Consider the following 112,904-nt stretch of genomic DNA (forward strand, 5'->3'; position numbering starts at 1 on the left):
GGCGTCGGCCATCTCGCGCAGCGGTGCGAGATCGTCGAGGATCCAGAACGCGCGACCGTGCGTCCCCGCGACGAGCTCGTTCGCGCGCACCTTGACGTCGTACACGGGGACCGACGGCATGTTGCCGCGCAGACTCGCCCACGTGCTGCCGCGATCGGTCGAGAACCACACGCGGCGCTCGGTGGCGAGGAACAGCAGCTCGGCGGATGCGGGGTCCTCGCGGATGCTCCGCGCCCACTCGCCGGCGGGGATGCCGTCGGCGATCGCATCCCACGTCTCGCCGAAGTCGTCCGTGCGGAACACGAGCGGACGCGGATCTTGCAGTCGGTAGGCGTGCGCGGCGAGATAGGCGGTGCCCGCGCGGTGCGCCGACGGCTCGATCCGCACCACGGTCGCCCATTCGGGCAGGCCGGGGATCGTCAGGCGCGTCCACTCCCCTCCCCCGTCTCGCGAGAGATGGACGAGTCCGTCGTCCGATCCGACCCAGAGCTCGCCCGGAGTGAGCGGCGACTCGGCGAACGCGTGAATCGTGCAGTACACCTCGGCGCCGGTGGAGTCGCCCGAGATCGGGCCTCCCGTCGGCTGCTGCTTCGACGTGTCATCGCGCGTCAGATCCGGGCTGATCGCGCGCCACGTGATCCCGCCGTCGGGCGACCGGAACAGCCGCTCGCCGCCGACGTACAGCACGCCGGACTCGTGCGGCGAGAACTCGATCGGGAAGGTCCACCCGAAGCGGTGCCGCATCTCGCTCGCGCCGATGCCCATGAAGTACTCGGGCCACACGGCCACGTCGCGGGCCTGCTCCGTCACCTGGTCGAAGCGCAGGAGGGGTCCGGGATGCCCGAAGCCGGCACCCCCGAGCATCACGAACCTCGGGTCGGAGCGGTCGAGCGCGACATCGCCCGCCTCGGCTTCGCCGAGCTCGACGCAGTCCGGCCAGCGCAGGGCGCCCTTCCACGATCGGGAGGGCGCACGGATCCCGGAGTTGTCCTGCTGCGTCGCGTACAGGTCGAACGGGAACCGGTGATCGATGTCGAAGCGATAGAACTGCGCCGTGGGCTGGTTGTAGACGGACGACCACGTCATGCCGCCGTTGACGCTCACGCAGGCGCCGCCGTCGTTGCCGTTGATCATCCGCGCCGGATCCTCGGGATCGATCCACAGATCGTGGTTGTCGCCGTGAGGCGTCTGCACCTGCTGGAAGGTGCGGCCCCCGTCGCGCGAGCGCCATGCCCACGTGTTCATGCTCCACAGCGTGTCGGCCTCGGTCGGATGCGCGATGAGGTGGCTGTAGTACCACGGGCGTCCCTGCACGCTGCGCTCGCGCGAGACGTGCTCCCACGTCTCGCCCGCGTCGTCCGAGCGATAGACGCCGCCCTCGTCGCCGATCGCCTCCACGAGCGCCCACAGCCGGCCGGGCCGGGCGGGACTCGCCGCGATGCCGATGCGGCCGAGCAGCCCCTGCGCGAAGCCGGGGTTGTCGGAGACGCGCTCCCACGTGTCCCCGGCGTCGCGCGAGCGCCACAGGCCCGAGTCCTCGCCGCCCGAGATGATGTTCCACGGATGACGCACCATCTGCCAGATCGAGGCGTAGACGATGCGCGGGTTGGAAGGATCGATCACGAGGTCCGCCGCACCGGCCCGATCCGAGACGTGCAGCACGTGGTCCCAGGTCTCGCCGCCGTCGCGCGTGCGGAACACACCGCGCTCGGGATTGGGACCGAAGACGTCGCCCGTCGCGGCGACGAATGCGACGTCGGGGTCTCTCGGGTGCACACGCACCTTCGCGATGTGCTTCGTCGCAGCCAGACCCCGGTGCCGCCACGTGCGCCCTCCGTCGACGGTGCGGTAGACCCCATCGCCGGGGACGACGTTGTTGCGCGCGAACGACTCGCCCGTGCCCACCCACACGACCTCGGAGTCCGACTCCGCGACGGCGATGGCCCCGATCGACGCGGTCTCGAGGAATCCGTCCGACATGGGCCGCCAGTACTGACCGGCGTCGTCGGTCATCCACACGCCTCCCGAGCACGCTCCCATCCAGAACCGCGAACGGTTCTTCCGGTCGCCCGATACGGCGACGACGCGCCCGCCGCGGGCGGGGCCGACGCTGCGCCAGCGGATGACGTCGGGTCCGAGGTCTTCGGCGATCTGCGGGCTCGTACGGGTCACGGTGTTCTCCTTCGTCACGCGCGCGGGCGGGTCACGCGAGAGGGCGGATCCGACAGATCACGCGCTCGCTCTCGATCTGCTCCTGGATGTAGGGGCGACCGAAGTACCGCTGGGAGAGCTCGTCGATGTGCGCGCGCGCATCGGCGCCGTGCACGAACTCCACGACCTCGCCCCGGATCTCGGCATAGGTGTAGGGGTCCTCGCTGTCGATGATGACGACGACGACGCGCGGATCGCGCATCATGTGCCGGTACTTCACGCGATGCACCTCGGTGTTGATGAGGATGTGCTCGTCGTCGCAGTCCACCCACATCACCTGGGACGTCGGCGAACCGTCCTTGCGCAGCGTCGTGAGCGTGGCGAAGTTCACGCCCTTCGCGAGCGCCCTCGTGCGGTCGTCCAGCATCCTGTTCCCTTTCTCGAGGCTCACTTGACCCGCACCCGGGAGTCCAGCAGCGCGTAGACGATGTCGACGAGGATCGATGAGATCACGACGAAGAGCGATGCGAGCAGCATGGTGCCGATGATGACGGGCTGGTCGCCGCGGTTGACCGACTGGATCGCGAGGCGGCCGATGCCGTTGATCCCGAAGATCTGCTCGGTGACCACGAGGCCACCCATCAGGACGGCGATGTCCAGGCTCACCTGCGTCACGACGGGGGTGAGGGCGCTGCGCATGCCGTGCTTGTAGACGACCGAGCTCTCGGACAGCCCCTTCGCCCGCGCGGTGCGGATGTAGTCCTCGCCCAGGACACCGGCGAGCTGGCTGCGGGTGAGGCGGGCGTAGGTCGCGGCCGACACGAACCCGACGGTGATCCAGGGCAGGATCAGATGCCGGGCCCATTCGAAAGGGTTCTCCGAGAAGTCGACGTAGCCGGCGGCGGGGAAGATCGGGAAGCCGAGCACCGTGAGCTGGAAGAAGAACACGTACAGCAGCAGCAGGCCGACGACGAACGTCGGGACGCTCAGACCGCTCAGCACGAAGATGGTGCTGACGCGGTCGCGGATCGAGCCGGGACGACGGGCTGCGCCGATGCCGATGCTCACGCCGATGAGCAGCGCCATCGCGAGACCGCCGATCGCGATCGACGCGGTCTCGGGCAGACGCTGCACGATCGAGTCGAGTACAGGCTGCTGGTTGTAGAACGAGTACCCCAGGTCGCCCCTGAGGAGCCCGCCCATGTACAGGAAGTAGCGCTCGATGACGGGCAGATCCAGCCCGAGCCGCTCGCGCACGAGCTCCACCTGGGCGTTCGTGGCCTGCACGCCGGCGATCGTGCGGGCGGGGTCGTTCGGTGCCACGTAGAACAGCACGAACATGATCGCGCTGATCGCGAGGAGGGTCAGGATGCCGGAGACGACTCGACGGCTGAGGAAGCGGATCACGCCTTCGCCCCCTTCCGCGCGGCGCGACGCGCGGCTCTGCGCCGTGCGAGTCGACGGCGGCCCGCGAACAGCGTCTGACGCGGATCGAGGGCATCGCGGATCGAGTCGCCGAGGAGATTGAACGCGAGTGTGACGGCCAGGAGCGCCGCTGACGGGAAGACGACGAGCCAGGGGGCGATCGTGTAGAGCGACCCCTGCGATGCCACTGCGAGCATGTTGCCCCACGTCGCGGTCGGTGGCAGCACGCCGAGCCCGAGGAACGACAGAGTGGCCTCGAAGACGATCGCCTGAGGGATCAGCAGGGTCCCGTACACGACGATCGGGACCAGCAGGTTCGGGATGACGTCGACGCGCATGATGCGCCAGTTCGACGCTCCGAGCGAGCGTGCCGCCTCCACGAACTCGCGCTCGCGGAGGGAGAGCACCTGACCGCGGACGACGCGCGCGATCGGCGCCCACGAGAAGAGGACGATGACCACGACCGTGGTGGCCAGGGACGGGCCGACGAGGGCGACGAGGGAGATCGCGAAGAGCAGCTGCGGGAGGCTCAGCGTCGTGTCCATGAGCCACGTCAGGACGGTGTCGACCCATCCACGGAGGAAGCCGGCGACCAGGCCGACGACGGTGCCGATCCCGAGCGCGCCGATGGTCGCGAAGAAGGCCACGGTGAGGCTGATCTGGGCTCCGTAGACGAGCCGGACGAGGACGTCGCGTCCGAGGTTGTCGGTGCCGAGGAGGAACTGCGAGTTCGGAGCGACCGGCGTGCCGAACTCGGTCAGGCCGTCCTCGCGGAACTGCTCGTTCGGGCCGTGACCGACCCACATCGCGATGAGCGGGGCGGCGATCGCGGCGAGGATGACGAGCAGGATGACGATCGTGGAAGCGATCGCGACGCGGTCGCGGCGCATCCGGCTCCACACGAGCTGCAGGGGGCTTCGCGCCGCGACCGCGGCCTGCTGGGTGAGACCGGGGACGGCGGCGGCCTCGATGGTCTCGGCCTCCTGCTCGTGCTCGGCCTCGACGCGCGGGTCGGCCGGGTTCTCGCCGGTCATGGACGGGCCTCCCTCGAGTCGTCGGCGCGCGGCTCGAGCGCCGTGTCGACATGCGGTGCCGCAGCCAGGAGCGATCGGGTGTACTCCTGCTGAGGGGCGCGGTAGATCTGCTCGACGCTGCCCTGTTCGACGATGACGCCGCGGTGCATGACGGCGACCGTGTCGGCGATGTGCTCGACGACGGCCAGATCGTGCGCGATGAAGACGTAGGTGAGGCCGAGTTCGTCCTGCAGCGAGCCGAGCAGATTGAGGATCTGCGCTTGGATCGAGACATCCAGTGCCGACACCGGCTCGTCGCAGACGACGAGCTTCGGATTGAGGGCGAGGGCCCGCGCGATGCCGATGCGCTGACGCTGGCCGCCCGAGAACTCCGCGGGGAAGCGGTTGTAGTGCTCGGGGTTCAGACCCACGAGCTCCATGAGCTGCTGGACGCGGGCGCGCAGGCCCCTGCCCTCCTCGATGCCGTGGATGATGAGCGGGTCGGCGATGATCGATCCGACGCGGCGCTGCTGGTTGAGGGAGCCGTACGGATCCTGGAAGACCATCTGCACGTCACGTCGCAGCGCGTGCCGCTCAGCGCGTCCGAGGGTCGTTATGTCGCGCCCCTCGAATTCGACGCGCCCGCTCGTGAGGGGGATGAGCCCCGTGAGGGCGCGGGCGAGCGTGGACTTGCCGCTGCCGGATTCGCCGACGATCCCGAGCGTGCCACCGCGCGGGATGTCGAGGCTCACACCGTCGACCGCCACCACCGTGTCGCTCTTGAGTCCCAGCACGCCCTTGCGGGCGCCGGGGAAGTGGATGTGAACGTCCTCGACGCGCGCGAGCAGCTCCCGATCGGTCGTGGCGACGGCGGGCGGGTCGGGCAGCACGGGGAGCACGACGGGGGTCGCGTGGGAGACGGGGAGGACGCACGCCGAGCGGTGCCCGACCGCGACGTGACGCTCATCGGGGAAGCGCACGAGACACTCGTCGTGCACCAGCGCGCAGCGCGAGGCGAACGGGCAGCCGGGCTGCTCGACGAGCAGGCTGGGCGGGTTTCCGGGGATCGACTGCAGAACCGTGCGCTGCGAGCCGACGCGGGGCACCGAGGCCAGCAGGCCGCGGGTGTAGGGGTGGTGGGGGCGCGTGAGCACTTCGCGGTGCGAGCCCCTCTCGACGATGCGGCCGCCGTACATCGTGAGCACGCGATCGGCCACCTGCGCGACCACGCCCAGGTCGTGGGTGATCATGAGGATCGCGGTGCCGTGCTCCTTCTGCAGCCGGTTCATGAGTTCGAGCAGCTGGGCTTGGACGGTGACGTCGAGCGCCGTCGTGGGCTCGTCCGCGATGAGCAGCGCCGGTCGGAGCGCGAGTGCGAGCCCGATCATGACGCGCTGGCGCATGCCCCCCGAGAACTGGTGGGGGTAGTCGTCGACGCGCTTGTCGGGATTCGGGATGCCCACCTCTGCGAGCACATCGATCACCCGCGAGCGCAGAAGCTTGGGCGACGACTTCTCGTGCACGCGGATCGCCTCGGCGATCTGGGCTCCCACCCGGAACTGCGGGTGCAGCGACGACAGCGGATCCTGGAAGACCATCCCGATGTCGCGTCCGCGCACCGAGCGCAGGTCCTCGTCGTCCATGGTGAGCAGATCGCGGCCCTGGAAGAGCGCGCGGCCCTCGACGATGGCTCCGCTCGAGAGCCCGACCATCGCCTGCGTGCTCACGGATTTGCCGGAGCCCGACTCTCCGACCACGCCGAGGGTCTCGCCCTCGTCGAGGTCGAAGGAGATGCCACGCACCGCGTGCAGCCTTCCATCCCCCGTGTCGAAAGACACGTCGAGATCTTCAACGCTGAGCAGCACGTGGCATCTCCTTCTTCAGCATCCGAGGACGAATGATCGCGCGAGCGCGATCAGTCCTCGATCCAGACGTTCGTCACGTCGCCGTTCTTCGTCCACGAGAGGTACTCGAAGCCCCCGACGCGGTCGGAGTGGAACACGGGCGTGCGTGCGAACGTGATCGGCACCCAGGCGGCGTCCTCGGTGGCCACGGCGTCCGCCGCGATCCACTTCTCGTTCGCCTCCTCGGGCGTCGCGGCGGCGAGCGCCTCGTCGATCAGACCGTTGAACTCCTCGTTGTTCCAGCCGCCGAAGTTCGGCGAGCCGGCGGCATAGCCGCGGCCGTCGAGCATCGGAACCAGGTACGGACGACCACCGAAGTAGTCGGCGCTCCACGCGGCGATCGCGATGTCCCACTCGCCGGCCTCGGTGATGTCCTGGTTGAGCAGGAACTCGCTGTAGAACGCGTTCTGCGTCGTGACCTTCATCTCGACCTGGAAGCCCGCTGCCTCGAGGTCCTGCTGCATCGCCGCGGCGATCGAGGCGTACGGCTCGGTCTCGCGGTACAGCAGGCGCACCGGCACGCCGTCCGGGTAGCCGGCCTCGGTCAGGAGCTCCGTGGCGCGCGCGGCGTCGCCGTTCTCGGGGACGTCGAGCACGTTCGCCTGCTCGGTGCCGAGCACCTCGGGCGGCAGGATCTGCGTCGCGACCTCGGCCAGGCCGGGTCCGCCGAGGATCTGCTGCACCGCGGCGCGGTCGATCGCGAAGTTGAGGGCCTGACGCACGACGGTGTCGCCGAAGGCGCCGTCCGCGTTGGGGCTCAGCGTGTTGATGACCACGTACGGACGGATGGCGCCGTCGCCGCCGATCACGAGGCGCTCGTCGTTCTGCGCGAGCAGTGCGGGCACCGAGGCCGTCGGGGTGACCGTGTCGGCCCACTGCATGTCGACCGTCCCCGCCTCGAGCTGCTGCTGCACGGCCGCGGCATCCTGGCCCATGGCGATCTCGATCGCATCGACGTTGGCCTTGCGGACCGGGTCGAGGTCCGCCTTCCACACGGGGTTGCGCTCGAGCGTGAAGCTCTCGTCGGGCACGTACTCCGCGATGCGGTAGGGACCGCTCGAGATGATGTTCTGGCGGAGCTCGGGCGAGTCCGGCAGGTAGTCGAGGTACTCGACGGGCTGCGGAGCGAGGAACACGCCGAGCGCGAGGATGTCGATGAAGTCGGCAGCCGGCTGGGTGATCGTGAACTGCACGGTGTGATCGCCCGTCGCCTGCACGCCCTCGATGTCGTTGCCCTCGACGTAGGCGCGGATCGCCTCGACCGTGGGGTCGACCGTCGAGAATCCGTCGCAGTACTCCGCCAGCCCGACGATGGTGTCGGTGAAGTACGACAGGGCGTTCGACGGCGACACCGGGTTGCAGATGCGCTTCGCAGCCAGGACGACGTCTTCGGCGACGATCTCGCGCGCACCGTCGGGCGCATCGAACTCGACGCCCTCCTGCAGATCGATCGTGTAGACGGTGCCGTCCTCCGAGATGCCGCCGTTGTCCTGCGTGGGGATGTCGAGGGCGAGGTCGGGCACGATGGCGGAGCGATCGGTGTCGCCTTCGCCGGGGACCTGGGCGAAGAGCGTGCGTGTGAGCGCGCGGTGGATCTGGTAATCGGGAGCCGAGTACGACGCCGCGGGGTCGAGGTACAGGACGTCGGAGTTGCCCGCGAGCTTTAGCGTGCCTCCGGTGGCGGCGTCGCCGCCGTCGGAGTCACCGCCCTGCGGAGCGGAGCAGGCGGTCAGGACGAGCGCGGGCAGGGCGATGGCCACTGCCAGCAAGCCCAGCCGTGATCGGTGATGCATGGTGTTTCCTCTCGAGCGGCAGAACGGAACGCCCCCCGGCAGAGCCGCCGGAGAGCATGCTGAGACTGTCTCATGAGCGCATTTCGGTGAAAAGTCACTCATGTTACATAACTGACGAAACAACCTCACGACATCGTGTGGAGTTTCGCTTTGACAAGCCTAACCCTATCAAGACCTATCAAATGATTTCGAGACGATCACGATCGCGGCGGGTGGGAGGCGTCAGCGCGGCGTCAGGACTCCGTCGTAGCCGTCGATCACGTCGAGATCCGTGCGGTCGCCGAGGATCTCCCAGCGCTGCAGCGAGAAGGGCACGTTGCCGTTCTGCCAGATGCGGTCGTGGAGCGCCCGCAGCGAGAACGCCTCGCCCTGCGAGACGACGGCGTCGGTGACGAGACGGAGCAGCTGCTGCTTGCCGACGTGGTACGACATGGCCAGTCCGGGGGTGGCCAGGTACATCGCGCACTCCTCCCGCGCGGTCTCGACGTCCATCGGCACGAGCCGCACGAAGAAGTCGATCGCCTCCTCGAGCGTGAACGCGCCGGTCGCGAGGCTGACGTCGACCACGACCCGCAGGCTGCGGAGCCGATTGAAGTTGTGCACGACCTCCTGCGAGTGCGGAGCGTCGTCGAAGAGCCCCGCGAGCAGCATGAGCTCCTCGTTGTAGAAGGCGATGCCCTCGTTCGCGACGGAGTCGATGTACCGGCGGCGGATCGGGTCGGGATTGGCCCACGAGAGTGCGAGCTGCTTGTAGTGCGCACCCTCGTGGATGATGCCCAGACGCGGGTCGCGCGCGTTCGCGGCGTAGAAGTAGGGCAGCTCGGGCTGGGGATCGGGCATGTACGAGACGCCGTCGACATCGAGGCGATCCTCGTCGGTGAGGTCGTCCGACACGCCCAGGAACCGCAGCGGCTCGAGATAAGCGGGCATCGGCGCCACGTGGTAGCGCTGCAGGGTGTCGGGCTGCGAGAGGAGTCCCTCGGTCTCGGAGAACGCCCGCACCTCGGCCTCCTGCTCCGCCTGACGCGCGACCTGGGCCTCGATGCTCGTCGCCAGCGGAGCGGGCGGGACGTCGCGGAAGCGATTGCGGGTGACGACTTCGGCGACCACGGCGCGCCGGTAGTCCTGCAGCGCCGCGCGCACGAGGTCCTCGGGCTCGTCGGCGATGAGGGCGACGTGGCGCAGGAACCATACGAAGCGGTCGCGCCCCACGGGCTGCGACGGCGCGAAATCTCCTGCCTCGACCTTCAGCCACGTGGCGAATCCGGCGAGGGCCTCCCCCGCGGCCGGCGCAGCGGCCGTCAGCTCGTCGAGAGTGTCGGACGAGACCACGCCCTGGAGGGCGGCGACGGATGCGGCGAACCGCGCGTCGATGTCGACGAGTTCGAGCGACGCGGCGCGTGCCAGGTCGCCGACACCGGCGCGGGAGAGGTTGTCGCGGGCGACTCGGACCCTCTCGGGGATCGACCGCGCGACGACGACGAGTCCGCGCTCGACGTCCGCCGAGTACGGCGGCAGCGGCAGCAGCAGGTCGAACCACGGGCCGAGGATCTGCCCCACGAGGAACACGGCATCGCGCTCCCAGTTGCGCAGCACATCGAGGTCCCATTCCACCCGGTCGAGCACAGAGCCGAGCAGGCGCGCGTCGACGGCTGCGGCGACGTCGCCCTCCGTCACGGAGACGGCGGCGAGGCGCTCACGGAAGCGTGCGAGCTCGACCCGGCGTTCGTCGATCGATGCCGGAGTGAACTCGGGCAGCCACTCCGGAGAGCGGCGGATGCGGGGGATGTCGTCGGACGACCGGAACGCGGCCGACTTCGCCCAGCGTGCGATGTCGTCCGAAAGGGCGATGAGGTCGGTGGTCGTCATGCGGATCTCCTCACATCGGGAAGCACACGCCGGCCGAGCATCTCGATCGCGGCGACGGGGTCGGGCCCGAGGGGCGGGCCGAACGACAGGTGGGTGGCTCCGCGCCGCAGCAGCTCGCGGCAGCGCGCGACGACGGCATCCGGATCCCCCGAGATGCCCAGCGAGAGCATCTGCGGCGTGATCGCACGGACGGCGGCGTCCTCGTCCCCCTCGCGCAGCGCATCGAGTGCCGGCGAGAAGTCTTCCGTCGTCAGACCTGCCCGTGCGAGCAGATACGGCGAGAAGGCCGCGCCGTAGTACGCGAGCTTGAGGGCCAGGGCGCGATCCGCCGCGGCGCGGTCTTCGTCGAGAGCGAGCCATACGCAGGCAGGCATGTCGAGATCGCCCGGGTCGCGTCCGGCCGCTGCGGCGCCGTCCGCGACGAGCTGCGACGCGGTCGAGTAGTGCTCGGGAGGGAAGAGAAGGGCTAGTACGCCGTCCGCCTCGGCACCGGCGAACGCCAGCATGCGCGGGCTCATCGCCCCGATGTAGATCGGCACACGGGTGGGCGGCAGGCGCAGGTAGGCGTCCCGCGTCCAGCCGTCGCCGGCGCCCGGCGCGTCGGCGGGGCGCTCGCCCGCGAGCAGTGCCCGGATGGCGCGGAGTGCGGTGCGCGTGCCGGTGAGAGGCTTCTCCTGCTCGACGCCGATCCACGAGAGGAATTCGCCCGAGCCCGCTCCGAGGCCGAGCAGGAAGCGTCCTCCCGACATCTCCTGCAGGGTCGCTGCGATCATCGCCAGTTCGGCGGGGTGCACCGAGTACGGGTTCATGATCCCGATCCCGAGCTGCAGACGGGTGGTCTTCTGGAACAGCGCGCCGAGCAGGGCCGGTGCCGACCGCAGCATGAGGTCGTTGGACACCCAGAGCTGATCGATCCCCGCGCCTTCGGCGGCCACGGCGAGGGCGGTCAGCGCCGGCAGGTCGAGGTCGTTGTTGACGCGGAGACTGAATCGCACGCTCATCGCACGGGCTCCCCCACCGCGGAGGCGACATGCGACAGCGCGCCCGCATCCCGCCAGGCGAGGAAGCGCTCCAGCCCCTCGCGGATCGAGTCGGTCGAGGAGGCGAGTGAGACCCGCAGGTGGTGGGGGGTCGCGCGGCCGAAGGCCGACCCCGGCGCGAACGAGACCCCGGCCGAGACGAGGTCGAGAGCAGCCAGTCGGGAGTCGGTGCCGTCGGGGAGCGGGAGCATGAGGTAGAACGCACCCCGGGGCCGGACGATCTCGACGCCGGCTCCCTCGAGAACGCCGACCGCGACGTCGCGCCGATCGCGATAGGCATCGCGCATGTGCGCCACGGAATCCTGCGGGCCGGTGATGGCGGCGAGGGCGGCGGCCTGCGTCACGCTCGACACGCAAGAGGACTCGAGCTCGAGGATGCGGGTGACGGTGTCGGCGAGCCACGCGGGAACGAGCGTGTAGCCGACCCGCCATCCGGTCATCGCATAGGTCTTCGAGAAGCTGAACACCGATGCGACGTGATCGGGGGCGAGGGCCGCCGCATTCACGTGGGCGCCGTCGAAGACGATCTCGTCGTAGACCTCGTCGCTGACGACGAGCAGGTCGTGCTCGACGGCGAGCGCGACGATCCCCGCGACCAGTTCCGGTCGCATGACCGCACCGGTCGGATTGTTGGGCGAGTTGAGCACGATGACCCTCGTGCGGGGGGTGATGAGCGAGCGGATCTCCTCGAGATCGGGTTGGAAGTCATCGTCGGGGCGGAGCGTGTAGTGGATCGGAGCAGCGCCGATGAGCGTCGTCTGCATCTCGTAGTTCGGCCACGCGGGATCGGGTACGAGCACTTCGTCGCCGGGCGCGACGACGGCCGAGAGGATCGCATCGATCGCCTGGACGGCCCCATGGGTGATCAGCACCTGGTCGAGCGGTGCGGCGACTCCGTAGGCTCGCTCGATCCGTTCGCCGACCGCGGCCCTCAGCGCCGGCACCCCCGCCGTCTGCACGTACGAGACGCGGACGCGGGCGGCGTCGAACGCCGCCTCCGTGATGTGGCTCGGCGTCGCGAAGTCGGGCTCGCCGATCTCGAGGCGGACGATCGGATGCGTCGACGTCAGCGCGAGGTCGACGATCTCGCGGATCCCCGAGTGGGGCAGGTGCGAAGCAGCCAGCGAGGCGTGGGGCACAGCGATCCTTCCGGCATTCGGCGTCCGGCGCGCAACACGAGCCTCACTGGCGCTGAATGTAATCAGATTCTAAGCGAAAACTGTCTAACGAAAAGAAGAGAGCAAAGAAAGCTGACATTCGCCATGTGAAATACGCCTTCGGCAGATGCCGCGGCAGATCACTCGTCGTCGTCGGAATCGGGCTCGATGGTGAGCGAGCCCTCGAGCAGCTCGCGAACGCTTCGTTCGCGCACGACCTCGCCGAGGCTCAGGAACGTCTCGATGCGCTGCAGACCTCGGATCGGCCAGATGCGGTCGAGCAGGAGGGCCTGCAGGTGCGCGTGATCGCGGATGCGGAACCGCGCGATCATGTCGAAGCTGCCCGTCACGACCACGAGCTCGGTGAGTTCGGCGATGTCGCGGAGCTCGGTCAGGATCTCCGACAGGACGGCATCGGTCGCGAGCGTCATCGGGATGTAGACCAGGCCGGGATAGCCGAGAGCCGACCAGTCCACGATGGTCGTGTACCCGCGGATGACGCGTTGCCGCTCGAGACGCGCGATCCGCTCGCCCACCGCGGGCGGTGACATGCCGACCTCGCGCGCGAGCTGGCGTTGCGACGCACGGGGATCGTCGGCGAGGAGGAAGAGCAGCTTGCGGTCGATCTCGTCGAGCTCGACGACCGGGCGGGGCTTCTCGACCTCGCGTGTCATGTTCGACATCGGAGAGCGCAGGGGGCGGGCGGGCGGGCGCTCGCCGTCGGATTCAGAACTTGCCATGCCGTCTCCTGATCGTCGTGGGAAGGATGTGCGGGCCCTCGCGGGGTTCGATTGAGCATACGGTCGGGCCGCTTGCGGCGACCAGGTCGCGACCTACCCCGACAATGTCTCACCGAACCATTCGAGAAGGATCTCGCCGCGCTGGCGCCGGTGGACGGGGGTGCCCTCGCGGGTCAGCGAGTGCCCCTCCCCCGGGAAGCGGATGAACTCCGCCGGGCGCCCGAGCACGCGGAGGGCGAAGAACAGCTCCTCGGCCTGCTGGATCGCGCACCGGCGATCCTCCTCGGAGTGCACGATCGCGAGCGGTGCCGTGATGCCGTGGACGTACTTGAGGGGCGATGCGTCCCAGTACGGGGCCGCATCCTCGAGGTGCGAGACGCCGAGGTACTTCTCGAAGAACCAGGGAGCCTCGTCCTTCGTCGCGGCGTCGCTGAAGAGGTTGTAGCAGCCGCGCTCGGCCCACCCCGCGGCGAACAGATCGGTTCGGGCGAGCAGGAACGCGGTCATCATCCCGCCGTAGGAACCACCCATGACACCGACCCGTGGGGCATCGATCGGATGACCAGCCAGCAGGTGGTCCACGACGGCGACGATGTCGTCGAGATCACGATTGCCCCACCCCTGACCCGGCTCGTCGGCGCCCGGCGCCGCGTTGACCTTCATCCACGCCGTCCCGTATCCCGCCGAGCCGCGGGGATTCATCCAGGCCACGGCGTAGCCGTCGCTGAGCAGGGTGTGCACCTCGTGCGACCACTGATAGCCGTACTGCGTGCCGCCGCCCTGCAGCCACACGATGAGGGGATGCGGGCCCTCGCCATCGGGCAGCGCGATCCACGCATCGACCCGGGTGCCGTCGATGTCGACGGGGACGTGGTGGGCGTCCGGGAGGCGATGCCGATCCCGGTACGCGGCGTTCGGGTCGTGCAGCACCCTCTCACCGCCCGCATCGTCTGCGACGATCACGCGCGGCGGGGTCGACGGCGCGGACTCGACGGCGACCCATCGACCCTCCGACGAGTCGAACGCCGTGATCTGGCGCGGACCGGTCAGAAGGGTGCGGACCGACGCGGGACGGCCCGGCGCGCAGGTGATCTCGACGACGTCGATGCGACCCTCGCTCCCTGCGAGCGCGACGAAGGCGTCGGGAGAGACCCACGCGAGCGATCCCGGCGTGAGGTCGCGATCGAGGACGCCGCGCAGATCCGTCACCTCTCCCGACGTCAGATCGATCAGCGCGGGGAACGCGCTGCTCGGGTAGTGGGCGATGTCGACCGCGATCGCGGCGACCCGCGTGCCGTCGGGCGAGGGCACCGGCCGGATGATCTCGCGCGTCGTGTCGGTGAGCGTCTGGAGCGCACCGCTCGCCGGATCGAGGCGGTGCAGCGCATTCGCCTCGGTCAGATCCCAGTCGGGCTGGCGCTGCGACGTGAAGAGCAGGTGCGCGCCATCGACCGTCCAGGCCACGTCGTGGTCGTCGGCGGTGCCGTCGCTCACGCATCGCACGTCGCCGGAAGCGACGTCGACGATGAAGATCTGCCGCCGGTTGTTGACCGTCCAGCCGATGCCGTCCGCCGACGAGCGCAGGGTCGTGAGCCGCAGCGGTGCGCGGCGATCCACGGGCGTCGCGAACCACGCGCGATCGACGGGCACGCGCGCGACCACCGCCAGGCTCGCCCCCTCGGGCGACCACGCCAGCTCCTCGACCGCATCCGGCAGCTCCGCGATGTCGCGCACGCCGTCGATGGCGGCCTCGCCCGACAGCATGCGGATGACGCTGCCGCCGTCGCGCGCCGCGACCCAGGCGAGGGCGCCGCCCTCGGGCGCGAACCTCGCCAGTCGCACGCCGGGGCCGCTGTCGAGGACGACCGGCTCACCCGCATCGCCCTCGGCCGTCGCGTGCAGGCACAGGCTGCTGACGTACGCGTTCGCGGTCGAGTCCGGGCGCGACTGCGTCACCAGCACCCGCCGCCTCCCCGGCTCCCAGAGCACAGCCGTGGGCGTCCAGATCTCTTCGAGATCCTCTGGCCGCACGGGCGCGGTGCCGTCGAGCACGCTCGTCATCGTCATCCTTCGATACCTCTCTCCGCGTCGCGCGCATCGGCGCAGGGACGCTCGTGTCCAGAACTTCTCACGCGCCCGAGAGCGGCGCTCCGGGCGGGTCGGTCAGCCGCGGCAGCACCTCGCGCCCGAGCAGCGCGATGCCCTCGGCCTCGTCGACGCCGTGCGGTGTGCCGAATTCGATGCGGTCCACCCCCGCATCGATGAGGCGCTGCGCCTGCGCAGCGATGTCATCGGGGTCGCCGGCGAAGGCGAACAGGTCGAGCACGTCGTCCGGGATGATCTCGCCGGCATCCTCGCGCCCCTCGCGCAGGCGCTCTCGGATGGTCGGCAGGAGATCACCCGGCAGCTCCACCGTGGGGTCGAGCTCGGCGATCACGTCGAGGTACATCGCCACCTCCCGGCGCGCGAGGCTCCGCGCGATCCTGCGATCCCGATCGATGACGGTGACCGCTCCGACCACCACGCCGATGTCGTCCACGCTCCGCCCGGCGCGGTCGGCGCCGACGCGCAGACGCTCCCTCGTGACGGCGATCATCGCGGGATTCGCACAGCCGCCGAGCTTGATCTCGTCGGCGAACTCGCCCGCGAGCGCCGCTCCCCGGGGCCCCCAGGATCCGATGAGGAGGGGAAGCCGACGCGAGGGGGAGACCAGCCGCACACCCTGGTCGAGCCGGAACTGCTCGCCCTCGTAGCCCGCGCCCTCGCCGGCGAGGAGCGCATCGATGACGCCCACGGCATCGCGCAGGTGCGCGAGCGGTCGCGTCGGTCGAAGACCCACCGCGTCGAGCCACGAGCCTCGCGCGAGTCCGACGTACGCGCGGCCCCCGCTGTGCGCGTCGAGGAGCGCCGCCTGGTTGGCGATCTCGTACGGCGACAGCGTGAACGGATTCCAGCAGGCGCAGCCGAGGCGGATGCGATCGGTCGCCCACGCCATCTCGATGAGCGGGACGATCGACGACTGGTAGAGCAGATCCGAGAAGACGCTCACTCCCGAGAACCCCAGGTCCTCGGCGAGGACCGCCAGCTCGGCGTAGGCGCCGCGCGGCTTGTCGGTCTGCAGGCCCAGCGTGACGGGAACGCGGGTCGAGGGTCCGGTCACGTGAGATCCGCCGAGTTCATGCGCGACGTGCCCGTTCGCTCGATCCGCATCACGAGGCGCTCCTCGGGATCGGGGCAGGCCACCTCGCTGTCGCGTTCGAGCCAGTCGCCCGGCGGCAGCGCGCGCTGCTTGGCGGCCAGCAGAGGCAGTGCCGCGGCGAGCGCGTACATGCAGAAGTGCTTGTCGCCCGGGATCCGCAGCTCGTTGCTCCCGGTCACGGTGAACCGGTCGCCGGCACTCATGCCGCAGACGGACCGGCCCTCGATGCGATCCACCACCACGCACAGGTCGTAAAGCTCCATGTCGCCATCGGCGGCGGTCATCGCTGCACCCGCCCGTCGTCGCGGACGACGACGCCGCCCTGCATCACGAAGTCCAGGCTGCGCAGCGCGGACGGGGACGCGAGCGGGTCCTCCGGCAGAGCGATCAGATCGGCCCACTTGCCTTCGGCGACACTTCCGGCGTGCGCATCGATCCCGAGCCACCGGGCCGGCGCGAGGGTTCCCGCGCGAAGCGTCGCGGCGGCGTCGAGGCCGAAGGCGTGCATGTGCTCGAGCTCGCGCACTGCGGCCGACGTGCCCTCGAAAGGCCAGAACGGCGGCATGTCGCTGCCGAGCAGCACCTCCACACCCGCCTCCAGCGCCATGCGGTAGGACGCGATGTGACGCTCCCCCGCCCCGAGCGAGCGCTCCTGCATCCACGCGGGGACGCCGAGCTCGTCGAAGAACGGCCCCGACCGCGTGACGATCAGCGTCGGCACGAGCGCCGTGCCGGCCTCGGCCATCGCGCGGCACACCTCGGGCGTGAGCTCGTAGCCGTGCTCGACGCAGTCCAGACCGAGGCGCACGGCTTCCGCGATGACACCGGCCGGTCCGGCGTGCGCGGTGACCTTGCGACCCCACGCGTGCGCCGTCGAGATCGCCGCATCCATCTCGGCGGACGTGAGCTGAGGCGTCGAGATCGTCTCGTGCTCGCCCGCGATACCGCCGGAGATCATGAGCTTGATGAGGTCGGCGCCCGCGCGGATCTGCGTGCGCACCCCGCGCGCGAAGTCGTCCGCCCCGTCGCACTCCATCGTGTCGTCCGACCCGTGGCCGTGACCTCCCGTGCAGGCGAGCGCGCGCCCCGCCGTGTAGATGCGCGGTCCCTGCACCCAGCCGCCCTCGATCGCGCGGCGCAGGGCGAAGTCCGCGTGCGCCTTCTCGGCGACGCAGCGGACCGTCGTGATGCCGTTGAGCAGCGTACGGCGTGCACCGTCGGCCATGTAGAGCGCGATGCCCGCGGCATCCATCGCCTCGAGCTCTTCGCCGACGGGACCCGGCAGCGAGAGTGAGAAGTGGGTGTGCATGTTGATGAGTCCCGGAGACACGAAAGCGCCCCCCATCCCGAGTACGGGGAGGTCGCCGCGCGCGGGCTCGTCGTCCGAGGCGATCGACTCGATGATCCCGGCGCGCACGCGGATCGCGAGCCCCGAGCGCACGACGCCGTCCTCGACGTCGACGAGGCGCAGATCGCGCAGCTCGGCATCCCCTCGCGTCTCGAACGACGTCACGACTGCCATGTACCCGGTCTCCTCTTCTGCGTCTGCGGGCTCACGAGGCGACGAGCGCCTCTGCGGCCACGTAGTGTCCGGGCGCGCACTCCACGAGGCGCGCGTCCTCATCGCTCACGACCACCGGCTCGCGGCGTCCGGGCTCCGACGGCATGGGTGCATCGCGTCCGAGTCGCGGGATCGCCTGGATGAGGGTCCGGGTGTACGGATGCCGCGGATCGGTCCAGATCGCCTCGGTGGGCCCCACCTCGACGATGCGTCCGAAGTACATCACGGCGATGCGGTCGGCGATGACCCTCAGCCCCGACAGGTCGTGCGAGATCATGAGCAGCGCCGCGCCGCGCGAGACCGCCGTATCGGACAGCAGTCCCGCGACCTGCAGGCGCGTCGAGGCGTCCAGAGCGGACACCGGCTCATCGGCCACGATCACCGTCGGATCGGATGCGAGCGCACGGGCGATCGCGATGCGCTGCCGCTGGCCGCCGGAGAACTGGTGCGGGAAGCGGTTGGCGGCGACGGCCGGCAGGCCCACCGCCTGGAGGAGCTCCTGCACGCGCGCCGACCCGCCCCGGCCGGCCACGGCGTCCTGGATCTGACGGCCGATCCGACGGCGCGGGTTGAGCGACGAGTACGGGTCCTGGAACACCATCTGCACGGCGCGGTCGGCCACCGGGCGTGCGCGGCGGCCGAGCGGCGCGATCTCGCGTCCGTCGACGAGCACACGGCCGGAGTCGAGGGGATTGAGCCCCACGATCGCGCGACCCAGCGATGACTTGCCGCAGCCGGACTCTCCGACCAGACCCAGCACTTCGCCGGCGTCGACGTGCAGAGACACTCCCCCGACGGCGCGGACGGCCGGGCGTCCCGGCACCTTGTACTCGACGACCGCGTCTTCCACCTGGAGAGCCGTCACTTCGCCACCTCCGTGTCGGGCAGCGCATCGACCAGCGCGCGCGTGTACTCGTGCTGCGGGTCGGCCAGCACATCGCGCGACGGGCCCGACTCGACGACCTTGCCCGAGCGCATGATGTAGAGGCGGTCCGACACGACGTTCATGACGGCCAGATCGTGCGTGATGAAGAGCATCGCCATGCCGAGCTCGACGCGCAGGCTCTGCAGCAGGTTCAGGATGCCCGCCTGCACCGTGACGTCGAGGGCGGTCGTCACCTCGTCGGCGATGAGCAGCTCGGGCTCGCAGGCGAGTGCCGAGGCGATCGCGATGCGCTGGCGCATGCCGCCCGAGAAGCGGTGCGGGTACGACGTGATGGCGGTCTTCGGATCGGGGATGCGAACCCGATCCAGCAGCTCGATCGCGCGATCGCGTGCCTGCCTGCGGCTCATGGTGCCGTGCACCCGCTGGTGCTCGGTGAGCTGCCGCTCGATCGTGAGCATGGGATGCAGGGCCGTCATCGGATCCTGGAACACCATCGCGACCCGGTCGCCCCGCAGGGCCTTCAGCTCGCGCTTGCTCAGCGCGAGGACGTCGCGGCCGTCGAAGTCCACGACGCCGGACACGGTGGCGTGGTCGGGCACGAAGCCGAGGGACGTCAGCGCGGTCAGGGTCTTGCCGCTGCCGCTCTCTCCGGCGAGCCCCACCACCTCGCCCGGGGCGACGGTGATGTCGACGCCGTCGACGAGGGCTCTGCCGCCGAGCTGGATGCGCAGATCGCGGATGTCGAGAAGCGCGGCCATCACAGCTCCATCGCCTGCACGGCGCGTGACGTGCGGGGGTCGAGGGCGTCGCGCAGCGAGTCGCCGATGAAGTTGAACGCGAGCACGACGCTCAGGATCGCCAGACCCGGGAACAGGGCGACCCAGTAGTTGTAGAAGACGCGTGAGCCCTCCGAGACCATCGCGCCCCACTCGGGGGTCGGGGGCACGGCGCCGAGGCCGAGATAGCTCAGGCCGCTCAGCAGCAGGATCGCGTTGCCGAGCTCGAGGGTCGAGATGACCGCGATCGGACCGAGGATGTTGGGAGCGATGTCGCGGCCGAGCGTGCGGATCGACGACGCGCCGATGAGACGGGATGCCGCGATGAAGTTGCTGTCGCGCAGGCCGATCACGAGCGATCTCGTGACGCGCGCGTACGCGGGCCACGACACGACGACGATCGCGAGCACGGCGTTGACGAGCGAGGGTCCGAGCGCCGCCGACACGGCCATCGCCAGGATGATCGCCGGGAAGGCGAAGAAGAGATCGACGATGCGCATGATGACGGCATCCACGGCGCCGCCGAAATAGCCCGCGATGGCGCCCACGGTCGCACCGACCACGAGCGAGAGCGCCACGAGCATCACGGCGATCGGGATGCTGATGCGCGAGCCGTAGATCACCCGCGACAGCACGTCGCGGCCCACGCCGTCGGTGCCGAACCAGTGCTCGGGCGACGGAGGGAGGAAGCGCGGCGAGTCCTGGGCGAGGGGATCGTACGGCGCCAGCCACGGGGCGAAGATGATCACGATGACCCAGAACACGATGATCACGATGCCGACGACGGCGAGCGGGCGCCGCCACGCGGCCGGGAGCCGCCACCGCGGCATCCAGCGTCGACCATCGGTGGATGCGATCGGGTCGACCGTGTCGAGGGCCTTCTCTGTCGTGCTCATGCGCGTCGGATCCTCGGGTCGATGACCCCGTACAGGATGTCTGTCACGAGGTTCACGAAGATGTAGATGAGGGCGACGAAGATCGTCACTCCCACGATGGCGGCGAGGTCGAGAGTGGATGCCGCCCGATAGGCGTACGACCCGATTCCCGGCCACGCGAAGATCTGCTCGACCAGCACCGTGCCGGCCAGGAGCGAGGCGAATGCGGTGCCGACCACCGTGATCACCGGCACGAGGGCGCCGCGCAGGACATGCCCGAAGACGACCTGGTTGCTGCTGAGGCCTTTCGCCTCGGCAGCACGGATGTACTCCTGGCCCAGCACGTCGAGCACCGAGGCCCGCGTGAAGCGCATCAGCAGGCCGACCATCGGGGCGGACAGCACGATCGCGGGGAGGATCAGGTGATCCACCGCCTCCACGAAGAGCGGCAGGTTGCCGGCGAGGAGCGAGTCGATCGTGTAGAAGCCCGTCACGCGGGGTGGCGGGATGGCGCCGGCATCGAGGCGACCGGATGACGGGAACCACCCGAGCTGAGTCGAGAAGATCGCCGTGGCGATGAGGGCGAACCAGAAGATCGGGACCGAGACACCGCCGAGGCTGACGGCCCGCAGGACGTTGTCGAGGTGGCCGTTGGCCCGCAGCGCGGCGACGATGCCGAGGCCGCCGCCGACGACGACGGCGATGAGGGTGGCTGCGAGGGCCAGCTCCGCCGATGCGGGACCGAACAGCTGAAGGTCGGTCAGCACGGGTCGCGCCGTCTGCGTCGACTCGCCCAGATCGCCGCGGAACAGGCCCCCGAGGTAGAGGAAGAACTGCTCGTAGAGCGGCCGGTCGAGGCCCAGCCGCTCGCGCATCGCGGCGACCAGCTCGGGGTCGGCGGCGGCACGCTCACCGAGACGCGCCGTCGCGGCGTCGCCCGGGAGGATCGCGGTCAGGGCGAACGCGACCAGCACGGTGCCGATGACCAGCAGCACGGCCGCGCCCAAGCGCTTGGCGATGAAGAGCGCCACGCGTCACCTCGGATCTGTCGGAGAAGGATGGGGAGGATGCGCACCGCCCCGAGGGAGACGTTCCCCTCGGGGCGGTGCGTCGTGCGATCAGCGGCCGATGGCCGCGATGTCCAGCGAGAATACCGGGTCGTACTTCACTTCGCCGACGGCGGTGGAGGCGACGACCGAGGCCGCGGGCTGGAACAGCGGGAGGATGACGCCCGCCTCGTTGTGGAGCTCCTGGAACTGCTGGTACAGCGCCTCGCGGGCAGCGGCGTCGGTCTCGGTCGAGACCTCGGCCATGACCGCTTCGAGCTCGGGGTCGGAACCTGCCGCCCAGCCCGCGCGCAGACCGACGATCTCACCCGGGCCGAAGGCCAGGTAGTCGGCCGAGTCCGGGTAGTCCGGGTTCCACAGCCACAGGCCCATCTGCTCGGTGCCGGCGCGGTAGCTCTCGAGCGTGGTCGCGATCGGACCGGGCTTGAGGTTGACCGTGATGCCGACCTCGGCCAGCTGCGCCGCGATGCGCTCGGCGAACGGGCCCATCGAGAGACCGTTGCTCGAGAAGTCGCTCGCGTACTCGAGGTCCGCCGTCAGGTTGCTGCCGGCGCGGGCCGCCGCCGCCTTGGCACGGTCGAGGTCGCGCTCGACCGCCGCGTCGGGCCCGAGCGCACCGAGGTACGACGAGGGCACGATGCCGTAGGCGCGCTCGGCGCCGTCGCCGGCGAGCTCGAGGATGCCGTCGAAGTCGAGACCGTACTTGACCGCCTCGCGGAAGTCGGCCGTCGACGTCACCTGGGACACCTCGGGGTTGGCGTTGAGGAACAGGAAGAAGATCGTGGGCGACTGCGAGGTGCTCACGACCACGTCGCCGCTGAGGCCCGCGATCTGATCCGATCCGAGGTCGAGAGCGACGTCGGCGGTTCCGCTCTGGACGTCCATCAGCTGCGCCTCGGCGGTGGCGTTGCGCAGCACGACGCGGTCGTACTTCGGCGCGTCGCCCCAGTACTCGGGGTTTGCGACCAGGACGGTCTCGGTGGTGGTGTCGAAGGACTCGAGCATGTACGGGCCGCTGCCGGCCGACGTCTCGTTGAGGAAGGACTCCGCGGTGTCGCTGTCCGCGGCGCCTTCGGCGTCGGTGCCGCCGTTCTCCTTGACCAGCGCGCTGTTGACGATGCCGAGCGTGGGGCTCGTCACGATGGCGGGGATGGCGGTGTTGGGCTCTTCGGAGGTGATGACGACGGTCTTCTCGTCGGGGGCGTCGACCGACAGGCCCGACATGAGGAACGAGCCGTTGCCCTGCACGTTCTTGACGCGGTCGAGCGAGAACACGACGTCCGCCGAGGTGAGCGGCGTGCCGTCCGAGAACGTGATGCCGTCGCGGATCGTGAAGGTGTACTCGGTCGCATCGTCGTTGACGGTCCACTCCGAGGCGACGCTCGGGAGCGGCTCCTCGGCGTTGCCGTCGGCGAACGTCAGCAGGCTGTCGTAGACCGCGTGCAGCACGATGCCGCCGGTCGTCTCGAACATGCGCGCGGGGTCCGCCGTCACGAGGTCGAAGGACTTGTCGATGACGAGGGACTCACCGCCGGGCGCACCCGACTCCTCGCTCGCGGGCGCGGAACAGGCACTCATGATGAGGGCGGACACGGCGATGACGGCTGCCGCGCCGACCAGTTTCACAGATCGCTTCACTGTGGATCCTCTTTCTCGGTGATGGGGGTGTTCGGGTGTTCGGGAAGGACGTCTTCGTGATTGTGGACGACGAGCCAGCGGCCGTCGCGACGCTGCCAGACAGCGGTGTTGCGGACGCGCTCGGGAGCCGCGGCGGGGTCGACGAATCGCACGGCGAACGTGTGCCGCACGAGGGCGATGTCGCCCCAGACATCCACCACCGGGTCGGTCACATCGATGCCGGCGACGGATGCGACGCTGCCGGCCGGCCGCGCGTCGCGCAGCGCATCGAGGCCGGTCAGACCGTGGACGAGGGGCTCGTGCTCGGTGTCCCAGATCGTGACGTCGTCGGCGATGTAACTGTCGGCCCGAGCGCGGTCCGACGTCAGGTACGCGTCGTACATCTCGTAGACGGCACGACGGAGCCATTCGGCGTCGGATGACGTCTGGGCATGGTCGGGCATGGGTCTCCTCACCTCGTTGTACGGAACCCTATCGGGTGATTATCACATGAAAAGTATTGCTGTGTTACCAGTATGTTTTGGGAGGTTGTGATGGAACTGAAACTTACATTCGATCACGATCTCGCATCATTTCCTTGCGTGTGAGTCGACGGCGCGTCCGGATCCTCACAGACCCAGATCACGTGTCACGCCGTCGAGTTCGTCGATCACCGCGCCGATGCGCGCGAGGCGCTCCTCGCCCTCGGCACCGAGCTGCGCGAACGTCGTGAGCGGCGGTCGAACCGTGCCGACGGGATACCCCGCGCGCGCGGCGAGGCGCTTCGAGTAGCACTGGTGCCCGTAGGTCGGGTGGCCCTCGGCGATGATCGCGTCGAACTCCTTGATCAGACCGTCGATCCGCCGCGCATCGTCGATGCGCCCGGTCTCGAGCAGCCGCCAGATCCCCGCCGACGCGCGGGGGATGTAGTTCCCGTACGGATTGACGTAGCCCTCGGCGCCGAGCAGGAACGAGTCGACGACCCGCTCGCCCGCGTACACGGTGATGTCGTCGCCCGCGAGGTCGATCACATCGCGCACGCGAGCGATGTCCTGCGAGGACTCCTTGATGTACGAGATCGTCGCGAAGTCCTTCGCCAAGCGGGCGACGAGCTCGGCGCTGAGGTCGACGTTCGAGGTGACCGGGTTGTTGTAGAGCATGATCGGTAGATCCTGCGCCCCGACGATCGCCTCGAAGTACCGGTAGATCTCGTCGTCGGTCGGCGTGTAGTAGTACGGAGAGATGATCATGAGCCCGTCAGCGCCGAGGTCGCGCGCTTCCACGCTCTGCGCGACCGCCTTGGTCGTCGACGCGTCGGCCGTCCCGACCAGCACCGGGATCCGCCCGTCGATGTGGCTGACGGTCTCGCGGATGAGGAGCCGACGCTCTTCGGGCGTGACGGAGAGGAACTCGCCCGTGGTTCCGAGCATGATGATCCCGGGAACACCCTCCGCCAGCTGCCAGTCCAGGAAGGCCTTGAGCCGATCGACGTCGATCGCGCTCAGGTCGTCGGTGAACGGCGTGACCGCGACGGTGTAGGAACCGGAGAACTTCTCACTCATGGATGACCTCTCTGCGCACAGATGTACGTATTGTGAACACCAGGATACGGTGTGCACATGATGAATCGGAAGATCGGCGACGAGATCTTCGACGTGGCCGTCGTCGGCGGCGGCGCGAGCGGCGCCGCCACGGCATACCACCTGAGCGCGGAGGGCCGCACCGTGGCACTCCTGGAGCGCCACGACATGAACACCGAGGCGTCCGGCCGCAACGCCGGAAGCCTCCATGGGCAGATCCAGCACGAGCCCTTCCTCGAAGAAGGCGACGGCTGGGCACGGGCGTGGCTCCCGGCGCTGCGCTTCCTCGCCGACTCCCTCGAGATCTGGGACGACCTGAGCGAAGAGCTCGGCACCGATCTGCAGGTCGGCAAGAAGGGGGGCCTGCTCATCGCCGACGACGAGCGCCAGCTGCCGGCGATCGAGCGCAAGGTCGCCTTCGAGAACAGCGTGGGCATCGACAGTCGCATGCTGACGGCCGCAGACGTCAAGGAGCTCGCGCCGTGGATCACGGACGACGTCGTCGGCGGCGAGCTCTGCCCCATCGAGGGCAAGGCGAATCCTCTGCTCGTCGCTCCGGCGTTCGCGCGTCGGGCGGCGGCGCAGGGCGCGGTCCTGATGCCGCGCACCCCTGTCGAGGGATTCCGCGAAGAGAACGGCGTGCACATCCTGCGCACCCCCCGGGGTGATGTGCGTGCCCGGCAGGTCGTGCTCACCGGCGGCGACGGGATGCCGGGCCTCGGTCGTCACTTCGGCCTCGAGCTGCCGATCTCGAGCGCCGCCGTCCAGGTCAGCGTCACCGAGCGCGTGGACCCGATGGTCTCGCACCTCGTCTACTACGCCGGCGGCAAGCTGACGTTCAAGCAGGCGCAGTCGGGCACGCTGCTCATCGGCGGCGGGTGGCCGGCTCGCCGGAACTCCGCCGGCGAGTGGGTCGTGAACCCCGAATCGCTCCGTGCCAACCTCGCGATGGCGATACGGATCGCCCCGTCGATCGCCGACGTGGCACTGCTGCGCACCTGGGTGGGGATCGGCAACGGCACCCCCGACCACAGTCCGATCATCGGCGCCGTCCCGGGCCATCCGGGAGTGTGGCTCGGCTTCTACCCCTACATGGGGTTCACCGCCTCGCCGCTCATGGGACGCGTGCTGAGCGATCTCGTCCAGGGCAGGGACCCGGGTCGCGACCTGGCGCCGTTCGCCCCCGACAGGTTCTAGCCGGGACGACCGGGCTCAGGGAGCGGCGACGTCGCCGAGCGGCACGGGCTTCACCGGCGCCTGCGGTGCGAAACCCGACCGTTCCGAGACCGGCGCGCCCTGCAGGCGGGCCTCCATCTCGACGAGCACGGGTCCGCAGTAGCGCCCCTGGCACTTGCCCATCCCCGCGCGCGTGACCCGCTTGACGGCGCCGGGCGAGGAGACCCCCTCGGTCATGGACTGCACGAGATCGCCGTGCGTGACGCCCTCGCACCGGCACACGACGGTGCTCGGCTCGGCGAGCTGGTCGGTGAGCGCGGGCGCGGCGAAGAGGGCGTTGACGCCGTCCTGGAAGGAGAGGTGACGCCGCGCGGCGCGCACGATGCGCGGATCGATCGCCGCAGGGCGATCCCGGAGATCCGCGATGACGGCGGCGGCGGCGAGCGCCCCCTGCACCTGCGCGTACTTCGCGCCGCGCACACCCCCGGAGTCTCCGATGACCCACACAGTCGGCACCGAGGTGCGCCCGGTGTCGTCGGTCGCCGTCCGCAGCGCTCCGCGCGCGGGATCGTACTCATGCCGACATCCGAGACTGCGCGCGAGGTCGTTGCTCGGCAGGAATCCGTAGCCGAGGCACACCGCATCGACGTCGAACGTGCGGCGCCGACCCGTTGCGCACCCGTCCACGTCGAGCCGCGCGATCGTCGCCCGCTCGACTCCGCGCTGCGGATCTCCGTCGAGCGACTCGACGACGGAGGCGCTGAGGAGGGGCACGCGACGTCGTGCGAGGGCCGCCAGGTAGCCGACGCCGTCGCGCGTGAGCCCGGGCGCGTTCCACCCCATGCGCAGCCCGGCGGCGGCGCGTGTCGGAGACAGGAAGGCTGCCGCCTCGACGAGGGCCACGATCTCGACGCCCGCCTTGGCCAACTCCGCCGCGAGCTGGATGTTGAGCGGGCCGTTGCCGGCGACGAGCACCCGGGATCCGGGAGCGACCTGATACGAACGCAGGAGGCTCTGCCCCGCACCGGTCGTCATGACACCCGGGAGGGTCCAGCCGGGAAGCGGCACTCCGCGTTCGTAGGCACCCGTGGCGAGCACGACGCGGCGGGGGCGGATGATCCAGCGTTCCGTCTCGGAGCGCACCAGCAGTCGATCGGGCTCGAACGCGGCCCAGACGGATGCCCCGAGCAGCATTCCCGCCCCCGCGCGACGCGCGGCGTCGATGAGCCGTCGACCCGCCGTGTACTGGCCGTCGAGGCGGTCCTCCTCGATCGGCAGAGCCGGATCGGGCTGCTTGTAGTACTGTCCGCCGAGCTTCTTGCGCTCGTCGATCACGAGCACCTCGAGCCCGTCGCCCGCGAGGTCGCGGGCGGCCGCCAGTCCTGCGGGGCCCGCTCCCACCACCAGCACGTCGGGCGTCAGCGCGGACTCGGGGCGCGCAGCTGGCGCGCCGGTGGGCACACGGCGTCGGGACGCCTGGGTCTCGATGACCTGCCCCGCCCGCGCGGGGGTGACGCACGCGAGCTCTCCTTCGCGATGGTCGATGGTCACGGCGCACTCGTGACAGACGCCCATGCCGCACCACACGCCGCGCAGATCCCCGGCGTCGGTGCGACGATTGCCGAGCTCGCCCCCCGCGATCATCGCCGCCGCGACGGTGTCGGAGGCCGCGACCGGAACAGCGCGCCCCTCGTAGCTCAGGGATCCGGATTCGTCGGGGGAACCGATGCCGGGGGACGTCACCCTCATGCGCTCTCCTCATCGCTGGGTCGGAACGGTGGACGATGTGCCCTCCGCGAGCGAGCCGTTCGCGATACGAACGTACCGCCGCAGAACGAACACTACCGCGTATGCTGAGCTGGGTCGACGCGACATGTGCGACCGACACCCGAGGAGGCCCTCCATGGATTCTGCACCCACCGCATGCCCCGGGCGCGCGCATGAATGAGCTCGCCGATCGGACGGTCCTCGTCACCGGAGCATCCGCGGGCATCGGGCGCGCGATCGTCGAGCGTCTCGCGCCGACGGGCGCGCGTGTCATCGCGCATTACCGCTCCTCCGCGGACGGCGCACGCGCCGCGACCGCCGGCTTCCCGGCCGGGATGGCGCACCTCGTCCGCGCGGACCTGTCGTCGCCCGCCGGCGCCGCCGAACTGTGGCAGGCCGCGACCGCGTGGACCGATCGCATCGATGTCGTCGTGCTCAATGCCGCTGTCATGCCGAAGGCGGAGCTCGACGCGCCCGACGATGTCTGGGACGCCGCACTGGACGAGGCGCTGCAGGTGAACACCCGCAGTCAGCTCACCCTCCTGCGACGGGCTGTGGCGCACTTCCTGGACGCTGGTGGTGGATCGATCGTCGGGTTGAGCAGCTGGGCCGCGCAGCGCGGCGCGGGAAACGCCAATCTCGCCGTGTACGCGGCATCCAAGGCTGCGACCGCCGCCGCGATCAAGACGATCGCACGTGCCTACGCGACGAGGAGCGTGTACGCGTACCTCATCGCACCGGGCGTCGTGGACACGCAGATGTCGGCGTCGGCCGGCGCCGACCGCGGGGGGCGGGATGCGTTCCTCCAGACGCTCGCGATGCGGGAGATGGTTCCCCCCGACGAGATCGCCGAGCTCGTCGCTCTGCTCGCGAGCGGTCGGACGCGGCACCTCAGCGGGGCGACGATCGACGTGAACGGAGCGTCGTACATCCGCTGAACTGTGTCGATCGTTCGACATGCGCACACTCCTCAGTAAGGTGAGACGACCCTGCAACGCCGCGAACACTCCTGAGGGAGCACGACATGACCGCCGAAGAGCACCGGCAGCCCTCGGGCGAATTCGTCCAATCACTGTCGAGGGGACTCGCGGTCATCCGGGCCTTCTCCGACGAGCGCACGATGCTCACGCTCGCCGACGTCGCGCGCATCGCGGGACTCAGCCGTGCGTCGGCGCGCCGATCGCTCCTGACGCTCGAGACGCTCGGCTACGTGGGGATGCAGCAGAACCGCTTCTACCTGCGCCCGCGCGTCCTGGATCTCGGGTACGCGTTCCTCTCGTCATCCTCGAGCGTCGACGTGACGCAGGACCACCTGCGCAAGCTCTCGGCGCGACTGGGCGAGTCGTGTTCGGCGTGCGAGTACGACGACGGCGACATCGTCTACGTCGCCCGCGCCGCGGCGGAATCCGTGATGCCTCTGCGGGTCAGCATCGGCCGCCGCATCCCGGCGTTCTGCACATCGACCGGACGCGTCATGCTCTCGGCCATGAGCCCCGAAGACCTCGACCACTTCTTCCGCACGTATCCGCGCGAGAAGTTCACGCCGCAGACGGTGACCGACGAGCAGGAGCTGCGCGAGCGCATCGCGGAGGTGCGCGAACAGGGCTGGGCGCTGAACAACCAGGAGCTCGACCTGGGTGCCCGCTCGATCGCCGCGCCGGTCGTCGACAAGCGCACGGGCGCCTACATCAGCGCCGTCAACATCACGGTGTCGACCTCGCGCGTCTCGGTCGAGGAGCTCATCGCGAACTGCCTTCCGCCGCTCCTCGAGACCACGGCGCAGATCAGCTCCGACATCGCCCTCATGGGCGCTCAGCGCTGACCGGCGGGAGCGTGCCGGTCAGTCCTCGACGTCGCTTCGCGTGTTGAGGATGCGCGCGAGGAAGCGGCGCGTGCGGTCCTCGCGCGGTGCGTCCAGCACCTGATCGGCGGCACCCACCTCGACGATGCGACCGTCGTCCATGAACACGACCCGGTCGGCCACTTCGCGTGCGAACTCGATCTCGTGCGTGACCACGATCATCGTGAGGCCCTCGGAGGCGAGCCGACGCATGACCGACAGCACCTCGCCCACCGTCTCGGGGTCGAGCGCCGACGTCGGCTCGTCGAAAAGCATGACCTTGGGCCGCATGGCCAGCGCACGGGCGATCGCGGCCCGTTGCTGCTGACCGCCCGAGAGCTGGCGCGGGTACGTCGACTCCTTGCCCTCGAGCCGGACCCACTCGAGCAGCTGCTTCGCGTGGGTCTGCGCTTCCGCACGCGGGGTGCCCAGCACCTGGGTCGGCGCCTCGATGATGTTCTCGAGCACCGTCATGTGGCCGAAGAGATTGAAGCTCTGGAACACCATGCCGATCTCGGTGCGCTGGCGCGCCAGGTCGGCGGGAGGGATCTCGACGAGCTGTCCTCGGCTCTCGCGCACGCCGACAATCTCGCCCGCGAGGCGCACGACCCCGCCGTCGGGTCGCTCGAGGTGGTTGACGCACCGCAGCAGCGTCGACTTGCCGGAGCCGGATGGGCCGATGATGCAGACCACTTCGCCCGGGAACACCTCCAGGTCCACGTCGTGCAGCACCTCGAGAGGCCCGAAGCTCTTGCTGACGGACTCGATGCGGATGATCGGGTCGACGACGGTGCTCATGTGCGGGGCGTCTCCTTCGCGGTGAAGGTCGCCGGCGTCGTGCGCGCGATGAGCTTCTTGAGCTTCGTCAGGTATGTGTCGGGCACGTTCCGGGTCGCACCACGGGCGTAGTAGCGCTCGATGTAGTGCTGCCCGATGGAGAGCACCGTCGTGAGGAACAGATACCAGATGCACGCGACCACCAGCAGCGGGATGGTCTCGAAGGTGCGGGCATAGATGACCTGCACGGTGTACAGAAGCTCGCTGATCGCGACGATGCTCACGAGGCTCGTGCCCTTGAGCATCGAGATGACCTGATTGCCCGTCGGCGGGACGATCACGCGCATCGCCTGAGGGAGCACGATGCGGCGCATCGCTCGTCGGCGGGACATGCCGAGGGCGGCCGCCGCCTCCCCCTGACCCTGGTCGACGGACTGGATGCCGGCGCGGATGATCTCCGACATGTACGCGCCCTCGTTGAGCCCGAGTCCGAGCATCGCCGCGACCATCGAGGTGATGACGGTGTTCGTGTCGACCTCGACGAACTGGGGACCGAACGGGATCCCGATGGAGAGCGTCGGGATGAAGCTCGCGAGGTTGTACCAGAACAGCAGCTGCACGAGCAGCGGAGTGCCGCGGAACAGCCAGATGTAGCCGTCCGCGGCGACGTTCAGCAGAAGGCTGCTCGAGATCTTCATGAGCGCCAGGATCAGGCCGATGAGGCAGCCGAGGATCATCGCGACAGCGGTGAGCACGAGCGTCAGCACGACGCCGTCGAGCACCTTGGGGTTGAAGAGGTACTCCGCCACGACGTCCCAGCGCATGGCGTCGGCGGTGAGGAACTTCGAGATGATCTCGAGCACGAACACGACGACGACGATGCGGAGGACCCAGCCGCCGACGCGCCCTGCGATCCGACGACCGCCGCGGGTGCGCGCCTGCTTGCCGCCGGTGTCGCCGCCGATCCGGAGCGTCTCGGTGAGCGGCCCCCGCGCCGTGCGTGCGTCAGGCGCGTCGTTGCTCATGCACGCGCTCTTTCGTGACGGACTCGCCCGGGTGCGGGCGGACGGGGAACATCAGAGGCGGCCGCAGCGCCCGGTGCGACGCATCCCTGTGGGGGCGCGTCCGTACGGCGGAGGCCGGCACCGGCATGTCCTGGCCGGCGTCCAGCCGCTCGAGGGAGGACCAGCCGGGCTCCATGGCGAGCACCGCACCGGTGATGTGCGCCGACGCATCGGAGGCGAGGAAGGCCACCGCGGCAGACGGGTCCACTCCTCTCGGCGAGATCGCATTGACCCGCACGCCGGAGGACCGCATCTCGGTCGCGAGGCTCCCCACCATCTGGTGGAGGGGCTCGCGCGAGGTCGAGGTCGGTCCGTCCCCGCGACCGGCACAGGTAGGTCGCGGGGACGAGATGGCGATGATCGATCCGCGTCGCCGTGCCGCCATCGCGGGGGCGAAGCTGCGGATCGCATCGAAACAGGAGGAGACGCCGCCGTCGCGGTCGTGCGCCGTCGGCCCCGTGCCGACGGCGGCGCAGTGCACGAGGACGTCGGCGACGGCGACCGTCGACGCGAGACCACCCAGGTCGCGGCCCGACACCACCGCGAACGGACGGATGTCGAAGCGACCGTCACCGAGGTAGTGCGCCTCGAGGGCGTCGCCGTCGGGATCGGCGACGATCACGCGTGCACCGAGGTCCGCAAGGGTCGTCGCCACGGACACGCCGCGCGCGCCGGCGGCTCCGAAGACGAGCGCCGTGCGCCCGTCGAGAGCGGTCGATCTCATGTGCGCCCGAGCGGGCGATGCGGTGGCCATGCCGTCGAGATGCCCGTTGCCGGGATCAGTCGGAGACGTCGGGGTTGGCGACGGCTTCGTCGACGAGGCCGAAGTCGATGTCCCAGAAGCCCATGATCTTCTCGTACGAGCCGTCAGCGATCAGCTTGTTCATGGCGGCGGTGATCACCTCGGTCATCTCGGAGTCGCGGCTGACGGCGATCCCCTCGAGGTTCGGCTGGTAGTCGAGCGGCTGGATCTCGAAGCCCTCGGCGCTGCTGTCCTCGCGGAGCAGCCACGAGAGCTGACCCTTCGCCGTCATGAACGCGTCGATGCGGTCGGAGCTCACGGCGAGCTGAGCCGCCCCCTGCTGCGGGAAGGAGTCGATCGTGGGAGCCTCTTCGCCGGCGTCCTCGCACGTCGCGACGATCTCCTCCATCTGGATGAGGAATGCCGAGCCGGCCAGTGCACCCACCCGCAGGCCGCAGAGATCCTCGGGCGTGCTGATCGACAGACCGGCGCCCTCCTTCGTGATGACGCCCGTCGTGCTCTCGTGGACGGCGACGATGTCGACGACGTCGAGGCGCTCCTGGGTCACGATGATCGAGGCCCAGGACGTGTCGTAGCGGCCGTTCTCGATACCGGGGATGAAGGTGTCGAACGCTCCCGACACCTCGGCGTCGTACTCGAGTCCGAGCAGCGCTGCGACCGCGCGGCCGAGGTCCGGCCCCCATCCCGTGATGACGTCGTCCTCGCCGAGGAAGGTGTCGGCGGGCGCGTTGTCGAACTGGATCGCCGTGAGCGTGCCCCGGTCGGCGACCGCCTGCGGCACGATGGCGGCGAGCTCGTCGTCCTTCTGGATGGTGACGCCGGCGACCTCGACGGGACCTCCCGCCGCGTCGGTGGATCCGCTGTCGGCGGGGGTGCCCGAGCAGCCCGTGAGGGCGAGGCCGAACGCGGCGACGGCGGCGAGACCGAGGAGGGTCCGGCGGGGCGCGGTGACGGTGTTCATCGAGACAGCTCCTTCGAGGTGGGGCTGAGTGTCGCCGACCTCAGGACGAGGTGGCGTCGGCGATACTCGCGGAAGTGTTCGTTATACGCACGAGTGTTCACTATGCGTCCAGCGATGTCAACACTCAGGACGGCCGCGTGCCGGCTGTGCCCGAAACGAGACCTGGCTCCCGCCGCAGATGCGGAGGGAGCCAGGTCGGCTTCGCGAAGCGCTGATCAGTCGTTGACGCGCATCGCGTTGTCGAGTTCGTTGATCTTGACCGTCTCGCCGGTCTCGGTCAGCAGGAAGACGTCCTCGACCCGTACGCCGACGCGTCCGGGCCAGAAGACGCTGGGCTCGATCGTGAACATCATGCCGGGCTCGAGGGGCGTGACGTCCTCCTCGGAGATGTACGGCAGCTCGTGCACGTCCTTGCCGATGCAGTGCCCGGTGCGGTGGCGGAACCAGTCTCCGTATCCGGCCTCCTCGATGACCGCGCGCGTCGCGCGATGCACATCGCCACCCGTCGCCCCGGGGACGGCTGCCTTGCGGCCGGCCTCCTGCGCAGCCATGACGACGTCGTAGACGAGCTCGTACTCCTCGTCGGGCTGGCCGATGTGCACCGTCCGCCCGAAGTCCGAGCAGTACCCCTCGACGATCGCCCCGAAGTCGAAGTTGACCCCGGCGCGCTCGGGCAGGGCCTTGCGCGAGAGGCGCTCGCTGGCGTCCCGTTCGATCCCCTTGCCCATCGCCCAGACGGCGGTGTCGAAGGACGACGACGGCGAGCCGAGCTGACGGATGCGCAGGTCGATCTCCGAGGCGAGCTCGAGCTCCGTGATGCCCGCCACGACGCGGTCGCTCACGGCGGCCATCACCTGGTCGACCATGCGGGCGGCCTCGGTCATGAGCTCGATCTCGTGCGCGTCCTTGATGCGGCGGATGCCGTTGATGATCTCGTCCGCGACCAGCAGGTCGGCGTCCGGACGGTGCGCGCGCAGCTGCAGCGTCGTCTCGGCCCACGTGCGTCCGCTCACGGCGATGCGCGCCTGGGCGTCGGATTCGTGCACGCACGACTCGTCGCCGGGCGCGCCGCCCACGGCGACGCGCCGCGGGCGCTTCGCGAACGTGTCGAACGCGCGGCGGAACACCTCCGCCCCGTCATCCGACTCCGTGGCCGTGATGATGTCACCGGTGACCCCGCCGGGCAGGTGGAACTCCTGGTGGTGCCGGGTGAGGACGAAGAGCGGCTCCTTGCCCGGAGCGAAGAACGCACCCGAGATCCAGTGGTTCGTGTAGCCGATGTTGCCGAACGAGGGTACGCCGCGCTCGAGGCCCGTGAAGTACTCGAGATCGGTCTGCGACGCGGGCAGGAACAGCACGTCCACGCCGGCGGCGTCCAGTCTCTCGTCGAGCCGGGCTCTGCGCGAGACGTAGTCGATGGCCATAGGGGTCCTTTCGATGGGGGTGGATGCTCAGGCGAGAGGTTCGACCGAGAACAGGTCTTCGTGGGAGTGGATGATGTGCCAGGCGCCGTCGATGCGCCGCCAGCCCTGGCTCACTCGCATGAGCTCCCGGGCGGTGCCGTCGGCATCCACGCGTTCCACGCGCAGCACGTGCCGCGCGACGGCGAGGTCGCCGGACACGTCGATGATCGGCTCATCGACCTCGATGCGGGTCGTGACCTGCTCCGCCTCGCCCGTCGGGCGGGTCGCCCGGATCGCGTCGAGCTCGCCGAGCCCGCGCGCGATCCGCTCGGTGACGGCATCCCAGATCGTCGCGTCGGGATGGATGCGTCGGTCGATGCGAGCCCGGTCGCCGGCGAGGAAGGCGGTGTAGATCGCCTTCTGCTCGTCCCAGATCTCGCGCTGGTCGGCGTCGAACGACGACGTGTCGCTCGCGTCGACGACCTCGCTGGCTGGTGCGGTCATGGGGTGGTCCTCCTCATTCGTGGGATTCGGGAAGCGTGTCGACGACGGGTTCGAGCCACGACCCGATCAGCTGTCGGGCATAGGGCGACGCGGGCGCGTCGCACACCTGGTCGGTCGGGCCGCTCTCGACGACGTCCCCGTGATACATCACCACGACGGAGTCCGAGATGTGTCGCACGACCGCCATGTTGTGGCTGATGAAGAGCATCGCGATGCCCAGCCGGTCCTGCATCTCGAGGAACAGATCCAGCACCTGCGCCTGCACCGACACGTCCAGCGCCGACACCGCCTCGTCGCAGACGAGGAGGCGCGGCTCGAGGGTCAGCGCCCGCGCGATGTTCACACGCTGCAGCTGGCCCCCGCTGAGTTCGCGCGGCAGTCGATCGGCGAGGTCGGGGGAGAGTCCCACGGCGCGGAGGAGTTCGACCACCCGGGAACGGCGTTCCTCGGCGGTGCCGATGCGGTGGATCACGAGCGGCTCGGCGATCGACCATCCGATCCTCCGCCGCTGATCGAGCGCCAGGAGCGGCTGCTGGAACACCGCCTGCACCTGCCGACGGAACGCGCGCTCATTGCGTGCGAGGTGGTCGGAGAGCCGGACGCCGTCGAACGTCACCGTCCCGGCATCCGGTCTCACGAGTCCGAGCACGATGTTGGCGATCGTGGACTTGCCCGACCCCGACTCGCCCACGAGTCCGACGATCTCGCCGGGATGGATGTCGAGATCCACGCCGTTCGCCGCGACGGTCGCCGTGTCGCCGTCGCCGAACACCTTGTGGACGTCACGCAGACTGAGAAGCGGTGCGCTCATGCCGCATCCCCCCTGATCGCGGTCTCGGGATCCCAGTGCGTCTCACCCGTGAGGCGCGTCTTGCGGGCTCCGGTCATGCCGAGCGAGCTCGCCAGCAGCGAGCGGGTGTACGGGTGCTCGGGGGCGGACACGATCTGGCGCACGGGGCCCTGCTCGACCACATCGCCCCGGAAGAGCACGACCACCTCGTGGGCCATGCGGGCGACCACACCCAGATCATGACTGACCAGCAGCACTCCCAGGTCGCGCTCCCGTCGCAGTTCGTCGAGCAGGGCGAGCAGCTCCTTCTGCACCGACGCATCGAGAGCGCTGGTCGGCTCGTCCGCGACGAGGACGACGGGATCGTTCAGGAGCGCCCCCGCGATCATGAAGCGCTGCAGCTGACCGCCGCTGAGCTGGAATGCGTAGCTCGTCAGCTTGGCCGACGCGTTGTGGATGCCGACACGCTCGCACAGCGCGACGAGACGATCGCGCGCCTCGGCTCGCTCCTTGCGCGGCGTCGTGTCGAGGAGCTGGGCGGCGATGGTCCTCGTCGGATTCCAGGATGCCGTGGGGTCCTGGAACACCATCCCGATGCGATTGCGGCGGAGCTCGGTGAGCTCGTCGCGCTTCATCGCGAGCAGATCGCGACCGTCGAAGCGCAGCGACTCGGCCGTCACGGTCGCGGCGTCCACGAGCCGGGTCGCGGCGAGGACGGCCGAGGTCTTGCCGGAGCCCGTCTCGCCGACGAACGCGATGCACGACCCTCGGCGCAGGGCGAAGCCGACGTCGCGCACGGACGGGCCGGGCGTGCCGTGGTACTGCACCGCGAGTCCGCGTGCCTCCAGGATGATGTCGCTCATGCCGCGGCCTCCGTCTTCGGAGTGGTCGGCTGAGGCGTCTCCATCGCTCGCGCCGACCGTGCCTGCGTGCCCCGCCCGAACCCGTCGCCGAGCCAGACGCAGAGGGCGACCACCCCCAGGATGACGAGTCCGGGGAAGAACGGGTACCACCAGGCGTTGAGCACGTAGGTCTTCGCCGATGCGATCATCAGTCCCCACTCGGGGCTCGGAACCTGATCGCCGAGGCCGAGGAACGAGAGCCCGGTGAACGCCACCAGCACATAGCCGACGTCGAGTGTCATGCGGATCGCGAGCTGCTCGCTCGTCTGGGGGATGACGTGCCAGCGCAGGATCTGGCTTCCCGATGCCCCCAGCGTCCGTGCGGACTTCACGTACAGCTCGCTCTTCTGCGTGCGCACCACCGTGCGCACCATGCGCGCATACGACGGCCACCACACGATCACCAGCGCGAGGACGGCTGAGCCGAGGTTCCGGCCGACGGCTGCGGAGATCGCCATGGCGAGCACGAGGTAGGGGAAGGCGAGGAAGACGTCGGTGACCTTCGAGAGGAAGGTGTCGAACGCTCCCCCGATCCAGCCCCCCACCGCACCCATGATCGTCCCGATCGCGGCCGCGCAGACCACCACGATGATCGCGCAGCCGATCGAGATCCGCGCGCCGAGCACCATGCGCGAGAAGATGTCGCGACCGGCATCGTCGGTGCCGAACCAGTGCTCCCAGCTCGGCGGCTGGAATCGACCGGCGACGTCGATCGACGACGGATCGGCGATGACGAAGAGCTCCGGGCGGATCACGAGCACCGCGAAGACGACGAGCGCGAGGATCGCGACGACCCTGCGCACGGTAGGACGACGCCGGGCCTTGGGCGGTGCGGGGAGGACGACGCTCATGACAGCTCCTTCACGCGCGGATCGAGCCATCGGATGATCTGGTCGGTCAGCTCGTTGACCAGCACGAACGCCAGGGTGATGACGAGGGTGATGCCGAGGATGGGGTTGTAGTCGAAGGTGCGGAAGGCGTTGAACGCGTACATGCCCAGACCGGGCCACGAGAACACCACCTCGACGATGATCGTGCCGCCGAGGAGCCATCCGAACTGCAGGCCGAGCATCGTGATGACCGGCGCGAGGGCGTTGCGCAGGACATCGACGAACACGACGCGTCTCTCGCCTTTGCCCCGAGCGCGGGCGACCCGCATATACGGCTTCGCGAGCTCCGCGGCGACGGTCGACCGCGTGAGCCTCATCGCGATGCCCAGCTGACTGATGACGAGAGCGATCACGGGGAGCGTGAGGCAGGCCACGGCCTCGGCGAGTGCATAGGTGTTCCCCTGCAGGATCGAGTCGAGCACCGTGAAGCCGGTGATGCGGGACAGCCCGTAGTCGCTGTAGTCGAGCGAGCCCGAGACGGGCAGCCATCCGAGGCCGGAGGCGATCGACAGCTGCAGCAGGAGACCGATCCAGAAGACGGGCAGGGCGGCACCGAGGATCGAGACGACGTTGAGCGTGCGCGAGCGCGCACCGTCCGGGAGGACGGCCCACAGGATGCCGAGGCCGACCCCGACGACGGCGTAGACGAACATCGCCACGAGAACGAGCTCGAGAGTCGCCGGCAGGAAGCGCAGGATGTCATCCAGCACCGGCTGGCGCGACTGGATCGAATCGCCGAAGTCGAGGCGGAGGATTCCGCCGATGTAGTCGATGTACTGCTGCCACAGCGGCAGGTCGAGGCCGAGCTGCCGACGCACGGCTTCCACCTGCTCCGGCCCGGCGTTCATCCCCGCGGCGAGGCGGGCGGGATCTGCCGGGATGACACGGCCGAGCACGAAGGTCAGGCTGACCGCCGCCCACACGACCAGCAGCACCCACCCGGCGCGCGAGAGCGCGCGCAGGGCCCAGTGCCGCCGTCCGCGGGCTCGTGCCGGGCGAGGACGCCCGGCACGGGCCTCGTGCTCGACCGTGTCGAGCGTCACTCTGCCGACCGGGCGTAGAAGAACCGGACGACGTAGTTGTAGTCCATGATCTCGTACTGGACGTCCCACTTCTCGAGCACCGGCTGCGCGAGCTTGGGCTGGGAGGCGAAGATCGCGACATAGGCGTCGTTGATCATGCCCACCGTGTCGACGACCGCCTCGGCGCGCGCGCTCTCGTCGGCGATTCCGGGGAGCTCGGCCACCGCGGCATCGACGGCGGGGTCCTCGAAGTACGACCAGTTGTAGCCGCCGTTCGGCGCGATGTTCGCCGAGGTGTAGCCCTGCGTGAGCATCGAAGAGGGGTCATCGGAGATCGCCGACATGTTGAGGAACGAGATGTCGGCTGCCGTCTCGGGGTTCGACTGGATCTCGACCATCTGCGGCCACGGGACCATCTGGATCTCGAGGTTCACTCCGATGTCGGCGAAGTTCTGCTCCAGCAGGGTGCCGGTGAACTCCTCGTACGAAAGGCCGGACAGACCGAGGTAGGTGACGGTGAGCTCGCCCTCGCCGATCCCGGCCTCGGCGAGGAGCGACTTGGCACCCTCGACGTCGCGTGCGGGTGCGGGGAGGGAATCGATGCCGCCGCCGAAGCCGGTCGGCAGCGGCCCGACCGCCAGGTCGCCGAAGCCCTGGTAGTAGTCGAGCATCGCCTGGTAGTCGAATGCGAGCGAGAGCGCCTCGCGCACGCGCACGTCGGGCAGCGTCTCGACGTTCAGCGGAAGGATCTGCACGCTGAGGCCGGACTGTTCGACGAGCTTCACGCCGTCCATGCCCTTCGCGGTCGCCGAGTCGTCGGGGCCGACGGCGCCGAGCATGTCGATCTCGCCCTGCCCCATCAGCTGGAGCGCCGTCTGGACGTCGGGATCCACGCGCAGGGTGACCTTCGTGGGCGTTCCCGCTTCCCACTCCTGGTAGTAGTCCTCGTAGGCGGCGAGTTCGATCGAGCTCCCCTTGTTCCATTCGTCGAGCGTGTAGGGCCCGGCTCCGGCCTCGTTCTCCGCGAACCACGATGTGGCCCATTCGTCGTCGGCCGTGGCGTGCTCCGCGATGGCGTCCGCCGACACGATGGCGATCTTCTGCAGCTTGCCCGGAAGGTAGACATCCGGAAGCGTCAGCCCCACGCGCACCGTGAGGTCGTCGACCGCTTCGACCTCGGCGACGTTGGCGATGACCGAGGCGGGACCCTGGTTGATGCCCTGCACGCGCTCGATCGACGCGACGACGTCGTCGGAGGCGAGTGCCGTGCCGTCGTGGAACGTCACGCCGTCGCGCAGCGTGAAGGTGTACTCGGTCGCGTCATCCGACATCTCCCACGACTCCGCGAGCGACGGCTGGATGTCGACGCCACCCGGTGAGTACTGCGTGAGCGAGTCGTACACGTTCCGGACGAACTCGAAGCCATCGGACGAGAACGCGATCGCCGGATCGAGGGTCGTCGTCTCGGCGATGTTCGAGAACACGGCGGTGACATCGCCGTCGCCGGACGACGAGTTCGCCTGCTGTCCGCAGGCGGTCAACGCGAGCGTCATCGAGATGCCCACGGCGACCACCGCGGCGGTCTTCCTTCTGTTCATGAGTGATTCCTTTGCTGGCGTGATGGATCAGGATGCTGGTGGTGCGGTGATATAGCCGTCGATCACGTCCTGTTCGATCGCGTGCGGATCGCGCAGGAAGGGATCGCCGTACCCGCCGCCGCCACCTGTCTGGATGCGGACGCGGGAGCCTCGGGGAAGGGGAAGGGCGTTGACCTTGAGGATGTGCTCCTCACCATGGCCGCGGTCGACGACGACGTCGGTGGGCGCACCCTCGGCACCGCCGAACAGACCCCACGCCGGCTGCTTCGATCGCTCGAACCACAGCGAGACCGTCGTGTGCTCGGCGAGCGTCTCGTACGAGCGCCAGATGCCGAGTCCGCCCCGGTGCTCGCCTGCACCACCGGAGTCGGGTTGCAGCCCGTACCCCGTGATGCGCAGCGGGTAGCGCGACTCGACGACCTCGATCGGGTAGTTCTTCAGATCGCCGCCGCCGTAGTTGATCTGCCCGTTCGCTCCGTCGCGATCGTCGAGGGCTCCCCATCCCACGCCTGTCGCCTCGCCGCTGAAGAACTCCGCGCCGTTCGCGTCGGTGCCGGCGAAGAGGATGTTCATGGCATCCGCGGGCTGGCCGGCGTTGACGGCGTGGGGCATCGCGGGAGCGAGCGCCTTCACGAACAGGTCGATCATCATGCCGAGGTGCGGATAGTAGAACTGGCAGGCGGCCGGCTCCTGCGCGTCGAACACGGAGCGCGGCTCCGTCACGATCGTCATGTTGCGAAAGGTTCCCGCCGTCACCGGCATCTCGGGGTTGATGAGGAACTTGTACGCCAGGCGCGCCGCCGACACCGTCTGCGCGCGGCCGCAGTTCATCGACCCCGGGGTCTGCGGGCTGGAGCCGCGCAGATCCAGCTCGATCGCGTCGCCGCTGACCGTGACCCGCACCTTCACGGGCACCCTCTGGCCGGTGGGACCCCAGGAGTCGAGCGCGCCGTCGGCGGTGTAGACGCCGTCGGGGATGGCCGTCACGGCCTCGCGGTCGAGCCGCTCGCACTGCGTGAACACCTGACGGGCGGCGCCCTCGACGATCTCGGCACCGAAGCGGTCGTAGAGACGCTGCAGCATCCGCTCGCCGGTATGGCACGCCGCGACCTGAGCGTGCATGTCGCCCCAGATCGAGCGCGGCAGCCGACTGTTGCGCATGAGGAAGTCGATCGTCTGGGTGTCGCGGACGCCCGCCCGGTAGAGGTAGGTCGGACCCAGCCGGTACCCCTCCTGGTAGATCGAGGTGGAGTCCATCGCCTGCCCGGCATCCTTCGCGCCGATGTCGAGCCAGTGCGCCTTGGTCGCCCCGAACCCGACCAGACGGCCGCCGTGGAAGATCGGCGAGAAGATCGAGATGTCGTTGAGGTGGCTGCCGACCTGGTAGCTGTCGTTGATCGCGAAGACGTCGCCCTCGCGGTAGTTCTCGGGGCCGCCGATGTGCTCGGTCGTCACGGCGATCGCGGCATCCAGGGCGCCGAGGAAGATCGGCAGCCCGGGTGCCTGGCCGAGAAGCTCGCCGTCGGCGTTGAACAGGCCGACGGAGCAGTCCTTCATCTCGTAGATGATCGGCGTGTAAGCCGATCGGGCCAGGTTGTTGTTCATCTGCGCGGCGATCGAGTCGAACGCGTTGCGGACGACCTCCACGGTGACCGGGTCGATGCGCTCGGCCGTGCCGCTCTCGGGGGTCTGGGGCGGGGCGAGGGTCATCACGCGGTCCTTTCCATCACGAGGTGGCCGTGGGCCGACGGGGTGGCCGTCCACCCCGGCGGGACGAGCACCGTGCATCCGGGCTCGAGGAGGATCGCGGGCCCGGAGACGGCCGTGCCCGGGGCGACGGATGCGCGGTCCCATACGGGCGCCTCGCGGGTCTCATCGCGGAAGCGCACCTCCTGGCGCCCGAGCTCGCGAGGGCTCCCCTCCGCCTGCACGTCCCCGGCCTCGGGCCGGGCGGTCAGGCCGCGGGCGACCACTCGCAGTGCGACCACTTCGATGTCTTCGACCGGGTTGTTGTGCCCGAAGCGCTCGAGGTGCAGGGCGTCGAAGCGTCCGTGCAGCGCCGCGAGCACGTCGCCCGCCTCCTCGTCGGGGCCGTACGGGACGGTCAGGGTGTACTCCTGGCCGAGGTAGCGCACGTCCAGGCCCGGCTGCAGGTCGATGCGCTCGGGGGCCACGCCGTCGGCGAGCAGCAACGCCCGCCCGCGCGCGAGCACATCTCCGGACGCCTCGGCGAAGGTGTCGGGACGCAGGTGCTCCACCGCGTGGAAGAAGGTCTGCACGACGTCGTGGCGCAAGTCGGTGTGGACCATGCCCCAGGCGGAGAGCACGCCCGGGCTCCCGGGCACGATCACGCGCTCGAGCTCCAGCTCCTCCGCGATCGACACGGCGTGCAGCGGACCGGCGCCGCCGAAGGCCAGCAGGCCGAACTCGCGCGGGTCGATGCCGCGGGCGACGGTGATCTCGCGGATCGCGTTCGCCATGGCGGCATCCGCCACCGCGACGATGCCGAGCGCCGTCCGCTCGACGTCCATCCCGAGCGCATCGGCGACGGAGGCCGCGGCCGCGCGCGCGGCCTCCTTGTCGAGCGACAGACTGCCGCCCAGGAGGGCGACGTCCGGGAGTCGTCCGAGCACGAGGTTCGCGTCGGTCACGGTCGGCTCCGTGCCGCCGCGACCGTAGCACGCCGGTCCGGGTATGGAGCCCGCCGAGCGCGGCCCGACGCGCAGGGCGCCCGCGACGACGTGGGCGACGGAGCCGCCGCCTGCGCCGATCGTGTGCATGACGACCGAGGGGGCCAGCAGCGGGTGGCCTTCCAGCTCTGTCTGCGACGCGATGTCGGCCGCGCCGTCGACGACGAGGCTCACGTCGAAGGACGTGCCGCCCATGTCGACGCACAGCAGACGGTCGAGGTCGAGGTCGGCCGCCACGGCGACACCCGCCATCGTTCCGCCGACCGGCCCGGAGAACAGCGTCTGCACGGCGCGCTCGCGCGCCCGATCGACGGTCATCACGCCGCCGTTGGACTGCATGACCTTGAGGTCGCTGACGAGGCCGCCGTGCTGCAGTGAGTCCTCGAGCACACGCAGGTACTCCAAGACGATCGGGGCGATGTACGCCGAGACGGCGGTCGTGCTCGTGCGCTCGTACTCGCGCCACTCCGGGGCGATGTCGCTGGAGACGACCACGGCGATCGAGGGTGCGGCCTCGGCGAAGATCCGGGCGACCGCGCGCTCGTGCGCGGGGTTCTGATACGCGTGCAGAAGCACCACGGCGACGGCGTCGACGGTGCCGTGCAGGCGCTGCGCGATGGCACGCACGCCGGCCTCGTCGAGAGGCGTCACGACGGACCCGTCGGCGGCGAGACGCTCGGTGACCTCGTGGATGTCCCGGCGAGGCACGAGCGGGGTCGGCGCGACGTAGCGCAGGTCGTACATCGCGGGACGGTTGGCCCGGCCGATCTCGTACACGTCACGGAAGCCGGCGGTGGTGAGCAGAGCGACGCGGGAGCCGCGGCGCTCGAGGAAGGCATTGAGGCCCGCCGTCGTGCCGTGCACGAACGAGTCCACGTCGGCGAGGGCGATACCGAGGCCCTCGACGGCGGAGAGCACCCCGTCCGCGAGGACGCCGGGCGTCGTCAGCGACTTCGCGCTGCGCAGGCTGCCGTCGTCCCCGACCGCGACCGCGTCCGTGAACGTTCCGCCGATGTCGACGCCGACGGTGAATCCCATGCTCTTCCTCTCGTCCGCCGTTCGCGAAGGAGCGGCGGGCCATTGCGGTTCGGATGCAGGACGCCCGGCTGCGGAACGCCTCCCATGGCACTGCGCGAGGGGCTGGATTCCGACGCCGGTTCGTTCTACGCACGAGTGTTCACTATGCGCGCAGGTTGTGTCAATCGTTCAGAGAAAACGAAATCACTTGGAAACATGCGAAGAGAGCACGCGGAGAACACGGCGTGCGGAGCACGCGGAGCGGACCCGGCGCGGGGTCAGGCGAGGGGAACGACGAGCCGACGGGAGGGGCCGTGCACTCGTCCCTCGAGTCGGTCGAAGAGGGTCTGCGCCGCGGTCCGACCGAACTCGCGCGGGTCGCTGGAGTAGGCCAGGACCCTGACACGGAGCAGATCTGCCAGCTCCAGATCGCCGAACATCGACAGCGCCGGCAGATGCAGTCCCGCCGCTCCGGCGTCCAGGCGCCTGCCGTAGACCTGGAGCACGCCGACGGCGATGCGGTTCGTGGCCGCGATCAGCGCCGTCGGGGGGTTCGGCAGGCGGAGGAATCCGTCGGTCTGAGCGGCGCCGTCGACGACCTCGTCGGTCACGCTGCGCACGAGCATGGGATCCACGGCGACGCCGGCCTCCCCCATCACTCGACGGAACTCCTCGCAGAGTGCGCGGTGCGCGGAGACCTGGTCGATGTTGCCGAGGAACGCGATGCGCGTGTGCCCTCGTCCGAGCAGGTCGGTCGTGGCGCGCTGGGCCATCGCGGCGTCATCCATGAGTACGCGGTCGGTGTCCAGACCTTCGATCTCGCGCGCGGCGGTGACGAGCGGCACCGGGCCGAGCCGGCGCATCCACTGCCGGGGCGCCGGGTCGCTGGCGGGGATGACGATGAGCCCCTCGACGCGCCGGCCCAGGAAGTTCGACACGAGCTCGTGCTCGCGCGTCGCGCTCTCCTCCGTGCTGCCGAAGAGGATGAAGCGGCCCTTCTCGCGGGCCACCTCCTCCACACCGATCGCGAACTTCCCGTAGAACGGGTTGTTCAGGTTGGTGATCGCGACGCCGATCAGGTTGCTCTGCTGGCCGGGGCGGAGGCCGCGGGCGTTCTCGTTGGGGAGATAGTCGAGCTGCCGCGCCGCCTCGATGACCCGCACTTGCAACTCGGGGGCGACGTTGCTGCCGCCGGAGAGCGTACGAGAGACCGTGACCGGGCTCACGCCCGCGAGTCGAGCGACGTCCTTCTGGGTGGGGACCGCCGACGACGCGCCGTGCGTCGACGACTCGTCAGACATCCACCCATCCTCCCTCGACCCGCGAGTCACGATCCTATGCGGCCCGGGATGTCAGCTGAAGGAATCGACGACAGCACTGCGGTGGTAGTCGAAGATGATGTTCGTGCGCGTGGAGGCGACGCGCGGATGCCCCGAGATGTTCTCCACCACGAATCGCCGCAGTGCGGAGGAGTCCGCGACGGCGACGTGCACCATGAAGTCATCCACTCCCCCGAGGAAGAAGACCTGGACGACCTCGGGGAACTCGCGAGCGTGATCGGCGAAGTCGGTGATGCTCGCCTGCCGTGCCCCCGATCCCAGCGTCACCCCGACCAGCGCCTGGAGCCCGGACCCGAGCTTCGCCTGGTTGACGGTCGCCGTGAACCCCGAGATCACCCCTCGCTCGAGGAGTGACTGCACCCGCCCGTGCGCCGTCGACGGGGCGATACCCGCACGCGCAGCGAGCTCGGCGTTGGTGATCCGGCCGTCCGCCACCAACGCAGCGATGAGCCGACGATCGACCTCGTCGAGCTCGTGCCGCAGACTCTTCCGCTCCATGGTCGCTCCCGGTCGTCTCTTCCGACTTTTCAACGTACTTTACGCCAATCAGCCGAATCATCTTCTGATCGATGGAGTCGCGTTCGTGAATGCTTCACACTTGCCGTGAACAGGGAGGAAGTTGATATGCGCGTCGGAGTACCTGCAGAGATCAAGAACAACGAGGACCGCGTCGCCGTCACACCGGCGGTCGTGCACGCTCTGTCACGGCGCGGGCACGACGTCCTGATCGAGCGGGGCGCGGGTGAGGGATCACGCATCTCCGACGCCGACTTCGTGGCCGCCGGCGCCACGATCGTCGACGAGGCGGACGACGTCTGGGCTCGGGCCGACCTGCTTCTCAAGGTGAAGGAACCCATCGCGCAGGAGTACGCGCGACTGCGACGAGGACAGGTGCTGTTCACCTATCTGCATCTGGCCGCCTCGCCCGACTGCACACGAGCGCTCCTGCAGAGCGGAACCACGGCCATCGCCTATGAGACCGTGCAGCTCGCCGATCGGAGCCTCCCGCTGCTCGCGCCGATGAGCGAGGTGGCCGGACGTCTGTCGATCCAGGCCGGCGCCTACCACCTGATGCGTCCCGCCGGCGGCCGCGGCACCCTGCTCGGCGGAGTGCCGGGAACCCGCAAGGCGAAGGTGGTCGTGATCGGCGGCGGGGTCGCGGGTGAGAACGCCGCCCGCAACGCCGTGGGGCTGGGCGCCGACGTCACGGTCGTCGACGTGTCGCTGCCGCGCCTCCGCCAGCTCGAGGCGGGCTTCGGCGGCCTGCTGCAGACCCGCCATTCGTCCTACCTCGAGATCGCCGATCAGCTCCGTGACGCCGACCTCGTCATCGGGTCGGTCCTCATCCCGGGGGCAGCGGCCCCGAAGCTCGTCACCGACGAGATGGTCGCGGCGATGAAGCCCGGCTCCGTGCTCGTGGACATCGCCATCGACCAGGGTGGATGCTTCGAAGGCTCGCGAGCCACCACCCACGAGGACCCGACCTTCGCCGTACACGGGTCGACCTACTACTGCGTCGCGAACATGCCCGGCGCGGTGCCGGAGACGTCGACGACGGCCCTCACGAACGCCACGGCGCCGTACGTGCTCGCGCTGGCGGACAAGGGATGGCGCGGCGCTCTCGCCGAGGACGCCGCGCTCGCGAAGGGACTCAGCACGCACGACGGCGTGCTCACGAACAGCGCTGTCGCGGCGGCTCACGATCTCGAGTTCGTGGCGCCCGACGATCTGCTGGCGCGCGCCGCCTGACGTCGCCCGGCCGAACGACACGGAAGGCCGCGCGCCGGGACAGTGGCTGGTGAGCCCTGTCCCGGCGCGATCCCGGCTTCGGCGCGTGCCTAGGCGCCGACGCGGATGAGCTTCTTGTTGACGAACTCGTCCGCAGCCAGAAGTCCCATCTCGCGCGACGTACCCGAGCGCTTGACCCCGCCGAAGGGCAGGGCGGGCTCGTCGGCGAGGACGACGTTGACGTAGACCATGCCGGCCTCGATCTTGTCGGCGACGCGGGCGGCCTGCTCCTCGTCGGTCGTGAAGACGTACGACCCGAGACCGAAAGGCGTGTCGTTCGCGACGGCGACCGCCTCGTCTTCGTCCGCCACCTTGTAGACGACGCCGACCGGGCCGAAGAACTCCTCGCGGTAGGCATCCATGTCGCTGGTGACACCGGTGAGCACCGTCGCGGGGTAGAACGCCCCGTCGCGCGTGCCACCCGTGACGAGCGTCGCGCCCTGCGCGACCGCCTTGTCGACCTGGTCGGCCAGCCGCTCGGCCGCGGTGAGGGACGAGAGCGGTCCGAGGACCGTGTCGTCGGCGAAAGGGTCGCCGACGGTCGCGGCGGACATCCGCGCCGTGAACTTCTCGAGGAACGAGTCGTAGAGCCCGTCGACCACGATGAAGCGCTTCGCGGCGTTGCACGACTGGCCCGTGTTGTCGAGTCGCGCCTCGACGGCCGCGTCCACCGCGGCATCGAGGTCGTCGGTCGAGAGCAGGATGAACGGGTCGGATCCGCCGAGCTCGAGCGCGACCTTCTTCAGGTTGCGGCCCGCGATCTCGGCGACGGCAGCGCCCGCGCGCTCCGATCCCGTGACCGAGACGCCGTGCACGCGCGGGTCCGCGATGATGGCCGCGGCCTGGTCGTTCGTCGCATAGACGTTGACGTACGCGCCGGCGGGGAGCCCGGCATCCTGATACAGCGTGTCGATCGCCGCGGCGGACTCCGGGCACTGCGGCGCGTGCTTGAGGATGATCGTGTTGCCGATCACGAGGTTCGGCGCGGCGAAGCGGGCGACCTGGTAGTACGGGAAGTTCCAGGGCATGATGCCCAGCAGCACGCCGATGGGGGTGCGGCGGATAACGGCCGTTCCGTCCCCGTCGATCTCGAGCGGCTGGTCGCCCGTGATCTTCTCGGCCTGGTCGGCGTAGTACTCCGTGATGTCGGCCGCGAAGTCCACCTCGCCCAGCGCGGCGGCGAGGGGCTTGCCCATCTCGCGGACGATGATGGCCGCGAGCTCGTCGCGCCGCTCGCGGTGCAGTTCCGCGACGCGACGGATGCCGGCGGCCCGCTCGGCGACGGGCAGCGCGCGCCACTCCTTGTAGGCGGCGTCCGCCGACGCGACGGCGGCGTCGACCTCGGCGTCGGTCAGCGTCGGATAGGTGGCCAGGGTCTCGCCGGTGGCCGGGTTGACGACGGCGTATTCGCTCATGCGGTGTCTCCGTTCGGGGTGTTGTGTTCAGTCTGTCAGCGACGGGAGCGGCGGGCGCTGGCGGGCGCGTCGATCGACAGCGTCTCGCCGCGGAAGAACGCCGGCCGCTTGACGGCCTGCCAGATCATGATGGCGATCCCCACGACGATGATGAGCATGCCGAGGATGAAGACGATGCCCACGCCGCCGATGTTCGAGCCGCTGCCGTACGCCGGGTCCATCGAGTCGATCAGCGTCGTGAAGAACAGCACGGCCAGGATCACGCCGCCGACCAGCGGGAACAGGAACGTGAAGAAGACGTTCCGCGTGGAGTCGAACCACTGCTTGCGGAAGTACCAGACGCACGCGAAGGCCGTGATGCCGTAGTAGAAGCAGATCATCATGCCGAGCGTCAGGATCGTGTCCCACAGGGTGTCCTCGCTCACGATGCGCATGACGACGTAGAAGGCCGAGGCGACGACGGCCGAGACGATCGTGGCGTACCCGGGGGTGAAGAACCGCGGGCTCACCTTGGCGAACGACGGCGGGAGCGCACCGTAGTGACCCATCGCGAGGAGCGTGCGAGCCGGACCCACGAAGGTCGACTGCAGCGACGACGCCGATGAGGTCAGCACCGCGAGCGACACGAGGAACGCGAGCGGTCCGAGGATCGGACCCGACAGGAAGAAGAAGGCGTTGCTCTGGATGTCCTCGTTGCCCAGGCCCAGGTCTCCGGTGCCGACGCCCGCGAACATGATCATCGCGACGGCGAGGAGCAGATAGAGCGACACGATCGTGATGACGGTGAGCGTCGCTGCGCGACCCGGCGTCTTCTCGGGGTCCTTGGTCTCCTCGTTCATGGTGAGGGTGACATCCCACCCCCAGAAGATGAAGATCGACAGCGACAGCCCGGCGGCGACCGCGGCGAACGACGACACGGCGAACGGGTTGAACCAGTTCCAGTCGAAGGGCGTGAAGTCGAACCCGTTCCCGTTGACGGCCTGGACGATCGCCGAGATCGCGAAGAACAGCAAGACGCCGACCTGGAAGGTGACGAGGAAGTACTGGAGCTTCTGCGTCGTCTGCATGTCGCGGTACGACACGAGCGTCGCCCCGAGCATGAACAGCAGGCAGACCACGATGTTGATCCAGGTCTCGGTGGCGAGATCGGCGATCGCAGGGTTGTTCGTGATCTGCGCGATGAGCAGGAAAAGGAAGTCGACCGCCACGCCGGCGAGATTCGACAGCACGAGGATGGTCGCCACGACCAGGCCCCAGCCCGCCATCCAGCCGACCCAGGGGCCGAAGGCGCGCGCGGCCCAGGTGAAGGACGTGCCCGAGTCGGGCATCCGGTTGTTGAGCTCTCGGTAGCCGAACGCGACGAGCAGCATCGGGATGAACCCGATGAGGATGATGGCGGGGATCTGCGCCCCGACGACGGACGCCGTCGGTCCGATCGCCGCGGTGAACGTGTACGCGGGTGCGATGCACGAGATGCCGATGACGACGGCGCCGATGAGCCCGATCGTGCCGGCGCTCAGGCCCTTCTTCGACAGGCCGCCCGCCTCTTCGACGGGATCGGTCAGCGGCTTTTCGGGAGCGCTCACTTCTGACCTTCTTCCTTGCGCGTGCGGGGCACGACGATCATCGGGACCGGGAGCTCGTGCAGCATCTTCGCCGCCGTCGATCCGAGGAACAGGCGCCGCGGGCTGGCGAGCCGGCTCGAGCCGACGATCGCGAGCTCTCCGGGCTCCCAGCTGAGGTGGGCGACGGCATCCTCGATGCTCTCGCCGGCGGCCGAGACGACGTCGGCGTCGATGTGGTCGGGCAGGCCGTCCTTCGCCTGCGCCAGCACGCGCTCGGTGTGGGCCTCCCCCGCGATCCGGATGACACCGGTGTCGACGCTGGCCGGCAGGTCCACGCTCACGAGCGACAGCAGGCGCAGTTCGGCGTGCGTCGCCGTCGCGAGCGCGATGGCCTCTTCGAGGAGCACGTCGGCGCCGGGCCGTGTGCCGATGGCGGCGGTGATGCGTGTGATCCCCGTCTCGGGATCCACGTGCCGCGACCCCTCGGGGGCGAGCACGACGGGCACCTCCGACGAGTGCAGCAGCTCGGTCGCGACCGTGCCGAGGCGGTGCCGGCCGCGCAGTCCGCCGTTGGCCGCGCCGACGACGATGTACGACGCCCCGAGTTCCTGGGCCGCGGTCTGCAGCCCCTCGGCGAAGGACTCGCCGTAGCGCACGTGCGTCTCACGGGAGAGGGATGCCGGGAGGCTGTCGGATGCCTGGCCGAGCCACTCCGCGGCCTGACCGCGCAGATACTGCTCATAGCCCGATTCCGGCGGAGTGATGACGCTCCGGTCGGCGGCCGGCAGCACGACCACCAGGTCGATCGCCGCATCCGCGGCGGCCGCGAGGCGCGCGCCCAGCGCGACGGCGTCGGCCCCGGCATCCGTCGCCGTATAGCCCACCACGATGCGGCCGCTCACGCGCGGGCCTCCTCGATGATCTGCGACGCGACGAGGCGCCCCATGCGGATCGCGCCGTCCACGTGCTGGTACCCGGCACCTGCCATGTCGCTGCAGGCGAAGTGGATGCGGCCGACCGGCGTGCGCAGGTCGGCGCCGTAGCGGTGCAGACCGCCGAGGTCGAAGCTCGCGGCGTAGGCGCCGCGCGTCCACTGCTCGGCACCCCAGTCGCTCTCGAAGTAGACGATGGGCTCGAGCGCTTCGGGACCGTAGTAGTGCGACAGGGATTCGAGGATCCGCGCCTTGCGCTCCTCGGCCGAGACGCGGAACAGGTCGTCTGCGTTGCGGTCAGAGACGAATCCCACGAGCGTGCCGCGCTCGTCGCCGTGGTTGGTGTTGTCGTACGCCTCGTGAGACAGCTCGTACGGGCTGAACGCAGTGCCCGACAGGCCCTGTTCGCGCCAGAACGGACGGTCGTAGACGGCGTGCACCTTGATGACGAAGCCCATCGAGATGTGCTGGTGCAGCTGCTGCTTGAGGCGCGGCAGCGGCGGATCGAACTCGATCCAGGGGTAGAGGATCGGCGCGTGGGCGAGGATCACATAGCGGCCCCGCACGGTCAGGCCGTTGTCGGTGACGATCGTCACGCCGTCGTCGGTCTGGTGCACCTCGTTGACCGGCTGGTCGAGGATGACGTCGTCGCCCAGCCGCTCCGCCAGCAGGAGCGGCACCTGCTGCAGACCGCCGACGACGCGCTCGTCGAGGATGTAGTCCGCGTCGACGAGGTGCGTGAAGCTGCCGGCACTGGCTGCCATGAGCAGTGCCTGCAGCGCCGAGAACGCGTACGCGGGCTTGGTCAGCATCGCTCCCGCGATGAAGAGGGCGATGTTGTCGCGCGCCTCCTGGTCGTCGGTCTGCTCGGCGATCCACGCCTCGAAGGAGATGCGGTCGAGGGCCTCGGCGTCGGGGTGCTCCCACGGCTTGTCGGGGTCGATCTGCGCCACCAGCTCGTCCAGCAGCCCGATGAGCCGCTCGATCTCGGCCTCGGTCTCGGGGCCGGTGGGGAAGATGTCGCCCGTGAAGCGGGTCAGCTCGCCCTCGGCGTTGACGTAGACCGACTCGCCCTCGCGGTAGCGGCTGAAGGTCTCGAGTCCGAGCTCCTCCACCGTCTCCTTCAGGGCCTCCTGGTCGGGCGAGATCCACTGCCCGCCGATCTCGAGCATCGCGCCGTCGATGACATCGGTCCACAGGCGCCCGCCCACGCGATCGCGCGCTTCGAGCACGACGACCGAGAGTCCGGCCTTCTTGAGGTCGTTCGCGGCGGTGAGGCCTGCGGCCCCCGCACCGATCACGATGACGTCCCGGGTGATCTCGGTCATGTGGACTCCTTCGTCTGCGGTCCCGAGCGTCTCGGGATCCGATCGAGTTCGGTCGCTCGACGGGCTCGGCGACCGGAGGCGGTGCCGATCAGGCGTCGGCGAGTGCGGCCGCCACGACGTCGAGGCCCTCGTGGAGCAGCGCGTCGGGGATCGACAGGGGCGGCAGGAAGCGGATGACGTTGCCGTACGTGCCGCAGGTGAGCACGATGACGCCCTGGGCGATGCACGCCTTCGCGACGGCGGCGGTGAGCGCGGCATCCGGCTCCCCCGTCGTCGGGTCGACGAACTCGGCGGCGATCATGGCGCCGTGCCCGCGGATGTCGCCGACGCGGGGATCGGATGCCTGGATGCCGGCGAGTCGCCCCTTCAGGATGGCTTCGACCTCGCGTGCTCGGCCCAGGAGGTCTTCGGTCTCGAAGGCCTCGATCGCGGCGAGCGCGGCGGCGCACGCGACGGGGTTGCCGCCGTACGTGCCGCCCAGGCCGCCGGCGTGCGAGGCGTCCATGATCTCGGCCCGGCCGGTCACGGCGGCGAGGGGCATGCCCCCAGCGATGCCCTTCGCCGTCGTGATCAGGTCGGGAGTGATGCCGAACAGCTCGCTGGCGAACATCTGCCCCGTGCGCGCGAACCCGGTCTGGATCTCGTCGGCGATGAACACCACGTTGTTCGCGGTGCACCACTCGACGAGGGCCGGCAGGAATCCCTCCGCCGGCACGATGAAGCCGCCCTCCCCCTGGATCGGCTCGATGATGACGGCGGCGAGGTTGTCGACGCCGACCTGCTTCTCGATGATCGAGATGGCCTTCTTCGCGGCCTCGGCACCCGAGAGCCCGTCGCGGTACGGGTACGACAGCGGTGCACGGTAGATCTCGGAGGCGAACGGGCCGAAGCCGCTCTTGTAGGGCATCGCCTTGGCCGTCAGCGCCATCGTGAGGTTGGTGCGGCCGTGATAGCCGTGGTCGAACGCGACGACGGCCTGCTTCTTCGTGAACTTGCGAGCGATCTTGATCGCGTTCTCGACGGCCTCGGCGCCGGAGTTGAACAGCGCGCTCTTCTTGACGTGATCTCCGGGCGTCACGCGGTTGAGGGCCTCGGCGACGCCGACGTACGACTCGTAGGGCGAGATCATGAAGCACGTGTGCGTGAACTGCGCGACCTGCGCCTGCACGGCTGCGACGACCTTCGGGTGCGCGTTGCCCAGGGTCGTGACGGCGATGCCGGATCCGAGGTCGATGAGCGAGTTGCCGTCGGCGTCGAGGATGACCCCGCCGCCGGCGGCGACGGCCTCGATCGGCGCCGTGTGGCCGACGCCCGCGGCGACGGCAGCCGCCTTGCGTTCGAGGAGCTGCTGAGAGCGGGGGCCGGGGATGCTCGTGACGAGCCGGCGCTCCTGCGGAAGAGAGGGGCCGCCGAGGGGGGTGGTGACGGTGTCGATCGTGCTCATGCTCGGGAGCGTATTTCTCGCGATGAGGTGACCGCACCCGCCTGGAAGTACATTCTCGATACCCTGCTGTACAGCCCGTACACGAAAGAAGAGGAAGCGATGGATGCCGCGGCAGAGACCCCGACGCTGCGCGCGCTGCTCGCCCGCCGCGACCTGCACCTGAGTCTGGAGACGTCCGCCCGTGACGACGCCTCACTCGATCAGGCCGTGCGCTGGGTGCATTCGAGCGATCTCGCCGACCCGACGCCCTTCCTGTCGGAGGGTCTTGTGCTGCTCACGACGGGCACGCAGTTCCAGGGCGACGGCCCCCCGCTCTATCGCGAGTACGTCCAGCGCCTGTCGGCGCGCGGAGTCGTAGGGCTCGGGTTCGGCACCGAAGTCGTGCGAGACGGCATCCCTCCCGAACTCGCCGACGCCTGCCGGAAGGAGGGCATCCCGCTCTTCGAGGTGCCGTACCGCACGCCGTTCATCGCCGTCGCGCGTGCGGGCGCCGAGGCGATCGCCGCGCAGGCGTACGCGCGGCGCAGCTGGGCGCTGGCGGCGCAGCGGGCGATCGCCCTCGCGGCGCTGCGTCCCGACGGCCTCGGCGCGACGCTCGCCGAGCTCGCGCGTCAGCTCGGCACCTGGGTGGGGCTGTTCGACGCCGCGGGAGAGCTCGTGCGCGAGCATCCCGTCGCCCTCGATCGCGAGACGGCGAGCGCTCTCTACGGGGAAGTCGGCGGGGTGCTGCGCCGAGGAGCCCGCGCGGGGTCCGCGCTGCGGATCGGCGAGACGCCGTTCTCGCTCCAGACGCTCGGTCGCGGCGGACACCTGCGTGGGGTCATCGCGATCGCGACGGGCGACCTCGATCAGGAGGGCCGCGGCGTCGTGACGTCCGTCATCGCGATGGCGGGCCTGGCGCTCGAGCAGCAGCAGGGACTCGCTCGCGCGCGCGCCGCGCTGCGCGCCGGGCTCGTGCAGTCGCTCCTGACCGACGAGCCGTCGCTCGTGCGCCGGATCGTGCGCGACCTGTGGGGCCCTCTGCCCGCGGTGCCGGTCGTCGTCGCAGTGACGGAGGCCGCGGCATCCCGCATCGACGCCCTCGCCGAACTGCTCGAGCTGCGCGTCGACGAACGCCGCGGTTCCCTGTTCTTCGGGCGCGGCGATGACGGCCTCGTGCTGGTCGTCCCCGCCGCCGACCGCCAGGTCCTCGAAGAGATCGCCGAGCGCTTCGAGACGCGCATCGGGGTCTCGGACCCCACCGGGTACGACGGCTTCGCAGCGGCCGCCGCGCAGGCGCGGACCGCGCGCGACCGTGGCGCTTCGCGGGTGACGGACTTCGCCTCCGTTGCGCGCGCCGGCGTGCTCTCGGCTCTCTCCGACGAGGCCCGGTCGCTCGCCGATGCGGAGCTCGCGCCCCTCACCTCGCACGACACCGCCGAGGGCACGCATCTGCTCGACACGCTGCGCGCCTGGCTCGACAACGATTGCAGCCACGAGGCATCCGCCCGCGCCCTCGGCGTGCACCGGCACACGGTGCGGACCCGTCTCGCCCTCGCCGAGCGCCTCCTCGGCCGCGACCTCTCGTCGTTCGCGACCCGCGCCGAGCTCTGGGCGGCGTTCCGCGCCCTCGACTGAGCCCGGTCCGTGTGCAACGCGATCGACCCGTCGGACGACGGCATCGACTGCGCGTGCAGAGCGTCGGGAGTCCTCGCCGACCCGCCGGGCTCTGGCATCCATCCTCGGCGTGTCGGAACATCCTCCCGACACCGTGCACGCTCAAGCTCCTGGGTGCGCAGGTGTGCAGGCGAGCAGAGCGTCGGGAGTCCTCGCCGACACACCGGGCTCTGGCATCCATCCTCGGCGTGTCGGAACATCGTCCCGACACCGTGCACGCGACTCCTCCCCGACTCGGTACGAGATCGTGTCGCACACAGATCGACGGTCCAGATGACGGATGCCTGTGCGCTCGCCGCAGGGTGGTGGAATTTGCACGAGCGAGGACACCATTCAGTCATTCGGCTCGCTGATCACGGCGGGTCACACTCGGCGTGCCGTCGCGCGACGACTCGACGGCGGCTCGCTCGTGCGGGTTCGGCGTGGTGTGTATGCGGACTCCACGGTGTGCGCCGCGCGGCTGATGGTAGCCGCGCACGGCGGGCCGCTCGCCTGTGTCGCGGCCGCTCGCCACATCGGGATCTGGGTGCTGCCGGCCGATGACGTCGTGCATGTGTGGCTGGGCGGCCACTCGCGTGCGTTCCGCCACGATGGCTGCGCGTGCATCGCCCACGGCGACGAGGGCCCGCGGAACGGCTTCGCGATCCCGGCCGTTCCACGCGTCCTGCGCCAGATCCTGCGATGCCGAGGCGTCGAGGAGTTCTTCGTCGCCCTCGAATCGGCCCTTCGCCAGGGTCTCATCACACGGGCGGGTGTCGCCTGGCTGCGCGCTCACACCAACGACGCCGCACGGGAAGCGATCGCGTTCGCGCGGAGCGATGCCGACAGCGGACTCGAATCGCTCATACGTTGGCGACTGCGAGGACGCTGTCTGCGCCTCCGATCGCAGGTCGCGATCGTCTCGGTCGGCATCGTCGACTTCCTGATCGGTGATCGTCTCATCGTCGAGATCGATGGCAGAGCGAACCACGATGGCCCTTCCCATCGGCATCGCGATCTCGAGCGCGACGCCAACGCCGCGTCCTGGGGCTACATCACCCTCCGCTTCGACTACGCGATGGTGGTGCACGACTGGCCCACGGTCGAACTCGCCATTCTCGGGGCGATCGACCACGGCTGGCACCTGTCCCGCTGAGAGAACCCGCCTCCCGCGCCCGAGCGCAGAACGTCGGGAAGATTCCCCGACACGCTGGGACGAGGCATCCATCGCCCGCGTGTCGAGCAGAACGCCCGACGCCGTGCGCGACGCCGACCCGCGAGCGGACGACACGGACGCGACCGAGCACGCGTGCAGAACGTCGGGAAGATTCGCCGGCACGCCGAGTAGAGGCATCCCGCACCGGCGTGTCGACCGCATCTCCCGTCGTTCTGCACGAGTGCGCACCCGGATTCCGACGGTTCGACGGGGTCGGACCCGGGAGGATGGGGTCATGACTGTGCCCAACGGAGACGTGTCGTGGTGGTGGCGTGACCTCGGAGGCGCCCCCGCACCGCGCAGTCCGCTGCCCGGCGACACCGAGGTCGACGTCGCGATCGTCGGCGGGGGCTACACAGGACTGTGGACGGCGTACTACCTCAAGACGCTGCAGCCCGACCTGCGCGTCGCAGTGCTCGAGCAGCGGTTCGCGGGTTTCGGGGCATCCGGGCGCAACGGCGGCTGGCTCACGAACTCGGTCACGGGCGGGCGCGAGCGGTACGGCCGAGATGGCGGCGCTCGACAGCAGAAGGCGTTGAACGAATCCGTCGACGAGGTCATCGCGGTCGCCGCGCGCGAGGGCATCGACGCCGACATCGTCAAGGGCGGCGAGTTCGAGATCGCCCGCACTCCTGCGCAGCTCGCGCGGCTGAAGGCGGCGGCGGCGCACGAGCGCGAGTGGCCGCACACCGATGTGGAGGAGATGGATGCCGCGGCCGCCGCATCCATCGTCTCGGTCGACGGTCTGCTCGGCGGGATCCGGCATCCGCACTGCGCGCGTGTGCATCCCGCCAAGCTCGCGCGGGGTCTCGCGGCGACGGTCGAGGGGCTCGGCATCCCGGTCTACGAGCAGACCCGCGTCGATCGGATCGAGCCCGGTCGAGCGGTGACCGAGCGAGGTGTCGTCCGCGCCGATCACGTGATCCGGGCGACCGAGGGGTTCACGGCCGACCTGCACGGCGAGCACCGCACCTGGCTGCCGATGAACTCCTCCATGATCGTGACCGAGCCCCTCCCCGCGGACGTGTGGACGTCGATCGGCTGGGAGGGCCGCGAGACCCTCGGCGATTTCGCCCACGTGTACATGTACGCGCAGCGCACGGCCGACGACCGCATCGCCTTCGGCGGTCGCGGCGTGCCGTATCGCTACGGCTCGCGCGTCGACACCGACGGCGCGACCCAGCCGCGCACGATCGCCTCGCTCACGGCGCTGCTGCGCGACTTCTTCCCCGCCGCGGCCGATGTGCCGATCGCGCACGCGTGGGCCGGCGTCCTCGGCGTGCCGCGCGACTGGGCGGCCACCGTCGGCCACGACCGCGCGACAGGGCTCGGCTGGGCCGGTGGCTACGTCGGCACGGGCGTGACCGCGACCAACCTCGCCGGGCGCACCCTCGCCGACCTCGTGCTCGGGCGCGACACCGACCTCGTGACGCTGCCGTGGGTCGACCATCGCGCGAAGCGCTGGGAGCTCGAGCCCCTGCGCTGGCTCGCCGTCAACGCGATCTACACGGCCTACCGCGCGGCCGACCGGGCCGAGGCATCCGGATCCTCCGATCGCACCTCGATCTTCGCGAAGGGCGCAGACCTCATCGCGGGCCGCTGAGCGCGCGCCCGGGCTACGATCAGCGCGTGGAGTTCACCGGACTGGATGCCGACGCCCCCGCGTTCTTCGCGGAGCTCGCGGCCGACAACACCAAGGAGTGGTGGACGGCGAACAAGGAGCGGTACGAGCGGTCCGTGCGCGCGCCCTTCGAGGCACTCGCGACGGCGCTCGAGCCCGAGTTCGGTCCGGTCAAGATCTTCCGCCCCTACCGAGACGTGCGCTTCAGCGCCGACAAGACGCCCTACAAGGCGCACATCGGCATGGTCTCGACGGCGCCCGTCGCGCATTACCTGCAGCTCGGACGGGATGCCCTGATGCTCGGCGGCGGGATCTACGACGTTCCGCCCAGGGTGATCGCGCGGTTCCGCGAGATCGTCGTCGATCCCCGGCTCGCCGGCGACCTCGAGGCGACGCTCGAAGAACTCGGCGACGCGGGATTCGACGTCATGCGCGACGACGCCCTCAAGACGGCGCCGCGCGGCTACCCCGTCGATCACCCCAGGATCGACCTGCTGCGGCTGCGACATCTCGCCGTCGGGCGCCGCGAGCAGCCGGCGCACTGGATGTGGCGTCCGGACGCCCTCGACGTCATCGCCCGGCACTGGCGCGCCGTCTCGACGTGGTGCGACTGGATCACCGAGAACCTCGGCGAGGAGCTCGCGGAGTCCCTCGGCAATCGGCGAGGCCGATAGCCTCAGCGGGGCGCGTGCGCCTCGAGGAACTCGTACACGTCGGTCGTGTCGACGCCCGGGAACGCGCCCGTCGGCAGCGTGGCGAGCAGCGTGCGGGGAGTGCGCACGTTGGGCCACGAGTTCTCGCGCCACGCCGCTTCGAGCTCGGCGGGCGCCCGGCGGCAGCAGACCTCGACGGAGTGCCTCGAGGCGCCGCGGTTCGGGGTGTCGCGCCCGAGGAACCACTTCGTGTCGTCGAAGCGCACACCCACGGACACCGAGTGGGCGCCTTCGCTGGATGCCTCGACCCGCGCCGTGCACCAGTAGGTGCCGTTGCCGGTGTCGGTGTACTGGTAGTACGGATTGAACTTGTCGTGCTCGTCGAACACGACGCGCGAGGTCCATTTGCGGCAGCACATCTGCCCCTCGATGGCGCCGAGCTGGTCGGTCGGGAAGTTCACGTCGTCGTTCTCGTACGCCTTCGTGATCGTGCCCGACTCGTGCACCTTGAGGAAGTGCACGGGGATGTCGAGGTGCGTCGTGGCGAGGTTCGTGAACCGGTGCGCCGCGGTCTCGTACGACACGGAGTACGCGTCGCGGAGATCCTCGATCGAGATCGCGCGGTCCTTCTTCGCGTCCTGCAGGAACGGCACGGCGTGCGCCTCGGGGATGAGGAGCGCACCCGTCAGGTAGTTGGTCTCGACGCGCTGCCGCAGGAACTCGGCGTACGACGTCGGCTCGCGGTGGCCCAGCATCCGGCTCGACAGCGCCTGCAGCACCGCGGTGCGCGGGTCGCCCTTGGCCGTGAGCCTGCTCGACAGGTAGAGACGACCGTTCTTGATGTCGGCGACGCTGCGGGTCGTCTGCGGCAGGTCGGGGACGTAGTGGAGCGTGAAGCCCAGATGCGCGGCGATATCGGATGCCGTGCGCTGGGTGAGGGGTCCGCCCGGGTGGTCGACGGCTGACAGGATCCGGCGCGCGTGGTCCTCGAGGTCGGGGAAGTAGTTGTTCTGCGTGCGCATGAGGCGGCGCAGGGCGACGTTCGCGCGCCGGGCCTCTTCGGGCGTCGCGGCGCGCTCGTCGCGGAGCCGCTCGATCTCGGTCTGCAGCGCCATCATCGCCTTGAGCGCCTCGGTCGGCAGCGTCTTGCCGATGCGGAAGGGCGGGATGCCGAGCGCCTGGAAAGTCTGCCCGCGCATCGCGCGCTCGAGCGAGATCTCGAGCGTTGCCCGCTCGTCGAGCGGCTCGGACTCGAGGATCGCTTCGATCGAGGATCCGAGCGCGCGGGCGATCGCCTGAAGGAGGGTGAGCTTCGGCTCGCGACGGCCGTTCTCGATCATCGACAGCTGGCTCGGCGCACGATCGACGGCCGAGGCGAGCTCTTCGAGGGTCATTCCGCGGTCGGTGCGAAGGCGCCGGATCCGGCGGCCGATCGTGAGCGAATCCACATCCTCCGTCGTGTCGACGATCGCATCCATTTCGTCTCCTTCTGCGTCTGACGATGATCGAATTCTGTCACGAAAGAAGAAATACGCGAAAACTTCACCCTCGATTTCGTCGGATCGATGCCGGAACTTCACACAGAGTGGATGCCAACAGCCCGCTGGATCGAGAGGTCCGGCATCCACTGATCACACGAGAGGACAGGACCATGACACCTGCGACCGCGACGCCGATGCGTACGCACACCGGGCCGACCGCTATTCAGACCCAGGAGCCACAGGTCGAGGTCGTCGGTGCACTCCGTCCTCGCTACGACGAGATCCTCACGCCCGAGGCGCTCGCGTTCCTCACCGAACTCCACCAGCGTTTCAGCGGCCGCCGCCACGATCGCCTCGCCGACCGCATGCGCCGCCGCTTCGAGATCGGCAACGGCCACGACCCGCAGTTCCGCGACGACACGCGCCACATCCGCGACGACGCCGAGTGGCAGGTCGCCGGCGCCGGTCCCGGTCTCGAGGACCGCCGTGTCGAGATCACCGGACCGACCGACCCCAAGATGACCATCAACGCCCTGAACTCCGGTGCGAAGGTCTGGCTCGCCGATCAGGAGGATGCGACGAGCCCCACCTGGAGGAACGTCATCGAGGGTCAGCTGTCGCTGCGCGACGCGATCCGCGGCGAGCTGTCGTTCACGTCACCCGAGGGCAGGATCTACGAGGTCACCGCCGAGCAGACGCCGACGATCGTGATGCGCCCGCGCGGGTGGCACCTGACCGAGAAGCACATCTCCTTCACCGACCGCACCGGTCGCTCGCTGGCGGCGTCGGGCTCGCTCGTCGACTTCGGCCTGTACTTCTTCCACAACGCCGAGGCGCTGATCGCGAACGGCCGCGGCCCGTACTTCTACATCGCCAAGCTCGAGTCGAGCGAAGAGGCGAAGCTGTGGGACGACGTCTTCACGTTCAGCGAGCAGTACATCGGCATCCCGCACGGCACGATCCGCGCGACGGTGCTCATCGAGACGCTGCCGGCGGCCTTCGAGATGGAGGAGATCCTCTTCGAGCTGCGCGACCACATCGCGGGTCTCAACGCCGGCCGCTGGGACTACATCTTCTCGATGATCAAGAACTACCGCGGGCGCGGCGCCCGGTTCGTGCTGCCCGATCGCAGCCAGGTCACGATGACCGTGCCGTTCATGCGGGCCTACACGGAACTGCTCGTGAAGACGTGCCACAAGCGCGGAGCCTTCGCGATCGGCGGCATGAGCGCATTCATCCCGAACCGTCGCGACCCCGAGGTCACGGCGCAGGCGTTCGAGAAGGTCGCCGCCGACAAGAAGCGCGAGGCCGGCGACGGCTTCGACGGCACGTGGGTGGCCCACCCCGACCTCATCCCCGTCGCTCGCGCCGAGTTCGACGCCGTGCTGGGCGACCGCCCCAACCAGATCGACCGCCAGCGCCCCGAGGTGCATGTCGACGCCGCCGAACTGATCGACGTCCACATCGGCCTGCCGGTGACGAACGAGGGCGTGCACGGCAACGTGTCCGTCGCGATCCGCTACATCGAGGCTTGGCTGCGGGGCCTCGGCGCCGTCGCGATCGACAACCTCATGGAGGATGCGGCGACCGCCGAGATCTCGCGCTCGCAGGTGTGGCAGTGGATCCATCAGGATCGCCGCACCGAGGACGGCACGCAGATCACCCGCGAGTACATCGAGGAGCTCATCACCCGGGTGCTCGGAGAGGTGGACCGCCGCGACGGCGACCGCTTCGACGACGCGGCCGAGATCTTCCGCGAAGTGTCGCTGGGCGTCGACTTCCCCGCCTTCCTCACCCTGCCGGCGTACGCGAAGTACCTGACCGACAACGACTGACCAGACCGACTCGAGACCGAGGAACAGACATGACCACCTATCAGGACGACATCCAGTCCGTCGAGGCCCTCAAGGAGCGCAACGGCGCGAGCTGGGATGCCATCAACCCCGAGTACGTCGCACGGATGCGCGCGCAGAATCGCTTCAGGACCGGCCTCGAGATCGCTCAGTACACGGCCGACATCATGCGTCGCGACATGACCGAGTACGACGCCGACTCGTCGGTGTACACCCAGTCGCTCGGCGTCTGGCACGGCTTCATCGGGCAGCAGAAGCTCATCTCGATCAAGAAGCACCTCAAGTCGACGAACAAGCGCTACCTGTATCTGTCGGGATGGATGGTCGCGGCGCTGCGCTCGGAGTTCGGCCCTCTCCCCGACCAGTCGATGCACGAGAAGACGTCGGTGCCGGCGCTCATCGAAGAGCTCTACACGTTCCTGCGCCAGGCCGATGCCCGTGAGCTCGATCTGCTCTTCACCAAACTCGACGACGCCCGCCTCGCGGGCGACGAGACGGCCGTCGAGTTCATCCAGTCGCAGATCGACAGCTACGAGACCCACGTCGTGCCGATCATCGCCGACATCGACGCGGGCTTCGGCAATCCCGAGGCGACGTACCTCCTGGCGAAGAAGATGATCGAGGCGGGCGCGTGCGCCATCCAGATCGAGAACCAGGTGTCGGACGAGAAGCAGTGCGGTCATCAGGACGGCAAGGTCACGGTTCCGCACGACGACTTCATCGCCAAGCTCAACGCCGTGCGCTACGCGTTCCTCGAGCTCGGAATCGACAACGGCATCATCGTCGCCCGCACCGACTCGCTCGGAGCCGGCCTCACGCAGAAGCTGGCCGTCTCGCACAGCCCCGGCGACCTCGGCGACCAGTACAACTCGTTCCTCGACGTCGAGGAGATCGAGGCATCCGATCTCGGCGACGGCGACGTCGTCATCAAGCGCGACGGCAGGCTGCTGCGCCCGAAGCGTCTCGCCAGCAACCTCTACCAGTTCCGCGCGGGCACCGGCGAGGAGCGCTGCGTGCTCGACTGCATCACGTCGCTGCGCAACGGCGCCGACCTGCTGTGGATCGAGACGGAGAAGCCGCACGTGGCTCAGATCGCGGGCATGGTCGACGAGATCCGCAAGGAGATCCCGAACGCGAAGCTCGTCTACAACAACAGCCCGTCGTTCAACTGGACGCTCAACTTCCGTCAGCAGGCGTACGACCAGCTCGCGAGCGAAGGGACGGATGTCTCGGCGTACGACCGATCCGACCTCATGAGCGTCGCGTACGACGACACCGAGCTCGGCGCGCTCGCCGACGAGAAGATCCGCACGTTCCAGAAGGACGGCTCGGCCCGCGCCGGGATCTTCCACCACCTGATCACGCTGCCGACCTATCACACGGCCGCGCTGTCGACGGATGACCTGGCCAAGGGCTACTTCGGCGCGGACGGCATGCTCGCCTACGTCAAGGGCGTGCAGCGTCGCGAGATCCGCGAGGGCATCGCGACCGTGAAGCACCAGAACATGGCCGGCAGCGACATCGGCGACAACCACAAGGAGTACTTCGCCGGCGATGCGGCTCTCAAGGCCGGCGGCAAGGACAACACGATGAACCAGTTCGGCTGAGTTCACCGTCGGACGATGGATGCCTCGGACCTTCGGTTCGAGGCATCCATCGTTTTCCGGCGTCTCGTCGATCCGGTCTTCACCCGCACGACGCCCTTGACGTAACGTCACCGATGAAAGGGACACGACATGCGATTCCTCATGCTGGTCATCTCCGACCCCGAGCTGGACTCCACCGAAGCGCCGGTGCTCACGATCGAGGAGTGGGCACGAGAGACCGCCGACAGCGGCGTGAACCTCGACGGCGATCGCCTCGAGCCGCCGAACAGGGCGAAGACCGTGCGCCGGCGCGGCGGCGAGCTCCACGTCACCGACGGCCCGTTCGCCGAGACGCGCGAGGTGATCGGCGGGTTCGACATCCTGGAGTGCGACGACATGGACCACGCGATCCGCGTCGCAGCGCGGCATCCCATGGCCACCCACGGCACGATCGAGCTGCGGGCGCTCTGGCCGCTCGACCTGTGAGGTCGGGGCGGCATCGCCGCGATGTACACCGGCCAGGCCGATTTCCTCCACGCGGACCATGAAGCGACGGCGATCTCGCCGGTAACCTCGGAGGGTGACCGAACGCGCTCCCCTGTCCCGCAAGCTCAGTGCCATCGCCGAGTCGGCGACCCTCAAGGTCGACGCGAAGGCGAAGGCCCTCCAGGCCGCCGGCCGCCCCGTGATCTCCTATGCGGCCGGTGAGCCCGACTTCGCGACCCCGTCGTTCATCGTGGATGCCGCGTCCCACGCGCTCCACGACCCCGCGAACTTCCGCTACACGCCCGCCGTCGGGCTCCCGGTCCTGCGCGAGGCGATCGCCGCCAAGACGCTGCGCGACTCGGGGCTCGAGGTCGACCCGGCGCAGATCGTCGTGACCAACGGCGGCAAGCAGGCCGTCTACCAGGCGTTCCAGGCGGTCGTGAACCCGGGCGACGAGGTGCTCCTGCCCGCACCGTACTGGACGACGTACCCCGAGGCGATCGCCCTCGCCGACGGCGTGCCCGTCGAGGTCTTCGCCGGGGCGGACCAGGACTACAAGGTCACCGTCGCGCAGCTGGAGGCCGCACGCACCGACAGGACGACGGTGCTCGTGTTCGTCTCGCCGTCCAACCCGACCGGCGCGGTCTACACCCTCGAAGAGACCAAGGCGATCGGCGAGTGGGCCGTCGAGCACGGCATCTGGATCATCTCGGACGAGATCTACCAGAACCTCGTCTACGAGGGCGCGCGCGCGGCATCCATCGTCGAGGCGGTTCCGGATGCCGCGGCCCAGACCATCCTCGTGAACGGCGTGGCCAAGACCTACGCCATGACGGGGTGGCGCGTGGGCTGGATGGTCGGCCCCAAGGACGCCATCAAGCTCGCGGCCAACCTGCAGTCCCACCTCTCGAGCAACGTCAACAACATCGCGCAGCGCGCGGCCCTCGCCGCCCTCACCGGCCCGCAGACCGAGGCCGAGGAGTTCCGCGTCGCGTTCGACCGTCGTCGTCGCCTCATCGTGAGCGAGCTCGCGAAGATCGAGGGGGTCGTCGTGCCCAACCCGCTCGGGGCCTTCTACGCCTACCCCGACGTGCGGGGGCTGCTCGGGCGGGAACGGCGGGGCAAGACGCCGACCAGCTCGCTCGAACTCGCCGACCTCATCCTCGAAGAGGCAGAGGTCGCCGTCGTTCCCGGCGAGGCGTTCGGGCCGTCGGGCTACCTGCGCCTGTCGTACGCCCTCGGCGACGAGGCGCTGCTCGAGGGCGTGCGCCGGATGCAGGACCTCTTCTCGGCGTGACGTCGCGGCCCGCGCGGGCCCGGGCGGGCGACCGCCCACGTGGTACCGGAGCACGTCCGGGTCGCCTACGGTAGAGAGTGGGCAGGGCGCCGCTCCGATCACGGAGACGCGTCGGCCCCGAGGAAGGTCAGTCATGAAGGTCGTCGAGTCCGCCGACTGGCGCAGTTCCATCCCGTTCGGCACTCCGGTGCTCGTCGCCGATCTGATCCCGGGCGAGCCGACGCGGTGCGCGACGTGCGCGACCGACGCCGATCCGTTCGACCGCAGCGAGCTGTGGGCGTACAAGCACGAGCACCCCAACAACCACAGCGGCTACGTGCGCTTCTACTGCAAGTCCCATGTGCCGGCGGTGGCCGCGCCCGTCACGGCGGCCGTCCGCCCGCAGCGCAGCGCACCTCGACGCGAGAGCACATCGCGTCCCGCGCCGCGGCTCACGTCGGCCGACGCCGACCCGTCGCGCGCGCTGTGCCCGAACTGCTTCGTCGAAGCGTCGGCGACGGGCCTGTGCGGCATGTGCGGCACTCAGGTCGTCTGACGACACGCGCGCGAGCGCCCTCGGATTCGCAACCGCGGAAACACGGCTGATCGCGCCCGGGGGAACGACCGATGTGCCACTACATTTGGGGCAACACCCGAGATGAGAGTTTCGTGAGAAATTCGAGAGAGTGGCTATGACGAGCACCTACGTGGAGACCGGCTCACGCATCCGTGTCTACGACTCCTCCGTCAAGACCCACGCGTCGCTCCCCCTGGGTACGTACCGCGTGGATTTCGACGCCAAGGAGGGCTTCAGCCTCCTGCGCGTCGACGATCTCAGCGTCGGCCGCGAGCAGATCTACGGGCACCGCGAGCGGAAGGTCCGCAAGATCTTCAGCTCGTACGAGCGCATCGAGCGCAGTCTCGGGGTGATGCTCTCGGGCGACAAGGGGCAGGGCAAGTCGCTGTTCCTGCGCATGGTCGCCGAAGAGGCCCTCGATCGGGGCATCCCGGTCATCCTCGTCACGGAGGACGCCGACGGCATCGCCGAGTTCCTCGACAGCCTCGAGGAGTGCGTCGTCGTCTTCGACGAGTTCGAGAAGGTCTTCTCGAACGGGCGCCACCCCCACCGCGGCGACCAGAACCGTCAGAACCAGTTCCTCTCCCTGTTCGACGGCATGTCGGCGGTGAAGCGCATCTACTGCGTCACCGTCAACGACGTCCAGGATGCGAGCCCGTACATCCTGAACCGGCCGGGCAGGTTCCACTACCACCTGCGATTCGGATATCCCGGCCCCGATGAGGTGCGCGAGTACCTCACGGATCAGGCGCCCGCCGCCCTCGCATCCGAAGTCGAGAGCGCCGCACTGTTCTCGCGCCGGGTGAACCTCAACTACGACCACCTCCGCGCGATCGCCTTCGAGCTCAACGATCCCACGGCGCTCTTCTCTGAGGTCGTCGAGGATCTCAACATCAAGGCGCTCGAGCCGAGTCTGTATCGCGTCGAGGCCAAGTTCGCCGATGGGAGCGGCCTCGCGGACGAGAGCGCCCTCAATCTCTTCGAGCGCGGTCACGACCCCCGGACACTGGAGCTGCGCAGCACGCAGCGGACGCTGGCGCTGTCGTTCCTGCCCCGGGATCTCGTGTTCGAGGACGACGGTTCCATCGGCGTCCCCATCCACAAGCTGCACGTGCTCGACGAGTTCGACGAGGTCCCCGACGAGCTGCCGGTCAGCGTGTCACTGAACCTCGTCGGACACAGCAGCTACGCCTACGAGACGTTCTGAGCGCGCCGGGCGGAGTCGTTCGGGCCGACGCGCACCAGGATCAGGACTCGAGGACCTGGACGCTGCGATTCACGGCGCGCGTCGCCGAGAACTTGAGCACCGTGTAGTCGTCGATCTGCGACGGCCCGTCGACGTCCGCGAAGCGCACGCGGTGACCCTTGTGCTCCTGAGGGTAGAACTTTCCGAAGCCCGTGAGAGTGACCTTGTTGCCCTTCGACACGAGCTCGATGAGCTCCTCGATGATCGCGTCGTAGACCTGCTGCGTCACGGGGAGCGGAAGACTCCCTCGGCGTGCGACCCGCTGCACGAATTCGCGCTTGCTCACGCGACCGGGCTCGAATCCTGTGATCGTGCTCATGACAGACGTCCCCAAACCGCCCGCGCGAAGCGAGCTCATCTCATGAGTCGCGGGTCGTACTCACCCAGTACCGCGACTCGTTCCCGACGCGCCGCCTGCCAGTCGGAGGCGCGTGCTCGTGTCAGACTACTCCTTCTCCGCTGATAAAGGTGCAGAACTTCGCATTCCGCTCGTATGCCAGCGAAACGACCCGTCGTCAGCGGCCCAGCAGCGCGCGTACGGGGTAGCTCTGGTCGTCGAAGATGATCTGCGCCGCGCGGCCGGTCCGGCTGTGCAGCAGGACGGGAGCGCGGAGATTGAGGTAGATGCCGTCGTCGGCGGGGTTGATCACGACGAAGACGCGGACGTCGGACTCGTCGGTCGCGTCGATCTCCGCCAGCATCCCGCGCGTGAGGCGCGGCCGATAGCCGTAGTCGCCGGACTGCGGGTCGAGCAGGAAGAGCCGCACGCTGCCGACCGCGGAATGCAGCGCATAGAGCCCGTCCGCCCCTTCGACGCGGTGCAGTGTGAACGCGGTGTGCGGAGCGAGCCCGGGCGGTGCCGTGGCGAAATCGACATCGACATCGACGGTGGTCATCGTCATCGCAGGAACTCCAGCAGATTGGTCTGCAGCGACCGTGCGGTCACCTGCAGCGCGGATTGGAAGACGAGCTCGGCGGACTGGAGCCGCACGAGCACCTCGAGGCTGTCGACGTCCTCGACATCGGCGCGGCGCGCCTCGAGGTCGACCGACACGGCGAGGTTCTGCGACATCGCCCTCTCGATCTGCGCCTGCTGTCCGCCGACGGCGCCCCGGGCGGCGATCATGCCGTCGAGACCGGCGTCGATGTCGGCCAGCCGCGATCCGACATCGGCGCCCGCGCGCAGGTCGGCGGCGATGCCCTCGAGCACTGCGAACACGCTCGTCGCCCCCACCCCGAAGGTCTGCGAACCGTCCACGTCGACGCGGACCGTCTGATTCTCGTTGATGCGCCGGTTCACGCTGCTTCCCGCCGTTCCGTTGAAGGCGAATGTGCCCGCCTCGAATGCCCTGCCCGTATCGCTCGTTCCGGCGAAGACGCTTCGGCCGAGCACCGTCGTGTTGGCCTGCGCGAGCAGACTCGCGCTGATGCTCTCGAGCTCGGCGGCGATGGAGTCCCTCGCAGCCTGGCTGACCGCGCCCGAGTTCGCGCCCTGCACCGTGAGATCGCGCGCGCGATTGAGCAGATCGACCGACGCGCCGAGCGCCGTGTCGACCGTCGTCACCCAGGCCATGCCGTCGCTGAGATTGCGGGCGTACTGCGCGACCCGCGCCTGCTCCCCGTGCATACCGAGCGCTGCGGTGGCCGCGGCGGGATCCTCGCTGGGGGTGCGGAAGACGCGCTGCGACGTGGCCTGGCTCTGCAGCCGGTCGCGATCCGCGAGGTTCGACTGCAGCGTGCGGAGAGTCTGCTCGGTCATGGTGCTGCTGGTGATCCGTCCGATCATGGTCGCTCCGAATCGGTCAGCGGCCGACGAGGCCGGTGCGGTTGATCAGGACGTCGAGCGCCTCGTCCATCGCCGTGAGGACGCGGGCGGCCGCCTGGTAGGCCGTCTGGAAGGTGAGGAGGTTGATCGTCTCCTCGTCGCCGTCCACCGAGGCGTTCGACTGCTGTGCGGAGACGGATGCCACGGCCGCCGTGTCGGCGATGTCGGCGCGCTGCCGGTCACCCGCGACCTGCACGCCGAATCCGGTGACGAAGGTGGACCACGACGCGCTCGGGCCGGTGGGCGATCCGCCGAGCGTCGAGATCGTGTCCGCGATCGTCGTGTCGAGCGGGCCCGCCCCCGGTGCGGCGAGCGCGAGGGTCTCGATGCCGGTCGGAACGATCCGCAGTCCGCGTGCGGGAGGTGCCGCGGGGTTCAGGTCGAAGAAGTCGCCCCCCGGGACTCCGTCGGGCCTGAACCCCGAGTTGTGGATGTCGTTGACGCTCTGCGCGAGCGCGGTCGCGACGTCGTTGTAGGCGGCCGCGGCCGAGGCGAGCGTGCCGCCCTCGGATGCGGGAGCGAGCACGCTGATCGTGCCTCCCAGCGCTCCGCCGACGGCGCTGATCGCGTCGCCCGGGCGATCGGCCCATGCGAGGGTCACCCGCCCGCCGTCGGAGACGTCCTGCGGTCCCGCGGCCACCAGCGAGCGCGCGCTGTCGGCGGTGACGAGGGCGTTCCCGTCGACTCGCAGGGTGAGCGTGCCGTCGCTCTCGACCCTGCCGGTGGCGCCGATGCCAGTCGCCAGCTGCTGAGCGATGACGTTCCGCTGATCGATCAGCTCGTTCGCCGAACGGCCCGACTGGAGAGCCTCGCGGATCTGGCCGTTGAGAAGGGCGACCTGCTGGGCGCCGGCGTTGACCTGGGCGACCTGTCGATCCACGTCGTCGCGCAGGTTCGACCACCGCGTGGCGACCGCGTCGTAGCCTGCGCCGATCTGTCCGACCAGCACCTGTGCATTGCTGAGCACCACTCGGGCGGTCGCCGCGTCGGGATTGTTCGCCAGGTCCGACCACCCCGCCCAGAAGCGGTCGAGGTTCGCCGCGAGCCCGTCGGAGGTCGGTTCGGCCATCGCGGCCTCGGTCTGGATGGATGCCGTTGCCCTCGCACTCCAGAACCCGGACGTCGACAGCGCATCGCGCACACGTGCGTCGAGCACCTGGTCACCGAGACGTGCGATGCCCGTCACGCTCACCCCTTCGCCGACGAGGAGCGTCGACGGCCACAGGCTCGTCTGCCCCGGCGCCGAGACGGGAACCTGATCGACCCGCTGGCGCGTGTAGCCCGCCGTCGCCTGGTTGGCGATGTTCTGCCCGGTGACGTCCATCCCCGCGCGTGCGGCGACGAGGCCGGACTGGGCCAGGCGGATCCCCGAGAAGGTCGACACGGCCGGTCACACCCTCGTGTCCAGGAGCACGGATCCGCCGCCTCCTCGGACGACGTCGCCGGCCTGGTCGTACTCACCGGTCGCTACGCCGAGGCCGGCGATCGTCTCCTGGGTGACGCGCACGGCGGTGCGCAGACGCTGCTCGTTGAGCTTCTTCAGCTCGCCGATCTCGGTCGCGAGATCGATCATGGCGGTGAGATGCCCGGTCATGACTTCGCGCCAGGCGTCGGTCGGAGCGGCGTCGATGAGCTCCTTCAGCGTCTTCGCCTCGGGCGCCCCCCACTCGGACCCCACCGAGACCACCAGCGTGTCGCGGGTCAGCGCGAGTGCGGGCATCGCCGCGATCACTCGTTCGATCTCCTTGGCGGTCTGCGGGATCCATCGCGTGCGGCCCGTCGCCAGGAGCATCTGCTGCACGTCGAGCTTGAAGAGCAGCAGCTCGAGCATCTCGCGCTCGCGCATGAGATGCATGCTCAGGTCATGAGCGGCCACGTCGTTCACCTCGTCGTCATCGAAGTCTTCTCGGCGGGTTCTTCCGCCTCGAGGACGACTATCGCGACAGGACGGGGGCCTCGTAACCGCGGTGGCCGCCATCCGGCGGGCGACAGAGCCCTCAGGTGGTGCCGGCGCGGGTTCCGATCGCCTTCAGCAGTGCGCCCGCGGCCGCGTCGTCGGACGAGGACTGCACTGCCTGCTGGTTCTCGTCACCGACCGCCACGACGATCTCCGCACGGTTGATGCGCTTGTCCTGCGGCGCATCGACGCCGATGCGGACGCCGCCCGGGGTCACCCCCAGGATCGTGACGGTGATGTCGTCGCCGATGAGGATGCTCTCGTTCGCGCGTCGCGTGAGTACCAGCATGTGTCGTGATCCGCCTTCCGTGGCGTGTGCGCCTGCGCGCTCGTCCTGGCATCAGGGTAGCGCACATGTCCTCGTAAACGAGAGGAAAATTCGCATCAGCCCGCGCTGCCGGGCAGAGCGGGCTGCGTCAGTCGGATGACCCCTACGACGTCGGTCGCCAGTCCTCCGGCGGCCGCCTCGTCATAGGACAGCACCGGCAGCCCTCCCGCCTGAGCGGACAGCAGCCTGCGCACGGCCGCACGCAGCGACCCCGCGCAGACGAGCACGGGTTCGGGTCCTGCGTGGTCGAGCTCGCCGACGACGCGACGCGCGGCATCCAGCACATTCATCGTCGCGTCGGGGGGCAGCACGATCTGCGGGTGACCGTCGACGATCCGCATCCCCTCGAGCATCTGCTGCTCGAGCACCGGATCGAGCATCACGACGCGCAGACGTCCGTCCTGGGCGAACCGCGCCGACACGGCCGGCCCGAGGGCAGCGCGTGCGGCGTCGACGAGCGTCGGGATCTCGGTCGTCGCCTTCCCCCGCAGTGCCAGTGCCTCGTAGATGCGCGCGAGGTCGACGATGGGCACGCGCTCGGCCAGCAGGCCCGCCAGCACCCGCTGGATGCCCGCGAGCGACATGACGGCCGGCGTGAGCTCCTCGACGGTGGTGGGATGCGTCTGCTTGAGGTGCTCCGTCAGCTGCCGCACGTCCTCGAGCGAGAGCAGTCGGTCCGCCTGCGCCTGCACGATGTCCGACAGGTGGGTGATGATGACGCTCGCGCGATCGATCACCGTCGCGCCGGCCATGTCCGCCGCGTGCGAGAGCTCGGCGCGCACCCACTTGCCCTCGAGGCCGAACACCGGGTCCACGACGCGCGATCCCGGGATCTGGTCGAGATCGGATCCGATGGCGAGCACGTGACCGCGCGGCACCGTCCCCCGGCCGCATTCGACGCCCGCGATGAGGATCGCGTAGGTCTCCGACGGGAGCTCGATGTTGTCGCGCGTGCGCACCGGCGGCATCATGACGCCGAGCTCGAGCGCGAGTTTGCGCCGTAGTGATCTGACGCGGGTGAGCAGGTCGCCCGGCCCTCCGGCTGCGAGATCGACGATGTCGGGCGACAGCGAGATCTCGAGCGCGTGGACCCGCATCCGGTCCATCAGCTCCTCGGGACCCTCGGCCGAGGCGTCCGTCGCATCCTGAGCCTGGGCGTCCGCCTCGACGGCGGCCTCGCGCGCCTGACGCGCCTTGACGCGCGATGCCGCGAACAGCAGCAGCCCGCCGATCACGACGAACGCGAGGATCGGCATGCCGGGGATGAGCCCCATCGCCAGGGCGGCGAGCCCCGTGATCATCAGCGCGTTGCGCGACTGCATGAGCTGTCGCGCGGCCGACTGCCCGATCTCGGCCTCGGCGTTCTCGCGGGTGACGATCATGCCGGTCGCGACCGCCATCAGCAGCGCAGGGATCTGAGTGACCAGACCGTCGCCGATCGTGAGCACGCTGTAGGTCTGCAGCGCTTCGGCGGCATCCATCCCGTGCTGGATCATGCCGATGACGATCCCGCCGACGAAGTTGATGACGACGATGACGATGCCGGCGATCGCATCGCCCTTGACGAACTTCGAGGCGCCGTCCATCGCGCCGTAGAAGTCCGCTTCGGCGGCGACCTCGGCGCGGCGGCTGCGCGCCTCGTTCTCGGTGATGAGTCCCGCGTTCAGATCGGCGTCGATGGCCATCTGCTTGCCGGGCATGGCGTCGAGCGTGAAGCGCGCCCCGACCTCGGCCACGCGCTCGGCGCCCTTGGTGACGACGACGAACTGGATGACGGTGAGGATGAGGAAGATCACGGCGCCGATGACGAGCGATCCGCTGATCGTGATCTCGCCGAACGCCTCGATCACCGCGCCCGCGTGCGCTTCGCTGAGGATGAGCCTCGTCGAGGCGACGTTGAGTCCGAGTCGGAAGAGCGTGGCCACGAGCAGCAGGCTGGGGAAGACCGAGAAGTCGAGGGGCTTCCTCGCGAACATCGCCGTGAGCAGGATGAGCAGGGCGAACGCGATGTTCAGCACGATCAGCACATCGAGCAGCGGAGTGGGGATGGGGACGATCAGCAGGAGGATGATCCCCACGACGCCGACGGGGACGGCGCCCTTCGACAACACCTGGCTAAGCATGTGCACCGCCTTCTCTCTCGTCTTCGGTCATCGCCGCGTCCTCACAGTCCGCCGGTGCGGGAGCCCGGCGACGGCATCGTGTGCATCCCGCGCGGAGACCCGCGTCGCTTGAGGTGCTCCACGAACGCCAGAACCTGGGCGACGGCGAGGTACAGCTCCTCCGGGATCTCGCGCCCGATGTCGCAGGCGGCGTGGAGGGCGCGGGCGAGCGGGATGTCGCGGACCATGGGAACCCCCGACTCCTCGGCCTTCTCGCGGATCTTCTGCGCGACGACGCCGGCGCCCTTGGCGACGACGCGGGGCGCGGACTTGCCGGGCTCGTAGCGCAGGGCGACGGCCACGTGGGTGGGATTGACGAGGACGACATCGCTGTCGCCGACGGCGGCGATGAGACGGTTCCGGCTCATCGCGAGCTGCCGGGAACGGCGCTGAGACCGGATGAGGGGATCCCCCTCGGTCTTCTTGTGCTCGTCCTTGGCTTCCTTCTTCGTCATGTGCGTGTGCTTGCGGTTGCGCCGCAGCACGACGACGACGTCGAGCGCCGCGAGCGCGATGCCGACCACGATGGCCACCTGCAGCAGCGAGGCGACCCCGCCGGCGGCCTGCTCGATCAGCCACGCGATGCTGTGCCGGCCGCTGTCCATGAGGATCGGGACGAGTCCCGAGACCACGATCCACAGGGCCGCTCCGATCGCGAGGGTCTTCAGGAGAGCCTTGGCGCCCTCCCACAGCGCCTGACGGCCGAGCACGCGCTTGAGTCCCGCGATCACGTCGAAGTGCTCGAATCGCATCGGAACGCCGCGAAGATGGATGCCGCCCTGCGCCGCGGCCGTGGCCGTCGTGGCGAGCAGGACGACGAGCAGCATCGGCGTGAGGATGCCGCCGATCGACGCGAGCGCGGAGCCCATGGCATCCATCGCCGCCGCGGGGGCGGGTCGCGCCGCGACGGCAGCCACATCGAGGAACTGCTCGGTGAGGACCTGCGTGGCGGAGATGATCGTGGGGGGCGTCATGACCGCGGCCGAGCCGATGCACACCCACGCCGTGAAGTCCTGGCTGCGCCCGATCTGACCCTTGTTCCGCGCCTCCTTCAGCCGGCGCTCGGTGGTCCGCTCCGTCCGCTCCCCGCTGTCGGCATCGCTCATCGCGTCACCTCCATCAGCGTCAGCGCGGCCGTCTGCGCGAGCGCGGCCACGACGCTCGGCAGGGCCATGTACACGAAGCCGACCAGCAGGAGCGTGAGGCCGATCTTTATCGGGAAGCCCATCGCGAAGGCGTTCAGCGCGGGGGCGACGCGGGTCACGAGTCCCAGACCGACATCGGCGAGGAAGAGCACGATCAGCAGGGGTCCCGCGATCTGGACGGCGCTGAGCATCATCTGGCCGATCGCCGCGACCATCGCCTCGGCGGGGCGGCCGAGGTCGATCATGCCGGTGACGGGAACGGCATCGAAGGAGCGGAACAGGCCGCCGAGCACCAGCTGATACCCGTCCGACGCGAACAGCAGAACGATCGCCGTCATCTGGAACAGCCGGGTGAACTGCGCGCCGTTGATCGCCATCCCGGGATCGAACGCCTGCGCGAGCTGGAACCCGCCGAAGGTGTCGATGAGATAGCCGGAGCTCTGGATCGCGCTGAAGATCAGCAGCACGAGGAACCCGAGCAGGGCTCCCGTGATCGCCTGCCCCGCGAGGGCGAGGAGGAACGCGCCGGTGTCGAGCCGCTCGTAGCCGGCGGCCGCGACCGGCGACACGGCCAGCCCCAGGCCGACGCCGAGCATCGCACGGATCCGCATGGGGATTGCGGTGTGGCTGAAGGGCGGGGCGAACACCAGGAACGCCGTGATCCGCACGCACGCGAGAGAGGTGGCCTCGAGCCAGGTGAAGTCGATGGGGATGTTCATCAGCCGCCGCCGAGGAGCGAGGGGATCCGCGCGAAGATCTCGTTCGTGAAGGCGATCATCTCGGCGATCATCCACTGCCCGCACACGAGCAGCGCGATGCCGACCGCGATGAGCTTCGGCACGAACGAGATCGTCATCTCCTGCACCTGCGTGATCGACTGGAGCAGCGAGATGGCGAACCCCACCACGAGGGCCGTGATGAGCAGGGGCGCGCAGAGCTTCGCCGAGACCAGGAGTGCCGCCAGCCCGATGTCGATGACGGATTCGGGGCTCATCCGACATCTCCGTATGACTGCAGCAAGGCCGTGATGACCAGGCCCCAGCCGTCGACGAGCAGGAAGAGCAGGATCTTGAAGGGCAGCGAGATCATCACCGGCGGGAGCATCATCATGCCCATCGACATCAGCGCGCTGGCCACGACGAGGTCGATGACCAGGAACGGCACGAAGACGATGAACCCGATGAGGAAGGCGGCCTTCAGCTCGCTGATCATGAAGGCCGGCACGAGTGTGTAGAGAGGGATGCCGGCAGGGTCGACCGGATTGTCCAGCTGCGCGGCCCGGTACATGAGCGCGATGTCCTCTTCGCGGGTGTAGCCCAGCATCCATTCCTTCAACGGCACCTGCGCGAGGTCGAAGGCCTGGCCGAAGTCGATCCGGCCGTCGGTGAAGGGGACGACCGCGATCGTGTTGATGTCCATCAGCACGGGCCACATGATGAAGAGCGTGAGGAAGAGGCTCAGGCCCGCAAGAACCTGATTCGGCGGGATCGAGGGCAGCGAGAGCGCGTTGCGGGTGAGGGCGAGCACCACGAAGATCTTCGTGAAGCTGCTCATCATGAGCAGGAGTGCGGGTGCCACGCTGAGCACCGTGATGCCCAGCAGCGTCATGATGCTGTCGGACGGCGTGCCGTTGATGCCGTTGATCGTCACGCCGCCGGTGCCGTCCGGGGCGGGGGCCGTCGCGGCGTGGGCGGCGGTGTCGCCGAGGACGACGAGGATCACGGCGACCGCGAGGGAGACGCCGATGATCGCTCCCCGGCGGCGGGCCGGGCGCGCGTCACGCGGTCGCGTCGCGGCAGCGGGAGCGGATCCAGGCACGTCGGCACTCCGAAGAAGGGTGTCGTGGCCGATCCGTAGCCAGGGAGGAAGAGCGATCCGTGCTCATGGCCGACTATCGCGACGGCCGCGCTCGCCGGTAACCCCCGCGGGCCGTCCGTCAGGCGACGGACTTCAGCGGGCTCTCGCCCGCATCCGCGTCCCACGAGGCCGACGGCTCCTGCGTGTCCACCACGCTGATGCCGTGCTCCGTCACGCCCAGGACGTACCGGATGCCCCCGAACTCCGCCACGACCAGCTGGGCCTTGCCGCCCAGTCCCGACCGCGCGACGACCGTGATCCTCTCCGGCCGGCTCGCCGGTGACGCCACCCGCGCGGGGCGGGCGGGGATGAGAGCCGTGAGCCGCGCGAGCGGCCGCGGAAGCGCCCGACCCGGGCGGGAGTCCCCCGTCTGCCTCTTCTTGAGGCGGTGCGTCACCCACAGCAGCACACCCAGCACGGCTGCGAGCGACACGATCGCCCGCACGGCGATGAGCAGGTCGTCCATGCTCAGACGCTCTCGGCGCCGTCGAGGATGCGCTCGACGCGCACGGCGAAGTCGCCGTCCGCCACGACGACCGTGCCGTAGCCGATGAGACGGCCGTTCAGCTTGATGTCGGCCGGCGACCCCGCGGCCCGGTCGAGTTCGACGACCCGTCCGGGCTCGAGCGACAGGACGTCGCGCACGGGCATCCGCGTCCGGCCGATCTCGACGACCAGCTCCATCTCGACTCCGGCGATCCTGCTCAGCCGCTGCGGTGACGACGTCCGTCCGCCGGCATCCTCGTCGTCGATGCGAACGGCCGTCCGCGCGACGAGGGTGCCGTCGATGCCGACGACGTCGAAGACCTCGGTCCCCGCCGCCGTGAACACCTCGGCGGCGTCCACTTCGTGGCCATCGCCGAGCGCGCCGGCGCCGAGCACGGCCACGGCGGCCTCGAACACCGGGTGCAGTCGGTCGACGAGCGCAGCCTTCGCCGAGCCGTCCTGGAGCTGAGCGGGGTCGAGCACCTGGACCGCGATCAGCGCACCCGTCGCTCCCGTGAAGGTGAACGCCAGGGCGGTGCCCTCGGCGCCGGGGTCGGTCGTCGGGTTCGACACGACGGGGTGGCCGAAGGGCAGTCTGCCGGCGATCGCGGCGGCGACGGCGGTCGCGTGGAAGGTGCTCATCAGGGGGTCTCCTCGTGGATGTCGGTGATCGTGCAGGCGAGCCGCGAACCCCGCGCGCCGGTGGTGGCGCGGGCGATCGGCGTCGTGCCGACCACCAGTTCGAAGGGCTTCGTCTCGGGATGGGGCAGGCGAAGGAGGTCGCCGGGTGCGAGGTCGAGGATCTCACCGGCGCCGATCGGGAGGGGAGCGAGCCGCAGCGTGACATCCATCGGAGCTGCCCGCACCTGGTCGAGGGTGCGTCCGGCGGCGTGTCCCGGCACCGCCCCGCGGCCCGTCTCGGCGAGGCGATCGACCACCGTCGAAGCGGGGAGCATGACCGTGGCGGTCGACTGGACGTCGCCGAGGTTCATCGTGTACCGCGCGACGATCACCGCGGCGGCGCCCGAGATCACCTGCAGGTACTGCGGGTTGTAGTGCACGGCGCCGAAGACCGGCTCGCCCGGGAGCATCGGGCCGAGGCTCGCCGAGAGATGCTCGAAGGTGCCGTCCATCAGGTGCTTCACGAGCGAGAGCTCGATCGGGGTGAAGGTCCGCGCCTCGGGCAGCGAGATGCTCTTGCCACCCATCATCTGCACCACCCACAGCAGCGCGCTGTCGAGGCCGAACTGCACGACGCAGGGCTCCTCGCGATCGGCGAACGACCCCGTCACCATCGCCGTCGTCCCCGGCAGACTCCCGGCGTACTCCTCGTACGACACCAGCTCGACGCCCTCGAGCGCCAGATGCGCGCGCACGCGGATCTTCGCCGTCAGCTGTGCCGACCACAGCCGTGCGAACGACTCGAACGCCGCCTCGAGCTGACGCGTGCTCTCGCGGTCGAGCTGCACGGGGCGCCGGAAGTCGTAGGCGGGGTACAGCCCGCTGGAGTCGTCGAGCACGGGAGGGTCGAGCACGGGGGCTTCGAGCATCGGGGTCTCCTCGGAGATGGGGGGCATGGGAGGTCAGGGAGTGTGCGAGGCGGCGAGGGCGGGGATGAGCGCGCGGACCTGCTCCTCCTCATTCGATTCGACGACGATGTCGACACGGCGGTTGCTCGCGAGCGCCTCCGGGGTGTCGCCCTGCACGAGGGGACGGGTGTCGGAGAATCCGGTCGCCTTCACCCGGAAGCCCGCCACACCCTCGTGCTCGACGAGGAACCTCGCCACCTGCGTGGAGCGTCCGCTGGAGAGCTCCCAGTTGGTCGGGAACGGCGCGGCGGGAACGCGGTGATCGGCGTGCCCCTCCACGCTCACCTGATTGTCGACGCTCACGAGCACGTCGCCGACGATGTCGAGCACGGCGTCGGTGACGCCCGAGAGCTGCGTGCTGTTGTCGGCGAAGAAGGTCTCGGCGCCGATCAGCCCGATCTTGAGGCCGCGATCGTCGATGACGAACTCGACCGTCTGCTCGAGACCCTGTGCCGCCAGCGCCTGCCGCATCCGCTCGCGGAGCTCTTCGAGCGACTCGTACTCGACGGCGGCCCGGGCGGTGAGGTCCTCCGTGCCCTCCGCGGAGACGAGATCCGGCGGGATGACGAGCCCCTCGGTCGTGTCGGCGCCGCCCTCGGTGGGCTCCTTGCCGAACCCTTCCGCGAGGCTGTTCGCGAGCTGTTCGAACTTGCCGGCATCGACGCTGGACATCGCGAACAGCACGATGAAGAGACACATCAGCACGGTGACCATGTCGGCGTACGAGACGGCCCACCGCTCGTCGGGCTCGTCGTGTCCGTCTTCTTCATGCCCCCGGCCGCCCGCGCGGCGAGCCATGCTCACGATGCTCCCTCTACGGCATCCTTCTTCGCGCCCTTGATCTTCCCCTTCTCACCCGACAGCGCCCGCAGGCGCTCCTCGACGAGCTGCGGACCGGCGCCGGCGTGGATGGCGAGCATCCCCTCGCTGACGAGGGTCATCCGCTCGATCTCGACGGCGCCGATGCGACTGAGGCGCCCGGCGATCGGGTTCCAGATGAAGTTGGCCGACAGCAGACCCCAGAGGGTCGCCACGAATGCCGCGGCGATCATGTGGCCGAGGTGGTCGGGTTCGTCGAGGTTCTCGAGCACGTGCGTGAGCGAGACGACCGTGCCGACGATGCCGATCGTGGGCGCGTAGCCGCCGAGCGACGAGTAGAACTTCGCAGCGACCTTGTTGCGGGTGGCGGCCGACGCGATCTCGTCCTCCATGACGTCGCGCAGGTCCTCGGCGTCCGTGCCGTCGGCGAGCGCCTGCAGCGCATTGCGCGTGAAGTCGTCGGGCGCGTCGTCGAGCTCCTGCTCGAGCGACAGGAGGCCTTCGCTGCGCGCACGTTCGGCATAGCCGACGAGGAAGGGGATGACGGCCGCCGGCGTCTTCTTCGGCCCGCGCACCATCCGGCCGAGGCTCTTGACCGCGAGGATCGTGTCGCGGATCGTGTGGCTGGCGATGCCGACGCCGATCGTCGAGCCCAGGACGAGGATCATCGGCGCCGGGAGGAGGAGCGCGTCGACGCTCGCACCCTCCATCGTGATCATCGCGTACAGCGCACCGAACGCGAGGATCAGGCCGATGATGAACGAGGGATCCACGCTCAGGACTCCGGGTAGGACGTGAGGGCGTGCGCGGCGGCGAGGACGCGCGCACGGTAGGCGACGATGAGGGCCGTCAGCTCGTCGAGGCTCTCCTCGATGACGTAGACGTGCCCGTCGACCATGTGCATCGTCGTGTCGGGAGCGGCATAGACGCGCTCGACGAGATCAGGGTTGACCGCGAACCTCGTGTGGTCGAGGCGGGTGACGGTGATCATCGGGGGGCGCTCCGTGATGTCGAAGGAAGGGTTGCGGGCGGGCTTCGGTCGGCGCCCGGAGGGCGGGAGGTTCTGCCCCGACTATCGCGACGCGGCCCGCTCCGGGTAACCGGAGCGGGCCGCTCGGACAGGGCGCGTCACCGCGCCGGAGGTCAGCGCTTGAGCTGCGTGAGCTCCTGCAGCACTTCGTCGCTCGTGGTGATGATGCGGGCGTTCGCCTGGAAGCCCCGCTGCGCGACGATCAGATTGGTGAACTCCTGCGAGAGGTCGACGTTGCTCATCTCGAGCGCACCCGACACGAGCTTGCCGAAGCTCGCGTCGCCCGGCACGCCGATCTGCGCGGCGCCGGAGTTGACCGAGACGCGGAAGGCGGTGCCGCCCGCCTTCTCGAGGCCCTCGGGGTTGGCGAAGGTGGCCAGCGCGATCTTGCCGAGCGTCTGGGTGCGGCCGTTGCTGAAGGTGCCGACGATCGAGCCGTCGCCGGTGATGCTGTACGACTTCAGCGATCCCGCCGCCGCGCCGTCCTGCTCGGTCACGGCGACGGTGGTCATGTCGGCGTAGCCCGTCACGGCGCTCAGGTCGATGGTGAGCGCCCCGGCGGTCAGCGTGAGCCCCGGTGCGGTCTGCACGCCGGCCGTGAAGGCGAGCGATCCGGTCGCGCCGCTCACGGGCTCGGTGACGTCCCATCCGGTCGCGGTCCTGGTGAACGTCAGGCTCAGCGTCGACGCCGCGCCCTGCGCGTCGTAGACGGTGACGTCGCGGATGAGCGACGTCCCCGTCGCGGCGGACGACGGCACGTTGCCGGTGACGCCCGCGGTCGTGGTGGCTCTGGCCGGCGACACGACGTCGATCGGCAGCACGATGTCGCCCGGCGCCTGTCCGGTCGAGACGACGCCGTTCTGGGCGGCCCAGCCCTGCACGACCGCGCCGTCCGCCGTGACCATCTTGCCGGTCGCGTCGAACGAGAAGCCGCCGGCGCGCGTGTAGAGGGTCTCGCCGCCGGAACGCACGGCGAAGAACCCGTCGCCCGAGATCATGAGATCGCCGCCGCGTCCGGTGGCCTGCGCCGATCCCTGCGCGAAGCTCGTGCGGATGCCGGCGACCTGCACGCCGAGGCCCACCTGCGCCGGGTTGCGGCCGCCGACCTGGTCGTCGGGGATGCCGGCGTTGCCGACGAGCTGCGACAGCGAGTCCTGGAACAGCAGGGACGAGCCCTTGAAGCCCGCCGTGTTGACATTGGCGATGTTGTTGCCGGTCACGTCGAGCATGGTCTGGTGCGAACGGAGACCGGAGATGCCGGAGTAGAGCGAACGGAGCATGGGGGTTCTCTTCCTGTGGGGAGTCGGGGGTGGAATGAGCTGTGGGAGCGGGCTGACTACGCGTCGATCGTGGATACGGCGTCCAGGGCGATGTCCTTGCCGCCGATCGTCACCTGGGGGACGACGCCGTCGAACGACACCTTCGTGACCACGCCGGTCACGGTCGCGCCCTCGGCGTCCTGGTAGCTCGCGGTCTTGCCGATGAGCGCGGTCGCGGCCTGTCGCATGCTCAGCGCGAACGCCTCGGTGCCGGTGTCGCTGAGGACCGTGAGCTGCTCCATCATCGCGAGCTGCGTCGTCTGCGAGATCATGGCGTTGGTGTCCATCGGACTCGACGGATCCTGGTTCGTCAGCTGCGTGACCAGGAGCCGCAGGAACATCTCGCCGTCCATCACCTGCGTCCGCGCGGCGGGATCGACGGTCGTCCCCGTGTAGAGGGACGTGGACGATGGTGCGGTGACTGCTTCTACGGGCATCGAGGGTCTCCTTCAGACGAGGATGTCCAGGCCGACGCCGGGCGCCGGACGGGTCGGAACAGGTGCGTGGCGCAGGCTGTCGCCCTCGCCGTCTACGGCGCCGAGCGCCGCGGGACGACCCTGCGAGGGGCCGTGCGGCAGTCCGTCGCCGCCGCTGTGCGGCATCCCACGGTCGGACGACCCGGCCTCGGCCCCTCCCCCGGAGCCGAGGCTGAGCGTCGCGGTCGGCATCGCGGCGGTGAGGTCGCGCCGCAGATCGGCGACGATGGCGCGCAGTGCGTCCCGACCGGCGTCGGTCGCTCCGACGAGCTCGACGCGGATGTCGCCACCCTGGCCGATGTGCGCGCGCACCGTGACCGGGCCGAGCGTCTCGGGCGTGACGGTCAGCGTGAGCTGATGCGTGCCGGCCGGGCGCTGCACGATGTTCACGACGACCGGCGAGATCTGCGCGGCGACGGCGCGCGGCGTCGCGGTCGGCATCGCGGGCTCGCTCACGGGCGTCGAGGTCGGTGCGATCTGCGCAGCGATGCCCACGGCGGCGGTCGGCGATGCCGTCGCCGACGCGTCGGCGCGGATCGGCAGGCTCTCCCGGCTCGACGCGGACGCGACGATCGGGATGAGCGGTGCCGCGTCGGATGACACCACGGACCGCGGAGACGCGAGCTCGCCCATGGCGGGTCGTGCCGAGGCGGCGGCGGCCGGAGCCGGCCCCGCACCGGAGCTCGCGTGCGGGACGAGTGCCGCCGCCGCGGAGGGGGGCGTCGCGTCCCGCTCCCCGACGGATGCCGCGGGAGCGGCCGGCACGGCGATGACGCGGATGGGTGCGGTGTCGGCCGCGGCCGGATCCACGGCCTCCGAGACCGGCGCAGAGGCCGGAGAGGTCTCGGCGACGAGGAGGCTCGAGGCGCTGCCGGGAGCCGGAGGCGCCGCGGAGGGGATGCCGGAGCCCTGGGGCTCGACGTGCGTCGACGCGATCCCGTCTTCCCGCGGCACCGGCGTCGGAGGGAGCGCGACAGCGGCGAACCAGATCGCTGCGGCCGGCGCGTCCGCGTCGAGGAGTCCTGCATCGGATCCGGATGCCTCGGCCGGCGCGGCATCGGAGGGCGGTCCGTCGGCGGACGCGTCGAGCACCGGCGCGTCCGCCGCGTCATCCGTCCCGCCCAACAGCGCCAGCACCGCGTCGAAGACGGAAGCGCCATCGCCCGCTGCGCCTCCGCGCCCCGAGGGAGGGCTGTCCGTGCCGAGCAGCACGGACGCGAGGCTCACCGACGTCATCCGCTCGCCCGGTCGTTCGACGCGAGGTCACCGTACGCGGTCCGCGCCGTCGGGACGCTCACGCGGCGCTTCCCGTGCGCCGTGCGGCGCGGACGATCGCGATCTCGTCGAGCGCGAGCTGCTCGGCGTCGAGCCGGGCCTTCGCCGTCGCGCTGCGATGCGTGGACTCGAGACGCTCGAGGCCCCGCAGGTCGCGTCGGGTCTCGATGTGCACCGCCTGCGCCCGCACCTCTTCGTCACGGCGGAGCTCGACGAGCATCTGCAGCTCGCTCAGCGCGCTGCGACCCGCCGCCCGCGCCACGGCCAGCGCGAGAAGGTTCATCCGCTCGTCGACCACGCCGTCCAGCGCCGAGAGGTCGGACAGCGCACGCTCGCTCGCAGTCTCCGCGTGCACGCGATCGTGCGTCGCACGGGCGAGCTCCTCTGCGGCGACACGTTCCTGGGTGCCGCGCACGCGCAGCAGTCCCGACAGGGAGAAGGTCATGGGGTCAGCCCTCCGAACTCGGTGGTGAGGGCAGCGAGCCGCTGCCAGGAAACCTCGGCGGGGGCGCTCTCGCCCATGCCCTGGGTCAGGAAACCGTCGATCGCGCCCTCGTGGGCGAGGGCGGCGTCGACCAGGGGGTTCGCGCCCTCGCGGTACGCGCCGATGTCGATGAGGTCGGCTGCCGTGCGCCGCGCCGCGAGCACGCTTCGCAGCGAGACGGCGTGCCGGCGCTGCTGCTCGGTCGTGATCTTCGAGACCACGCGCGAGACCGAGCCGAGCACATCGATCGCGGGGAAGTGACCGCGCACCGCGAGGGATCGGTCGAGCACGACATGCCCGTCGAGGATGCCGCGAGCCGCGTCCGCGATCGGCTCGTTGTGATCGTCGCCGTCCACCAGGACCGTGTACAGGCCGGTGATGGAGCCGACCGGGCCCGTGCCCGCGCGCTCGAGCAGTCGGGCGAGCACAGAGAAGGTCGACGGCGGGTACCCGCGGGTCGCGGGCGGCTCACCGGCCGAGAGCCCGATCTCGCGCTGGGCCATCGCGACACGCGTGAGCGAGTCCATCATGAGCATGACGTCCGCGCCGTCGTCCCGGAAAGCCTCGGCGATGCGGGTCGCGACGAACGCCGAGCGCATGCGGGCCATCGCGGGCTGGTCGGAGGTGGCCACCACCACGACCGAGCGGGCGAGACCCTCGGGACCGAGGTCGTCCTCGAGGAACTCCCGCACCTCGCGGCCGCGCTCGCCGACGAGCGCGATCACGGTGACGTCGGCGGTGGAGCCGCGGGCGATCATCGACAGCAGCGACGACTTGCCCACACCGGAACCCGCGAACAGTCCCAGACGCTGGCCGACGCCGACCGGCGTCATCGTGTCGAGGACGCGGACGCCGAGACCCAGCTGGCGATCGATCCGCTGGCGGGTCATGATGCTCGGCGCATCGTGATCCAGCGAGACGCGCACCGTGCTCGGGTCGAGGGGTCCTCTGCCATCGATCGGCCGACCGAGCCCGTCGAGCACCCGCCCGAGCAGCGCGCTGCCGGTCGGGACCTGCAACGCGGCGCCGGCGTGCCGCACGCGGGCCCGCGCGACGATGCCGCCGACCGGTCCGAGGGGCATGCACCGCGCCGACGTGCCGTCGACCGCGACGATCTCCGCGTCGACGGGTCGGCCGTCCGCCGACTCGATGCGCACCCGGTCGCCCACGGCCGCATCGAGCCCGCGCACCTCGACGCTGAGACCCACGACGGCGCGGACACTGCCGGAGCGCACGGGGCGCGCGGCATCCAGCACCCTCGTCCACGACGCGGAGGGCGCACTCACGACGGAGCCCCCACCCGCGGCGCGTCGTCGTCCTCGCCGTCGACGGCGGCGACGGCTCGCGCGAGCGCTTCGGCGATGCGAGTGTCGACCGCGCCCGCGTCGATCTCGACGATCGCGCTGCCGGCCCCGAGGCCGGGCGCCGCGACGACCTCGATGCCACGGAGCGTCGCGGCAGCATCCGGAGCGTTCTCGAGCATCCGGGCATCGGCCTCATCGAACGTGACGCGGACCCATCTGCTGATCGGCATGTGCGCGAGCGCGCGGCGCAGAGCATGCGCCGCGGAGCGCGCCGGATCCGACAGCTCGGCACCGAGGATCGCGCGGGCGAGTTCGACGGCGAGCGCTTCGATGCGTTGGGCGGAGACATCGCTCAGCAGCGCGATCCGCTCCTCGAGCGCATCCTGCGCGGTGCGCACGGCGGTCAGTGCGTCGGCCTGCTCGCGGAGTCCGGCGGCGTGCGTCCGCTGCATCCGCTCCCGTTCGGCGCTCAGCTGCAGCTCACCGCGCTCGGTCGCCGACCGGAGCCCCTGCGCGTACCCGTCCGCGTACCCGCGCGAACGTGCGCGCTCGGCCTCGGCGGCCAGGTCCGGCGGCGTCTCGCCCAGTCGCGGCACCGGGATCGGTGTGAAGTCGGTTTCGAGCACGGCGGTCACCCCCGGGCGTTCGTGGCTGAGGCCTATCCGTGGCGTGATCGGCGAGCAATCCGTGCTCGCTCACGACTATCGCGACACGTCCCGGTCGCAGTAACCGTCGGGGTCACTCGACGATCTCGTCCTCGTCATCGCGCGAGAGGGTGATCTCGTCCGCGGCTTCGAGCTCCCGGATGACGCGCACGACCTCGGCACGGGCCTCATCGACCTGACGCATCCGGACCGGGCCGAGCAGGCGCGTCTCCTCGGCCAGGTTGTCGCGGTTCCGCTCGGTCATGTTGCGGCTGATGACCTCGCCGATCTGCTCGTCGGCGCCCTTGAGGGCGAGCGCGAGCATCCGCAGATCGATGCCGCGCAGAACGCGCTGCGCGTCACGGTCCTCGAGCCGGACGATGTCGGCGAACGTGACCATGCGGCTGCGGATGTCTTCGGCCAGCGCCAGATCCCGCCCCTCGAGACTTGCCAGGAGCGACTTCTCGAGCGCCGTGTCGGACCGGTTGATGATCTCGACCAGGGGCTGGACACCCCCGATCGATTCGTGGTCGTCGCGACTGGCGAAGACGCCCGTGCGGGATCGCAGCGAATCGGCGACGATCGAGATGGCCTCCTGCGTCGCCGTGCCCATGGTCGCGATCGCCTGCGCGACGTCGGTGCGCAGAGGATCCTGGAGCGCGGCCAGGACGGCGGCCGCCCGATCGGCCTTGAGATTGGCGAGCACGACGGCGACCGTCGTGGGCAGCTCGCCCTCGAGGATCGTCGCCAGCTGGCCCGGGTCGGCCGCATTGAGGAAGTCGAACGAGACCGAGCCCTGCGACATGACCCGACCGACGATTCCCACCGCCTTCTCACGGCCGAAGGCGGTCTCGAGAAGATCGGTGGCCAGTTCCTGGCCGCCCCGCGACGGCACGGAGCCGCCGACCGCGATCCGCCGGAAGGCACCGAGAGCGCGCGCTGTGGCACCGATGTCGACGCCGCCCAGCTGCGTGAGCTCCACGGCGAGGAGCTCCGCGCGTGCCTCCCCCATCCGTCGGAGCACCTCGGCGCTGGCGGAGCGGTCCATGTTCAGGAGGACGATCGCGGCCTTGCGCAGGCCGCTCATCTCGGCGACGGGCGGCACGGCGATCGACGTCGTCGGCACGGGCGGCTCGGCGACGTCGGCACCCGCGTCCGCGCGGGGCGAGGCAGTCAGCAGGCTCATACGGTCGCCTCGTCCATCATGCTCGCGAGCGCTGCGGCGATCGCGTCGGGATCGGCCTTGGCGAGATCGTCGATCTCGCGGCGGCGGCGCTCGACGAGCACCTGGTCGACTTCGGGCTCCTCGTCGATGTCCAGCATCGCCGGCGGCAGGACCCTCTGAGGTTCGGGCGCCGCGACCTTGAGCGGATCCTTCCACCCCTTGATCGCCTTGAGCCGCTCCTCCTCGGTCGCGGTCATCGAGGCGAAGTACTCGATCGGGCCGTCATCGGTGTGCAGCACGCGTCGCTTCATCCGCTGCCGCACGACGAGGGCGATCACGAGGGCAGCGGCAGCGAGCAGGATCGAGCCGCCGATGATGGCCGCCCGCAGGAGCTCCTGCTCGGACTGAGCGCGACGCTCGGCCTCGGCCTGCGCCAGCGCGTTCTGCGCGGCGGTCGCGCCGGACTCGCTGAACTCGACGAACTCCACGGCGACCGTGTCGCCCCGCTCGGTGTCGATGCCGGCCGCCGTCGCGACGAGCGCCTCGACCTGCTCGGGCGTCACGCCCGTGACCCCCGAGCGATTGAGAGCGACGCTCACGCTCTGCCGGGTCACCTCACCGGCGGGCGTCACCGTCTTCTCGGTGGATTTGTTCACCGCATTGGCGCGGGTGGTCTCCTCGAGCTCGTAGGTGCCGTCGCCGTCGGCGTTGCCGGGCACGGCGATGTTGTCGGGCCCGAGCACGCCGGCTCCCCCCGTGCCGCCACCCGTGTACGTCTCGGTCTTGGTCTGCTCGGTGGAGCTCAGATCGCCGTCGGGTGCGCTGAAGGTCTCCTCCATCCGCTCGGACGTCGAGTTCGCGACATCCGTGGACACCGTGACGGTGGCGTTGCCCGGGCCGACGATCGTGTCGAGCATCTGCAGGACGGATGCCGCGACCCTCGCCTCGCGCTCGGTCGCCTGCTTCGATGCATCTCCGATGGGGCCGCCCCCGACCGCCGAGAGCACCCGTCCGTCCTGATCGGTGACGGCGACGTCCTCCGGACTCATGCCGGCCACGGCAGCGCTCGTGAGGTGCACGATGGCCTGCACCTGGTCCTCTCCCAGCGCGGACCCGCTCTGGGTCTTCACGAACACCGACGCCGTCGGCTTCAGTCTCTCGGCGACGAAGACGCTCTCTTCGGGGATCGCCAGCTGGACGCTCGCGGTCGTGATGCCGTTCATCGCCGCGATGGTGCTCGCCAGCTCGCCCTCGATCGCGCGCTTGTAGGTGACCGACTGCTGGAACTCGCTGGCGGTGACGCCCATCTCATCGAGCAGCGTGTAGCCCTCGCTGCTGTCGCCGGGCAGGCCCGATGCCGCGGCGGCCAGCCGCTGGGCGTACACCTGGTCGTCGGGGACGAGCACGGTCGCGCCGCCCTCCGTGAGCTCGTAGCCCACACCGGCGGACTTCAGCTGCTCGACGACCGCCGAGGCGTCCGTCGCGCTGAGTCCTGTGAACAGCGGGCTCATCTGCGGCTTCGTCACCCAGGTGATCAGCGCGACGGCGCCCATCGCGAGCAGGGCGACGCCGATCACGGCGATCGTGCGCTGCGCGAGGCTGAAGCCCGAGACGACCTGCTTCGCGCGGTCGTAGTACGTCGTGAGCATCTTGGGCATGGTCAGGCCTGCATCCGCATGATGTCGTTGAACGCCGCGACGCTGCGGTCGCGCACGGCGACGACGAGATCGAGGGTGACGGATGCCCGGGCCGCGGCGATCGTCGCCTGATGGATGTCCTCGAGATCACCCGTCACGGCCTTGACGGCCAGTTCGTTCGAGGTCGACTGCAGCTGCTGCAGGTTCTCCACGGCCCCCGCGAGGGTCGTGGCGAACGATCCCGCGGACGCCGGGTTCGTCGCGGCATCGGTCCCCGACTCGAAGCTGAGCGGGGCGAGAGGCGACGGACCGGCCGCCGCCGCGATGGCGTCGATCGGGCCGGCCATCAGCGGCGTCCGATCTGCAGCGCGGCTTCGTACGTGGTCTTGGCGCGGTCGACGACCGCCGCACTCGCCTCGTAGCCGCGCTGGGCGAGGATCAGCATGCTCATCTGATCGCCGAGGTCGACGTTGGGGTACTCGACGTAGCCGTTCTCGTCGGCGTATGGATGGTCGGGGTCGTGGACCAGTTTCGTCGCGGCCTCCGACTCGACGACGCCGTCGACGTACACGCCGGGGCCCTGCGTTCCCGCCCGCACCGTCACCAGCTTCTCGCGGAACGGCTCCTCGCCGGCCGGTCGCGCGGTGTTCACGTTGGCGATGTTGTCGCTGAGCGCATCGAGCCACTTGCGGTGCACGTTCAGGCCCGTGCCGGCGATGCCGATCGCGTCGAAGGTCATGCCGACGCCTGCCCGATGGCCTTCGTGACGGACGAGGCCTGGCCGTCGAGCGCCTGGCTCGCGAACTGGAAGCGCAGGACCGTGTCGATGTTCGACAGCGTCTCGGTGTCGAGGTTCACGTTGTTGCCGTTGAGGCGCGTGGGCTCCAGCGAGCGTTCGACGGTCGCATCCACCGCTCCTGTGCCGCCCGCGACGGCGGAGCGCAGGGCGTCCTCGAACTGCACGCGCTTCGCGTGGTAGCCGGGGGTGTTGATGTTCGCGATGTTGTCGGCGATCGCGCGCTGACGCAGCGAGAGCCCATCGAGAGCGCTGGACAGCGCGGTGGCGGTGACGGATTCGAGCACGGCGGCACTCCGGATGCTGGGGGGAAGCCGATCCGTGGCCAATCGTCGAGCGATCCGTGCTCAGGGCCGACTATCGCGACACCCCGGGCTGCGCGTAACCGCGCCCTCAGCCTTCGACGTCGAGATACGCCGGGGCGTCCGTCTGCGTCGTCGGCACGCGGCGCAGCGCGATCAGCTGGCGCGCCACCTTCGCCCGCGACGCGAGCACGGAGCCGACCATGAGCTGCTGCCGCTCGAGGATCGCCTCGGCCCGTTCGCGGATCTCCTCGGGCAGCGGGCCCGGCGGAGGCTCGAGCGCCTGCGGCGCCGCCTGCTCGTCGGCGGCGTCGAGCGCGCGCTCGAACTGATCCAGCAGACGCAGCCACGCGGCGAGATTGTCGGTCATGACGCGCTCAGACCAGGGAGGAGTGGAGGGATGCCTCGTGCCACGCATCCCGCAGGGGCGCCACGATCTCGCGGCACTCGGCGGTGGCGGCCTGATCCCGGGCCACATTCGCGACGATGAGGCGCCCGCTCAGATACGTGTAGAGCGCGCGGAGATCCGCGGCGCCGTCCCACGCGTCGGTCAGGGTCGAGGTGAGCTCGGCGACGATCTGCTGGGCGTGGAGCAGCGGAGATGCGGCATCCATCCACTCCCCCGCCGCCTGGGCGATCGCCGCCCGGTCGATGTCGACCAGCAGGCGGTCGTACAGCATCGTCAGCAGGCGCTCGGGGGAGGCCGAGGCCACCTGCTGCTCGAGATACTGCTGCTTGGCGCGCTCCGGAGACATGCGCATGGTTCGGCGCTCCCTTTCAGTGCGGTTGTTCAGTGCGGTGATGTCGGCGGCGTCGGTCAGGACGACGACGTCGAGGAGGAGGCGGAGAGGCCGGCCAGCTGGGAGCTGAGCCACGAGGACTGCGACTGCAGGGTCGACAGCCGCACCTCGAGCTGCGCATACGTGCGCTCGAGGGTCGCCCGACGCGCTTCGAGCCGCAGATCCCAGCGCTCGACCTGCGTGCGCAGGGTCTTGACCTCGGCCTCCTGGCCCGTGATGCGCTGCGTGAGCAGACCCGTGTACTTGTCGGAGTAGAGCGCCGTCGTCTCCTGCACGCGCCCGGCGACCTGCGAGAACATCGCCTGGGCGCCCTCGGGGTCGTCCGCCAGCGCCTTCGCGAACTTCTCGGCGTCGAACGTCAGGACACCCTTCTGGTCGAACGTGATGCCCAGCGTCGACGGCGATGTCCCGCCCACGGGCGCCTGCATCGCGCTCGTCAGAGCGGTGCGCAGCGACCGCACGGTGCTGTCGCCCGTGAACACGCCGAGCGTCGTCTTGCCGCCCGCGTCCGCGATCGTGGCCTTGGAGCCGTTGTCGATCCGCGTGAGGAGTCCGGCGATCTCCTTCACGAACGCCTCGGCCGCCGTGGTCTGCGCCTTCGCGTCCCGCGCCACCGAGACGATGACGGGATCGGCGCTCACCTTCGACACGGTCACGTCGATGCCCTCGGCCAGAGTGAACGTGTTGGTCCCGCTCGCGAGCTCCTGCTCGGCAGCGGTTCCCGCGTAGAGCCGGATGCGGGCGTCCGCGCCCGTCGCGACGACTGCGGCGCCCACCTCGGTCGCGACGTCGATCGCCACGCCCGCGGTCACCTGCGCCGTCGTACCGCGGTGCAGCGTGAACGCCGCGGCGGCGCCCGTCTCGTCGGCCGTGAGCTGGAGTCGTGAGAGCGGAGCGCCGTTGACGTCCGTGCCTACGGGGATGACCGTCGCCGTGACTCCGGACTTCGCCGCGTTGATCGCCTTCGCGAGATCCTGCGGACTCGCGCCGGCCGGAGTGATCTCGGTCGTCGTGCCGTCGGCGGCCACCACCGTGTAGGCGCCGCCCCAGGCGCCGCTCGGCGCCGCGGCGGTGACGACCGAGTGGGCGGTGGCGACGGCATCGACCACGATGCCCGTCGACAGTGCCGTCGCCTTCGCACCCGCGACGACCGTGACGCTGTCGTGGGACGCGGTCGCCGTGAAGGCGGCCAGAGAGCCGGCGGACGCCGCGGTCTTCGCCTTCTCGAACAGCTGCTGCAGGCTGGTGTTGAGCGACTGCAGGTTGCTGACGACCGAGTTGCGGTCGGTGATCTTGGCCGTGAGAAGCGACTGCGGGATCGCGTGCACCTTCATGAGCGCATCGATGACCTCCGCCGTCTGGAGTCCGGAGACCAGGCCGTCGATCTTCATGTCGGATGCCTTCCATCGTGTCGCCCGCGGACGAGCGGGTCGTGCTACAGGACGGCGCCCGAACGGAGAGGACTCCGATCGGGCGCCGTAGGCGCCTCAGGCGCAGCGACTCAGCGCAGGAGCTGGAGAACGCCCTGACCCGACTGGTTCGCCTGTGCGAGCATCGCCGTGCCGGCCTGCTGCAGGATGTTCGACGCCGTGTAGCGCACCATCTCGGCCGCCATGTCGGTGTCGGCGATGCGGCTCTTCGCAGCGGCCAGGTTCTCGGCCGAGACCTGCAGCGAGTTGATCGTCGACTCGAAGCGGTTCTGCTGCGCACCGAGGTCGGCGCGAGCCGTCGAGACGGCGGTGATCTCGGTGTCGATCGCGGCGATCGAGGTGAGCGCGTTCGCGGCGTCCGACACGTCGAGCGCGCCGATGGTCGCGCCGAGCCCCGAGAAGTCGGTGAGCGTGACGGCGATCTGGTCCTCGGCGGCCGTGGAGCCCGCGCCGACCTGGAAGGTCAGCGAGGCGTTCGTGCCGTCGAGCAGCTTGATGCCGTTGAAGTTCGTGCTCGCCGCGACGCGCGTCAGCTCCTCGCCGAGCGCATCGATCTCGGTCTTGATCGCCGCGCGCGAGTCGGCGTTGTTGGAGTCGTTGCCCGCCTGCACCGCGAGGTCGCGGACGCGCTGCAGGATCGAGTGCACCTCGGTGAGCGAGCCTTCCGCGGTCTGGATGACCGAGATGCCGTCCTGAGCGTTGCGCGCGGCGACGTTCAGGCCGTTGACCTGCGAGCGCAGGCCCTCGGAGATGGCGAGACCCGCGGCGTCGTCCGCCGCCCGGTTGATGCGCAGACCGCTCGAGAGCTTCTCGAGCGACTTCGACACGTCGTTCTGGTTGGCCGAGAGGTTGCGGTACGCGTTGAGGGCGCCGACGTTGGTTGCGATCTGAAGACCCATGATTTCCTCCGTGGTGTGGGGTCGGATGCCGGCCCATCCGTGGGCCGACACAGTGGACATTCGCGACAATCGCGAGGGGCGTAACCGTCGGATCGAGAAGAGTTCCGGATCGGCGCGCTCAGGATGCCGCGAGGAGCTCGCCGGGGCGCAGGGTCGCGTAGCGCCCGGCGCCGAAGACGGCGGCGAAGAACTCCGCCCGCGTCTTGGTGCTGCGGTCCGCCGGCTGGCCGGTCTCCCACTCCTCCATGGCTTCGCGCATGAGGGTGAGACCGGTGCGCCGCACCTTCGAGACGTAGGCGTGGCTCACGTCGAGCTCTTCCGCGAGGTCCTTCACGGTGCGGTCCTCGAGATACACACCGCGGACCACCTGCTGCATGACCGCCGGCAGTGCCTCGACGATCCGCATCAGCATCGCACGGGCCTCGGACTGCTCCGCGGCTTCCTCCGGAAGGATGATGCTGCCGGTCAGGTCGGCGGCATCGCGGCCCTCCGAGGCGTCGAAGTGCGCTTCGAAGCTCGTGACGGTCCGCACCATGTCGTCGAGCTGCAGCGCGTGCGCGACGGCGTCTTCGTCGAGGCCCGACTCCGCGGCGAGCTGCGCGCGGCTCGCGGGGCGTCCGGTGCGCGCCAGCACCGTCTCGGCCGCGGCACGGACACGCTGGATCTTCACCCGACCGCGCTCGCCCGCAGGGTCGGCCGCGCGCATCTCGTCGAGGATCGCCCAGTTGATCTGGTTCCGCGCGAAGGCGCCGAACGGGATGCCGCGCTCGGGCTCGTACGAGAGCGCGGCGCGCGCCAGCCCGAACAGGGCGGCCGAGATGAGGTCGTCGAGGTCGAGGTGCGGCGCGCTGCGCGCCTTCTCGACCGCGAGGTACTTGGCCAGGGGGAGGTTGTCCTGCGCCAGTCGCGCCGGCATAGCAGACTCACCTGACACCGCAAGATGAGAGAAAGAAGCAGAACGACTCGACAACGTGACTCCATGGGGGTTTGGACTCGTTTACGAGGAAAAATAACACAGATTCAGCGTTTCATTAGAGTTTTCTCATTTTCTCCTCATGGAACGCTGAAGACGCTCGCCCGGGCGCGTCGTGCGGGCACGCCGAACGCCGCGACCCTCCGGGCGACAAGAGATCGCCGCCTCGCCGCGGTGTTCACGCCGCACCCGACGCGACCGTCGGGTCGGAGGTCAGGCGATCAGAGGTCGACGCCGACGAGCACCGGCTCCGGCTGCAGGATGAGCCCGAACTCGGATTGCACGCGCCCCTGGATGAACCGCGCGAGCTGCGCGAGCTCGGCCGCCGTCGCCCCGCCACGGTTCGTCAAGGCCAGCGCGTGCTTCGTCGACAGTCCCGCGCGGGAGGAGCGCGAGAGACGGAAGCCCTTGCCGATTCCGGCGTGCTCGATGAGCCATGCGGCGCTCACCTTGACGTCCGACTCGCGGATCTCGCGCGGGGGCACGTAGCCGTCGAACGACTCCAGCGGGATGACGACGACGGGGTCGAGCTCGGGTGTCATCGGCCACCGCGGGCACTCGGCGGGCAGGGTGCGTGCGAAGCCGGGCGAGACGATCGCGTTCTGGAAGAACGATCCCGCGCTGTAGGTGTCGGGATCGGCGTCGTCGAGCACCATGCCCTTGCGCGCACGCGTCGCGAGCACGTGGTCCCGGATCCATGCGACGCTCACGGCGTCGTGCTCACCCAGCCCGAGGGCCGATCGCAGCTGCGCGCCCGGGATCGCGCGTTCGGCGTGCCCGACCTCTTCGAGCTCGAGGGTCACCGAGAGGATGACCGCCGCGCGCGCAGGCACCGAGCCGTAGTGGTGCTTGAACACCGACGTGCGGAATCCCAGGCCGAGGTCGTCCGCACCGACCGTCGAGACCTCGCCGTCCGACTCATCGATCAGCTCCACCTCGACGAGGGTCTGCACGATCTCCTGACCGTATGCGCCGACGTTCTGCACCGGAGCGGCGCCGACCGTGCCGGGAATGCCCGACATCGCCTCGATTCCCGCGAGCCCCTCCTCGACCGCGAACGCGACGAGATCGTCCCAGCCGTGGCCCGCCTGGACGCGGAGCCGGACGTGCCCCGGCCGCGGCGACGGCATCCTCTCGATCCCCGTCGTCAGCACGCGCACGACGGTGCCGTCGAAGGGATCATCGCCGACGAACAGGTTCGATCCTCCGCCCAGCACGAGCACGGGGTCGCCCTCGCTCCAGACCTCGCGCAGCACGGCGACCAGCTCGTCGGCCGTGTGCGCGTCGATCATGCGCTGGGGAACACCGCCCGTGCGCAGGGTCGTGAGCTGCGCGAGTGGGATCGGCGTGACGTCGGGCATGCGGATCAGAGAGCGCGGACGCGCACCTGCGCCTTGCCGAGCACGGCCGTCTCGCCGAACGTGACGGTGAGGTCGATGCGGAGCGCCTGGTCGTCGACCGCGCCGACCTTTGCGACGATCGTCACGTCGGCGCCGATCTCGGGATCGACCACGACGGGGCGCGTGAAGCGCGTGCTGTAGCCCAGGATGCGTCGCGAGTCGCCGAGCCAGGGCACGATCGTCTCGACCGCCAGGCCCATCGTCAGCATGCCGTGGGCGAGGACGCCGGGGAGGCCGACCGCCTCCGCGACGTCGTCACGGTAGTGGATGGGATTGAAGTCGCCGGATGCCCCGGCATAGCGCACCAGGGACTCGCGTGTGAGGTGGACCGTGCGCTCCGCGACGATGTCTCCGACGGCGCTCATGCGTCGCCTCCGACGACGAGGACCGACGTGGCCGTCACGACGTGGTCACCCGCGGCGTCCGTGATGACGGCGTCGCTCGTGACCATCGCGTTGCCGCCGAGGGCGCGGATGGCGGACACCGTCAGGCGCGCCGTGAGCTCGTCTCCCGCCACGATCGGCCGCGTGTACGCGAAGCGCTGCTCGCCGTGGAGCACGCGCGAGAGCTCGATGCCCGAGTCGGGCTCGGCCAGGAGCTGCTGGAGCGTGAGGTCCTGGATCACCATCGCGAACGTCGGCGGCGCGACGACGTCGGCATAGCCGAGCGCCTGTGCCGCGGCGGGATCGAAGTGCTGGGGGTCATCGGCGAAGACCGCGCGCGCGAACTCGCGCACCTTCTCTCGGCCGACGAGGTAGGACGCCGTCGGCGGGAACGTACGGCCGACGAGCTCGGGGTTGACTGCCACGGGTCCGATCCTACCGGCGGGCGGATCAGCGCTTGCGGCCCCGGATCGCCCGGAGCGCCATCTGCACCGCGATGACCGTCAGGAAGACGGCGAAGAGGATGTTGCCGACGAGCGGGTCGACGATCGTCGCGATCCAGGCGCCGAGGGCCGTCGTCGTGCACGCGGCCACTCCGACGAGCGCCGCCGCGACGAGATCGACGTTCTTGCGCCGGATGTTGCCGATCGTGCCCGAGATGGCCGTGGGGATCATCATGAGCAGCGACGTGCCCTTCGCGATGAGGTCGCTCGCCCCGAAGAGCAGCATGAGCACCGGCACGACGACCACGCCGCCCCCGACGCCGAGCAGGCCCGCCAGCACGCCCGTGACGAGACCGAGTGCGATCAGTCCGAAGACGGTCGCGACCGTGACGGGAAGACCCGCGTCGCGCGACGGGACGACGATGAAGAGGCTGACGATGACGAGCGCGAGGAAGCCGACGAAGCCCCACCGCAGCGCCGTGATCGAGACCTTCGGCAGCAGCCACGTGCCGATCTGCGCGCCGATGACGGCGCCCGCCGCGAGGATGAGCGCGGGGATCCAGGCGACCGAGCCGTGCACGGCGTACGAGATGACGCCGACCGTCGCGGTCGGCACGATCGCGCCGAGCGAGACTCCCGAGGCGAGTCGCTGATCCATTCCGAGGATGAGCACGAGGAGCGGCACGATGACCGTGCCGCCGCCGACGCCGAAGAGTCCCGAGAGCAGACCCGCCGCCAGACCGATGCCCAGGCACGTGATGACGAAGCGCGCCCCGCGGGTGCGGGGGGAGGCATCCGTCCCCATCAGTCGAGCACGTCGACCGCCCAGCGGTCGCCTTCCTGCACGACCGTGTAGGTCCAGTCCACCGAGCCCGGGATGGGCTCCTCGACGAGCTGGCCCTGATCGTCGATGTACGTGACGTACGACTCGCGGGTCTCGACCGAGACGGCGCCCCCGTCTTCGGTGACATCCGTCACCGTCAGGACGTAGTCGTCGAATCCCTCGGCGAACGCCTGCGCGTTCTCGACGAAGTCGTCGCAATCGGTCAGGCCGTTGTCCTCGCGGAACCGCTGCGTCGTGGACTCGGTGAGCGCATCGCAGTCGGCGTTCTGCCAGGCCTCGTCGTACAGCTCGACGGCGGCGACCGCGGCCGTCTGCGCCTGGCCGTCGGGGGCGACCGACTCGCCGCCGGCGCTCCCCCGCGTGAGCGAGAGGAACAGCAGCGGGATGACCACCGCCGCCGCGACGACGATGCACAGCAGCACGACGCCGAGGACGACCCAGAGGATCCAGAGCTTGGACTTGGCCGGCTCCGTGGCCGCGACGAAGGCTCCGGATGCTCCGGCTCCGGGATACCCCGAGGGGTGCTCCTCCTGCAGTTCGAGCGGGATGATCTCGTCGATCGCCTCAGCCCCCGCGGCGGGCTCGGGATCGGGCGTCGCGACGTGCTCGGTCCACTGCGTGCCGTCCCACCATCGCAGCGCGCCGCGCTGATCGTCGTACCATCCGGGCGGCATCGGAGTCATGTCGCCAGCCTAGCGCCGAGCACGCCCCCGCCCCCCGAGGGGAGCATGCTCAGCGAGCGCTGAACGCGGCGTCGAACGCGGCATCCGGAGCGTCGAACGCGTTCCGCTTGACGAATGCGAGGGCATCCGGTGCGCCGAGGAGGCGGTCCATCCCCGCGTCCTCCCATTCGACCGAGATCGGGCCGTCGTAGCCGATCTGGTTGAGCGCGCGGAAGGAGGCCTCCCACGGCACGTCGCCGCGACCGGTCGAGACGAAGTCCCATCCGCGGCGCAGATCGGCCCACGCGAGGTGCGAGCCGAGCCGGCCGTTGCGACCGTTGCCGAGATTGAGCTTCACGTCCTTGCAGTCCACGTGGTAGATCCGGTCGGGGAACTCGAGGATGAAGTCGACCGGGTTCAGCTGCTGCCAGATGAAGTGCGACGGGTCCCAGTTGAGGCCGAACGCCTCGCGGTGGCCGATCGCCTCGAGCGTGCGCACCGTCGTCCAGTAGTCGTACGCGATCTCGGACGGGTGCACTTCGTGCGCGAACCGCACACCGACCTCGTCGAAGACGTCGAGGATCGGATTCCACCGGTCGGCGAAATCTCGGTACCCCGCGTCGATGGCCTCCTGCGAGACGGGCGGGAACATCGCGACGTACTTCCAGATGGATGACCCGGTGAACCCGACGACGGTCTTCACCCCGAGCTTGGCCGCCAGGCGGGCGGTGTTCTTCATCTCCTCGGCCGCGCGCTGCCGCACGCCCTCGGGGTCCCCGTCGCCCCACACCACGTCCGGAAGGATGTCGCGGTGACGCTGATCGATGGGGTCGTCGCAGACCGCCTGGCCCTTGAGGTGGTTGGAGATCGTCCACACCTTGAGTCCGTACTTCTCCAGCAGCTCGAGCTTCCCCTCGGCGTAGCCGGGCTCATCCCAGCGCCACGGGTCGAGATGGTCGCCCCAGCAGGCGAGCTCGAGGCCGTCGTATCCCCACTCCGAAGCGAGGCGGGCGACCTCTTCGAACGGCAGATCCGCCCACTGGCCGGTGAACAAGGTGATGGGTCGCGTCATCGCGAGGCCTTCCTTCGTTGAGTGCTGATTCAGTCTTCCGTCGGTGTCCAGGCGCTGCCGGACGCCGACGATCGCTCGACCGCATCCAGCACGCGCTGCACGTGCAGACCGTCGTCGAACGACGGACGCGGCTGCGAGCCGTCCGCGATGGCCGTGACGAAGTCGAACACCTGGTGCGAGAAGCCGTGCTCGTAGCCGAGCATGTGACCTGTCGGCCACCACGGCGCGAGATAGGGGTGATCGTGCTCGGTGACGAGGATGCGGCGGAAGCCGAGCTCCGTCTCGGGCTGCGTCGCGTCGTAGTACTCGAGCTCGTTCAAGCGCTCGAGGTCGAAGGCGATCGCGCCCGTCGAGCCGGAGATCTCGATCCGCAGCGCGTTCTTGCGTCCCGTGCGGAAGCGCGTCGCCTCGAACGACGCCAGGGCCCCGCCGCTCAGACGCCCGGTGAAGAGGGCGATGTCGTCGACGGTCACGGCTCCGCGTTCGGTCGAAGCCGTGCCCGAGAGCCCCTGGCCTTCCCCGAGCAGCGGACGCTCCTTCACGAGGGTCTCGATGATCCCCGACACCGTCGTCACGCGCTGGCCGGTGATGTACTCGGTCAGATCGATCGCGTGGGCGCCGATGTCTCCGAGCGCTCCGGAACCGGCACGGTCCTTCTGCATGCGCCACGTGAGCGGTGCCTCGGCATCCATCAGCCAGTCCTGCAGGTACTCGGCCCGCACCTGGCGGACGTCGCCGATGCGACCGGCGGCGACGAGATCGCGCGCGAAGGTCGTGGCGGGCACGCGTCGATACGTGAACCCGACCATCGAGCGCACGCCCGCGGCCGCGGCCCGATCAGCGGCGGCGGTCATCGCCTCGGCCTCGGCCACGGTGTTCGCGAGCGGCTTCTCGCACAGCACGTGCTTGCCGGCCGCGAGGGCGGCGAGCGCGATCTCGGCGTGCGTGTCGCCCGGTGTGACGATGTCGACGATGTCGATGTCGTCGCGTGCGATGACCTCGCGCCAGTCGGTCGCGGCCTCGGCCCAGCCCCACTTGAGGGCAGATGCCTGGGTCTTCGCGGCATCGCGGCCGACGACGACGGTCATCTCGGGCTCGAGAGCTCCGCCCCGCCGACCCGGACCGCGCCGCCATCACCCTGTCGGGCGGCAATCAGCAGAAGATCCTGCTCGCGCGGTGGCTCGTGCACGGCACCCGCGTGCTCCTGCTCGACGAGCCGACGCGCGGTGTCGACGTCGGTGCCCGCGCAGAGATCTACGCGCTCATCCGCGGGCTCGCCGCCGCGGGCAACGCGGTCGTGGTGATCTCGAGCGAGATCGAAGAGGTCCTCGGCCTCGCCGACAACGTCCTCGTGGTCTCGGACGGACGCATCCTGACCACCCTTCCCGCCTCCCAGATCGACGAGCACGGTGTGCTCGACCTCGTCATGAAAGGAACCGCCGCGTGAGCGAGCAGACCACCCCCAGGGGCGACGTCGCCCCCGCGAACGGCGCACCCCTCGCCTCTTCGACCGCCACCGAGAGCGGATTCCGCCGCTTCCTGTCGGGCTCCGTGGGCCGCAACCTCGGCCTCGTCGCGGCCCTGCTGGTGCTCGTGATCGCCGGTGCCATCACGGCGCCCGACACGTTCCTCACCACGAGCAACATGCTGACGATCCTTCGCGCGGCCTCGATCCTCGGCGTCGTGTCGATCGGAATGACGCTCGTCATCACGGCGGGCGGCATCGACCTGTCGGTCGGCTCCCTCATCGGACTCGCATCGGTCGTCGCGACGCTCGCGGCGATCCAGGACCTCGCCGACCAGCTGCACTGGATCGTGATGGTCGTCCTGGCCCTCGCGGTCGGCGTCGGCGCCGGGCTCGTCAACGGCATCGTGATCGCGTACGGCAAGGTGGTCGCATTCATGGCGACGCTCGCGATGCTCGTCGCCGCCCGTGGTCTCGCCGAGATCCTCGCGGAACGCCGCACCCTCCAGGTCGGCAACCGCGACTTCATCACCTTCATGAACCTCGACATCATCGGCGTCGACATGCTGATCTGGATCTTCGCGATCGTCGCCGCCCTCGGGTGGGTCGTTCTGAACCGGACGACGTTCGGCCGCCGCACCGTCGCCATCGGAGGCAACCGAGAGGCCGCGCGCCTCGCCGGCATCAACGTCAAGCGCCACATCATGTGGCTCTACGCGATCTCGGGCCTGACCGCCGGCATCGCCGCTGTCATGTACCTCGGCCGCACGACCGCGGGCACCTCGACGCACGGCACCCTGCTCGAGCTCGATGCGATCGCCGCCGTCGTCGTGGGTGGAACGCTCCTCGCGGGTGGCCGCGGGACGGTGACCGGCACCGTGTTCGGCGTGCTGATCTTCACGACGCTCACCAACGTCTTCGTGCAGAACAACCTGAACTCCTCCGTGCAGGCCGTGGTGAAGGGCGTGATCATCGTGGTCGCCGTCCTGCTGCAGCAGCGGTTCGCGAGGCCCACCGGCAGAGGATGATGTTCCGCGGGCGCGGCGGTGACGATGCGTCATCGCCGCGCCCGCGGCATCCCGTTTCAGAAGTCCGTCATCTTCTGATCGGCGAACCGGCGAGAAATAGACTGAGGTGTGGGAATCGTGAGCATCGAATCGCCGAATGGGGCAGCCGGGGTGACCCAGCTCTTCCAGCTTCTGCGTGACGGCGTGCCGCGCACGCGCGCCGAGCTCGCGAAGTCGACCGGCCTCGCGCGCTCGACGATCGCCGCGCGCGTCGACGAGCTCATGCGCCTGGGCCTCATCACGCCGATCGCAGAGACCGTGTCGACCGGCGGTCGCCCCCCGTCGATGTTCGCCCTGAACCCGAGCGCCCGGCTCGTGCTGGCAGCCGACATCGGCGCGTCGCACGCGACTCTCGCCGTCACCGATCTGGCGGGCGCCGTGATCGCCGACCGCAGCGAGCCGCTCGACGTGCGCCTCGGACCCGAGCTCGTCCTCACGTGGATGGTCGAGAACGCCGAGGGCCTCCTGGCGTCCATCGGCCGCTCGAGCCGCGACCTCGCCGCGATCGGCGTGGGCATCCCCGGTCCCGTCGAGCACTCGACCGGGCAGCCGGTGAATCCCCCGATCATGCCCGGGTGGGATCGCTTCGACGTGCCGGGGTGGGTGCGCCAGCACCTCGACGTGCCCGTCCTCGTCGACAACGACGTCAACATCATGGCGCTCGGCGAGCGCGCGCTCGCCTACCCCGGCGTCGAGCACCTCATGTTCGTGAAGATCGCGACGGGCATCGGCGCCGGCGTGATCTCGGGCGGCGCCCTGCAGCGGGGCGCACAGGGCATTGCGGGCGACATCGGCCACGTGCGCGTCGCGAGGGGCGCCGGCGTGCCGTGCCATTGCGGCAACACGGGATGCCTCGAGGCCCTCGCCTCGGGGCCGGCGATCGCCCGTGCGCTGCGCGCGCAGGGTGTCGCCGCCGAGAGCGGCAGCGACGTCATCGACCTCGTCAAGCGCGGCAACATCGACGCGATCCAGGCCGTCCGCCAGGCGGGTCGCGACATCGGCGAAGTGCTCACGGCCTGCGTGAGCCTGATCAACCCGTCGGTCATCGCGATCGGCGGGTCGATGGCCCGCGTCGGCGAGCATCTCATCGCCGGCGTGCGCGAAGTCGTCTACACGCGATCGATCCCGCTCGCGACCGAGCACCTCGCCATCGTGCAGTCGGCCGCGGCACAGAACGCCGCCGTGCTCGGGGCCAGCATGCTCGCGATCGAGCACGCGCTCTCGCCCGAGTCGCTCACGGCGCTCGTCACCGCGTAGCCCCAGAGGGCGGCCCGCTCACAGGGCGCTCCTAACGGTCATCGATAGCGTCGAGGGCATGGCGGATGCACGAACCCTCTCGGTCGACGACAGCGTCTCGTACTCGGCGGGTGAGCTCCGGGCCATGCGCGACGAGTTCCAGCGCTTCCTCCTCGAGTACCAGTTCGGGCTGCGCGAGGTCGAGACCAAGATCGCGATCCTGCAGGACGAGTTCCAGCTCATGCACGACTACAACCCGATCGAGCACGTGACGAGCCGCGTGAAGTCGCCCGACAGCATCGTCGACAAGGTCGGCAGGAAGGGCATCGAGGCGGACTTCGAGAGCATCCGTGCGGGGATCACCGACATCGCCGGCGTGCGCGTGACCTGCAGCTTCGTGCGCGACGCCTACCGCCTGTTCGATCTGCTCACTCAGCAGGACGACATCCGCGTCCTCGCGGTGAAGGACTACATCGCCGAGCCCAAGGCCAACGGCTACAAGAGCCTGCACGCGATCGTCGAGGTGCCCGTCTTCCTCTCGACGGGTCGGGTGGAGGTTCCCGTCGAGGTCCAGTTCCGCACCATCGCGATGGACTTCTGGGCGAGCCTCGAGCACAAGATCTACTACAAGTACGACAGCCAGGTGCCCGGGGAGCTTCTGGCCGAGCTCACCGCCGCGGCCGAGACGGCGGCCGAGCTCGACGTCAAGATGGAGCGCCTGCACCGCGAGCTGCACGGAGACGACTGGCGCACACCGCGCGGGCGCACGGCATCCCTCACCTGAGCATCAGTCGACGCCGCGTTCGTGGATGTCGGAGCTGCGCGTCGCTCCGTTGAGCTCGAGATAGAGGTGCCGCTCGGTGACCGAGACCGTCATCGTGTTGCGCCGCTCGATGAGCTCGGCGGCATCTTCGACGAACCCGGGGTCGAAGCTGTAGAGCGCGATCGCGTCCGCCCGATGGATGCGCTTGCCCGTCCATGCGGCGGCGACCTTGACGGGATCGCGATGCGTGTAGACGACGGTCCGATCCGCCTGACGGCTGCCGAGGTGCAGGCGCTCGGCGTCCGGCGCGCCGACTTCGATCCACGCCGTCAGGCTGCCGGTGAGGTCGCGAACGAGGACGGCGGGTTCGTCGGTCGCTGAGATCCCCTCGCTGAAGGCGATGCCCTCCGTGTACTCGAGGCAGTAGGCGAGCACACGCGTCAGCATGAACGCACCCGTTTCGGATGGATGCCTCGCGACCCGCAGCGAGAGCTCGTCGTAGACGCCCCGATCGACGTCGGCCAGCTGCACCTCGAACGTGTGGATCGTCGCGCCGGCTGCCATGGGTGACGAGCCTACGGCAAGGGCACCTCGGCCGCCGTCTTGGCGTACTCGCGCTGCAGCCACGCTCCGAACAGCCGCAGATCGAGGCAGGAGTTCAGGTCGCGGCACTTCGCCGTCACGGGATCCTGGATCGCGTAGGCCGAGAATGCCGCGACCTTCGCGGCGAGGACGTCGCCCTCGACGTTCACGGGATATCCCGAGGTCTGGTAGCCGATCGCGTACGTGACGAGCGCGGGATCGATGCCCATGCTCCGCCACGAGGCGCGGGCGAACGAGGCGACCGTCTGGTGGTCGGAGTGGTCTCCGCTCGCGAGGTCGCTCGCTTCGTGCGGCATGCCCGTGAGGATCTGGGTCGGGCGGTGCTCACTCAGGATCTCGATGAGCGAATGCGTGATCTGGTCCTTCGTGAGCTCTTCCGGGCCGTCGACGTCGCGCACGGTCGGGATCGTGCCGGCTGCCAGCTTCGCGAGGCTCTCGTATCCCATGCTCGCGAAGCCGCTGCCGTCGATGTTCCCGTCGACGAGTCGGAACGAGAGCAGTGTCAGCTCCGGGAGGCCGGCCGGCCGCCACTCTTCGACCGTGACACCGGTACGCAGCGTGTCGGTCGACTCCTTCCACTGCCCGTCGAGGCCTCGCAGGGTGTCGTAGGCGTTGCGGATGCCGAGCTCGCGCCCCTGGGAGTACTCGACGCCGCGCCCGGCATCGCCCGCCGAGAGGTACGCGACCGTGACGCACATGCCCTGGTCCAGCGCATCGTTGACGCGTTGGTGGCCGAAGATGAGGTCGTCGTCGTAGTGCGCCCAGATCGCGACGAGGGTGCCCTTCTCGCACAGATGGTGGACGGGCATGTCCTCGGGATCGTACTCGGGCTCGACGAGCGCGACGGGTCCGTGCGTCACGACGGTGGCGGACGGAGTCGGCGACGGGGTGCCCGCGCCCGCGAAGAGGTTGCTCTCGAACGTCGCGCAGCCGCTGAGGGCGACGAGCATGCCCGCGATCAGGAGCGCGGCTCCCCTGCGACCGAATCTTGCCTGCATCGACGTTCTCCCTTGATATCGCGCCGGTGTCGACATGATCCTGCCAGCCCGCGGTACCCCCTGCCACTGTGAGAAATCACCAGTTCGAGGTCGGTGCGGGGACGGAAACTCCGCAGTATGCCTCGCTTTGAGACTCGGTTCCAAGTACTCTGAGTCTGAGTTTCATTCCGCTCCACCCCGTGAGGTTTCACCATGGCCGCAGAATCCGCCTACAAGGCGCCCGTCGAAGACTACGAATTCCTGTTCGGCGAGGCTTTCGGGATCGACCTCGTCGCGCGCGCGACCGATGGCGAGATGAGCGCCTCGGACGGCGTCGACATCGTCGAGGCCGCGGGCGACTTCGCATCGTCGGTGCTCGCACCGCTCCAGACGGTCGGCGACCGCGAGGGCGCGCAGCTCGTCGACGGATCCGTGCGGCTTCCCGCAGGCTTCGCCGAGGCGTATCAGTCGTTCGTCGAGAGCGGCTGGGTCACCGCCGAGGCCCCGGTCTCGGCGGGTGGCGACGGACTGCCCGGCGCGATCCGCGCGGGCCTCGGCGAGATCTGGAACGGCTCGAATGCGGCCTTCGCTCTCTGCTGGCTGCTGACCGCGGGCCAGATCCACGCCCTCGACGCCGTCGCATCCGACGAGCTCCGCAAGGTCTATCTCGAGAAGCTCGTCTCGGGCGAGTGGACCGGCACGATGAACCTCACCGAACCCGACGCGGGCACCGACCTCGGTGCGATCCGCACGATCGCGACTCCCCGCGAGGACGGCTCGTGGTCGCTGCGCGGCCAGAAGATCTTCATCACGTGGGGCGACCACGACGTCGCCGAGAACATCGTCCACCTCGTGCTCGCGCGCACGCCCGACGCACCGGCGGGCGCGAAGGGCCTCTCGCTCTTCGTCGTTCCGAAGTTCCTCGTAGGCGTCGACGGCTCACTCGGCGAGCGCAACGGCGTCACGACCGTCGCCGTCGAGCACAAGCTGGGCATCCACGGCAGCCCGACGTGCGTCCTGTCGTACGAGGATGCGACCGGCTACCTCGCGGGTGAGCTGCACGGGGGCCTCGCCGGCATGTTCGTCATGATGAACTCGGCCCGCGCCGGCATGGGCTTCCAGGCCACCGGCATCTCCGACAGCGCGCTGCAGCAGGCGACCGCCTACGCCGCGGATCGCGTGCAGGGCGGCGTGATCGGCCGCGACTCGGGGGCGACCATCGCCGAGCATCCCGATGTCCGCCGTCTCCTGCTCTCGATGTCGAGCGAGGTGTTCGCGATGCGCGCGCTCGGGGTGTACGCCGCCGACCTGCTCGACCGCGCCGAGAGCGACGAGAGCCTCGCCGCGCTCGCCGAGTTCTTCGTGCCGATCCTCAAGGGCTGGACGACCGAGGACGCCGTGCAGGTCACGAGTGACGCGATCCAGGTGCACGGCGGCATGGGCTTCATCGAAGAGACCGGCGTCGCGCAGCACTATCGCGACGCGCGGATCATGACCATCTACGAGGGCACCACGGCGATCCAGTCGAACGACCTCGTCGGCCGCAAGGTGCTCCGCAACGGCGGCGCCACAGTCGAGCTCCTCCTCGCCGACATCGAGAAGACGATCGATGCGCTGCGCGCGCAGAGCGATGCCGTCGCCGTCCGCACAGCGGATCGCCTCGAGCGAGCGATCGCCGCGACGCGCCGCGCGACGACCGATCTGCTCGGCTTCGCATCCTCACCGCGCGACGCCTACGCCGTGAGCGTTCCGTACCTCATGCTGCTCGGCACGCTGGCGGGCGGGTGGATGCACGCCCTCGCCGTGCGGGCCGTGCTCGCACACGACGCGCTGTCCGCGCGCGATCGTGAACGGCTGACGATCGCGGACTTCTACGGTGCCCACCACCTGCCGAGGGTCGCGGCTCTCGCCGACACCGTCGCGGGCGGCGAGATCGCCTGATCAGCGTGCGGTGAAGCCGTATCGGCTGGAAGGCCGAGACCTCGGGCATCCATCGCGTCGCGACGAAGGCCGCACCCGCACCCTGTGGCGCGGCCGCGATGCTGACCGTCAGATCAGCGCGAGTCCGTGGCTGCCGGCCATGGGCGTGGTGGACCGGTCGCGCGGCGTCAGCGCGATCAGGCTGATGACGGTGGTAAGGAGCACGGCGACGATCGAGAGCGATGAGGTGGAGCGAGTGCGAGCAGACATGGCGATCACCTTTCAGGCGAGACGGTGGAGCCGCTCAGAGCGAGCGGGCGGGCGTTTCGTGAGATCTGGCGTCGTGGTGCGGGTGGATCCGCTCCCCAGAACGAACCACCCGACCCGACGACCTTCGGCGAAACTCCCCAGTTCACCGTGATGCGTCCTCGGCCGGAATTCCCCCCGGATTCCCCCAGCGGCCTCGCACGACATCTTCCCTGCAGTTCGTCGCTTTCGGCGACAAGAGAGACGTTACCGCCCCTCGTGGCGCTTTCGAGGTCGATTGATTCGATCTTTGGGCAGTCTTGAGGGACGGTGCCGAACCTCAGGATGAGGGGTCGATTCAGAGCCCGACCATCCTCATTCCCGCCTCGTCGTAGCGGTCGCCGGCGACGCCGAACCGTTGCGTCAGAGCGCTCAGCTCCGCGATGTCGTCGGCCGACAGCCCGACCGTCGTCGAGCCCGCGTTCTCGTCGATCCGCTCGCGACGACGCGTGCCCGGGATGGGGACGATGAAGGGATGCTGCGCCAGCAGCCAGGCGAGGGCGACCTGACCCGGAGTCGCTCCCTTCGACGCGGCGAGGGCGCTCACGTGGTCGATGAGCCCCTGATTCGCCGCGAGGTTCTCGGCCTCGAAGCGGGGGACCCGCCCGCGGATCTCGTCCGGGCCGAACGTCGCGTCGGCCGACACCGACCCCGTGAAGAAGCCCTTGCCGAGCGGGCTGAACGGCACGAAGCCGATCCCGAGCTCGGCGCACACCGGGAGGACCTCGGCCTCGGGGTCCCTCGTCCACAGCGAGTACTCGCTCTGCACCGCGGTCACCGGGTGGACAGCGTGGGCGCGGCGGATCGTGTCGGCGCCCGCCTCGGAGAGCCCGAAGTGCTTCACCTTGCCCTCGTCGATCAGTTCGCCGACGGTCCCCGCGACGTCCTCGATCGGCACGGACGGGTCGACGCGGTGCTGATAGAAGAGATCGATCGCATCGACGCCCAGGCGCTGCAGCGAACCCTCGGCCACGCGGCGGATCTGCTCGGGCCGCGAATCGACGCCCTGCATCCGTCCGTCGACGATGTTCCAGCCGAACTTCGTCGCCACCACGACGCGATCGCGGATCGGGGCGATCGCCTCGCCCACGAGGACCTCGTTGTCGTACGGACCGTAGACCTCCGCCGTGTCGATGAGGCTGATGCCGTGTTCGACGGCATAGCGCAGGACGCCGATCATGTCGTCGCGGTCGCCCGGGTTCGGGCCGTAGCTCATCGACATCCCCATCGCGCCGATGCCGACGGACGAGACCTCGAGACCCTGGCCCAGTGTGCGCGTGTGCATGATTCGTCGCCTTTCGTCAGCGTGGCGGGTGGATGCCTCCATCCCACCGCATCGGACGTCGGCGCGGGAGTGCCTGGTGAGCCGGGTTCGGCCAGAACCCCTCAGCGCCGGCGCGTGGGGCCATCGAGACGGGTGGGGATGCCGCGGCATCGCCCACCCGTCACGTCACGCCGCGAACGGGATCGCGCCGACGAGCACCCCCACTGCCAGCATCGCGAGCGAGACGACCGTCGCGCGCCAGAGCACCTTCTTATGGTGGTCGCCGAGGTTGACGCCGGCGAGCGAGACGAGGAGCAGGATCGCCGGGACGAGAGGGCTCTGCAGGTGCACAGGCTGCCCCGTGATGGAGGCGCGCGCCATCTCGACCGGTTCGATGCCGTAGGTCGCGGCACTCTCGGCGAGGATCGGCAGGATGCCGAAGTAGAACGCGTCGTTGGACATGAAGAATGTGAACGGGATCGACAGGATGCCGGTGATCACGGCGAGGAACGGTCCCATGGACGAGGGGATGACCGTCGTGATCCAGGACGCCATCGCATCGACCATCCCCGTGCCGTTGAGCACGCCGACGAGGACGCCCGCGGCGAGCACCATCGAGACCACGCCGACGATCGAGGGCGCGTGGGCGACGATCTCGTCGGCCTGGCTCTTGAGCTTCGTGAAGTTGACGACCAGCGCGACCGCGGCACCCACCATGAAGACGTACGGCAGCGGGAAGAGATCGAGCACGAGCAGCACCATGACCGCGAGCGTCAGGGCGAGGTTGAACCAGATGAGCTTCGGTCGCAGGGTCGCGCGGTTCGGGTCGAGCATCGTGTCGGCCATCGCGGTGTCGCCGGTGTCGACGAGCGACTCGACCGCGACGCGGCCGCGGGTGCCGTTGACCGTCACGATGTTGCCGGTGCGCAGGCTGGCACGGGCGCCGGGCTTCGCGTCGGAGCCGCGGAAGATCCGCGGGCCGCGCAGGCCGCCCTCGGCCGCCGTCGCGTCGAGCTTCGAGGTGTCGATCGATCCCGCGAGACGCCGGCGCTCCGAGAGACCGAGGAACCACGCGAAGGCCAGCGCGATGACGAGTCCCGCGGCGAGCGAGGGCAGCATCGGGACGAAGATGTCGGTCGGCTCGAGTCCCAGCGCCGTCGCGGCCCGCACGGTCGGACCGCCCCACGGGACGATGTTGAGCGTGCCGTTCATGAGACCCGCGACGCACGTGAGGACGACGGGACTCATGCCCAGGCGCAGATAGATCGGGAGCATGGCCGAGGTCGTGATGATGAAGGTCGTCGACCCGTCGCCGTCGAGCGAGACCGCACCGGCGAGGATCGCCGTGCCGAGGACGACCTTGGCCGGGTCGTCGCCGAGCAGACGAGTGATGAGCCGGATCAGCGGATCGAAGAGGCCGACGTCGATCATGATGCCGAAGTACATGATCGCGAACATCAGCAGCGCCGCCGTGGGCGCCATCGTGCCGATCGCGTCGATGATCATGTCGCCGAGCCCGAGCCCGGCCCCCGCGAACAGGCCGAAGATCGTCGGCACGAGGATGAGGGCGACCATCGGCGTGAGCCGCCGCGTCATGATCAGCACCATGAAGGTCAGCACCATCGTGAACCCGAGGATGACGAGCACGCCCTCGGACGGCACGAATGCCGTGTCGTAGCCCTCATCCGCCGCTGCTGCGATCGTGAGAGTCATCGCATCCATCTCGACTCCTTCGTCTGCGTGCACACTCCGACGTGTGCGATTCCCGCGAATCTATGCGGGCGCTCCCCCGAGCGCGCGCTTGGTCGCATTGCGGGTCTTGTGCGCGTAGCGTGTGTTGAGCGCATATTGCTCACGGGCGTCGAGGAGGACGATGCGGTTCGCGACGAGGATCCTGCTGCTGCAGCTCGCGCTCGTCGCCGCTGTCGTGGCGGTGTGCACCGCGGTCTTCCTCGTCCTCGGCGTGCAGCAGCTGCGTGCCGAGTCCGAGTCCTCGGCTCTCAACATCGCCCGGACGGTGGCCGAGGACCCCGACGTGAGAGCGCTCGTCGCCGGGTTCTCGCAGGACCCTGGTGTTCCGGATGCCGCGCAGCTGCGCGACGGTGCGCTGCAGCAGATCGCGACCTCCGTCGCCGAGCGCACCGACGCCCTCTTCGTCGTCATCACGGATGACCACGGCATCCGTCTCGCCCATCCGAATCAGGAGCTCCTCGGTGAGGTCGTCTCGACGCCCTTCGCGGAGGTGATCGCCGGCAACGAAGTCGTCGACTGGGAGCGCGGCACGCTGGGCGAGTCGGCGCGGGCGAAGGTGCCGGTCTGGCCTCTCACCGGCGACGCGGCCGTGGGCGAGGTGAGCGTCGGCTTCGAACGCGCGAGCGTGTTCGACGACCTGCCGATCCTGCTCGCCTCGATCGCGCTCGCCGCGGCCGGCGCGCTCGGCCTCGCCGTGCTCGCGACGGTGCTCATGCGCCGCCGGTGGGAGCGGGTGACACTCGGCCTGCAGCCCGAGGACCTCGTCGCGCTCGTGCAGAACCAGGCGGCTGTGCTCGACGGCGTCGGCGACGGCGTGATCGCCCTCGACGAGGACGGCGTCGTGCGCGTGTGCAACGCGGCGGCAGGGCGGATGCTGGGGCTCTCCGATCCGGTCGGGCGGACGCTGACGGAGCTCGGCGTTCCCGCCGAGGTCCTCGCGGCCGCCCACGACGGCCGCGCACACGACGGGATCGCGTGGGGCGACCGCATCCTCTACCTCGACGCGCAGCCCGTGCGACGGGAGGGGCGTGATCTCGGCGAGATCCTGATCGTGCGCGACCGGACCGACGTGGTCGCCCTGAGTGAGCGCCTCGACACCGTCCGCGCGATGACGGGGGCCCTGCGCGTGCAGCGTCACGAGTTCGCGAACCGGATGCACGTCGCGACGGGCCTCATCGACGCCGGGCGGGCAACCGACGCGCGGGAGTTCCTCGCCGAGCAGCTCGAACGCAGTCCCGTCGACATCGACGTGCCGGGGATCGCGCTCGTCGCGGATCCGTTCATCCAGTCTTTCCTCGGCGCGAAGGCGATCGAGCTGGCCGAGCGCGGCATCGCCTTGTCCGTCGGCGACGAGACGCTCGTCATCGGATCGGTCGCGGACGTCGAGGATGTCGCGACCATCCTCGGCAACCTGATCGACAACGCGGCGACGGCCGCGGCGCGGAACGGAACGCCTGCGTGGGTCGAGGTCGGACTGCTGACCGACGGGTCGGAGCTCGTGCTGACGGTGGCGGACTCCGGACAGGGAGTTGCGCCGGACGCCGACGTGTTCGGCGGCAGGGCGGTCGAAGACGCCCCGGCCGACGCCATCCACGGTCTCGGGATCGGCCTGCCGCTCTCGCGCGACATCGCACGGCGCGCCGGGGGCGACGTCTGGCTCATCGACGCGGGCGGTGGCGGCGCAGGAGCGGTCTTCGGGGCACGTCTTCCGGCGGTCATGACGAACACGAGAGAGGGATCGGAATGAGCATCACCGTGCTGATCGTCGACGACGACTTCCGCGTGGGAGCGCTTCATCACGACATCGTGGCCGCGCGGCCGGGCTTCACCGCCTTGGAGCCCGTGCGCTCGGTCGGCGAGGCCACCCGTGCCGTCGCGGCGCAACGTCCCGACCTGCTGCTCGTGGACGTCTACCTCCCCGATGGCGACGGGATCGAACTGGCCCGGGCATCCGCGACCGACGCCATGGTGCTGTCGGCCGCGAACGACGCCCCGACCGTGCGGCGCGCTCTCGGCGCCGGCGCGCTCGCGTATCTGTTCAAGCCCTTCGACACCGGCGTGCTCGCCGGCCACCTGGACCGCTACGCGCGCTTCCGCAACCTCGTGCACCACGACCGGGTGCTGTCGCAGGCGGACCTCGATCGAGCGCTCGCGATCCTTCATGGCGCAGGCGATCAGTCCTCCGTCTCGCGATCGGCGACCGAGCAGCTCGTCCTCGAGCGCCTCGGCACCGACGAGGCATCCGCGAGCGAGGTGGCAGACCGCGCCGGCATCTCGCGGGCGACGGCGCAGCGTCACCTCTCGGCACTCGCGACCCGCGGGGTCATCGACGTACGGCTGCGCTACGGCACCACCGGGCGCCCCGAGCACCGGTACGCCGCGCGACCGAGCACACCCTGACGGACGTCGATCGTCACGGTTCCGTCGATGTCAACCCCCTTCGCCTCCGCGTCGGCGCGGCACAAGCTGTACCTGACGAAGGGTCGAGATGACATCCGAGAATCAGCGTGCCGGCGAGGACGACGACGAGGGCTTCGAGGGGCCGGATGTCGAGCGGTCCGTGCATGACGAACCCGTCCTCGAGGACGTCGGCGACAGCGAACTCGACGACAGCGCCGACTCGTACGTGAGCCCGGCTCGCACCGGCGGATCCGAAGGGCACGAGCATGACTGAGCGGGAGCCCGAGAACGTTCCGGAAGACGATCCGGCGGCAGACGCGGGATCCGAGTCGCCGGAAGAAGGCGACGCGGCCATGGAGGCGGCAGAGGAGGCTCGGAATGACTGA

109 protein-coding genes and 2 pseudogenes (2 of these 111 cut by a window edge) are annotated in these 112,904 nt (G+C 69.7%); 23 read left to right on the plus strand and 88 right to left on the minus strand.

What is annotated here, in order from left to right; all coding sequences use genetic code 11:
• The 21 genes from ACTIFV_RS14355 to ACTIFV_RS14455 form a co-directional block, all read right to left on the minus strand.
• Positions 1-2,172, minus strand: the 5' portion of a protein-coding gene (locus ACTIFV_RS14355) for a hypothetical protein (protein WP_439593473.1). It extends 999 nt beyond the left edge of the window; 2,172 of the gene's 3,171 nt are visible here — the first part of the coding sequence; the start codon lies at positions 2,170-2,172; its stop codon lies off the left edge, out of view.
• Between the two features lie 31 nt (positions 2,173-2,203).
• Positions 2,204-2,578: a PPOX class F420-dependent oxidoreductase gene (locus ACTIFV_RS14360; protein ID WP_439593474.1), complete on the minus strand. Its 375-nt coding sequence runs from the start codon at positions 2,576-2,578 to the stop codon at positions 2,204-2,206.
• A 20-nt stretch (positions 2,579-2,598) separates the two neighbouring features.
• A complete protein-coding gene (locus ACTIFV_RS14365) occupies positions 2,599-3,558 on the minus strand; it encodes an ABC transporter permease (RefSeq protein WP_439593475.1) in 960 nt (319 codons plus the stop codon).
• Complete coding sequence (locus ACTIFV_RS14370; RefSeq protein WP_439593476.1) at positions 3,555-4,610, minus strand: ABC transporter permease; 1,056 nt, start codon at positions 4,608-4,610, stop codon at positions 3,555-3,557. The genes ACTIFV_RS14365 and ACTIFV_RS14370 overlap by 4 nt, the downstream gene beginning before the upstream one ends.
• Complete coding sequence (locus ACTIFV_RS14375; RefSeq protein ID WP_439593477.1) at positions 4,607-6,454, minus strand: ABC transporter ATP-binding protein; 1,848 nt, start codon at positions 6,452-6,454, stop codon at positions 4,607-4,609. Before ACTIFV_RS14375 ends, ACTIFV_RS14370 begins: the two co-directional genes overlap by 4 nt.
• 50 nt (positions 6,455-6,504) lie before the next feature.
• Entirely contained in the window at positions 6,505-8,286 is a 1,782-nt protein-coding gene (locus ACTIFV_RS14380) for an ABC transporter substrate-binding protein (protein WP_439593478.1), read from the minus strand.
• Between the two features lie 222 nt (positions 8,287-8,508).
• Positions 8,509-10,155 carry a DUF885 family protein gene (locus tag ACTIFV_RS14385; RefSeq protein ID WP_439593479.1) on the minus strand — a complete coding sequence of 549 codons (1,647 nt, stop codon included), beginning with the start codon at positions 10,153-10,155 and terminating at the stop codon, positions 8,509-8,511.
• Complete coding sequence (locus tag ACTIFV_RS14390) at positions 10,152-11,156, minus strand: LLM class flavin-dependent oxidoreductase (protein ID WP_439593480.1); 1,005 nt, start codon at positions 11,154-11,156, stop codon at positions 10,152-10,154. Before ACTIFV_RS14390 ends, ACTIFV_RS14385 begins: the two co-directional genes overlap by 4 nt.
• Positions 11,153-12,334 (minus strand): pyridoxal phosphate-dependent aminotransferase, encoded by a 1,182-nt coding sequence (locus ACTIFV_RS14395; RefSeq protein ID WP_439593481.1) that lies wholly within the window; start codon positions 12,332-12,334, stop codon positions 11,153-11,155. The genes ACTIFV_RS14390 and ACTIFV_RS14395 overlap by 4 nt, the downstream gene beginning before the upstream one ends.
• A gap of 158 nt (positions 12,335-12,492) precedes the next feature.
• Complete coding sequence (locus tag ACTIFV_RS14400) at positions 12,493-13,092, minus strand: Lrp/AsnC family transcriptional regulator (protein ID WP_439593482.1); 600 nt, start codon at positions 13,090-13,092, stop codon at positions 12,493-12,495.
• A 93-nt stretch (positions 13,093-13,185) separates the two neighbouring features.
• On the minus strand, positions 13,186-15,153 hold the full coding sequence (locus tag ACTIFV_RS14405) for a prolyl oligopeptidase family serine peptidase (RefSeq protein ID WP_439593483.1): 1,968 nt from the start codon (positions 15,151-15,153) through the stop codon (positions 13,186-13,188).
• 67 nt (positions 15,154-15,220) lie between these two features.
• Positions 15,221-16,252 (minus strand): LLM class flavin-dependent oxidoreductase, encoded by a 1,032-nt coding sequence (locus ACTIFV_RS14410; RefSeq protein WP_439593484.1) that lies wholly within the window; start codon positions 16,250-16,252, stop codon positions 15,221-15,223.
• Positions 16,249-16,575, minus strand: coding sequence for a TIGR04076 family protein (locus tag ACTIFV_RS14415; RefSeq protein ID WP_439593485.1), 327 nt, complete (start codon positions 16,573-16,575; stop codon positions 16,249-16,251). The genes ACTIFV_RS14410 and ACTIFV_RS14415 overlap by 4 nt, the downstream gene beginning before the upstream one ends.
• Entirely contained in the window at positions 16,572-17,813 is a 1,242-nt protein-coding gene (locus ACTIFV_RS14420; protein ID WP_439593486.1) for an amidohydrolase family protein, read from the minus strand. Before ACTIFV_RS14420 ends, ACTIFV_RS14415 begins: the two co-directional genes overlap by 4 nt.
• Before the next feature lie 31 nt (positions 17,814-17,844).
• Entirely contained in the window at positions 17,845-18,717 is an 873-nt protein-coding gene (locus ACTIFV_RS14425; protein ID WP_439593487.1) for an ABC transporter ATP-binding protein, read from the minus strand.
• Positions 18,714-19,496 carry an ABC transporter ATP-binding protein gene (locus ACTIFV_RS14430; RefSeq protein WP_439593488.1) on the minus strand — a complete coding sequence of 261 codons (783 nt, stop codon included), beginning with the start codon at positions 19,494-19,496 and terminating at the stop codon, positions 18,714-18,716. Before ACTIFV_RS14430 ends, ACTIFV_RS14425 begins: the two co-directional genes overlap by 4 nt.
• Entirely contained in the window at positions 19,496-20,410 is a 915-nt protein-coding gene (locus ACTIFV_RS14435; protein ID WP_439593489.1) for an ABC transporter permease, read from the minus strand. The genes ACTIFV_RS14430 and ACTIFV_RS14435 overlap by 1 nt, the downstream gene beginning before the upstream one ends.
• Positions 20,407-21,420: an ABC transporter permease gene (locus ACTIFV_RS14440; protein ID WP_439593490.1), complete on the minus strand. Its 1,014-nt coding sequence runs from the start codon at positions 21,418-21,420 to the stop codon at positions 20,407-20,409. The genes ACTIFV_RS14435 and ACTIFV_RS14440 overlap by 4 nt, the downstream gene beginning before the upstream one ends.
• 87 nt (positions 21,421-21,507) lie before the next feature.
• Positions 21,508-23,094, minus strand: coding sequence for an ABC transporter substrate-binding protein (locus ACTIFV_RS14445; protein ID WP_439593491.1), 1,587 nt, complete (start codon positions 23,092-23,094; stop codon positions 21,508-21,510).
• On the minus strand, positions 23,091-23,537 hold the full coding sequence (locus tag ACTIFV_RS14450; protein ID WP_439593492.1) for a YybH family protein: 447 nt from the start codon (positions 23,535-23,537) through the stop codon (positions 23,091-23,093). Before ACTIFV_RS14450 ends, ACTIFV_RS14445 begins: the two co-directional genes overlap by 4 nt.
• Positions 23,538-23,702: 165 nt before the next feature.
• Positions 23,703-24,635, minus strand: coding sequence for a dihydrodipicolinate synthase family protein (locus tag ACTIFV_RS14455; RefSeq protein ID WP_439593493.1), 933 nt, complete (start codon positions 24,633-24,635; stop codon positions 23,703-23,705).
• A 57-nt stretch (positions 24,636-24,692) separates the two neighbouring features.
• Between ACTIFV_RS14455 and ACTIFV_RS14460 the strand changes: the two genes are divergently transcribed.
• The gene (locus ACTIFV_RS14460; RefSeq protein WP_439593494.1) at positions 24,693-25,850 is read left to right on the plus strand and encodes an NAD(P)/FAD-dependent oxidoreductase; all 1,158 of its coding nucleotides are present in this window, start codon (positions 24,693-24,695) and stop codon (positions 25,848-25,850) included.
• 15 nt (positions 25,851-25,865) lie between these two features.
• On the opposite strand, the gene ACTIFV_RS14465 is transcribed toward ACTIFV_RS14460, so the two are convergent.
• The gene (locus tag ACTIFV_RS14465) at positions 25,866-27,578 is read right to left on the minus strand and encodes an FAD-dependent oxidoreductase (protein WP_439593495.1); all 1,713 of its coding nucleotides are present in this window, start codon (positions 27,576-27,578) and stop codon (positions 25,866-25,868) included.
• A 191-nt stretch (positions 27,579-27,769) separates the two neighbouring features.
• On the opposite strand from ACTIFV_RS14465, the gene ACTIFV_RS14470 reads away from it, so the two are divergent.
• Both ACTIFV_RS14470 and ACTIFV_RS14475 read left to right on the plus strand, forming a co-directional pair.
• Positions 27,770-28,534 carry an SDR family NAD(P)-dependent oxidoreductase gene (locus ACTIFV_RS14470; protein ID WP_439593496.1) on the plus strand — a complete coding sequence of 255 codons (765 nt, stop codon included), beginning with the start codon at positions 27,770-27,772 and terminating at the stop codon, positions 28,532-28,534.
• A gap of 86 nt (positions 28,535-28,620) precedes the next feature.
• Entirely contained in the window at positions 28,621-29,418 is a 798-nt protein-coding gene (locus ACTIFV_RS14475) for an IclR family transcriptional regulator domain-containing protein (protein ID WP_439593497.1), read from the plus strand.
• Between the two features lie 18 nt (positions 29,419-29,436).
• Here the strand turns inward: ACTIFV_RS14475 and ACTIFV_RS14480 are convergent, their stop codons facing one another.
• The 15 genes from ACTIFV_RS14480 to ACTIFV_RS14550 all read right to left on the minus strand — a co-directional run bounded on the left by ACTIFV_RS14480 (position 29,437) and on the right by ACTIFV_RS14550 (position 45,655).
• The gene (locus ACTIFV_RS14480; RefSeq protein WP_439593498.1) at positions 29,437-30,234 is read right to left on the minus strand and encodes an amino acid ABC transporter ATP-binding protein; all 798 of its coding nucleotides are present in this window, start codon (positions 30,232-30,234) and stop codon (positions 29,437-29,439) included.
• The gene (locus tag ACTIFV_RS14485) at positions 30,231-31,238 is read right to left on the minus strand and encodes an amino acid ABC transporter permease (RefSeq protein ID WP_439593499.1); all 1,008 of its coding nucleotides are present in this window, start codon (positions 31,236-31,238) and stop codon (positions 30,231-30,233) included. Before ACTIFV_RS14485 ends, ACTIFV_RS14480 begins: the two co-directional genes overlap by 4 nt.
• A complete protein-coding gene (locus ACTIFV_RS14490) occupies positions 31,219-32,001 on the minus strand; it encodes an SDR family NAD(P)-dependent oxidoreductase (protein WP_439593500.1) in 783 nt (260 codons plus the stop codon). The genes ACTIFV_RS14485 and ACTIFV_RS14490 overlap by 20 nt, the downstream gene beginning before the upstream one ends.
• Before the next feature lie 55 nt (positions 32,002-32,056).
• Positions 32,057-33,001 (minus strand): transporter substrate-binding domain-containing protein, encoded by a 945-nt coding sequence (locus ACTIFV_RS14495; RefSeq protein WP_439593501.1) that lies wholly within the window; start codon positions 32,999-33,001, stop codon positions 32,057-32,059.
• Between the two features lie 215 nt (positions 33,002-33,216).
• Positions 33,217-34,425, minus strand: a complete 1,209-nt coding sequence (locus ACTIFV_RS14500) for a M24 family metallopeptidase (protein ID WP_439593502.1) — start codon at positions 34,423-34,425, stop codon at positions 33,217-33,219.
• A gap of 27 nt (positions 34,426-34,452) precedes the next feature.
• Positions 34,453-34,908: a YybH family protein gene (locus ACTIFV_RS14505; protein ID WP_439593503.1), complete on the minus strand. Its 456-nt coding sequence runs from the start codon at positions 34,906-34,908 to the stop codon at positions 34,453-34,455.
• A gap of 13 nt (positions 34,909-34,921) precedes the next feature.
• Positions 34,922-35,719: an ABC transporter ATP-binding protein gene (locus ACTIFV_RS14510; protein ID WP_439593504.1), complete on the minus strand. Its 798-nt coding sequence runs from the start codon at positions 35,717-35,719 to the stop codon at positions 34,922-34,924.
• Positions 35,716-36,561, minus strand: a complete 846-nt coding sequence (locus ACTIFV_RS14515; protein WP_439593505.1) for an ABC transporter ATP-binding protein — start codon at positions 36,559-36,561, stop codon at positions 35,716-35,718. The genes ACTIFV_RS14510 and ACTIFV_RS14515 overlap by 4 nt, the downstream gene beginning before the upstream one ends.
• Positions 36,558-37,451 (minus strand): ABC transporter permease, encoded by an 894-nt coding sequence (locus ACTIFV_RS14520; RefSeq protein ID WP_439593506.1) that lies wholly within the window; start codon positions 37,449-37,451, stop codon positions 36,558-36,560. The genes ACTIFV_RS14515 and ACTIFV_RS14520 overlap by 4 nt, the downstream gene beginning before the upstream one ends.
• Positions 37,448-38,533, minus strand: coding sequence for an ABC transporter permease (locus tag ACTIFV_RS14525; protein WP_439593507.1), 1,086 nt, complete (start codon positions 38,531-38,533; stop codon positions 37,448-37,450). Before ACTIFV_RS14525 ends, ACTIFV_RS14520 begins: the two co-directional genes overlap by 4 nt.
• Positions 38,530-40,110, minus strand: a complete 1,581-nt coding sequence (locus tag ACTIFV_RS14530; RefSeq protein ID WP_439593508.1) for an ABC transporter substrate-binding protein — start codon at positions 40,108-40,110, stop codon at positions 38,530-38,532. The genes ACTIFV_RS14525 and ACTIFV_RS14530 overlap by 4 nt, the downstream gene beginning before the upstream one ends.
• A gap of 27 nt (positions 40,111-40,137) precedes the next feature.
• Entirely contained in the window at positions 40,138-41,820 is a 1,683-nt protein-coding gene (locus tag ACTIFV_RS14535) for a hydantoinase B/oxoprolinase family protein (protein ID WP_439593509.1), read from the minus strand.
• Positions 41,820-43,838, minus strand: a complete 2,019-nt coding sequence (locus tag ACTIFV_RS14540) for a hydantoinase/oxoprolinase family protein (RefSeq protein ID WP_439593510.1) — start codon at positions 43,836-43,838, stop codon at positions 41,820-41,822. The genes ACTIFV_RS14535 and ACTIFV_RS14540 overlap by 1 nt, the downstream gene beginning before the upstream one ends.
• Positions 43,839-44,095: 257 nt before the next feature.
• Positions 44,096-45,118, minus strand: coding sequence for a LacI family DNA-binding transcriptional regulator (locus ACTIFV_RS14545; RefSeq protein ID WP_439593511.1), 1,023 nt, complete (start codon positions 45,116-45,118; stop codon positions 44,096-44,098).
• Positions 45,119-45,169: 51 nt separating this feature from the next.
• Positions 45,170-45,655, minus strand: coding sequence for an Lrp/AsnC family transcriptional regulator (locus ACTIFV_RS14550; RefSeq protein WP_439593512.1), 486 nt, complete (start codon positions 45,653-45,655; stop codon positions 45,170-45,172).
• Between the two features lie 126 nt (positions 45,656-45,781).
• On the opposite strand from ACTIFV_RS14550, the gene ald reads away from it, so the two are divergent.
• Positions 45,782-46,906, plus strand: a complete 1,125-nt coding sequence (gene ald / locus ACTIFV_RS14555; RefSeq protein WP_439593513.1) for an alanine dehydrogenase — start codon at positions 45,782-45,784, stop codon at positions 46,904-46,906.
• Positions 46,907-46,995: 89 nt separating this feature from the next.
• Here ald and ACTIFV_RS14560 read toward each other — a convergent pair whose 3' ends face one another.
• The 5 genes from ACTIFV_RS14560 to gabT form a co-directional block, all read right to left on the minus strand.
• Entirely contained in the window at positions 46,996-48,360 is a 1,365-nt protein-coding gene (locus ACTIFV_RS14560; protein ID WP_439593514.1) for an NAD-dependent succinate-semialdehyde dehydrogenase, read from the minus strand.
• A 35-nt stretch (positions 48,361-48,395) separates the two neighbouring features.
• Positions 48,396-49,946 carry an APC family permease gene (locus tag ACTIFV_RS14565; RefSeq protein ID WP_439593515.1) on the minus strand — a complete coding sequence of 517 codons (1,551 nt, stop codon included), beginning with the start codon at positions 49,944-49,946 and terminating at the stop codon, positions 48,396-48,398.
• Positions 49,943-50,827 carry a universal stress protein gene (locus tag ACTIFV_RS14570; RefSeq protein WP_439593516.1) on the minus strand — a complete coding sequence of 295 codons (885 nt, stop codon included), beginning with the start codon at positions 50,825-50,827 and terminating at the stop codon, positions 49,943-49,945. The genes ACTIFV_RS14565 and ACTIFV_RS14570 overlap by 4 nt, the downstream gene beginning before the upstream one ends.
• The gene (locus ACTIFV_RS14575; RefSeq protein ID WP_439593517.1) at positions 50,824-52,185 is read right to left on the minus strand and encodes a flavin monoamine oxidase family protein; all 1,362 of its coding nucleotides are present in this window, start codon (positions 52,183-52,185) and stop codon (positions 50,824-50,826) included. Before ACTIFV_RS14575 ends, ACTIFV_RS14570 begins: the two co-directional genes overlap by 4 nt.
• Before the next feature lie 88 nt (positions 52,186-52,273).
• Positions 52,274-53,629, minus strand: a complete 1,356-nt coding sequence (gene gabT, locus ACTIFV_RS14580) for a 4-aminobutyrate--2-oxoglutarate transaminase (protein ID WP_439593518.1) — start codon at positions 53,627-53,629, stop codon at positions 52,274-52,276.
• 27 nt (positions 53,630-53,656) lie between these two features.
• Between gabT and ACTIFV_RS14585 the strand changes: the two genes are divergently transcribed.
• The 4 genes from ACTIFV_RS14585 to ACTIFV_RS14600 all read left to right on the plus strand — a co-directional run bounded on the left by ACTIFV_RS14585 (position 53,657) and on the right by ACTIFV_RS14600 (position 58,775).
• The gene (locus ACTIFV_RS14585) at positions 53,657-55,246 is read left to right on the plus strand and encodes a PucR family transcriptional regulator (RefSeq protein WP_439593519.1); all 1,590 of its coding nucleotides are present in this window, start codon (positions 53,657-53,659) and stop codon (positions 55,244-55,246) included.
• A 319-nt stretch (positions 55,247-55,565) separates the two neighbouring features.
• Entirely contained in the window at positions 55,566-56,420 is an 855-nt protein-coding gene (locus ACTIFV_RS14590; RefSeq protein ID WP_439593520.1) for an endonuclease domain-containing protein, read from the plus strand.
• 295 nt (positions 56,421-56,715) lie between these two features.
• The gene (locus ACTIFV_RS14595) at positions 56,716-58,083 is read left to right on the plus strand and encodes an NAD(P)/FAD-dependent oxidoreductase (RefSeq protein WP_439593521.1); all 1,368 of its coding nucleotides are present in this window, start codon (positions 56,716-56,718) and stop codon (positions 58,081-58,083) included.
• Positions 58,084-58,109: 26 nt separating this feature from the next.
• Positions 58,110-58,775 (plus strand): DUF2461 domain-containing protein, encoded by a 666-nt coding sequence (locus tag ACTIFV_RS14600; RefSeq protein ID WP_439593522.1) that lies wholly within the window; start codon positions 58,110-58,112, stop codon positions 58,773-58,775.
• Between the two features lie 2 nt (positions 58,776-58,777).
• Here ACTIFV_RS14600 and ACTIFV_RS14605 read toward each other — a convergent pair whose 3' ends face one another.
• A complete protein-coding gene (locus ACTIFV_RS14605) occupies positions 58,778-60,232 on the minus strand; it encodes a helix-turn-helix domain-containing protein (protein ID WP_439593523.1) in 1,455 nt (484 codons plus the stop codon).
• 197 nt (positions 60,233-60,429) lie between these two features.
• On the opposite strand from ACTIFV_RS14605, the gene aceB reads away from it, so the two are divergent.
• From aceB to ACTIFV_RS14635, 6 genes are all read left to right on the plus strand, one after another.
• Positions 60,430-62,070, plus strand: coding sequence for a malate synthase A (gene aceB / locus ACTIFV_RS14610; protein WP_439593616.1), 1,641 nt, complete (start codon positions 60,430-60,432; stop codon positions 62,068-62,070).
• Positions 62,071-62,099: 29 nt separating this feature from the next.
• Complete coding sequence (locus tag ACTIFV_RS14615) at positions 62,100-63,695, plus strand: isocitrate lyase (RefSeq protein ID WP_439593524.1); 1,596 nt, start codon at positions 62,100-62,102, stop codon at positions 63,693-63,695.
• Between the two features lie 129 nt (positions 63,696-63,824).
• Positions 63,825-64,160 (plus strand): YciI family protein, encoded by a 336-nt coding sequence (locus ACTIFV_RS14620; RefSeq protein WP_439593525.1) that lies wholly within the window; start codon positions 63,825-63,827, stop codon positions 64,158-64,160.
• A gap of 94 nt (positions 64,161-64,254) precedes the next feature.
• Positions 64,255-65,457 (plus strand): pyridoxal phosphate-dependent aminotransferase, encoded by a 1,203-nt coding sequence (locus tag ACTIFV_RS14625; RefSeq protein ID WP_439593526.1) that lies wholly within the window; start codon positions 64,255-64,257, stop codon positions 65,455-65,457.
• 133 nt (positions 65,458-65,590) lie between these two features.
• Complete coding sequence (locus ACTIFV_RS14630) at positions 65,591-65,992, plus strand: glucose-6-phosphate dehydrogenase (protein WP_439593527.1); 402 nt, start codon at positions 65,591-65,593, stop codon at positions 65,990-65,992.
• 136 nt (positions 65,993-66,128) lie between these two features.
• On the plus strand, positions 66,129-67,220 hold the full coding sequence (locus tag ACTIFV_RS14635) for an AAA family ATPase (protein ID WP_439593528.1): 1,092 nt from the start codon (positions 66,129-66,131) through the stop codon (positions 67,218-67,220).
• 40 nt (positions 67,221-67,260) lie between these two features.
• On the opposite strand, the gene ACTIFV_RS14640 is transcribed toward ACTIFV_RS14635, so the two are convergent.
• From ACTIFV_RS14640 to ACTIFV_RS14835, 40 genes and pseudogenes are all read right to left on the minus strand, one after another.
• Entirely contained in the window at positions 67,261-67,578 is a 318-nt protein-coding gene (locus ACTIFV_RS14640) for an HU family DNA-binding protein (protein ID WP_439593529.1), read from the minus strand.
• Between the two features lie 196 nt (positions 67,579-67,774).
• Complete coding sequence (locus ACTIFV_RS14645; RefSeq protein WP_439593530.1) at positions 67,775-68,161, minus strand: flagellar assembly protein FliW; 387 nt, start codon at positions 68,159-68,161, stop codon at positions 67,775-67,777.
• Entirely contained in the window at positions 68,158-69,018 is an 861-nt protein-coding gene (locus ACTIFV_RS14650; protein WP_439593531.1) for a flagellin N-terminal helical domain-containing protein, read from the minus strand. Before ACTIFV_RS14650 ends, ACTIFV_RS14645 begins: the two co-directional genes overlap by 4 nt.
• Positions 69,019-69,061: 43 nt before the next feature.
• Positions 69,062-70,468, minus strand: a complete 1,407-nt coding sequence (gene flgK, locus ACTIFV_RS14655) for a flagellar hook-associated protein FlgK (RefSeq protein WP_439593532.1) — start codon at positions 70,466-70,468, stop codon at positions 69,062-69,064.
• A 6-nt stretch (positions 70,469-70,474) separates the two neighbouring features.
• Positions 70,475-70,960: a flagellar export chaperone FlgN gene (gene flgN / locus ACTIFV_RS14660; RefSeq protein ID WP_439593533.1), complete on the minus strand. Its 486-nt coding sequence runs from the start codon at positions 70,958-70,960 to the stop codon at positions 70,475-70,477.
• A 121-nt stretch (positions 70,961-71,081) separates the two neighbouring features.
• Complete coding sequence (csrA, locus tag ACTIFV_RS14665) at positions 71,082-71,330, minus strand: carbon storage regulator CsrA (RefSeq protein WP_439593534.1); 249 nt, start codon at positions 71,328-71,330, stop codon at positions 71,082-71,084.
• A 95-nt stretch (positions 71,331-71,425) separates the two neighbouring features.
• The gene (locus ACTIFV_RS14670; protein ID WP_439593535.1) at positions 71,426-73,492 is read right to left on the minus strand and encodes a flagellar biosynthesis protein FlhA; all 2,067 of its coding nucleotides are present in this window, start codon (positions 73,490-73,492) and stop codon (positions 71,426-71,428) included.
• A gap of 41 nt (positions 73,493-73,533) precedes the next feature.
• Positions 73,534-74,637 (minus strand): EscU/YscU/HrcU family type III secretion system export apparatus switch protein, encoded by a 1,104-nt coding sequence (locus ACTIFV_RS14675; RefSeq protein WP_439593536.1) that lies wholly within the window; start codon positions 74,635-74,637, stop codon positions 73,534-73,536.
• Positions 74,634-75,395: a flagellar biosynthetic protein FliR gene (locus ACTIFV_RS14680; protein ID WP_439593537.1), complete on the minus strand. Its 762-nt coding sequence runs from the start codon at positions 75,393-75,395 to the stop codon at positions 74,634-74,636. The genes ACTIFV_RS14675 and ACTIFV_RS14680 overlap by 4 nt, the downstream gene beginning before the upstream one ends.
• Entirely contained in the window at positions 75,395-75,670 is a 276-nt protein-coding gene (gene fliQ / locus ACTIFV_RS14685) for a flagellar biosynthesis protein FliQ (protein ID WP_439593538.1), read from the minus strand. Before fliQ ends, ACTIFV_RS14680 begins: the two co-directional genes overlap by 1 nt.
• A complete protein-coding gene (gene fliP, locus ACTIFV_RS14690; RefSeq protein ID WP_439593539.1) occupies positions 75,667-76,494 on the minus strand; it encodes a flagellar type III secretion system pore protein FliP in 828 nt (275 codons plus the stop codon). Before fliP ends, fliQ begins: the two co-directional genes overlap by 4 nt.
• 118 nt (positions 76,495-76,612) lie before the next feature.
• On the minus strand, positions 76,613-76,999 hold the full coding sequence (locus ACTIFV_RS14695) for a flagellar biosynthetic protein FliO (RefSeq protein ID WP_439593540.1): 387 nt from the start codon (positions 76,997-76,999) through the stop codon (positions 76,613-76,615).
• A gap of 2 nt (positions 77,000-77,001) precedes the next feature.
• Positions 77,002-77,661: a FliM/FliN family flagellar motor switch protein gene (locus tag ACTIFV_RS14700; protein WP_439593541.1), complete on the minus strand. Its 660-nt coding sequence runs from the start codon at positions 77,659-77,661 to the stop codon at positions 77,002-77,004.
• Positions 77,661-78,596: a flagellar motor switch protein FliM gene (locus tag ACTIFV_RS14705; protein WP_439593542.1), complete on the minus strand. Its 936-nt coding sequence runs from the start codon at positions 78,594-78,596 to the stop codon at positions 77,661-77,663. Before ACTIFV_RS14705 ends, ACTIFV_RS14700 begins: the two co-directional genes overlap by 1 nt.
• 6 nt (positions 78,597-78,602) lie before the next feature.
• Positions 78,603-79,406 carry an OmpA/MotB family protein gene (locus ACTIFV_RS14710; protein WP_439593543.1) on the minus strand — a complete coding sequence of 268 codons (804 nt, stop codon included), beginning with the start codon at positions 79,404-79,406 and terminating at the stop codon, positions 78,603-78,605.
• A 2-nt stretch (positions 79,407-79,408) separates the two neighbouring features.
• Positions 79,409-80,200: a motility protein A gene (locus tag ACTIFV_RS14715; protein ID WP_439593544.1), complete on the minus strand. Its 792-nt coding sequence runs from the start codon at positions 80,198-80,200 to the stop codon at positions 79,409-79,411.
• 2 nt (positions 80,201-80,202) lie between these two features.
• Entirely contained in the window at positions 80,203-80,418 is a 216-nt protein-coding gene (locus tag ACTIFV_RS14720) for a flagellar FlbD family protein (protein WP_439593545.1), read from the minus strand.
• A 152-nt stretch (positions 80,419-80,570) separates the two neighbouring features.
• A complete protein-coding gene (locus tag ACTIFV_RS14725) occupies positions 80,571-81,737 on the minus strand; it encodes a flagellar hook protein FlgE (protein ID WP_439593546.1) in 1,167 nt (388 codons plus the stop codon).
• Between the two features lie 56 nt (positions 81,738-81,793).
• Complete coding sequence (locus tag ACTIFV_RS14730; protein WP_439593547.1) at positions 81,794-82,213, minus strand: flagellar hook capping FlgD N-terminal domain-containing protein; 420 nt, start codon at positions 82,211-82,213, stop codon at positions 81,794-81,796.
• A 12-nt stretch (positions 82,214-82,225) separates the two neighbouring features.
• Complete coding sequence (locus ACTIFV_RS14735; protein WP_439593548.1) at positions 82,226-83,479, minus strand: hypothetical protein; 1,254 nt, start codon at positions 83,477-83,479, stop codon at positions 82,226-82,228.
• Positions 83,480-83,546: 67 nt separating this feature from the next.
• Complete coding sequence (locus tag ACTIFV_RS14740; RefSeq protein WP_439593549.1) at positions 83,547-83,972, minus strand: hypothetical protein; 426 nt, start codon at positions 83,970-83,972, stop codon at positions 83,547-83,549.
• The gene (locus ACTIFV_RS14745) at positions 83,969-85,297 is read right to left on the minus strand and encodes a FliI/YscN family ATPase (protein WP_439593550.1); all 1,329 of its coding nucleotides are present in this window, start codon (positions 85,295-85,297) and stop codon (positions 83,969-83,971) included. Before ACTIFV_RS14745 ends, ACTIFV_RS14740 begins: the two co-directional genes overlap by 4 nt.
• Complete coding sequence (locus ACTIFV_RS14750; protein ID WP_439593551.1) at positions 85,294-85,941, minus strand: FliH/SctL family protein; 648 nt, start codon at positions 85,939-85,941, stop codon at positions 85,294-85,296. The genes ACTIFV_RS14745 and ACTIFV_RS14750 overlap by 4 nt, the downstream gene beginning before the upstream one ends.
• Before the next feature lie 112 nt (positions 85,942-86,053).
• Positions 86,054-87,145, minus strand: coding sequence for a flagellar motor switch protein FliG (gene fliG, locus ACTIFV_RS14755; RefSeq protein WP_439593552.1), 1,092 nt, complete (start codon positions 87,143-87,145; stop codon positions 86,054-86,056).
• Entirely contained in the window at positions 87,142-88,782 is a 1,641-nt protein-coding gene (fliF, locus tag ACTIFV_RS14760) for a flagellar basal-body MS-ring/collar protein FliF (RefSeq protein ID WP_439593553.1), read from the minus strand. The genes fliG and fliF overlap by 4 nt, the downstream gene beginning before the upstream one ends.
• A 2-nt stretch (positions 88,783-88,784) precedes the next feature.
• Entirely contained in the window at positions 88,785-89,108 is a 324-nt protein-coding gene (fliE, locus tag ACTIFV_RS14765; protein WP_439593554.1) for a flagellar hook-basal body complex protein FliE, read from the minus strand.
• Positions 89,108-89,500, minus strand: coding sequence for a flagellar basal body rod protein FlgC (locus ACTIFV_RS14770; RefSeq protein ID WP_439593555.1), 393 nt, complete (start codon positions 89,498-89,500; stop codon positions 89,108-89,110). Before ACTIFV_RS14770 ends, fliE begins: the two co-directional genes overlap by 1 nt.
• Entirely contained in the window at positions 89,497-89,844 is a 348-nt protein-coding gene (locus tag ACTIFV_RS14775) for a flagellar basal body rod protein FlgB (protein WP_439593556.1), read from the minus strand. Before ACTIFV_RS14775 ends, ACTIFV_RS14770 begins: the two co-directional genes overlap by 4 nt.
• A 106-nt stretch (positions 89,845-89,950) precedes the next feature.
• Positions 89,951-90,229 (minus strand): hypothetical protein, encoded by a 279-nt coding sequence (locus ACTIFV_RS14780; RefSeq protein WP_439593557.1) that lies wholly within the window; start codon positions 90,227-90,229, stop codon positions 89,951-89,953.
• A gap of 7 nt (positions 90,230-90,236) precedes the next feature.
• Positions 90,237-90,734, minus strand: coding sequence for a flagellar export chaperone FliS (fliS, locus tag ACTIFV_RS14785; protein ID WP_439593558.1), 498 nt, complete (start codon positions 90,732-90,734; stop codon positions 90,237-90,239).
• On the minus strand, positions 90,677-92,050 hold the full coding sequence (fliD, locus tag ACTIFV_RS14790; protein ID WP_439593559.1) for a flagellar filament capping protein FliD: 1,374 nt from the start codon (positions 92,048-92,050) through the stop codon (positions 90,677-90,679). The genes fliS and fliD overlap by 58 nt, the downstream gene beginning before the upstream one ends.
• 110 nt (positions 92,051-92,160) lie before the next feature.
• Positions 92,161-92,988, minus strand: a complete 828-nt coding sequence (locus ACTIFV_RS14795) for a flagellin N-terminal helical domain-containing protein (protein ID WP_439593560.1) — start codon at positions 92,986-92,988, stop codon at positions 92,161-92,163.
• A 118-nt stretch (positions 92,989-93,106) separates the two neighbouring features.
• Positions 93,107-93,904, minus strand: coding sequence for a sigma-70 family RNA polymerase sigma factor (locus tag ACTIFV_RS14800; protein ID WP_439593561.1), 798 nt, complete (start codon positions 93,902-93,904; stop codon positions 93,107-93,109).
• 278 nt (positions 93,905-94,182) lie between these two features.
• Positions 94,183-95,322, minus strand: a complete 1,140-nt coding sequence (locus ACTIFV_RS14805; RefSeq protein ID WP_439593562.1) for a UDP-N-acetylmuramate dehydrogenase — start codon at positions 95,320-95,322, stop codon at positions 94,183-94,185.
• Between the two features lie 5 nt (positions 95,323-95,327).
• A complete protein-coding gene (locus ACTIFV_RS14810) occupies positions 95,328-95,726 on the minus strand; it encodes a MaoC/PaaZ C-terminal domain-containing protein (protein ID WP_439593563.1) in 399 nt (132 codons plus the stop codon).
• On the minus strand, positions 95,723-96,169 hold the full coding sequence (locus ACTIFV_RS14815; protein WP_439593564.1) for an FAS1-like dehydratase domain-containing protein: 447 nt from the start codon (positions 96,167-96,169) through the stop codon (positions 95,723-95,725). The genes ACTIFV_RS14810 and ACTIFV_RS14815 overlap by 4 nt, the downstream gene beginning before the upstream one ends.
• Before the next feature lie 25 nt (positions 96,170-96,194).
• On the minus strand, positions 96,195-96,992 hold the full coding sequence (locus tag ACTIFV_RS14820) for a sulfite exporter TauE/SafE family protein (RefSeq protein ID WP_439593565.1): 798 nt from the start codon (positions 96,990-96,992) through the stop codon (positions 96,195-96,197).
• Positions 96,992-97,714, minus strand: a complete 723-nt coding sequence (locus tag ACTIFV_RS14825; protein WP_439593566.1) for a DUF2510 domain-containing protein — start codon at positions 97,712-97,714, stop codon at positions 96,992-96,994. Before ACTIFV_RS14825 ends, ACTIFV_RS14820 begins: the two co-directional genes overlap by 1 nt.
• Before the next feature lie 49 nt (positions 97,715-97,763).
• Positions 97,764-98,765, minus strand: coding sequence for a sugar phosphate isomerase/epimerase family protein (locus ACTIFV_RS14830; RefSeq protein ID WP_439593567.1), 1,002 nt, complete (start codon positions 98,763-98,765; stop codon positions 97,764-97,766).
• Positions 98,766-98,794: 29 nt separating this feature from the next.
• Positions 98,795-99,865, minus strand: a pseudogene (locus ACTIFV_RS14835) (Gfo/Idh/MocA family protein); the annotation flags it as partial.
• On the opposite strand from ACTIFV_RS14835, the pseudogene ACTIFV_RS14840 reads away from it, so the two are divergent.
• The 4 genes and pseudogenes from ACTIFV_RS14840 to ACTIFV_RS14855 form a co-directional block, all read left to right on the plus strand.
• A pseudogene (locus ACTIFV_RS14840) lies at positions 99,859-100,212 on the plus strand (ATP-binding cassette domain-containing protein); the annotation flags it as partial. The pseudogenes ACTIFV_RS14835 and ACTIFV_RS14840 sit on opposite strands and share 7 nt — an antisense overlap.
• Positions 100,209-101,258 (plus strand): ABC transporter permease, encoded by a 1,050-nt coding sequence (locus tag ACTIFV_RS14845; RefSeq protein WP_439593568.1) that lies wholly within the window; start codon positions 100,209-100,211, stop codon positions 101,256-101,258. The pseudogene ACTIFV_RS14840 and the gene ACTIFV_RS14845, both read left to right, overlap by 4 nt.
• Before the next feature lie 117 nt (positions 101,259-101,375).
• Positions 101,376-102,554, plus strand: a complete 1,179-nt coding sequence (locus ACTIFV_RS14850) for an ROK family protein (RefSeq protein ID WP_439593569.1) — start codon at positions 101,376-101,378, stop codon at positions 102,552-102,554.
• A 58-nt stretch (positions 102,555-102,612) separates the two neighbouring features.
• Complete coding sequence (locus ACTIFV_RS14855; protein WP_439593570.1) at positions 102,613-103,317, plus strand: GTP pyrophosphokinase; 705 nt, start codon at positions 102,613-102,615, stop codon at positions 103,315-103,317.
• Between the two features lie 3 nt (positions 103,318-103,320).
• Here the strand turns inward: ACTIFV_RS14855 and ACTIFV_RS14860 are convergent, their stop codons facing one another.
• Together ACTIFV_RS14860 and ACTIFV_RS14865 are read right to left on the minus strand one after the other, a co-directional pair.
• Entirely contained in the window at positions 103,321-103,860 is a 540-nt protein-coding gene (locus ACTIFV_RS14860; protein WP_439593571.1) for a YaeQ family protein, read from the minus strand.
• Between the two features lie 11 nt (positions 103,861-103,871).
• Positions 103,872-104,897 (minus strand): PIG-L deacetylase family protein, encoded by a 1,026-nt coding sequence (locus ACTIFV_RS14865; protein WP_439593572.1) that lies wholly within the window; start codon positions 104,895-104,897, stop codon positions 103,872-103,874.
• 192 nt (positions 104,898-105,089) lie between these two features.
• Here ACTIFV_RS14865 and ACTIFV_RS14870 point away from each other — a divergent pair, with 192 nt between their 5' ends.
• Positions 105,090-106,817: an acyl-CoA dehydrogenase gene (locus tag ACTIFV_RS14870; protein ID WP_439593573.1), complete on the plus strand. Its 1,728-nt coding sequence runs from the start codon at positions 105,090-105,092 to the stop codon at positions 106,815-106,817.
• 108 nt (positions 106,818-106,925) lie between these two features.
• Here the strand turns inward: ACTIFV_RS14870 and ACTIFV_RS14875 are convergent, their stop codons facing one another.
• The 3 genes from ACTIFV_RS14875 to ACTIFV_RS14885 form a co-directional block, all read right to left on the minus strand.
• Positions 106,926-107,066: a hypothetical protein gene (locus tag ACTIFV_RS14875; RefSeq protein ID WP_439593574.1), complete on the minus strand. Its 141-nt coding sequence runs from the start codon at positions 107,064-107,066 to the stop codon at positions 106,926-106,928.
• Positions 107,067-107,400: 334 nt separating this feature from the next.
• A complete protein-coding gene (locus tag ACTIFV_RS14880) occupies positions 107,401-108,387 on the minus strand; it encodes an aldo/keto reductase (RefSeq protein ID WP_439593575.1) in 987 nt (328 codons plus the stop codon).
• Positions 108,388-108,552: 165 nt separating this feature from the next.
• On the minus strand, positions 108,553-110,079 hold the full coding sequence (locus ACTIFV_RS14885; RefSeq protein WP_439593617.1) for a CitMHS family transporter: 1,527 nt from the start codon (positions 110,077-110,079) through the stop codon (positions 108,553-108,555).
• A 160-nt stretch (positions 110,080-110,239) separates the two neighbouring features.
• Here ACTIFV_RS14885 and ACTIFV_RS14890 point away from each other — a divergent pair, with 160 nt between their 5' ends.
• The 4 genes from ACTIFV_RS14890 to ACTIFV_RS14905 all read left to right on the plus strand — a co-directional run.
• Positions 110,240-111,865 carry an ATP-binding protein gene (locus tag ACTIFV_RS14890; RefSeq protein ID WP_439593576.1) on the plus strand — a complete coding sequence of 542 codons (1,626 nt, stop codon included), beginning with the start codon at positions 110,240-110,242 and terminating at the stop codon, positions 111,863-111,865.
• The gene (locus ACTIFV_RS14895) at positions 111,862-112,518 is read left to right on the plus strand and encodes a response regulator (protein ID WP_439593577.1); all 657 of its coding nucleotides are present in this window, start codon (positions 111,862-111,864) and stop codon (positions 112,516-112,518) included. The genes ACTIFV_RS14890 and ACTIFV_RS14895 overlap by 4 nt, the downstream gene beginning before the upstream one ends.
• Positions 112,519-112,606: 88 nt before the next feature.
• Positions 112,607-112,792, plus strand: coding sequence for a hypothetical protein (locus ACTIFV_RS14900; RefSeq protein WP_439593578.1), 186 nt, complete (start codon positions 112,607-112,609; stop codon positions 112,790-112,792).
• A gap of 104 nt (positions 112,793-112,896) precedes the next feature.
• Positions 112,897-112,904, plus strand: partial view of a hypothetical protein gene (locus ACTIFV_RS14905; RefSeq protein WP_439593579.1) — the beginning only. It continues 169 nt past the right edge of the window; only the first 8 of its 177 coding nucleotides appear in the window; it begins with the start codon at positions 112,897-112,899; its stop codon lies beyond the right edge, outside the window.

The sequence above is a fragment of the Microbacterium sp. genome (assembly GCF_051860965.1).
In the GTDB taxonomy this organism is placed as follows: Bacteria; Actinomycetota; Actinomycetes; order Actinomycetales; family Microbacteriaceae; genus Microbacterium.

Bases quoted from the DNA above. Each gene is read 5' to 3' on its own strand.
- ACTIFV_RS14820 (WP_439593565.1), bottom strand. From the start codon at position 96,992: ATGGGGACGGATGCCTCCCCCCGCACCCGCGGGGCGCGCTTCGTCATC.
- ACTIFV_RS14415 (WP_439593485.1), bottom strand. From the start codon at position 16,575: ATGACCGCCGCCGATGGCGACATGGAGCTTTACGACCTGTGCGTGGTG.
- ACTIFV_RS14740 (WP_439593549.1), bottom strand. From the start codon at position 83,972: ATGACCTTCTCCCTGTCGGGACTGCTGCGCGTGCGCGGCACCCAGGAA.
- ACTIFV_RS14855 (WP_439593570.1), top strand. From the start codon at position 102,613: ATGGCGGATGCACGAACCCTCTCGGTCGACGACAGCGTCTCGTACTCG.
- ACTIFV_RS14695 (WP_439593540.1), bottom strand. From the start codon at position 76,999: ATGGACGACCTGCTCATCGCCGTGCGGGCGATCGTGTCGCTCGCAGCC.
- ACTIFV_RS14520 (WP_439593506.1), bottom strand. From the start codon at position 37,451: ATGAGCGTCGTCCTCCCCGCACCGCCCAAGGCCCGGCGTCGTCCTACC.
- ACTIFV_RS14470 (WP_439593496.1), top strand. From the start codon at position 27,770: ATGAATGAGCTCGCCGATCGGACGGTCCTCGTCACCGGAGCATCCGCG.
- ACTIFV_RS14495 (WP_439593501.1), bottom strand. From the start codon at position 33,001: ATGAACACCGTCACCGCGCCCCGCCGGACCCTCCTCGGTCTCGCCGCC.
- ACTIFV_RS14385 (WP_439593479.1), bottom strand. From the start codon at position 10,155: ATGACGACCACCGACCTCATCGCCCTTTCGGACGACATCGCACGCTGG.
- ACTIFV_RS14875 (WP_439593574.1), bottom strand. From the start codon at position 107,066: ATGTCTGCTCGCACTCGCTCCACCTCATCGCTCTCGATCGTCGCCGTG.
- ACTIFV_RS14535 (WP_439593509.1), bottom strand. From the start codon at position 41,820: ATGACCCTCGCCCCGCCCCAGACCCCCGAGAGCGGCACGGCCGAGCGC.
- ACTIFV_RS14460 (WP_439593494.1), top strand. From the start codon at position 24,693: ATGATGAATCGGAAGATCGGCGACGAGATCTTCGACGTGGCCGTCGTC.
- ACTIFV_RS14645 (WP_439593530.1), bottom strand. From the start codon at position 68,161: ATGACGATGACCACCGTCGATGTCGATGTCGATTTCGCCACGGCACCG.
- csrA (WP_439593534.1), bottom strand. From the start codon at position 71,330: ATGCTGGTACTCACGCGACGCGCGAACGAGAGCATCCTCATCGGCGAC.
- fliD (WP_439593559.1), bottom strand. From the start codon at position 92,050: ATGAAGATCGACGGCCTGGTCTCCGGACTCCAGACGGCGGAGGTCATC.
- ACTIFV_RS14480 (WP_439593498.1), bottom strand. From the start codon at position 30,234: ATGAGCACCGTCGTCGACCCGATCATCCGCATCGAGTCCGTCAGCAAG.
- ACTIFV_RS14640 (WP_439593529.1), bottom strand. From the start codon at position 67,578: ATGAGCACGATCACAGGATTCGAGCCCGGTCGCGTGAGCAAGCGCGAA.
- fliE (WP_439593554.1), bottom strand. From the start codon at position 89,108: ATGGCCGGCCCGATCGACGCCATCGCGGCGGCGGCCGGTCCGTCGCCT.
- ACTIFV_RS14880 (WP_439593575.1), bottom strand. From the start codon at position 108,387: ATGCACACGCGCACACTGGGCCAGGGTCTCGAGGTCTCGTCCGTCGGC.
- ACTIFV_RS14650 (WP_439593531.1), bottom strand. From the start codon at position 69,018: ATGACCGAGCAGACTCTCCGCACGCTGCAGTCGAACCTCGCGGATCGC.
- ACTIFV_RS14780 (WP_439593557.1), bottom strand. From the start codon at position 90,229: ATGACCGACAATCTCGCCGCGTGGCTGCGTCTGCTGGATCAGTTCGAG.
- ACTIFV_RS14865 (WP_439593572.1), bottom strand. From the start codon at position 104,897: ATGCAGGCAAGATTCGGTCGCAGGGGAGCCGCGCTCCTGATCGCGGGC.
- ACTIFV_RS14825 (WP_439593566.1), bottom strand. From the start codon at position 97,714: ATGACTCCGATGCCGCCCGGATGGTACGACGATCAGCGCGGCGCGCTG.
- ACTIFV_RS14485 (WP_439593499.1), bottom strand. From the start codon at position 31,238: ATGAGCAACGACGCGCCTGACGCACGCACGGCGCGGGGGCCGCTCACC.
- gabT (WP_439593518.1), bottom strand. From the start codon at position 53,629: ATGAGCACGATCGACACCGTCACCACCCCCCTCGGCGGCCCCTCTCTT.
- ACTIFV_RS14770 (WP_439593555.1), bottom strand. From the start codon at position 89,500: ATGACCTTCGACGCGATCGGCATCGCCGGCACGGGCCTGAACGTGCAC.
- ACTIFV_RS14795 (WP_439593560.1), bottom strand. From the start codon at position 92,988: ATGGGTCTTCAGATCGCAACCAACGTCGGCGCCCTCAACGCGTACCGC.
- ACTIFV_RS14405 (WP_439593483.1), bottom strand. From the start codon at position 15,153: ATGACGAGCGTGCTCGACGGCACCGCGCCCGTGCGGCCAGAGGATCTC.
- ACTIFV_RS14635 (WP_439593528.1), top strand. From the start codon at position 66,129: ATGACGAGCACCTACGTGGAGACCGGCTCACGCATCCGTGTCTACGAC.
- ACTIFV_RS14805 (WP_439593562.1), bottom strand. From the start codon at position 95,322: ATGCCCGACGTCACGCCGATCCCACTCGCGCAGCTCACGACCCTGCGC.
- fliG (WP_439593552.1), bottom strand. From the start codon at position 87,145: ATGAGCCTGCTGACTGCCTCGCCCCGCGCGGACGCGGGTGCCGACGTC.
- ACTIFV_RS14575 (WP_439593517.1), bottom strand. From the start codon at position 52,185: ATGACCGAGATCACCCGGGACGTCATCGTGATCGGTGCGGGGGCCGCA.
- ACTIFV_RS14360 (WP_439593474.1), bottom strand. From the start codon at position 2,578: ATGCTGGACGACCGCACGAGGGCGCTCGCGAAGGGCGTGAACTTCGCC.
- ACTIFV_RS14605 (WP_439593523.1), bottom strand. From the start codon at position 60,232: ATGGATGCGATCGTCGACACGACGGAGGATGTGGATTCGCTCACGATC.
- ACTIFV_RS14560 (WP_439593514.1), bottom strand. From the start codon at position 48,360: ATGAGCGAATACGCCGTCGTCAACCCGGCCACCGGCGAGACCCTGGCC.
- ACTIFV_RS14450 (WP_439593492.1), bottom strand. From the start codon at position 23,537: ATGCCCGACCATGCCCAGACGTCATCCGACGCCGAATGGCTCCGTCGT.
- ACTIFV_RS14710 (WP_439593543.1), bottom strand. From the start codon at position 79,406: ATGGCTCGCCGCGCGGGCGGCCGGGGGCATGAAGAAGACGGACACGAC.
- ACTIFV_RS14400 (WP_439593482.1), bottom strand. From the start codon at position 13,092: ATGGCAAGTTCTGAATCCGACGGCGAGCGCCCGCCCGCCCGCCCCCTG.
- ACTIFV_RS14540 (WP_439593510.1), bottom strand. From the start codon at position 43,838: ATGGGATTCACCGTCGGCGTCGACATCGGCGGAACGTTCACGGACGCG.
- ACTIFV_RS14730 (WP_439593547.1), bottom strand. From the start codon at position 82,213: ATGCCCGTAGAAGCAGTCACCGCACCATCGTCCACGTCCCTCTACACG.
- ACTIFV_RS14455 (WP_439593493.1), bottom strand. From the start codon at position 24,635: ATGAGTGAGAAGTTCTCCGGTTCCTACACCGTCGCGGTCACGCCGTTC.
- aceB (WP_439593616.1), top strand. From the start codon at position 60,430: ATGCGTACGCACACCGGGCCGACCGCTATTCAGACCCAGGAGCCACAG.
- ACTIFV_RS14545 (WP_439593511.1), bottom strand. From the start codon at position 45,118: ATGTCTGACGAGTCGTCGACGCACGGCGCGTCGTCGGCGGTCCCCACC.
- ACTIFV_RS14390 (WP_439593480.1), bottom strand. From the start codon at position 11,156: ATGAGCGTGCGATTCAGTCTCCGCGTCAACAACGACCTCGACCTGCCG.
- ACTIFV_RS14630 (WP_439593527.1), top strand. From the start codon at position 65,591: ATGAAGGTCGTCGAGTCCGCCGACTGGCGCAGTTCCATCCCGTTCGGC.
- ACTIFV_RS14530 (WP_439593508.1), bottom strand. From the start codon at position 40,110: ATGAACAGAAGGAAGACCGCCGCGGTGGTCGCCGTGGGCATCTCGATG.
- ACTIFV_RS14595 (WP_439593521.1), top strand. From the start codon at position 56,716: ATGACTGTGCCCAACGGAGACGTGTCGTGGTGGTGGCGTGACCTCGGA.
- fliF (WP_439593553.1), bottom strand. From the start codon at position 88,782: ATGCCCAAGATGCTCACGACGTACTACGACCGCGCGAAGCAGGTCGTC.
- ACTIFV_RS14430 (WP_439593488.1), bottom strand. From the start codon at position 19,496: ATGGCCGCGCTTCTCGACATCCGCGATCTGCGCATCCAGCTCGGCGGC.
- ACTIFV_RS14590 (WP_439593520.1), top strand. From the start codon at position 55,566: ATGCCTGTGCGCTCGCCGCAGGGTGGTGGAATTTGCACGAGCGAGGAC.
- ACTIFV_RS14900 (WP_439593578.1), top strand. From the start codon at position 112,607: ATGACATCCGAGAATCAGCGTGCCGGCGAGGACGACGACGAGGGCTTC.
- ACTIFV_RS14890 (WP_439593576.1), top strand. From the start codon at position 110,240: ATGCGGTTCGCGACGAGGATCCTGCTGCTGCAGCTCGCGCTCGTCGCC.
- ACTIFV_RS14370 (WP_439593476.1), bottom strand. From the start codon at position 4,610: ATGACCGGCGAGAACCCGGCCGACCCGCGCGTCGAGGCCGAGCACGAG.
- ACTIFV_RS14870 (WP_439593573.1), top strand. From the start codon at position 105,090: ATGGCCGCAGAATCCGCCTACAAGGCGCCCGTCGAAGACTACGAATTC.
- ACTIFV_RS14620 (WP_439593525.1), top strand. From the start codon at position 63,825: ATGCGATTCCTCATGCTGGTCATCTCCGACCCCGAGCTGGACTCCACC.
- ACTIFV_RS14800 (WP_439593561.1), bottom strand. From the start codon at position 93,904: ATGCCGGCGCGACTGGCGCAGGACAACCTCCCCCTGGCCAAGTACCTC.
- ACTIFV_RS14830 (WP_439593567.1), bottom strand. From the start codon at position 98,765: ATGACGCGACCCATCACCTTGTTCACCGGCCAGTGGGCGGATCTGCCG.
- ald (WP_439593513.1), top strand. From the start codon at position 45,782: ATGCGCGTCGGAGTACCTGCAGAGATCAAGAACAACGAGGACCGCGTC.
- ACTIFV_RS14720 (WP_439593545.1), bottom strand. From the start codon at position 80,418: ATGATCACCGTCACCCGCCTCGACCACACGAGGTTCGCGGTCAACCCT.
- ACTIFV_RS14505 (WP_439593503.1), bottom strand. From the start codon at position 34,908: ATGACCGCACCAGCCAGCGAGGTCGTCGACGCGAGCGACACGTCGTCG.
- ACTIFV_RS14515 (WP_439593505.1), bottom strand. From the start codon at position 36,561: ATGAGCGACATCATCCTGGAGGCACGCGGACTCGCGGTGCAGTACCAC.
- ACTIFV_RS14860 (WP_439593571.1), bottom strand. From the start codon at position 103,860: ATGGCAGCCGGCGCGACGATCCACACGTTCGAGGTGCAGCTGGCCGAC.
- ACTIFV_RS14420 (WP_439593486.1), bottom strand. From the start codon at position 17,813: ATGGCAGTCGTGACGTCGTTCGAGACGCGAGGGGATGCCGAGCTGCGC.
- ACTIFV_RS14510 (WP_439593504.1), bottom strand. From the start codon at position 35,719: ATGAGCGCACCGCTTCTCAGTCTGCGTGACGTCCACAAGGTGTTCGGC.
- ACTIFV_RS14475 (WP_439593497.1), top strand. From the start codon at position 28,621: ATGACCGCCGAAGAGCACCGGCAGCCCTCGGGCGAATTCGTCCAATCA.
- ACTIFV_RS14885 (WP_439593617.1), bottom strand. From the start codon at position 110,079: ATGACTCTCACGATCGCAGCAGCGGCGGATGAGGGCTACGACACGGCA.
- ACTIFV_RS14810 (WP_439593563.1), bottom strand. From the start codon at position 95,726: ATGAGCGCCGTCGGAGACATCGTCGCGGAGCGCACGGTCCACCTCACA.
- ACTIFV_RS14700 (WP_439593541.1), bottom strand. From the start codon at position 77,661: ATGAGCACCTTCCACGCGACCGCCGTCGCCGCCGCGATCGCCGGCAGA.
- ACTIFV_RS14705 (WP_439593542.1), bottom strand. From the start codon at position 78,596: ATGCCCCCCATCTCCGAGGAGACCCCGATGCTCGAAGCCCCCGTGCTC.
- ACTIFV_RS14680 (WP_439593537.1), bottom strand. From the start codon at position 75,395: ATGAACATCCCCATCGACTTCACCTGGCTCGAGGCCACCTCTCTCGCG.
- ACTIFV_RS14490 (WP_439593500.1), bottom strand. From the start codon at position 32,001: ATGAGATCGACCGCTCTCGACGGGCGCACGGCGCTCGTCTTCGGAGCC.
- ACTIFV_RS14500 (WP_439593502.1), bottom strand. From the start codon at position 34,425: ATGGCCATCGACTACGTCTCGCGCAGAGCCCGGCTCGACGAGAGACTG.
- ACTIFV_RS14615 (WP_439593524.1), top strand. From the start codon at position 62,100: ATGACCACCTATCAGGACGACATCCAGTCCGTCGAGGCCCTCAAGGAG.
- ACTIFV_RS14670 (WP_439593535.1), bottom strand. From the start codon at position 73,492: ATGCTTAGCCAGGTGTTGTCGAAGGGCGCCGTCCCCGTCGGCGTCGTG.
- ACTIFV_RS14725 (WP_439593546.1), bottom strand. From the start codon at position 81,737: ATGCTCCGTTCGCTCTACTCCGGCATCTCCGGTCTCCGTTCGCACCAG.
- ACTIFV_RS14435 (WP_439593489.1), bottom strand. From the start codon at position 20,410: ATGAGCACGACAGAGAAGGCCCTCGACACGGTCGACCCGATCGCATCC.
- ACTIFV_RS14675 (WP_439593536.1), bottom strand. From the start codon at position 74,637: ATGAGCGATGCCGACAGCGGGGAGCGGACGGAGCGGACCACCGAGCGC.
- ACTIFV_RS14895 (WP_439593577.1), top strand. From the start codon at position 111,862: ATGAGCATCACCGTGCTGATCGTCGACGACGACTTCCGCGTGGGAGCG.
- ACTIFV_RS14465 (WP_439593495.1), bottom strand. From the start codon at position 27,578: ATGAGGGTGACGTCCCCCGGCATCGGTTCCCCCGACGAATCCGGATCC.
- ACTIFV_RS14550 (WP_439593512.1), bottom strand. From the start codon at position 45,655: ATGGAGCGGAAGAGTCTGCGGCACGAGCTCGACGAGGTCGATCGTCGG.
- ACTIFV_RS14380 (WP_439593478.1), bottom strand. From the start codon at position 8,286: ATGCATCACCGATCACGGCTGGGCTTGCTGGCAGTGGCCATCGCCCTG.
- fliQ (WP_439593538.1), bottom strand. From the start codon at position 75,670: ATGAGCCCCGAATCCGTCATCGACATCGGGCTGGCGGCACTCCTGGTC.